This is a genomic window from Flavobacterium sp. (assembly GCF_027484705.1).
Classification (GTDB): Bacteria; Bacteroidota; Bacteroidia; order Flavobacteriales; family Flavobacteriaceae; genus Flavobacterium.
The window spans coordinates 1-115,343 of sequence record NZ_JAIXSL010000008.1; the positions used below are offsets into that span (position 1 = coordinate 1).

General features: G+C 41.1%; 98 protein-coding genes, 1 tRNA gene and 1 riboswitch (1 of these 100 running past the window's edge). Of the genes, 47 read left to right on the top strand and 52 right to left on the bottom strand.

The annotated features are described in order from the left end of the window. Window positions 1-380 precede the first annotated feature (380 nt). The gene (locus Q0058_RS04455; RefSeq protein WP_298221539.1) at window positions 381-1,616 is read right to left on the bottom strand and encodes an FtsX-like permease family protein; all 1,236 of its coding nucleotides are present in this window, start codon (window positions 1,614-1,616) and stop codon (window positions 381-383) included. A gap of 74 nt (window positions 1,617-1,690) precedes the next feature. Here Q0058_RS04455 and Q0058_RS04460 point away from each other — a divergent pair, with 74 nt between their 5' ends. After that, complete coding sequence (locus tag Q0058_RS04460) at window positions 1,691-3,043, top strand: DUF1343 domain-containing protein (RefSeq protein ID WP_298221540.1); 1,353 nt, start codon at window positions 1,691-1,693, stop codon at window positions 3,041-3,043. On the opposite strand, the gene Q0058_RS04465 is transcribed toward Q0058_RS04460, so the two are convergent. After that, on the bottom strand, window positions 3,044-3,541 hold the full coding sequence (locus Q0058_RS04465) for a YkgJ family cysteine cluster protein (RefSeq protein WP_298221541.1): 498 nt from the start codon (window positions 3,539-3,541) through the stop codon (window positions 3,044-3,046). It lies immediately after the preceding gene. 93 nt (window positions 3,542-3,634) lie between these two features. Between Q0058_RS04465 and Q0058_RS04470 the strand changes: the two genes are divergently transcribed. Together Q0058_RS04470 and Q0058_RS04475 are read left to right on the top strand one after the other, a co-directional pair. Further along, on the top strand, window positions 3,635-4,339 hold the full coding sequence (locus Q0058_RS04470; protein WP_298221542.1) for a class I SAM-dependent methyltransferase: 705 nt from the start codon (window positions 3,635-3,637) through the stop codon (window positions 4,337-4,339). A 27-nt stretch (window positions 4,340-4,366) separates the two neighbouring features. Beyond that, window positions 4,367-4,912: a YfiT family bacillithiol transferase gene (locus tag Q0058_RS04475; protein ID WP_298221543.1), complete on the top strand. Its 546-nt coding sequence runs from the start codon at window positions 4,367-4,369 to the stop codon at window positions 4,910-4,912. Window positions 4,913-4,965: 53 nt separating this feature from the next. Here the strand turns inward: Q0058_RS04475 and Q0058_RS04480 are convergent, their stop codons facing one another. From Q0058_RS04480 to Q0058_RS04535, 11 genes are all read right to left on the bottom strand, one after another. Continuing rightward, the gene (locus Q0058_RS04480; protein ID WP_298221544.1) at window positions 4,966-6,246 is read right to left on the bottom strand and encodes a M43 family zinc metalloprotease; all 1,281 of its coding nucleotides are present in this window, start codon (window positions 6,244-6,246) and stop codon (window positions 4,966-4,968) included. A gap of 102 nt (window positions 6,247-6,348) precedes the next feature. After that, window positions 6,349-7,503, bottom strand: coding sequence for an aminotransferase class V-fold PLP-dependent enzyme (locus Q0058_RS04485; protein WP_298221545.1), 1,155 nt, complete (start codon window positions 7,501-7,503; stop codon window positions 6,349-6,351). Window positions 7,504-7,510: 7 nt separating this feature from the next. Beyond that, window positions 7,511-7,906, bottom strand: coding sequence for an energy transducer TonB (locus Q0058_RS04490; RefSeq protein WP_298221546.1), 396 nt, complete (start codon window positions 7,904-7,906; stop codon window positions 7,511-7,513). 42 nt (window positions 7,907-7,948) lie between these two features. Then, a complete protein-coding gene (locus Q0058_RS04495) occupies window positions 7,949-8,701 on the bottom strand; it encodes an energy transducer TonB (RefSeq protein ID WP_298221547.1) in 753 nt (250 codons plus the stop codon). A 3-nt stretch (window positions 8,702-8,704) separates the two neighbouring features. Beyond that, complete coding sequence (locus Q0058_RS04500; protein WP_298221548.1) at window positions 8,705-9,337, bottom strand: 7-carboxy-7-deazaguanine synthase QueE; 633 nt, start codon at window positions 9,335-9,337, stop codon at window positions 8,705-8,707. Window positions 9,338-9,600: 263 nt separating this feature from the next. Continuing rightward, complete coding sequence (locus Q0058_RS04505) at window positions 9,601-11,280, bottom strand: tetratricopeptide repeat protein (RefSeq protein WP_298221549.1); 1,680 nt, start codon at window positions 11,278-11,280, stop codon at window positions 9,601-9,603. Window positions 11,281-11,296: 16 nt separating this feature from the next. Beyond that, window positions 11,297-12,205, bottom strand: a complete 909-nt coding sequence (locus Q0058_RS04510) for a PstS family phosphate ABC transporter substrate-binding protein (protein WP_298221550.1) — start codon at window positions 12,203-12,205, stop codon at window positions 11,297-11,299. 231 nt (window positions 12,206-12,436) lie between these two features. Further along, the gene (locus Q0058_RS04520) at window positions 12,437-13,225 is read right to left on the bottom strand and encodes an energy transducer TonB (protein ID WP_298221552.1); all 789 of its coding nucleotides are present in this window, start codon (window positions 13,223-13,225) and stop codon (window positions 12,437-12,439) included. Between the two features lie 21 nt (window positions 13,226-13,246). Then, a complete protein-coding gene (locus tag Q0058_RS04525) occupies window positions 13,247-13,855 on the bottom strand; it encodes a biopolymer transporter ExbD (protein WP_298221553.1) in 609 nt (202 codons plus the stop codon). Window positions 13,856-13,872: 17 nt separating this feature from the next. Continuing rightward, a complete protein-coding gene (locus tag Q0058_RS04530) occupies window positions 13,873-14,481 on the bottom strand; it encodes a biopolymer transporter ExbD (RefSeq protein WP_298221554.1) in 609 nt (202 codons plus the stop codon). A 37-nt stretch (window positions 14,482-14,518) separates the two neighbouring features. Continuing rightward, window positions 14,519-15,340, bottom strand: a complete 822-nt coding sequence (locus Q0058_RS04535; RefSeq protein ID WP_298221555.1) for a MotA/TolQ/ExbB proton channel family protein — start codon at window positions 15,338-15,340, stop codon at window positions 14,519-14,521. A gap of 367 nt (window positions 15,341-15,707) precedes the next feature. Between Q0058_RS04535 and Q0058_RS04540 the strand changes: the two genes are divergently transcribed. From Q0058_RS04540 to Q0058_RS04565, 6 genes are all read left to right on the top strand, one after another. Beyond that, the gene (locus Q0058_RS04540; protein WP_298221556.1) at window positions 15,708-17,225 is read left to right on the top strand and encodes a helicase HerA-like domain-containing protein; all 1,518 of its coding nucleotides are present in this window, start codon (window positions 15,708-15,710) and stop codon (window positions 17,223-17,225) included. 137 nt (window positions 17,226-17,362) lie between these two features. Next, complete coding sequence (locus tag Q0058_RS04545; RefSeq protein ID WP_298221557.1) at window positions 17,363-20,305, top strand: T9SS type A sorting domain-containing protein; 2,943 nt, start codon at window positions 17,363-17,365, stop codon at window positions 20,303-20,305. An 868-nt stretch (window positions 20,306-21,173) separates the two neighbouring features. Then, window positions 21,174-22,700 (top strand): T9SS type A sorting domain-containing protein, encoded by a 1,527-nt coding sequence (locus Q0058_RS04550; RefSeq protein ID WP_298221558.1) that lies wholly within the window; start codon window positions 21,174-21,176, stop codon window positions 22,698-22,700. 207 nt (window positions 22,701-22,907) lie between these two features. Then, a complete protein-coding gene (locus tag Q0058_RS04555; protein ID WP_298221559.1) occupies window positions 22,908-25,433 on the top strand; it encodes a leucine-rich repeat domain-containing protein in 2,526 nt (841 codons plus the stop codon). A 209-nt stretch (window positions 25,434-25,642) separates the two neighbouring features. Further along, window positions 25,643-28,744, top strand: coding sequence for a T9SS type A sorting domain-containing protein (locus Q0058_RS04560; protein WP_298221560.1), 3,102 nt, complete (start codon window positions 25,643-25,645; stop codon window positions 28,742-28,744). Between the two features lie 20 nt (window positions 28,745-28,764). Then, window positions 28,765-29,130, top strand: coding sequence for a cupin domain-containing protein (locus tag Q0058_RS04565; RefSeq protein WP_298221561.1), 366 nt, complete (start codon window positions 28,765-28,767; stop codon window positions 29,128-29,130). Here the strand turns inward: Q0058_RS04565 and Q0058_RS04570 are convergent. The 4 genes from Q0058_RS04570 to Q0058_RS04585 form a co-directional block, all read right to left on the bottom strand. Continuing rightward, a complete protein-coding gene (locus Q0058_RS04570; RefSeq protein WP_298221562.1) occupies window positions 29,127-29,663 on the bottom strand; it encodes a hypothetical protein in 537 nt (178 codons plus the stop codon). The two genes, Q0058_RS04565 and Q0058_RS04570, sit on opposite strands and share 4 nt — an antisense overlap. 8 nt (window positions 29,664-29,671) lie before the next feature. Continuing rightward, window positions 29,672-31,012 (bottom strand): NAD(P)/FAD-dependent oxidoreductase, encoded by a 1,341-nt coding sequence (locus Q0058_RS04575; RefSeq protein ID WP_298221563.1) that lies wholly within the window; start codon window positions 31,010-31,012, stop codon window positions 29,672-29,674. Between the two features lie 201 nt (window positions 31,013-31,213). Continuing rightward, window positions 31,214-32,527: an ammonium transporter gene (locus Q0058_RS04580; protein WP_298221564.1), complete on the bottom strand. Its 1,314-nt coding sequence runs from the start codon at window positions 32,525-32,527 to the stop codon at window positions 31,214-31,216. 221 nt (window positions 32,528-32,748) lie between these two features. Next, window positions 32,749-33,837 carry an agmatinase family protein gene (locus Q0058_RS04585; RefSeq protein ID WP_298221565.1) on the bottom strand — a complete coding sequence of 363 codons (1,089 nt, stop codon included), beginning with the start codon at window positions 33,835-33,837 and terminating at the stop codon, window positions 32,749-32,751. A gap of 211 nt (window positions 33,838-34,048) precedes the next feature. Between Q0058_RS04585 and Q0058_RS04590 the strand changes: the two genes are divergently transcribed. After that, entirely contained in the window at window positions 34,049-35,863 is a 1,815-nt protein-coding gene (locus Q0058_RS04590; RefSeq protein ID WP_298221566.1) for a hypothetical protein, read from the top strand. Here the strand turns inward: Q0058_RS04590 and kynU are convergent. Then, a complete protein-coding gene (gene kynU / locus Q0058_RS04595; RefSeq protein ID WP_298221567.1) occupies window positions 35,860-37,146 on the bottom strand; it encodes a kynureninase in 1,287 nt (428 codons plus the stop codon). The two genes, Q0058_RS04590 and kynU, sit on opposite strands and share 4 nt — an antisense overlap. A 244-nt stretch (window positions 37,147-37,390) precedes the next feature. On the opposite strand from kynU, the gene Q0058_RS04600 reads away from it, so the two are divergent. Further along, on the top strand, window positions 37,391-38,122 hold the full coding sequence (locus tag Q0058_RS04600; protein ID WP_298221568.1) for an SIMPL domain-containing protein: 732 nt from the start codon (window positions 37,391-37,393) through the stop codon (window positions 38,120-38,122). A gap of 437 nt (window positions 38,123-38,559) precedes the next feature. Here Q0058_RS04600 and queA read toward each other — a convergent pair whose 3' ends face one another. The 12 genes from queA to Q0058_RS04660 form a co-directional block, all read right to left on the bottom strand. Next, window positions 38,560-39,609: a tRNA preQ1(34) S-adenosylmethionine ribosyltransferase-isomerase QueA gene (gene queA / locus Q0058_RS04605; RefSeq protein WP_298221569.1), complete on the bottom strand. Its 1,050-nt coding sequence runs from the start codon at window positions 39,607-39,609 to the stop codon at window positions 38,560-38,562. Between the two features lie 96 nt (window positions 39,610-39,705). Continuing rightward, entirely contained in the window at window positions 39,706-40,998 is a 1,293-nt protein-coding gene (locus Q0058_RS04610; RefSeq protein WP_298221570.1) for a 3-phosphoshikimate 1-carboxyvinyltransferase, read from the bottom strand. A 64-nt stretch (window positions 40,999-41,062) separates the two neighbouring features. Further along, entirely contained in the window at window positions 41,063-41,389 is a 327-nt protein-coding gene (locus tag Q0058_RS04615) for a nucleotide pyrophosphohydrolase (RefSeq protein WP_298221571.1), read from the bottom strand. Between the two features lie 2 nt (window positions 41,390-41,391). Further along, entirely contained in the window at window positions 41,392-43,383 is a 1,992-nt protein-coding gene (locus Q0058_RS04620; RefSeq protein WP_298221572.1) for a DUF3857 domain-containing protein, read from the bottom strand. 1 nt (window position 43,384) lies between these two features. Further along, window positions 43,385-45,403, bottom strand: coding sequence for a DUF3857 domain-containing protein (locus Q0058_RS04625; protein WP_298221573.1), 2,019 nt, complete (start codon window positions 45,401-45,403; stop codon window positions 43,385-43,387). 3 nt (window positions 45,404-45,406) lie between these two features. Then, on the bottom strand, window positions 45,407-47,251 hold the full coding sequence (locus tag Q0058_RS04630; RefSeq protein WP_298221574.1) for a DUF3857 domain-containing protein: 1,845 nt from the start codon (window positions 47,249-47,251) through the stop codon (window positions 45,407-45,409). A gap of 109 nt (window positions 47,252-47,360) precedes the next feature. Beyond that, entirely contained in the window at window positions 47,361-47,813 is a 453-nt protein-coding gene (gene dtd / locus Q0058_RS04635; protein ID WP_298221575.1) for a D-aminoacyl-tRNA deacylase, read from the bottom strand. 3 nt (window positions 47,814-47,816) lie between these two features. Next, window positions 47,817-48,797 carry a ribosome small subunit-dependent GTPase A gene (gene rsgA, locus Q0058_RS04640; protein ID WP_298221576.1) on the bottom strand — a complete coding sequence of 327 codons (981 nt, stop codon included), beginning with the start codon at window positions 48,795-48,797 and terminating at the stop codon, window positions 47,817-47,819. An 86-nt stretch (window positions 48,798-48,883) separates the two neighbouring features. Beyond that, window positions 48,884-49,972 carry a bifunctional 3-deoxy-7-phosphoheptulonate synthase/chorismate mutase type II gene (locus tag Q0058_RS04645; RefSeq protein WP_298221577.1) on the bottom strand — a complete coding sequence of 363 codons (1,089 nt, stop codon included), beginning with the start codon at window positions 49,970-49,972 and terminating at the stop codon, window positions 48,884-48,886. Between the two features lie 119 nt (window positions 49,973-50,091). Next, window positions 50,092-50,943, bottom strand: coding sequence for a prephenate dehydrogenase (locus Q0058_RS04650; RefSeq protein ID WP_298221578.1), 852 nt, complete (start codon window positions 50,941-50,943; stop codon window positions 50,092-50,094). A 10-nt stretch (window positions 50,944-50,953) separates the two neighbouring features. Beyond that, window positions 50,954-52,105 carry an aminotransferase class I/II-fold pyridoxal phosphate-dependent enzyme gene (locus tag Q0058_RS04655; protein ID WP_298221579.1) on the bottom strand — a complete coding sequence of 384 codons (1,152 nt, stop codon included), beginning with the start codon at window positions 52,103-52,105 and terminating at the stop codon, window positions 50,954-50,956. After that, window positions 52,102-52,929, bottom strand: a complete 828-nt coding sequence (locus Q0058_RS04660) for a prephenate dehydratase (RefSeq protein WP_298221580.1) — start codon at window positions 52,927-52,929, stop codon at window positions 52,102-52,104. Before Q0058_RS04660 ends, Q0058_RS04655 begins: the two co-directional genes overlap by 4 nt. A gap of 260 nt (window positions 52,930-53,189) precedes the next feature. On the opposite strand from Q0058_RS04660, the gene gldA reads away from it, so the two are divergent. Beyond that, window positions 53,190-54,089, top strand: coding sequence for a gliding motility-associated ABC transporter ATP-binding subunit GldA (gldA, locus tag Q0058_RS04665; protein ID WP_298221581.1), 900 nt, complete (start codon window positions 53,190-53,192; stop codon window positions 54,087-54,089). Between the two features lie 152 nt (window positions 54,090-54,241). Here the strand turns inward: gldA and Q0058_RS04670 are convergent, their stop codons facing one another. From Q0058_RS04670 to Q0058_RS04705, 8 genes are all read right to left on the bottom strand, one after another. Beyond that, window positions 54,242-54,907 carry a head GIN domain-containing protein gene (locus tag Q0058_RS04670; protein ID WP_298221582.1) on the bottom strand — a complete coding sequence of 222 codons (666 nt, stop codon included), beginning with the start codon at window positions 54,905-54,907 and terminating at the stop codon, window positions 54,242-54,244. 97 nt (window positions 54,908-55,004) lie between these two features. Further along, on the bottom strand, window positions 55,005-56,102 hold the full coding sequence (locus tag Q0058_RS04675; RefSeq protein ID WP_298221583.1) for an acyloxyacyl hydrolase: 1,098 nt from the start codon (window positions 56,100-56,102) through the stop codon (window positions 55,005-55,007). Between the two features lie 54 nt (window positions 56,103-56,156). Next, on the bottom strand, window positions 56,157-58,418 hold the full coding sequence (locus Q0058_RS04680) for a CotH kinase family protein (protein ID WP_298221584.1): 2,262 nt from the start codon (window positions 58,416-58,418) through the stop codon (window positions 56,157-56,159). A gap of 178 nt (window positions 58,419-58,596) precedes the next feature. Further along, complete coding sequence (metF, locus tag Q0058_RS04685; protein WP_298221585.1) at window positions 58,597-59,553, bottom strand: methylenetetrahydrofolate reductase [NAD(P)H]; 957 nt, start codon at window positions 59,551-59,553, stop codon at window positions 58,597-58,599. Window positions 59,554-59,566: 13 nt separating this feature from the next. After that, a complete protein-coding gene (gene metH, locus Q0058_RS04690; protein ID WP_298221586.1) occupies window positions 59,567-62,245 on the bottom strand; it encodes a methionine synthase in 2,679 nt (892 codons plus the stop codon). A 68-nt stretch (window positions 62,246-62,313) separates the two neighbouring features. Then, on the bottom strand, window positions 62,314-63,321 hold the full coding sequence (locus tag Q0058_RS04695) for a homocysteine S-methyltransferase family protein (protein WP_298221587.1): 1,008 nt from the start codon (window positions 63,319-63,321) through the stop codon (window positions 62,314-62,316). A gap of 201 nt (window positions 63,322-63,522) precedes the next feature. Further along, a riboswitch (SAM riboswitch) is annotated at window positions 63,523-63,628 on the bottom strand. 163 nt (window positions 63,629-63,791) lie between these two features. After that, window positions 63,792-64,667: a choice-of-anchor J domain-containing protein gene (locus Q0058_RS04700; RefSeq protein ID WP_298221588.1), complete on the bottom strand. Its 876-nt coding sequence runs from the start codon at window positions 64,665-64,667 to the stop codon at window positions 63,792-63,794. A gap of 106 nt (window positions 64,668-64,773) precedes the next feature. Then, the gene (locus tag Q0058_RS04705; RefSeq protein ID WP_298221589.1) at window positions 64,774-65,721 is read right to left on the bottom strand and encodes a choice-of-anchor J domain-containing protein; all 948 of its coding nucleotides are present in this window, start codon (window positions 65,719-65,721) and stop codon (window positions 64,774-64,776) included. Between the two features lie 66 nt (window positions 65,722-65,787). On the opposite strand from Q0058_RS04705, the gene Q0058_RS04710 reads away from it, so the two are divergent. The 4 genes from Q0058_RS04710 (at window position 65,788) to Q0058_RS04725 (ending at window position 69,004) form a co-directional block, all read left to right on the top strand. After that, window positions 65,788-65,952 carry a hypothetical protein gene (locus tag Q0058_RS04710; RefSeq protein WP_298221590.1) on the top strand — a complete coding sequence of 55 codons (165 nt, stop codon included), beginning with the start codon at window positions 65,788-65,790 and terminating at the stop codon, window positions 65,950-65,952. Between the two features lie 45 nt (window positions 65,953-65,997). After that, window positions 65,998-67,248, top strand: coding sequence for a methionine adenosyltransferase (gene metK / locus Q0058_RS04715; protein WP_298221591.1), 1,251 nt, complete (start codon window positions 65,998-66,000; stop codon window positions 67,246-67,248). Between the two features lie 362 nt (window positions 67,249-67,610). Beyond that, a complete protein-coding gene (locus Q0058_RS04720) occupies window positions 67,611-68,390 on the top strand; it encodes a hypothetical protein (protein WP_298221592.1) in 780 nt (259 codons plus the stop codon). After that, window positions 68,390-69,004 (top strand): deoxynucleoside kinase, encoded by a 615-nt coding sequence (locus Q0058_RS04725; RefSeq protein ID WP_298221593.1) that lies wholly within the window; start codon window positions 68,390-68,392, stop codon window positions 69,002-69,004. The genes Q0058_RS04720 and Q0058_RS04725 overlap by 1 nt, the downstream gene beginning before the upstream one ends. A 6-nt stretch (window positions 69,005-69,010) precedes the next feature. Here Q0058_RS04725 and Q0058_RS04730 read toward each other — a convergent pair whose 3' ends face one another. The 7 genes from Q0058_RS04730 to Q0058_RS04760 form a co-directional block, all read right to left on the bottom strand. Beyond that, a complete protein-coding gene (locus tag Q0058_RS04730; RefSeq protein ID WP_298221594.1) occupies window positions 69,011-69,490 on the bottom strand; it encodes a DinB family protein in 480 nt (159 codons plus the stop codon). A 188-nt stretch (window positions 69,491-69,678) separates the two neighbouring features. Continuing rightward, window positions 69,679-72,237, bottom strand: a complete 2,559-nt coding sequence (locus tag Q0058_RS04735; protein WP_298221595.1) for a sodium-translocating pyrophosphatase — start codon at window positions 72,235-72,237, stop codon at window positions 69,679-69,681. 127 nt (window positions 72,238-72,364) lie between these two features. Continuing rightward, window positions 72,365-72,973, bottom strand: coding sequence for a DNA-3-methyladenine glycosylase 2 family protein (locus tag Q0058_RS04740; RefSeq protein ID WP_298221596.1), 609 nt, complete (start codon window positions 72,971-72,973; stop codon window positions 72,365-72,367). Window positions 72,974-73,098: 125 nt separating this feature from the next. Then, the gene (locus Q0058_RS04745; RefSeq protein WP_298221597.1) at window positions 73,099-75,582 is read right to left on the bottom strand and encodes a DUF5686 and carboxypeptidase-like regulatory domain-containing protein; all 2,484 of its coding nucleotides are present in this window, start codon (window positions 75,580-75,582) and stop codon (window positions 73,099-73,101) included. 151 nt (window positions 75,583-75,733) lie between these two features. Continuing rightward, entirely contained in the window at window positions 75,734-76,711 is a 978-nt protein-coding gene (locus Q0058_RS04750; RefSeq protein ID WP_298221598.1) for a pyruvate dehydrogenase complex E1 component subunit beta, read from the bottom strand. Between the two features lie 167 nt (window positions 76,712-76,878). Continuing rightward, entirely contained in the window at window positions 76,879-77,220 is a 342-nt protein-coding gene (locus Q0058_RS04755) for a hypothetical protein (RefSeq protein WP_298221599.1), read from the bottom strand. Between the two features lie 8 nt (window positions 77,221-77,228). Beyond that, a complete protein-coding gene (locus Q0058_RS04760; RefSeq protein WP_298221600.1) occupies window positions 77,229-77,399 on the bottom strand; it encodes a DUF6496 domain-containing protein in 171 nt (56 codons plus the stop codon). Window positions 77,400-77,617: 218 nt separating this feature from the next. Here Q0058_RS04760 and Q0058_RS04765 point away from each other — a divergent pair, with 218 nt between their 5' ends. From Q0058_RS04765 to Q0058_RS04780, 4 genes are all read left to right on the top strand, one after another. Continuing rightward, window positions 77,618-78,364 (top strand): electron transfer flavoprotein subunit beta/FixA family protein, encoded by a 747-nt coding sequence (locus Q0058_RS04765; RefSeq protein WP_298221601.1) that lies wholly within the window; start codon window positions 77,618-77,620, stop codon window positions 78,362-78,364. A gap of 114 nt (window positions 78,365-78,478) precedes the next feature. Continuing rightward, complete coding sequence (locus Q0058_RS04770; RefSeq protein WP_298221602.1) at window positions 78,479-79,447, top strand: electron transfer flavoprotein subunit alpha/FixB family protein; 969 nt, start codon at window positions 78,479-78,481, stop codon at window positions 79,445-79,447. A gap of 296 nt (window positions 79,448-79,743) precedes the next feature. After that, a complete protein-coding gene (locus tag Q0058_RS04775; protein WP_298221603.1) occupies window positions 79,744-80,370 on the top strand; it encodes a bifunctional nuclease family protein in 627 nt (208 codons plus the stop codon). 79 nt (window positions 80,371-80,449) lie between these two features. After that, window positions 80,450-81,274, top strand: a complete 825-nt coding sequence (locus tag Q0058_RS04780; protein WP_298221604.1) for a thymidylate synthase — start codon at window positions 80,450-80,452, stop codon at window positions 81,272-81,274. Between the two features lie 51 nt (window positions 81,275-81,325). Here Q0058_RS04780 and Q0058_RS04785 read toward each other — a convergent pair. After that, window positions 81,326-81,398: transfer RNA gene (locus tag Q0058_RS04785), tRNA-Gly, on the bottom strand. 146 nt (window positions 81,399-81,544) lie between these two features. Between Q0058_RS04785 and Q0058_RS04790 the strand changes: the two genes are divergently transcribed. After that, window positions 81,545-81,991, top strand: coding sequence for a GNAT family N-acetyltransferase (locus tag Q0058_RS04790; RefSeq protein ID WP_298221605.1), 447 nt, complete (start codon window positions 81,545-81,547; stop codon window positions 81,989-81,991). On the opposite strand, the gene Q0058_RS04795 is transcribed toward Q0058_RS04790, so the two are convergent. Then, window positions 81,988-82,692 (bottom strand): murein L,D-transpeptidase catalytic domain family protein, encoded by a 705-nt coding sequence (locus Q0058_RS04795; RefSeq protein WP_298221606.1) that lies wholly within the window; start codon window positions 82,690-82,692, stop codon window positions 81,988-81,990. The two genes, Q0058_RS04790 and Q0058_RS04795, sit on opposite strands and share 4 nt — an antisense overlap. 267 nt (window positions 82,693-82,959) lie before the next feature. Here Q0058_RS04795 and Q0058_RS04800 point away from each other — a divergent pair, with 267 nt between their 5' ends. From Q0058_RS04800 to Q0058_RS04810, 3 genes are all read left to right on the top strand, one after another. Next, window positions 82,960-85,380, top strand: coding sequence for a DUF5916 domain-containing protein (locus tag Q0058_RS04800; protein ID WP_298221607.1), 2,421 nt, complete (start codon window positions 82,960-82,962; stop codon window positions 85,378-85,380). A 176-nt stretch (window positions 85,381-85,556) separates the two neighbouring features. Further along, complete coding sequence (gpmI, locus tag Q0058_RS04805) at window positions 85,557-87,074, top strand: 2,3-bisphosphoglycerate-independent phosphoglycerate mutase (protein WP_298221608.1); 1,518 nt, start codon at window positions 85,557-85,559, stop codon at window positions 87,072-87,074. Window positions 87,075-87,091: 17 nt separating this feature from the next. Next, entirely contained in the window at window positions 87,092-87,859 is a 768-nt protein-coding gene (locus Q0058_RS04810) for a DUF2490 domain-containing protein (RefSeq protein WP_298221609.1), read from the top strand. Between the two features lie 15 nt (window positions 87,860-87,874). Here Q0058_RS04810 and Q0058_RS04815 read toward each other — a convergent pair whose 3' ends face one another. Continuing rightward, a complete protein-coding gene (locus tag Q0058_RS04815; protein WP_298221610.1) occupies window positions 87,875-89,149 on the bottom strand; it encodes an acetyl-CoA hydrolase/transferase C-terminal domain-containing protein in 1,275 nt (424 codons plus the stop codon). A 150-nt stretch (window positions 89,150-89,299) separates the two neighbouring features. On the opposite strand from Q0058_RS04815, the gene Q0058_RS04820 reads away from it, so the two are divergent. The 11 genes from Q0058_RS04820 to Q0058_RS04870 all read left to right on the top strand — a co-directional run bounded on the left by Q0058_RS04820 (window position 89,300) and on the right by Q0058_RS04870 (window position 101,133). Next, window positions 89,300-89,974 carry a TetR/AcrR family transcriptional regulator gene (locus tag Q0058_RS04820; protein WP_298221611.1) on the top strand — a complete coding sequence of 225 codons (675 nt, stop codon included), beginning with the start codon at window positions 89,300-89,302 and terminating at the stop codon, window positions 89,972-89,974. Window positions 89,975-89,977: 3 nt separating this feature from the next. After that, window positions 89,978-91,639 (top strand): ATP-binding cassette domain-containing protein, encoded by a 1,662-nt coding sequence (locus Q0058_RS04825; protein WP_298221612.1) that lies wholly within the window; start codon window positions 89,978-89,980, stop codon window positions 91,637-91,639. Window positions 91,640-91,642: 3 nt separating this feature from the next. Then, on the top strand, window positions 91,643-92,992 hold the full coding sequence (locus Q0058_RS04830) for an HlyD family efflux transporter periplasmic adaptor subunit (RefSeq protein WP_298221613.1): 1,350 nt from the start codon (window positions 91,643-91,645) through the stop codon (window positions 92,990-92,992). Further along, the gene (locus Q0058_RS04835; RefSeq protein ID WP_298221614.1) at window positions 92,989-94,377 is read left to right on the top strand and encodes a TolC family protein; all 1,389 of its coding nucleotides are present in this window, start codon (window positions 92,989-92,991) and stop codon (window positions 94,375-94,377) included. Before Q0058_RS04830 ends, Q0058_RS04835 begins: the two co-directional genes overlap by 4 nt. Before the next feature lie 44 nt (window positions 94,378-94,421). Then, a complete protein-coding gene (map, locus tag Q0058_RS04840) occupies window positions 94,422-95,240 on the top strand; it encodes a type I methionyl aminopeptidase (protein WP_298221615.1) in 819 nt (272 codons plus the stop codon). Beyond that, entirely contained in the window at window positions 95,240-96,007 is a 768-nt protein-coding gene (locus Q0058_RS04845; RefSeq protein ID WP_298221616.1) for a class I SAM-dependent methyltransferase, read from the top strand. The genes map and Q0058_RS04845 overlap by 1 nt, the downstream gene beginning before the upstream one ends. Window positions 96,008-96,080: 73 nt before the next feature. Next, window positions 96,081-97,334: a DUF5103 domain-containing protein gene (locus Q0058_RS04850; protein ID WP_298221617.1), complete on the top strand. Its 1,254-nt coding sequence runs from the start codon at window positions 96,081-96,083 to the stop codon at window positions 97,332-97,334. Between the two features lie 75 nt (window positions 97,335-97,409). Further along, window positions 97,410-97,796: a Co2+/Mg2+ efflux protein ApaG gene (gene apaG / locus Q0058_RS04855; protein ID WP_298221618.1), complete on the top strand. Its 387-nt coding sequence runs from the start codon at window positions 97,410-97,412 to the stop codon at window positions 97,794-97,796. 37 nt (window positions 97,797-97,833) lie between these two features. Continuing rightward, entirely contained in the window at window positions 97,834-98,277 is a 444-nt protein-coding gene (locus Q0058_RS04860; RefSeq protein ID WP_298221619.1) for a hypothetical protein, read from the top strand. Window positions 98,278-98,386: 109 nt separating this feature from the next. After that, window positions 98,387-100,015, top strand: coding sequence for an L-glutamate gamma-semialdehyde dehydrogenase (gene pruA, locus Q0058_RS04865; RefSeq protein WP_298221620.1), 1,629 nt, complete (start codon window positions 98,387-98,389; stop codon window positions 100,013-100,015). A 110-nt stretch (window positions 100,016-100,125) separates the two neighbouring features. Then, entirely contained in the window at window positions 100,126-101,133 is a 1,008-nt protein-coding gene (locus Q0058_RS04870; protein WP_298221621.1) for a T9SS type A sorting domain-containing protein, read from the top strand. A gap of 31 nt (window positions 101,134-101,164) precedes the next feature. Here the strand turns inward: Q0058_RS04870 and rsmG are convergent, their stop codons facing one another. Continuing rightward, window positions 101,165-101,794 (bottom strand): 16S rRNA (guanine(527)-N(7))-methyltransferase RsmG, encoded by a 630-nt coding sequence (gene rsmG, locus Q0058_RS04875; RefSeq protein ID WP_298221622.1) that lies wholly within the window; start codon window positions 101,792-101,794, stop codon window positions 101,165-101,167. Between the two features lie 106 nt (window positions 101,795-101,900). On the opposite strand from rsmG, the gene Q0058_RS04880 reads away from it, so the two are divergent. The 4 genes from Q0058_RS04880 to Q0058_RS04895 all read left to right on the top strand — a co-directional run bounded on the left by Q0058_RS04880 (window position 101,901) and on the right by Q0058_RS04895 (window position 105,141). Next, complete coding sequence (locus Q0058_RS04880; RefSeq protein ID WP_298221623.1) at window positions 101,901-102,995, top strand: acyl-CoA desaturase; 1,095 nt, start codon at window positions 101,901-101,903, stop codon at window positions 102,993-102,995. A 68-nt stretch (window positions 102,996-103,063) separates the two neighbouring features. Then, the gene (locus tag Q0058_RS04885) at window positions 103,064-104,251 is read left to right on the top strand and encodes a pyridoxal phosphate-dependent aminotransferase (protein WP_298221624.1); all 1,188 of its coding nucleotides are present in this window, start codon (window positions 103,064-103,066) and stop codon (window positions 104,249-104,251) included. Beyond that, a complete protein-coding gene (locus tag Q0058_RS04890; protein WP_298221625.1) occupies window positions 104,251-104,562 on the top strand; it encodes a DUF6370 family protein in 312 nt (103 codons plus the stop codon). The genes Q0058_RS04885 and Q0058_RS04890 overlap by 1 nt, the downstream gene beginning before the upstream one ends. A 3-nt stretch (window positions 104,563-104,565) precedes the next feature. Beyond that, a complete protein-coding gene (locus Q0058_RS04895; protein ID WP_298221626.1) occupies window positions 104,566-105,141 on the top strand; it encodes a Crp/Fnr family transcriptional regulator in 576 nt (191 codons plus the stop codon). A 105-nt stretch (window positions 105,142-105,246) separates the two neighbouring features. Here the strand turns inward: Q0058_RS04895 and Q0058_RS04900 are convergent, their stop codons facing one another. Continuing rightward, the gene (locus tag Q0058_RS04900) at window positions 105,247-108,948 is read right to left on the bottom strand and encodes a T9SS type A sorting domain-containing protein (RefSeq protein ID WP_298221627.1); all 3,702 of its coding nucleotides are present in this window, start codon (window positions 108,946-108,948) and stop codon (window positions 105,247-105,249) included. Between the two features lie 261 nt (window positions 108,949-109,209). Here Q0058_RS04900 and Q0058_RS04905 point away from each other — a divergent pair, with 261 nt between their 5' ends. The 7 genes from Q0058_RS04905 to fabD all read left to right on the top strand — a co-directional run bounded on the left by Q0058_RS04905 (window position 109,210) and on the right by fabD (window position 113,617). Next, window positions 109,210-110,457: a helix-turn-helix transcriptional regulator gene (locus Q0058_RS04905; RefSeq protein WP_298221628.1), complete on the top strand. Its 1,248-nt coding sequence runs from the start codon at window positions 109,210-109,212 to the stop codon at window positions 110,455-110,457. 70 nt (window positions 110,458-110,527) lie between these two features. Then, entirely contained in the window at window positions 110,528-111,244 is a 717-nt protein-coding gene (locus tag Q0058_RS04910) for a pirin family protein (protein WP_298221629.1), read from the top strand. Between the two features lie 11 nt (window positions 111,245-111,255). After that, entirely contained in the window at window positions 111,256-111,537 is a 282-nt protein-coding gene (locus Q0058_RS04915; protein ID WP_298221630.1) for a GNAT family N-acetyltransferase, read from the top strand. A gap of 2 nt (window positions 111,538-111,539) precedes the next feature. Then, entirely contained in the window at window positions 111,540-111,947 is a 408-nt protein-coding gene (locus Q0058_RS04920; protein WP_298221631.1) for an OsmC family protein, read from the top strand. A gap of 2 nt (window positions 111,948-111,949) precedes the next feature. Continuing rightward, window positions 111,950-112,174: a (4Fe-4S)-binding protein gene (locus tag Q0058_RS04925; protein WP_298221632.1), complete on the top strand. Its 225-nt coding sequence runs from the start codon at window positions 111,950-111,952 to the stop codon at window positions 112,172-112,174. After that, complete coding sequence (locus Q0058_RS04930; RefSeq protein WP_298221633.1) at window positions 112,175-112,702, top strand: NAD(P)H-dependent oxidoreductase; 528 nt, start codon at window positions 112,175-112,177, stop codon at window positions 112,700-112,702. It begins immediately after the preceding gene. A 42-nt stretch (window positions 112,703-112,744) separates the two neighbouring features. Then, window positions 112,745-113,617, top strand: a complete 873-nt coding sequence (gene fabD, locus Q0058_RS04935; RefSeq protein ID WP_298221634.1) for an ACP S-malonyltransferase — start codon at window positions 112,745-112,747, stop codon at window positions 113,615-113,617. A gap of 107 nt (window positions 113,618-113,724) precedes the next feature. Here the strand turns inward: fabD and galE are convergent, their stop codons facing one another. Continuing rightward, on the bottom strand, window positions 113,725-114,738 hold the full coding sequence (gene galE, locus Q0058_RS04940; RefSeq protein ID WP_298221635.1) for a UDP-glucose 4-epimerase GalE: 1,014 nt from the start codon (window positions 114,736-114,738) through the stop codon (window positions 113,725-113,727). Between the two features lie 6 nt (window positions 114,739-114,744). Here galE and Q0058_RS14525 point away from each other — a divergent pair, with 6 nt between their 5' ends. After that, window positions 114,745-114,846, top strand: a complete 102-nt coding sequence (locus Q0058_RS14525; protein WP_366869715.1) for a sortase B protein-sorting domain-containing protein — start codon at window positions 114,745-114,747, stop codon at window positions 114,844-114,846. Window positions 114,847-114,855: 9 nt separating this feature from the next. On the opposite strand, the gene Q0058_RS04945 is transcribed toward Q0058_RS14525, so the two are convergent. Then, on the bottom strand, window positions 114,856-115,343 hold the end of the coding sequence (locus Q0058_RS04945) for a DegT/DnrJ/EryC1/StrS family aminotransferase (RefSeq protein ID WP_298221636.1). It continues 643 nt past the right edge of the window; 488 of the gene's 1,131 nt are visible here — the last part of the coding sequence; its start codon lies off the right edge, out of view; its stop codon occupies window positions 114,856-114,858.

Genomic DNA, 115,343 nt, shown 5'->3' on the forward strand with positions numbered 1-115,343 from the left:
AGTAACCATTCTTTTTGTTCCTGCAAGCGTTTTGTAAAATAAATTTTAATTTTATTTTCTTCTCGCTTATTACCAGTAATTTAAAAGAACATATTCCCTTCTGCGGGGTGCAAAGATAAGAACACTTTCCGCTTTAGCAAATCTTTTTGATGCGAAATTTGATAATTTTTTCTTAACATTCCCTAAACCTCTGGCCGTAAGTTTTTTGAACTAAAAAGTTTTTTTTCTTTTGTATGTAATGCTGTTAAAGACGCAAATTAAGAAACCCAGAAAGTCTTGAGAAGACCATTGCCATAGCCCCGATGGTAACGGCATCCTTTTGTTCTGGGGTTCGGAACAAAAGATATAGTGGACAGCGGGAAATAGCTCCTAAGGAAAAATCAATCGAAACGGATGGCTTTGACCGGAGTGATTTTGGTGATGATGTACGATGGGATCAGCAATATGAGCAAACAGACGATGATTGTGCCGAGATTGAGTGCTGCTATATACATCCAATTGAGGTAAACTGGCGCTTCGTTGACGTAGTAATTTTCGGGATTAAGCTTGATGATTCCGAAATATTGCTGGATTAAAATCAATCCTATTCCGATCAGGTTGCCCCAGAATAATCCGCGTAAGATTAAGTAAAATGCGTTGTAGAGAAACACTTTCCGGACGCTCCAGTTGTTGGCGCCGAGTGCTTTGAGGATGCCGATCATTTGGGTGCGTTCGAGAATGAGCACCAATAATGCGACGACCATATTGATGGTGGCGACAGCAATCATCACGACCAAAATGACGATGATGTTGAAATCGAACAGCTGCAGCCACTCGAATATATAATAGTATTTCTCCGCGACCGTTTGCGTGTCGAGTGTGGAATTGGTCTGCTCATAAACTTCCTCGCCTTTTTCTTTGATTTTGGTGAAATCGTCTACGAAAACCTCAAACGCGCCAACTTCATCAGGTTGCCATTTGTTGATGCGCTGCAAATGACGGATATCGCCGATAATGTAGGCTGAGTCAAATTCCTGAAAACCGGAATTGTAGATGCCGACAATTTTAAACACACGCAGGTTCGGCAGTTGGTTGTTGTCTTCTTTCATGAAGAACGTGTTGAACGTATCGCCAAGTTTGAGGTTGAGCCGGTTCGCCAAAAACTGAGACATCAAAACTTCATTGTTAAGTTGATGCATCAAATCAGGCGCGCGGCCTTCCGTAATATACTCGCGAATGTTATCCCATTGGTAATCTTTGCCGACGCCTTTATAAATGATGCCTTCGAAAGCACTTGCGGTTCTGATAATTCCGGCTTTGGATGCGACAGCTTGCACATGACTAATACCTTCAACATTGGTAAACTTCGGATAAAAACTCTGATGAATTGATATGGGCGTGACGCTGACCTGCGATTGGTTGTCATCGTAATTGGAGATGATAATATTGCCATTGAACGCCGAAACTTTCTGACGGATTTTCTGCTGCAAACCAATACCTGTCGCCACCGAAACAATCATCATCACCATCCCGATCGCAATGGCCGAAATCGCAATTTTTATAATTGGTGCAGATATACTACTTTTACGCCCTTTAGCCGTAATGAGTCTTTTGGCTATAAAATATTCGAGATTCAATGTGGTTCTGTTCTGAATTGTGTGTCCAAAAATACAGCTTTAGAACGATTTTAGGATTAATTTATTGAGGATTTATGATTTATGATTTAGGATATCACTCTGGCAAGAACTCCGCTTTTGATGCAATTACAAAAAGGCTTTTTGCGTTGTTGCTCGTTTCCGTAGTATTGGTTTCGTGTAAAACGGCAACACCCGTCAATTATTCAGTTCCGGCGCAAACCAAAGTGAAAAGCAAAATCAAGTCGACCAAATTTATGACCGGCACCGACAATATGTCGAGTTATTTCTCCTTACTGAAAAACAAAAAAGTCGGCATCCTGACCAACCAAACCGGACTCGTGACTTTTGATTCCCCGCTTTCGATCATCGATACCGTCAACCATTCACAGCAGGAAACTACCAAAACCATCACGATGCATGTCGTGGATTATATCGTGCAAAACACCAAAATTGATCTTGTCAAAATATACGCGCCCGAACACGGATTTCGAGGAACTGCCGATGCGGGCGAATTGATTGTGGACGGCAAAGACACCAAAACCGGACTTCCGATTATTTCCCTTTACGGCAACAATAAAAAACCTTCTGCGGAACAATTGCAAGGCATAGACGTGTTGCTTTTTGACCTTCAGGATGTGGGCGCGCGTTTCTACACTTACATTTCCTCCTTACACTATGTGATGGAAGCCTGCGCAGAAAACAACGTCGAACTCATCGTACTCGACCGACCAAATCCGAATGGAAACATTGTCGATGGACCGATCCTCGAAAAAGAATATTCAAGTTTTGTAGGTATGCATCCGATTCCGGTGATGCATGGGATGACGATTGGCGAATATGCGCTGATGATCAATGGCGAGAAATGGCTCAAGGACAGCATCCAATGCAAAGTGAAAATTGTACCGTGTGAAAATTACCGCCGTGAAATGCCATACAGTTTGCCGGTAAAACCTTCACCAAATTTACCGAACGACCAGGCAATCAACCTTTACGCAAGCCTTTGTTTTTTTGAGGGAACCAACGTCAGTATTGGGCGCGGCACGAATAAACAATTTCAAGTTTACGGTTCACCTTACCTGACTGCGAACCATTACAGTTTCACACCAATGCCGAATGAAGGCGCAAAAGATCCGCCGTGGAACGGTAAAATCTGTTGCGGTGAAGATTTGTCTGAAATCCAGAAAGTGAACCATCTCGAACTCAAATGGCTCATCAAGGCTTATAACGAAACTGAAGAACAATCTAAATTCTTCAACTCGTATTTCACCAAACTTGCCGGAACGAAAAAACTACAACAGCAAATTGAAGGCGGCATGTCTGAAGAGGAAATCCGCGCAACCTGGAAAGCCGGCATTGAAAAATTTAAGGAAATGCGAAGAAAATACCTGATTTATCCAGACAGTTTTTTGGTGGCGAATCCGAATTAATCATAACGGCAAACGCTTTTTCATTTCCTCCACGATATTGTAAGCCGCAGGGCAAATAGCTACATTCTTCATAGTCAAATCGGTAATCTGCTGGAATTTTTTGCGGTCAGTATGTGGAAATTCGCGGCAAGCTTTCGGGCGCACTTCGTAAATCATACAGTAATTCTCCGCGTCGAGAAAAGTACACGGAACATTTTGCAAAACATAATCGTTGTCTTCATCAATGCGCAAATATTGGTTGATGAACTGCTGCGGTTTCTGGCGTAAATGTTTGGCGATGCGCTCGATGTCAGCCGAAGTGAAAAGCGGGCCAGTCGTTTTGCAACAATTCGCACAAGTCAGACAATCGGTTCTTTTGAATTCGGCCTCGTGAATTTCCTGCATCACATAATCGAGATTTTTGGGTGTCTTTTTTTTGAGCTTGTCGAAATACTTTTTGTTTTCGATATGCTTATCTTTGGCAAGCTTTTGCAGTGTGTGGATTTGTGGATTTGTCAATTCGGTTATTCGATATGTGAACCGCAAAATTAGGCAAAAACAAATAACCAAATTACCGAATAACCAAATTACCGAATAACCAAATAAACCCTCATGAAAGATCTTTTCGGAAAAGCCATCCTCGATTTTCAAACCAACAACAATCCTCAAGATCTGATTACGGAAACTTCGATTTCAGAAGCCGATGACATGAGCGTGGCCTATCTGTTCCGTTCTTATGACGAAATGCCGAAAATGGAACAGCAAGCCTTACAGCTGGCCAAAGGAAAAATTCTCGATGTAGGTTGCGGCGCGGGCAGCCACAGTTTGTATCTTCAAAATGAAAGAAAACTCGATGTCACTGCGATTGATATTTCGGCCAATGCCATTCAGGCTTGTAAACTGCGCGGCATTCAAAAAGCAAATGTTCAGGATGTAATGACAATCGATGGTGAAAAATTCGACACCATTTTATTGCTGATGAACGGCGCAGGCATGTGCGGGCGGCTTAAAAATGTTGGTGCGTTTCTTTTAAAATTGAAGTCTTTATTAAATGAAAACGGGCAAATCCTGCTCGACAGTTCCGACATCATTTATATGTTTGACGAAGATGAAGACGGCGGTAAATGGATTCCGTCAGAAAACGAATATTACGGCGAAGTTGTTTTCAATATCGAATATAAAGGCGAAAAGGAAGACGCTTTTGATTGGATGTATATTGATTACAATACCTTGCAAAACACTGCTCTCGCTAACGGATTGCAATGTGAATTGGTTTTGGAAGGCGAGCATTTTGATTATCTGGCGCGACTTTTTTAAACTATAACTCAAATTGAAATATTAGAAATGGAAGCTATCGATATAGAAAAATTACGCTATCCGATTGGGAAGTTTGTTCCGGTTCAGGAATATACTTCGGAGTATTTGTCACAACGCATTGACGAGATTGCCTCATTTCCCGAGCGGTTGAAAAAAGAAGTTTCGCATTTGACGGACGAACAACTCGACACGCCTTATCGCCCGGATGGCTGGACCGTTCGACAGGTAATTCATCATTGCGCGGACAGTCATATGAATTGCTTTATTCGACTTAAATGGACATTAACCGAAGATAAACCGACGATCAAGTTTTATTATGAAAACCGCTGGTCGGAATTGATTGACAACAAAACAATGCCGATTGCGCCGACTTTAGCATTGCTCGAAGGATTGCATTATCGGTTGGCTTTTTTAATGAAAAGTTTAACTTCCGGGGAACTCGAAAGGTCTTTAATTCATCCCGAACATGGAAAGGAATTCCAATTGAAGGAAATTATTGGGCTTTATGCGTGGCATGGCAACCACCATTTGGCGCATATCACGAAACTCAAAAAACGAAAAGGCTGGACATAAAAAAATCCCGAGAGTATTCACTTTCGGGATTTTTTAGATCAATTAAATAAAAATTATTTCTTGATGATTTTGTCTGATTTTAGGAATTCTCCCGCATTGTATATCCTTAAATAATAAGTTCCCGACGCCAAATCTTCGATATTAATGACATTGTTGGCTTGTGCAAGTTTTTGTGTTTTCACCAATTGCCCGACAGTGTTGAAAATTTCAACTTCATCGATATCAACTTGTGGCGATGTTATCATAAAATATTTAGATGCTGGATTCGGATAGACCGCGATAGCTTTAATGGCAGCGACTTCATTTAAACCTAATGAAGTACAACCGTTTGATGACAACAAACTTAATCGTGGTCCAGCTAACGTATTTTGTACTACAACCTTTTGACCATTAGAAAACATTCCCATACAAGCGTCATCTACATAATCCATATAATTCATAAACATAGAACCATTCGCGGTAGTTGCACAAGAATAAGTATTCGTTGGAAAAGTTGGACAACCAAAATACCATCTTCTAGTCTCTGGAGTATCTGAGACTCTATCATCATTTGATGGTGTTTGGGGATCAATATATGGATTTCCACAAGCAACGCCATCGTCTCCCCAAGGATGCAATAAACCTAGGTAATGCCCGATTTCATGAGTAGCTGTTCTTCCATAATTAAATGGAGCAGTAGCTGTCCCGGTAGTGCCAAAATACTGGTTTCCAATACAAAGACCGTCAAAACTTGACCCTACAACTCCTGTCTCTGGTAGATTAGCAAATCCTAAAATATCGGAACCTGTTGGAAATTGACCAATCCATATATTTAGATATTTAGTGGTATCCCAAGCAGGTTCTCCTGCATTCTCGTAGTATTGGGTTTCAAGATCAAAAGAAGTACTCACCGATTTTCTCGTAATTCCCGTGGTGGCTACTCCAGTTGGTGTTCTAGTAGCTTTACAAAAAACAATTTCCATATCAGCAGCCAATGGTCTGAAAGCAGCTGGAACTGCAGTATTAAAATTAGCGTTTAACTTTCTATAATCATTATTTAAAACTGTTAATTGGGAATTAATTTGAGCATCGCTAATGTTTTGCGTTGCATTACTATAGAGTACGTGAAAGACAACAGGAATTGTCACTACTATACTAGGTGCATTGGGTTGTCTGAATAGGGTTTGTGGATTGTTTGGATTGTAAATAAAATCCATCATTTCCTGATGACGCATAGCAAATTCAGGGTCAGTTTCCATACGCTTATGCAATATATCCATCGTAGCGCAAGTTCTTCTTTGGGAAAATGCTGCGAAAGATGTAATAACTAGTAGTAAGGTAATTAATTTTTTCATTGGGTTTTTAATAAATTTTAGGGTACAATAATACAAACAAATATTGAACTTTAGTTTTAATGATTTGAAAAAGAGGCGAATCTAATTAAAAATGCGGTAAAATTATAAAAGCAAATCCGATTTCATTTTGATCTCTTTCAATGCCTCATCAAGGAGTTCCAGATCCTTTAAATCATTATAAGCGTTTAACGAAATTCTTAGAAAAATACCGTTGTCAATTTTCATGACGGGAATTTCGATTTTATACTTTTGGAATAGTGTTTCCTTCAATACCATCGGCTGATTCGTTTTAATGGAAATACTGCACATTTGTCCCAGAAACTCATTAGTAACAGGGCAGATCGGCGTTGACCCTACCAGATCACAAAACTTTCCATAATGCTCGAGAATCATTTGCTTGGACTGTGCTGCTTTTTCATCCCAATGATTTTCCTTGAGGAACTTAATGGCCGCCGGTGCTGTAAGAAATGCCGAAATATCGCGGGTGCCTTGAAATTCGTGGTAATCTAAAAACCTACTTTTGCCCGGATTTTCGCTTTGGTAACCCCAGCCCACAACCAACGGATCAATAGCATCCTGAAGTTCTTTTTTGACATACAAAAACGAACAGCCTTTTGGAGAGAGCATCCATTTATGCAATGTTCCCGTATAAAAATCAGGGTCGAGTTCGGTGAGGTTCAAATCGATATGACCGGGAACGTGCGCACCGTCTATAATGGTGATCAATCCGAGTGATCTTGCTTTTTGAATGATTTCTTTCACCGGAAAAATTAATGCCGTAGCACTCGAAATCTGATTGAGAAACACCACTTTTGTTTTGGATGTATAGCCTTTCCAGAATTCTTCGAGTAAGCTTTCTTTGGATTGTATCGGCAACGAAATGTTTTGTCGGATGTATTTGGCTCCGGATTTTTCGCAGTAGAAATGCCACGTTCTGTCCATCGCTCCGTATTCGTGATTGGTCGTCAGGATTTCATCGCCGGGTTCGAGCTTAACGCTGCGCATTACAGTATTAATGGCCACCGTCGGATTGGCAGTAAAGAAAAAATCATCGGGCGAGCAACCAACATATTCGGCCACGGCTTCCTTGGCATTTTTTAAATAACCAGCCATGTGCTTGGTTATAAACTGCACCGGTTGCTTTTCGAGCTCCGACTGCCAGTATTGGTAATTTTCAAAAATCGGTTTTGGACAAGCGCCAAAGGATCCGTGGTTTAAAAACGTAATGTCTGGGTCTAAAAGAAATTGTAATTTCATAGTCTTTTTATTCTGTATGAATTCCGATCGGAAGGATGTAACGAACGCGTACCCTTTTACCGTCTTTTTTTCCGGGAACCCATTTCGGGGAGAGTTGGAGTACCCTTTCCGCTTCGGCTCCGGTTCCGAAACCAGGATCCTTGATGCTTCTAATGTCGGTCAGTGAGCCGTCGGTTTCAACAATAAATCCTAGGAAAATTTTACCTATAAGCTCTGGAACTTCAGGTTTTTTAAAATTTTTGTAAAAGAAAGTATAGCAATTCTCAATGCCGCCTGGAAATTCGGGCTGCACATCGACATCTTTGGCTTCAAGAACTGGTGCTTCCGAAACTTCATTGGTGTCTTGGGCTTGAAGGGTTTGAAGCGAAAAAAAAGTAATCGCGAAAAATAAAATAAGCTTCATCTTCTTAATATTAGTTACGTGATTTTATGTTCGATATCAATGTCAACGATTCGCTTGTATATTGATTGGTAAACTGTATAAAACCCTTACAGGTTCTCCGTTATGCATACCTGGTATCCAATCTGGACATCCCATTAAAACACGAATCGCTTCTTGTCCTGTGCCATAACCAATGTCGCGGATTACCTTACAATTACTTACTTTACCTGTTTTCTCAATGACAAAGGAAAGAAATATTTTTCCACTCAGTTTTTCAATCATTGGTGTCCTAAAATTTCTACCGACATATCTATAAAAGGCCTCAATTCCACCCGGAAATTCAGGGATTTTCTCAATCATTTTCCCATCATATACTTTACTCGTATCAACTACGTCCTGAATTACTTCCGAAACAAGTTCAGGCTCGTAAGCTGGAATTGTGATTGGTAAAACGTAATTGACACGCACTTTTTTTCCATTCAATTCACCCGGAATCCAATGATTACAGATGGCCAACAATCTTTTGACTTCTTCTCCAGTCTGAAAACCTGGATCTTTTAAAATTTTGATCTCTGTAGTAGTAGCATCACTATTGATAACAAAACTCACGATTACCTTACCTCCTTTGAATTCTGTTGTTTTGGGCAACTCGATGTTAGCACTAATACATTTTGAAAAGGCTTCAATACCATCTTCATATACAGGTTTTTTATCTACCACAGCTAAGCTATAAATGTTTTCATCAGCAATTTTTTCTTGAGCGTAAGATAATTGAATGATGAAAAAAGTTAGTGTGATGTATAAAATTCTGCGCATTCTTTATGGTATGTTTAGATATTTATGCGTCTGCAATGACACGCGCCATTTGGGATTATTCATTACATATTCAACAATTAATGGCGTCATTTCTTCTTTCTTGCTCCATTCGGGTTGTAGGAACAAAATGGCATTTTTGTTGACTTTCTCAGCCTGTTCTTCGGCAAAGATGAAATCGTGTTTGTTGTAGACGATGACCTTGAGTTCATCAGCATTGTCATAAACCGTTTGTGTAGGCAATTTGTTTTTCTTGGGCGACAGACAAATCCAGTCCCAAATTCCGGTTAGTGGATAGGCTCCCGAAGTTTCGATATGCACTTTTAAGTAACGGTCTTTGAGCCGTTGGGTTAAAGGCGCCATGTTCCAAGTGAGCGGTTCGCCTCCGGTTACGACAACGGTGTCGGCATATTTGGCGGCATTTTCGACAATTTTCTCAATGTGTGTTGGCGGATGCAATTCGGCATTCCAGCTTTCTTTGACATCGCACCAATGGCAGCCTACATCGCAACCTCCAATTCGGATGAAATAGGCGGCAGTCCCGGTATGGAATCCTTCGCCTTGGATGGTATAAAATTCTTCCATAAGCGGAAGCATGATGCCTTTCTCGACGGCCGTTTGTGTTTCTTTTGCTAGCATTTTATATTTTAAAGGGCAAAGATAAGGAAAAGTTGTTGTCGGTTGTCGGTTTCACGTCTTTTGGAAAACACAGTTCCTAGCCCTGATGGCAATGGTTAGCCTTTGGTGTGAGCCTTGCATTTTTTGCGGACAAAAAAGAGCGCCCCAAGAAGCTCCTTTTTTGGCCTGCAAAAAAGCAAGGGTGCGCCAAAGCTATGAATGGACAGCAGGATGAGCTTCTAAAAGAAAAAACCGACAGCTTTAAACTATCGGTTTTTAGGAAATTATTTTTTTGGATTTTCTTTTAAGGTCTTTAACGATTCCGTAGCGTAAGGGTTTGTGGGATCTAACGCTAAAGTTTTGTTGAAATACTCTCTGGCTTTGGCTTTATCGCTGTTGGCATAACTTGCAGCGATGTTGTTGTAGCTCTCGATGAACTTCGCCTTGTTTTTGGTGACTTCCTCCTCGCCTTTCTCCGTCACGACACGAAGATAATCTTCGTAATATTTGATGATCATTTCTTCATTTTCGAGCAATCGGTTCGCACGTGCTCTAAAGATGTATGCGTCTTGAGTTGTCGGTGAAGCTTCAATCACTTTACCAAAAGCGGCATCGGCTTTCTGAAGTTCGGCAACATCGGGTTTTACGACATCTTTTCTGGTGTTGTTGTAGTATAATGAATTTCCTAAATAGAAATTATCAAGTAAGAAGTTCTTTGAATTAGGGTTGCCGGTGGCGATTTCGTAGATGGCTGCAGCTTCCTTAAACAATTTTTGTTCATAGAATTTTTTACCCACTTCACTGAGGTCATTGGTCATGTTGATTTCCATTTCGACTGATTTCTTGATGTCTGCAACTCCTGCAGCAAACATGACCTGATCAACCACTTTGGTTTCAATGTTATTGGCTTTTTTGAGTTTCGACAAACCTAAATAAAGGTAATCTCTCGCAATTACTTTGCTTCCGGGATTGGCGATAAAGTCTTGGATTGATTTTATGGCCACATCGATGTTTCCGTTTTCGTAAGCTGAATAACCTAAGTAACGAAGGATTCTTGGGTTTACTTTGTCAAGCTCTTTCATCGCATTGGCTTCCGTTTCCAAAGCTTTATAATCTTTGGCTAAGATCAGGAAGTCTGCGTGACGCATTCTGGATGTTAAAGAATAATCCGTCAAAGACATGTATTTCTCATAATAAGTCAAGGCTTTTTGGATGTATTCGTTGTATTTTTTAGGTTCGTTATTTCCCCAGTAGTAATAAGTTTCAGCCAACTCACGGTAAACAGGACCGTAATTTGGGTTGCTTGCGATTACGTTATCGTAAGCTTTTACGGCTTCAGTGTAGGATTTGGCTCCTTTCAATAAAACACCAAGTTGCATTTTGGCACGAATCAAACTAGGATCTGTTTGAAAAGCATTTCGGTAAGCCGCGTAGGATTCGTTTTGATTCTTGTCACCATAATAAGCATCACCTAAAGCCATTTGAAGATTGGCATCAGCAGGATTGACCGCTTTGGCTTTCTCAAGATAAGTCAAGGCTGTTTTATAATTGGGCTTATCGCTGTTCATATAAGCTTTGGCGATATTGATATACTCTTCGATGTCTTTTTTCTTGATATCCTTAATGGCTTGGTCGAAATTAGCCTGAGCTGCGGTGGCGTTTGCATTATCAAGGTCGATTTGACCTAAACCAATATAATTCCATTTTGGAGATTCGGTCGCAGTCAATCCTTTTTGAAAAAAGATTTTAGCAGAATCTTCTATATTTTGTTTCAGGTAAATATTCCCTAAATAAAATGTAGCTTTTCCATTGCCTGGTTTGGCTTGTAATATAGTTTTGAGCATTGATTTAGCCTTTTCATATTGTTCGGCATCAATGGCTTTTTTAGCTTGTTCGATATCTTGAGCATTACTAACTGTTGCCGTTGCAATAAGTAGGAAGCTAAAAATCTTAAATCTGTTCATGTTCTTGTATTTAATTTTACTTTTTATCATTATTGATGGTACTTCGGATGCGAATCTTTCTCGAAGGAAACTTCACAGGAACGAGTCCTGATTTCAATACAATCCGCTGTCCGATGTCGCTTGAAACAAATGAGGCGAACCCCATTCCAAGGCCTGAAAATCCTTGGGCGTTGACGACAAACAAATCGCGTGCCAAAGGATATTGGCCTGCAGCTATACTGCTTTGTGTTGGCGCATAGAACTTGTGATCTTTCAGATTCAATACGTTGAGGACGTTGACTTTATCTAAATTGTCCCTGATTTCATTTGAGGGCTCAAAGATATAATTAATTCCCACAACGCCAATCATTCCATCATTTTGGGCTACGTATTGAATCATTTCTTCATTGGTTTTAAATGAAAACACCCCTTCAGCAGGCAGATTTTTCACTCCTGTCAATGCACAAAAATAGTTTGCTGTGCTGGAGTTTGGGTTGTCAAAAACCAATCCTTTGAAACCTGGTAGTCTGATCCCTTTCATCAAATTTGTTATCTGCTCTAACGTGATTAAGGTGTCTTTAGTATTTTTATTGACAATCAATGCGATTGCATCTTTGGCAAAAGGCGTTATTTTAGGGAATATTTTTTTCTTGTTGAAATAGTCCGTTTCCTCTTTAGTAAGAGTTCGCGAAAGAATAGCTAATCCTGAACCAGCTTTGACCAAACTTTGAATCACTTCGGCTTCTGATTTAGGTGCAATTGTAATTTTTGCCTCATATTGGCTTTCAAAAACCTGAACCTGATCTTCTGCGATGGGTTTTAAGGTTTCATCAACGAACATCGTCGTATTGCCTTCGAGCATGGTTTCTTTAGCTTCTTCTTTTTTACAAGTGATAACTAAAAAAATCAACAAAATGTATACTACAATATTGAAATATTTTCTCATAATTTTATGAATTTGCATTAAAAAAACGGGCAAATCGAAAAAACGAATAGACAATCAATAACAGGCCAAAAGCGATTCGGTAATGATTGGGCATGACGATTGGCATGGCTTGCCAGAAAATGACAATTAACCCTAACACCAGATACAACACAAAAAAGAGGATTCCTATAACGAAAAGAAATCGCTGTGATGGCGATTTCTTTTTGAAATTAATAACTAATTTGCTGAACATTATTCAGCAGATTGAATATTGATTGGTAAGGAATAAAGCACCCTAACTTTCTTACCGTTTTGTTCGCCCGGATTCCATTTAGGACAAGACTTCAAAACGCGGATGGCTTCTTTACCAGTTCCGTAACCTATATCACGGATTACTTTAATATCAGTCAACGAACCATCTTTTTCTACTACGAAAGAAACGAAAACTTTTCCTTTCAATCCTTCCTCTTCAGGAACCTGGTAGTTTTTACCAACGAATTTGTAGAACTTTTCAATACCTCCAGGGAAATCCGGTTTTACCTCAATCCCCGCGGTGTTGTAGATGTTGTTGTCTTCTTCAACGACTTCTTTCGGACCGTTACCCACTGGCTCTACAGTTAATTCTGCATCCGGATCACCTTTGATCGTTTCAGCACCAATTTTCTTATCGACGATTTCTTTAATCTTTGGCGGTTCTTCAACAACTTCCTCTGCTTTTGCTACTACCGGTTTTACGAATTTAACCTGATCCACTTTTGGTGGCGGTGGCGGTGGCGGTGGTAAGTTTTCTTTCGGTTTTTCTTTTGGCGGTAATTTTACTGTGGTGATTTTCTGATCCAAAACGGCTTCATCGTCTCCACTAGGAAGGAAATTAGCCAATACAGGAATACTCACTAAAAAAGTAAAAATAACACCTCCGATAATTAGTGATTTGAAGTTGGTCTTTCCGTTTGACATTCTCAAATCGTAAGCACCATATAGTTTGTTTCGTCCTTCAAAAACGATATCCACCCATTGATTTTTTAATAAATCTAATTTCATGTCTTTTCTTTTTTAATTAGATTAAGGTTTCGCTGGTGTTGGTTCAGTTGAAGAAGCCGGAGCTGATGTTGTACCCGAATCTCCAAGCAATTTTGATTCTTCCGGTGTAAACTCATTCACAATCGCATAAGTAGGAACATTAACAATCGCCATCTCATCGAGCACATCAACCAGATTGCGGTAATTAGACTTCTTACTTGGTTTGATAATCACAATCATTCCTTTGTTTTTATCTCCGGTATATTGAAGCACTTTTTCTTTTCTGCTCAACAATTCTTGACGGATACCGTCTTTACCGTAAGCAAAATCTTTTGGTGCTCCTCCAGCTACAGGCGTAGCCAATAATCCTACATAACGAACTAATTTATTGTTGTCACCCAACAATATGGTCATCGTTCGATTCTCATCTACTTTGACATCTTTATTTTTATCTTTGTCCGGATCTTTATCTGGCAAACCCAAATTCATCGATTGAGGTTTAGACAACGTTGTGGTAAGCATAAAGAACGTAATTAATAAGAAAGCCAAATCTACCATCGCGGTCAAATCCACTTTAGAATTCGATTTTTTACTCCTTACCTTTTTACTGCCTTTTTTACCACCACCGTCGCCGGTATTTAATTCAGCCATTTAGTATATTTTTTAAATTATTTTTCTTTTCCTCTCAAACCAGTAACCAAACTAAAGTTATTGATTTTCTGATCCTGTAAAATATCCATGACTTTTCTAATGATCGGATATTCTTCTTTCGCATCACCTTTTATGGCGAGTTCCAATTCTTTGTCATGCAACTCAATATTGGCAATACGAGCGTTCTGAACCCAATCAGCCAATTGATTGTCCAAAGAATCTTTAGGAATTCCAGGCTGCTCCACTTTTTTTCTGTCTGCGGGCTTCATGTCTAGAATTTGTTTCAGGCTTCCCATAGGCACGCCAAAACTTTCCATGATTGCAAAGCTTTTTTGGTCGTCTTCAGAGAATTTCACGCCGTATTTATTCCCCATTAACTCAAGGGTTCTGATACGAACATCTTTTCCTTTGACATCAAAAAACACTTTTCCGTTACCTACAGTTAAAGTGGCCAAATCTTTTTCAGGCAACTTAGTCTGCACCGTAGATGCCGGTGTATCAACAGGCATTACTTCAGGAACTTTAGCAGTAGCAGTCAAAATAAAGAACGTAAGCAAAAGGAATGCAACATCACACATCGCCGTCATGTCGGTCGATGTAGACTTTTTTTTCATTTTTATTGCCATTGTTTGTGTATTTGTATATTGATAATTACTATCAAAATTATTGTTTTAAGCTACCTCTGAAATGTCTGTAAGTATTCACGATAGTAGTACCCGCTTCATCGATAGCATAAGTAAGACTGTCAATTTTTGATGTAAAGAAGTTGTAACAGATGATCGCTAATGCAGAAGTCGAGATCCCTGTAGCCGTGTTGATCAAAGCCTCAGAAATACCGTTTGCAAGTTCTGCTGAATCTGCTCCACCGCCACCAGCTAATCCGGCAAACGCTTTAATCATACCTGTTACCGTTCCTAATAATCCTGCAAGTGTTCCCAAAGAAACTAAAGTAGACAAGATCGTCATGTGTTGCTCTAACATTGGCATTTCTAATGAAGTTGCTTCTTCGATTTCTTTGTGGATCGTTTCCGCTGCCTCTTCACTGGTGAAACCTTCTTTTTTAACATCTTGGTATTTCACTAACGCAGAACGAATCGCATTGGCAACAGAACCTTGTTGTTTGTCACAAGCAGCCAAAGCACCTTCAATATCTCCTTTGGTTACACTTGACTGAATAGATTTCATAAATTGGTCTAAATTCCCTTTTCCGGTAGCTTTAGTAATAACAAAATATCTTTCAATTGAAAAAACAACCACCATCAACAACAATCCCATCAAAACAGGAACGATTGGCCCTCCTTTGTATACCATTGCTAGATAATTTCCTTTTAATGGTGTTCCTGTGTTTACTCCACCTTCAAAGTTTGAGCCTGCTCCCATGATGAAATTCCAAATAATCCACCCGACAAGAATACATGCTACAATTACGATTCCAGAGAACATTCCTCCTAAATTTGAACCACCTTCTTTTTTAACGTTTGCCATTTTTTTAATTTTTAAATTTTTTTAAATAATTTATTAGTTTTAGTTGTAAATAAACTTGAATAGGAGCAAATTTAATTTTTTAGTTGTAATAAAAAAACTTTTTTTAATTTAATTGTAATTAATTTAAAAGTCCTGAAAAACCCGCTGTTTGTGGCATTATTCTTCTTTCAAAAAAGAAAACAGAAACACGTGGTTTTCAATCTTTTCATCAGTCCATTGAACCATAACGTAATAATTCTACAAATAGTACCAATTCTTATCCAATCTGATTTTTTAATAAAAAATACTTTTGAATTCATTCCGAAGAATAAATTCAAAAATATATCTTGCGCTTAGATTCGTGAATTTCTCATAAACAACCCTGAACATGACCAAAAAATCAGATTTTACGCAAATCATCCGCGAAGGATATACTTCAAAAGGCGATAGTATTCTACTCGGCGCGGCAATGTTAGACGGCGAAGTCATCCCTGAAGCCCAAGTCAAAATTCCATTGAAAACCCTAAACCGCCACGGACTCATCGCGGGCGCCACAGGAACAGGAAAAACAAAAACAATTCAAGTATTATCAGAACAACTCTCCTCATTCGGCATTCCGGTTTTGATGATGGATATCAAAGGTGATTTTAGCGGAATTGCGGCAGCGGGTGAAGAAAAACCTTTCATTACCGAACGGCATAAAAAAATCAATGTACCTTATAGTGTATCCAATTTCCCTGTCGAGTTGATGACACTCTCGCAGCAAAATGGCATCAGACTGCGCGCGACGGTTTCTGAATTCGGACCAGTATTGTTCTCCAGAATTTTAGAGCTGAATGACACACAAGCCGGAGTCGTATCGGTAATCTTCAAATATTGCGACGACAACAAAATGCCTTTGCTCGATCTGAAAGACATTAAAAAGGTGATCAATTATATCACTGAAGAAGGCAAAGACGAAATCGAAACCAACTACGGCAAAATATCGACTTCGACCACCGGAACCATTTTAAGGAAAATCATCGAGCTCGAACAGCAAGGCGCCGATTTGTTTTTTGGAGAAACCTCTTTCGACATCAACGATTTAATGCGTTTTGATGAAAATGGAAAAGGCTACGTGAACATCATTCGATTGACTGACATTCAGGACAAACCCAAATTATTCTCGACTTTTATGTTGAGTTTGTTGGCTGAAATTTACCAGCAAATGCCCGAAAAAGGCGATGCCGACCAACCCGAACTCGTATTGTTTATAGACGAAGCACATTTGATTTTCAACGAAGCCAGCGATACTTTGTTAGACCAAATTGAAACCATCGTCAAACTGATCCGTTCGAAAGGCATTGGCATCTACTTTATTACGCAAAACCCGATGGATGTTCCGAGTGGCGTGCTCGCGCAATTGGGTTTGAAAATCCAGCATGCTTTGCGCGCTTTTACAGCCAATGACCGAAAAGCCATCAACCTGACGGCCGACAATTATCCGACTTCCGAATTTTACAAAACCGATGAGCTCATTACCGAACTCGGTATTGGAGAAGCTTTAGTAACTGCCCTTAATGAAAAAGGAATTCCAACGCCCTTAGCGGCGACAATGCTTCGCGCACCACAAAGCCGAATGGACATATTGACCGATACAGAAATTTCCGAAATCAATGCAAAATCGAAATTGGTGCGCAAATACAACGAAACCATCGACCGCGAAAGCGCCTACGAAATGCTGACCAAAAAAATCGATGCCGCCTACGAGCAAGCAACGCAAGCCGAAGAAACAGAAGCGAAAGAAACCAAAAGCAGCGAACCCAGCACAGCAAGTGTGGTTGGAAAATCGGTATTGAAAGTGGTAACGAGTGCGAGTTTTATTCGCGGAGCGTTTAGTATTTTGAGTAAGATTTTGAGGAAATAGAGATTCCGTCTGTCGATTGTAACGGTGAATTTTGTTTTTAAGAAACCAATCGAATTCTAATTGTTAGCGCAAATTTAATTTGAATCACATGATTTCTTGTTTTGAATTGGCTATCTTTAAAGTCTAAATGCACCACTATGAAAAAAATTTACTTCATTTTAGTATTTTCCTTAGTAACTTTCATTGCTCAAGCCCAAATCGTCAACATTCCCGACGCTGATTTTAAATCTTTTTTACTTTACGCCGGTATTGACACCAATAACGATAACGAAATTCAAGTCAGTGAAGCCTTGGCAGTAACTTCATTATCAATCCCTTGGAATCCTACGCAAAACATTCAAAGCCTTACCGGATTGGGTGCTTTCAGCAACTTAACCAGTCTGCAATTGAGTGATATGCATGGACTGACCACTATAGATTTAAGCAACTTAACCGCATTGCAAACCGTGTCTTTCTATATGACTCCGATTGCCTCTTTAGATGTATCGATGTTAACCAATCTGCAAAATTTATCAATCGGGCGCAGTAGCCTTACCACGCTTAACGTTTCCGGACTATCAAATCTCACGGTGTTAAACCTTAACGATAATGATGTCCTGAATACCTTAACGCTTTCAGGGTTGTCCAGTCTTCAAAGTGTCAGTACGGCTTATTGCACGCAGCTAGCTACTTTTAACATCGCTTCTTTACCGCAACTTAAAATTTTAAATTGCAACTATTCCTTAGCGCTGACTTCGATTGATGTAACCGGATTATCGGCTCTGGAAGATTTAAACGTCTCTTATTGCCACACGCTCACTTCGTTAAATCTTGCGGGTTTATCCAATCTAAAAACAGTAAATTGTGAATATTGCCGTAGTTTAAACTCATTAGTGACCACGGGCGCCAATGCCATTAATTGGTTGAATTGCAATCACTGTAAATTGACCGCCATAAATGTAACCGGAATGTCGGCACTTCAGTTTTTAGACTGCGCCAATAATAATGATTATTCCGGTTTTCCCGGGCTTGCTGCTCTTGATTTGACAGGTTTAACCAATCTGACCGAGCTCAGATGCAATGCCAACAATATCACTAATTTAAACGTGAATCATTTGCTAAATTTAACCAAGTTGGAATGCGGTGAAAATTTATTAACCAGCTTGAATGTAACGGCACTTACCAATTTAACACGATTGGGATGTCCTCTAAATCAGCTTACTGCTTTAAATGTTACACCATTAATCCATTTGCAAGTCTTAGGGTGCAACCAAAATCAATTGAGCACTTTAGATGTTTCTACTTTAGTAGACTTAAATTATCTTTATTGTTATCAGAACAATCTGTCGGTTTTAGATTTAACCAATCTTACGAATCTGGCGTACTTGGAATGTCAGAACAATCAATTGACGGCTTTGGATTTGACGCATCAAGCATATCTTACAAATCTTGATTGTTCTAATAATTTAATACCATCATTGGATCTTAGTTCTATTAATAACATCAATGCCATTCAACGTTTTCAGGCTAACCAGTTTAAGTTTAGTTTTAATCCAAACCTCACCTATGTGAATATGAAATATGGGCCTCTTGACCCGTATCTCATTAGTTTCAATGGTGAATTTTGTCCGAATCTCCGATTGATTTGTGCTGATGAAGAGAACATTCCCCGCGTGCAGGAAATTTTAGCCTACAGTGAGATGACCAATGTTCAGGTCAATTCCTATTGCACTTATACGCCCGGCGGAATCTACAACACCATTTCAGGAACACAAACTTTTGATGCCAATAGCAACGGTTGTGATGCCTTGGATTCGCATTTTCCGAACACCAAAATTGCTATTAATGATACGACAACCATAACCGGCAGTACTTTTACAGATGCTAATGGAAATTATAGTTTCTTCACCCAAGCCGGAAATTATGTGTTGACCCCTATTTTAGAAAACCCGTATTTTACAGTTTCGCCGACTTCGGCCACCGTCAATTTTGCGAGTGTGAATAGTAGCACTCAAACTCAGAATTTCTGCATCACGCCACTGGGTATTCATTATGATGTTGAAATTACTTTAATACCTACTGGCAATGCAAGACCGGGTTTTGATGCCGGTTACAGAATCGTCTACAAAAACAAAGGCAATCAGATTTTATCGGGAAGCATCGATTTGAATTTCGACGATGCCATCTTAGACTTGGTATCGGCCAATCCGAACATCAGCAACCAATCTTTAAACCATCTGAATTGGAGCTACTCTGCTTTATATCCTTTCGAAAGCAGAGAAATATTTGCCGTCTTCAATCTGAATTCGCCTCAAGAAATACCCGCTGTGAATATTGGCGACAACTTGCATTATGTGGCCACCATTTCAACCAACGGTCAAGACGAAACGCCTGCAGACACCGTTTTCGAATTCGATCAAACCGTAACTGGCTCCTTCGATCCGAACGACAAAACCTGTCTCGAAGGCAACACCATCACACCAGAAATGGTCGGCGGTTATCTGCATTATCTGATCCGGTTCCAGAATTCGGGAACCGCTGCTGCGGAAAACATTGTCGTGAAAGACATTATCGATACCACAAAATTCGACATTAGCTCTTTGCAACTCACCAGTACTTCGCATCCGCAAGTGACGAAAATTACTGGAAATAAAGTTGAGTTTCAGTTCGCAAACATCAATCTTCCTGCAGAAATCGATAACGAACCCGGAAGTCATGGTTATGTTGCGTTTAAAATCAAAACCAAAGGAAATCTCATCATTGGCAATTCGGTGGCGAACAAAGCTGATATTTATTTCGATTATAATTTCCCGATTGAAACCAATACTGCGACTTCGACGGTGGCGCTTTTGGGCATAAATCAAGTGGAAAATAAATCTGTAAGTATCGCACCCAATCCGACGAAAAATAAAATTACGATCACTTCAAAAGGAAACATCACTTCGGTGCAATTGTTTGATGTGCAAGGGCGTATTTTAGAAACTATGACCGCCAGCGCAGAACAGCTTGATTTCGATTTGAGCCAAAAAACTACCGGCGTTTACTTTGTGAAAATCATTACTGAAAAAGGCACTAAAACCGAGAAAATTATCAAACAATAACTTCGAAATCATCATTAATCATTAAGCCGCTGATTTTTGTCTTAACAGAACATACCAAGATGAAAGTCAGCGGTTTGGTTTTAACGAAACTACTTCATTCGAAATAAAGCGGATATTCATCGGTGATTTCGCAACCCTTATCGAGTATACAGGAAAATCTATTGTTATTTGTTTTTGTACAAATATCTTTAGAAAAATTTTCCTCAACATGAAAAATATTTACTTCTGTTTATTGGTTGCTTTTTTATCTTTTTCAGTAAATGCGCAAATTGTAAACATTCCTGATCCTGTTTTTAAAAATTACTTGTTAAATCGTACCCCGACTATTGATCTCAATAATGATGGAGAAATTCAGGTTAGTGAAGCGTTACTGGTGCAAAGCATATCTTATACTGGTCATAATCCAAATCCGGAAATATATGACTTAACAGGTATTGAGGCGTTTGTTAATCTTACCCATTTACATTGTACTGATAATCAAATATCGAATTTAAACCTTGCAAGTTTAACAAATCTTCAATATTTAAATTTTGAAATGAACCGTTTAACTTCAATTGATTTAACAGGATTAAATAATTTAACTCAATTAAATTGTACTCAAAATAGATTAACGACCTTGAATGTGAATCATTTAACAAATTTGACTGAGTTGGATTGTGGAAGAAATCAGTTGACATCATTAGATGTTTCTAATTTGGTAAACTTAACGCGGCTTGCATGCAATCAAAACGATATAACAACTATAGATTTAACCCATTTATCAAATTTACAAACTTTCATTTGTTACGCCAATGAATTTGAATCTTTAGATATTTCAAATACTTCAATTTCTATTTTGAGTTGTTATAATATTTCTAATTTAAGATATTTGAACGTAAAAAATGGCGTAACAACTGACTTCATAAATCATTTTGACGGTTGTAACAATTTAAATTATATATGTGTAGATGATGATGAATTTCAAAGTATCCAGAATATTATTCAAAATGATAATTTAAGCAATGTTCAAGTAAATACTTATTGCTCTTTTGTTCCCGGCGGAAATTACAACACTATTACAGGAACATTAACTTTAGACAATGACAACAACGGTTGTGATGTAAACGATTATCATTTTCCCAACAGTAAAATAAAAATAGGTGATGTTTCTGCTCTATTTGGCGCAACCTTTACTTCTTCCACAGGAAACTACAATTTCTATACACAAACTGGAGATTTTCAAATTACTCCCGAGTTTGAAAACCCATATTTTACGGTATCGCCACCGTCCGCAACAATAACTTTTGCAGATGCTAATAATAACGTCCAAACTCAGAACTTTTGTATCAGTCCAATTGGCGTCCATAATGATATAGAAGTTTCTATTTTACCGATACGGCAGGCTAGACCAGGATTTGATGCACACTATCAGTTAGTCTATAAAAACAAAGGCAATCAAACCCTTTCTGGCAATGTGAATGTTGCTTTTGATGATACGGTATTAGATTTCGTTTCTTCAAATCCTACGCTAACCAATCAAACACCAAATAATTTGAATTGGAACTATAGCAACTTATTACCTTTTGAAAGTAGAACGATAAATTTTACTTTAAATGTAAACTCGCCGATAGAAACGCCTGCCGTTAATATTGGAGACATTCTAAATTTTGCAGCTTCCATTGACCCCATTGTTGGCGATGAAACCGTGGCAGACAATACGTTTCCTCTATTACAAACCGTAGTAGGCTCCTTCGATCCCAACGACAAAACCTGTCTCGAAGGCAATGCGATTACGCCTGAAATGGTCGGTGGTTATTTGCATTATCTGATCCGTTTTCAGAATTCGGGAACCGCTGCTGCTGAAAATATTGTCGTGAAAGATGTTATCGATGCGACCAAATTTGACATTAGTTCATTGCAGCTCACCAGTAGCTCACATCCGCAAGTGACGAAAATCACAGGCAACAAAGTGGAGTTTCAATTTGGGAACATCAATCTTCCCGCAGAAATCAATGACGAACCCGGAAGTCACGGCTACGTTGCGTTTAAAATCAAAACCAAAGGCAATCTCGTGATTGGCAATTCGGTGGCGAACAAAGCTGATATTTATTTCGATTATAATTTCCCGATTGAGACCAACACGGCGACTTCGACGGTGGCACTTTTAGGGTTGAATACTTTTGAAAACACTTCCGTGAATGTAACTCCGAATCCGACAAAGAATATCGTTCACATTACTTCGAAAGGCAATATTACTTCAGTGCAATTGTTCGACGTGCAAGGACGCATTTTAGAAACCTTGACTGCCAACGCAGAACAGCTTGATTTCGATTTGAGCCAAAAAACTACCGGCGTTTACTTTGTGAAAATCATTACTGAAAAAGGAACCAAAACGGAGAAAATCATTAAAGAATAACTTCCTTATTTTTATTAAAATAAAGCCGCTGATTTTTGCCTTAACAGCACATACGAAGATGAAAGTCAGCGGTTTGATTATTGAACAAACCACTTCATTTGAAAAAAAGACGTTATTCATCGGTGATTTTATAACCCTTATCGAATTTTGCAGCCAATGTGCTGTGCCAATATAGCATAACTGTATCTTTGGCAAAACATTGCCAATATGAAGCATTTCTACCTGTGTCTATTTGCTGCTTTTTTCTCTTTCCTGGGCAATGCGCAAATTGTAGATATTCCGGACCCGGCATTCAAAAGTAAATTATTAAATTACGGCGACAGCATCGACGTTAATGCCGATGGTGAAATTCAGGCAGACGAAGCTGCCGCAGTAACAAGCCTTAGTTTCTACAGCTGTACTTTTGATAATATTACAGGAATCCAAGCTTTTGTGAATCTTGAATCTTTAAGTTTTGGCTCCTATACCACGATTGCAACGCCGATTGATTTGTCGGGAATGACATCCTTAAAATCATTACATTTCACCAAATGCGGGTTTTCTTCTGCCAACCTTGCGGGTTTGACAAGTTTGGAAAGCCTAAGCGTTGGATATGGAGGACACATCAGTTTTTTGAATGTCAGCGGTTTGGCTAGCCTGAAAACAGTATCGCTCTACGCTACGCACATCAGCGAATTAGACTTGACCAACTGCATCAGCTTAAAAACGTTTTCGGCGCAGGACACTGACTTAAGCACGCTCATTCTGGACGGATTGGTCAATCTTGAATATTTTAAATGTGCCAGCAACAACGGCAATCTGACCTATCTAAACTTAAATGATTTAACCAGTTTAAAGTATTTTGAAGCCAGCAACACGAATCTAACCTCGATCAATTTTGACTATAACATCCTCTTAGAGGAAATACGTTTCAACGGAAATGATTTCATGACCAACCTAAATCTTTCGGCTTTAAGCAACCTGACCAAGTTGAGTTGTTATGAAAACCATTTGTCTTCCTTAGATATTTCTCAAAACACCAACTTAAAAAGTCTCAACTGCAGCGGCAATCAGCTGACTTCGATCGATTTTTCCAATTTACACAAATTAACCCAAGTAGACGTAAGCCACAATCTGTTCACTTCCCTTGATTTTAGTGGCTTAACAGAATGCCCGGATTCTGATCTTGATTATTATATCGACCACAATCCGAACCTCATCAGCATCAACATCAAGAACGGCAAAAAGGATTTAATCTGGACATCAGACGATTTAGACTGCCCGAATTTAGTATACCTGTGCCTTGATGAAACGGACAGGGAAGATCAGGAACATCTTTTAGAGGACGAAGGAATCAACACTATTGAAATCAATACTTATTGTTCTTTTGTTCCCGGAGGAAATTACAATACCATTACAGGAACCGTATCTTTTGATTTCGACAACAATGGCTGCGATGACAATGATTATAAATTTTTAGATGGCAGGCTCCGCATTAGCAGTAGTTACCAAAACGGAGTTACGTATACCAACAATGCTGGAATTTACAATTTCTACACCCAAGGCGGAGATTTTGTAGTGAAACCTGAATTTGAAAGACCTTATTTTACAGTATCTCCAGCAGCAACCAGCATCAATTTTTCTGATAACAATAACAACACATACACTCAAAACTTTTGTATCACGCCGAATGGCATACATAAAGATGTTGAAATTACGATCATTCCTATTCAAATAGCGAGACCAGGTTTTGACGCCCGTTATCGTTTGGTTTATAAAAATAAGGGCAACCAGGTACTTTCAGGCAACATCCATTTTACTTTTGACGATGCCGTTTTGGATTTGGTTACTGCCACTCCCGGCAATACTTCACAATCCGTAAATCAATTGGATTGGGCTTATAGCAATTTATTACCGTTTGAAAACCGGATGATCGATCTGATACTGAATGTGAATTCGCCTCAGGAAATCCCAGCAGTGAGTAATGGAGATGTGCTAGCTTTTACAGCTTCCATCGATCCGATTTCAGAGGATGAAACTACTACCGACAATACTTTTGCTTTGTCGCAAACCGTTGTAGGTTCTTATGATCCGAATGACAAAACCTGCCTTGAAGGCGCTTCGGTTACCACAGCAATGGTTGGCAATTATTTGCATTATCTGATTCGTTTTCAAAATTCAGGGACGTTTGCAGCAGAGCATATTGTCGTAAAAGACCTCATCGACACAACCAAATTCGATATGACTTCCTTACAACTTACGAGTGCTTCACATCCGCAAGTAACAAAGATTACCAACAACAAAGTGGAATTCCAGTTTGCGAATATCAATCTTCCTACAGAAACTGAAGACGAACCGGCAAGTCATGGTTACGTAGCGTTTAAAATCAGAACCAAAGGCAATCTCGAAATCGGCGATACGATTGAAAATAAGGCGGATATTTATTTTGATTATAATTTCCCAATCGAAACCAATACGGCAACATCAACCATTACCGCGCTTTTAGCGGCGCATCACTTTGTGAATGCATCGGTAACTGTGGCGCCGAATCCGACGAAAAACATGGTGCATATTACTGCGAAAGACAACATTACTTCTTTGCAATTATATGACGTACAAGGACGAATCATCCAAACCATGACCGCCAATTCACTGGCAATTGACTTCGATTTAAGTCAGAAAACAAATGGGATTTACTTTCTGAAAGTTTACACTGAGAAAGGCGTGAAAGTGGAGAAAATTATTAAAGATTAATGGCTAAGTTTTCATTCTGAAACCGAATGTTAGCATTAAAAGTATGCGATGAACTTAATTTTTCAAATACTTTTTCAACTTCAAAATTCCTTGCTCAATCTCTGTAACACCATCCTTTTCATCGATGTTTTATTAAGCCTTAACGAGTTTTTTAACTAATGCGTTGTTGTTACTGATATTAAAAATATATTTAGAAAAATATCTCTATTATGAAAAAAATTTACACCATTGTGTTCGTTGTTTTTTGTGCATTGACTTCTCACGCGCAAATTGTGAATATTCCTTCCATAGCTTTTAAAAGTATACTGACCGACCAAATCTGTGCCGATACGAATGATGATGGAATTTTAGACAATGATGTAGACACCAATAATGACGGCCAAATTCAGGTTGCGGAAGCTTTGGCTGTCACAAACCTCAATACTTTAAACAAGCCTTTCGAGAACATCACTGGCATCAACGCTTTTGCAAACTTGAAGTCTTTGGTTTGTAACGGTGCAAACATACTATTCTTAAACATCTCGGGATTGACCAATCTTAAGAGCCTTGACTGTTCTTCCAATGCTATATACTCGATCACTTTGACCGGATTGAGCCAATTGGAAACATTAAACTGTTCTAATAATGAACTGATGACGTTGCTGAATTTTTCTGGATTGAATAACCTTAAAAACCTAAACTGTTCGAAAGGTCGGGTCGTGAATTTAGACCTTACGCCTTATACTGCTCTGGAAACATTAAACTGCTCTTCCAACCTGCTTACGACATTACCAGTTCCTACTTCTAATAATATACAGCATTTAGACTGTTCCTCAAATCCGCTCTCAACATTCGATTTTTCTGTTTTACCAAATCTTAAAACATTGAAATGTAGCCAGACATCCCTAACCACGATTGATGTTTCGGCATTGAACAATCTCGAGAGTTTAAACTGCTCAATGAATAGCCTGTCAGCACTTAGTATTACTAATTTGCCGAACTTGAACAATCTCGAGTGTAACTCAAATAACATCACAACCCTAGACCTAAGCCAATCGGCAAACCTCAAAAACTTGAATTGCGCTATCAATAATCTAACAGCATTAAATTTGACCAATGCAATAGGTTTAGAGAGCTTGACTTGTTATTCCAACAGTATCATGAGTCTGGACACTTCAACTTTACTTGACCTTAAGAGCTTAAACTGCAGTAAAAACCTTTTGACAACACTAAATGTCAACAGTGCCGTCCAACTCGAAACTGTCGATTGTAATCAGAACAGCTTGACGGTTTTAGAGGCATCCAATTTGGTTAATCTTAAAGATTTGAATTGTGAAAGGAATCTTTTAACGGCTTTGTCTGTTGCCAATACAGCGCAGTTAAAGAACCTAAATTGTAAAACAAACAATCTTCCCGTGTTGAATCTTTCAGGCTTAACAGGTTTGGAAACGCTAGAATGCAGCTTTAATCATTTAACGACACTCGACGGAACCGATTTAATGCAATTGAAATCTTTAATTTGCAGCAACAATGACCTCACCAACATCAATACGATCAATCTGAATAGTCTTGAAATTCTCAAATGCAATTCCAACGAATTAACGGCACTCACCATTACGAATATGACTCAGCTTATAAGGTTGGAATGTGCCAACAACCATATCACTGCGATGGACTTTGGTACTTCTTCGAAATTATGTCGGTTTGAATTGGGTAGTAATTTATTTACCACGCTTGATTTTTCACAGCTACAAGGTAACGGCAAAAGTTTCCGTTACAACATTACAAATAATCCTAACCTGACGCATGTCAATATAAAAAACGGAGGTGCGCTACGCAGATTCTCTTATCAAGATACTACAGGATTCTATGCCACAGATTGTCCAAACTTGTTATTCATTTGCGCGGATGATTTTAATTTAGAGCATGCCAATGCGCCTAACGCACAGACCAATTCTTATTGTTCGTTTAATCCCGGCGGGATCTACAACACCATATCCGGAACATTCACCCTTGATTATGATAATAATGGCTGCGATCTGAATGACAACCCATTTGCGCAGACCAAAATCAACATAGACGAAGCCGAATTGACCGGCGGTACTTTTACAAATGCATTCGGAAAATATAAGTTCTTTACCAACAACGGAAGTTTTACAGTTACGCCAGCCTTTGAAAATCCTTATTTTACCGTTACGCCGGCATCAGCGGTTTTAAATTTTAACACGGTTGACGGTTCAACGCAAACCCAGGATTTCTGTGTGTCTCCAAATGGCATCCACAATGATGTTGAAATTACCTTACTTCCTATGTTAACACCTCGTCCGGGTTTCGATACTAGCTTTGTCTTGGCCTATAAAAACAAAGGAAACCAAATCATGTCGGGCAACATCAATTTTACTTTTGATGATGCCGTTTTAAATTTTGTTTCAACAGGAACTCCATTAAACAGTCAGACCTTAAATACTTTGAATTGGAGTTACAGCAATTTAATGCCATTTGAACACCGGTTGATTCATTTTACTTTAAACCTCAATTCGCCGCAGGAAACGCCTCCGGTGAATATTGGTGATGTTTTAAATTACACAGCTTCAATTACGCCTGTTTTGGGAGACGAAACTGTTGGCGACAATACTTCTACAACTTCTCAAACCGTTGCAGGTTCGTTTGATCCGAATGACAAAACTTGTCTCGAAGGCAATACACTGACCCCTGAAATGGTGGGTAATTATCTGCATTACCTCATCCGTTTTCAAAATAAGGGAACTGCCCGAGCTGAAAATGTCGTCATTACGGATTTAATTGACACCACTAAATTTGATATGAGTTCATTGCAACTCACAAGCAGTTCACATCCACAGGTTACGAAAATTACAGCTAATAAAGTTGAATTCCAGTTTCAGGGTATCAATCTTCCGGCAGAAACAGAAGACGAACCTGAAAGCCATGGCTATATCGCCTTTAAAATCAAAACCCTAGAAAATCTTGTCATTGGCGATTCCGTCGAGAATAAAGCGGATATTTATTTCGATTATAATTTTCCCGTTGAAACCAATACGGCGACTTCTATCGTAGCACTTTTAGGTTTAAATGCTTTCGAAAACAATTCGGTAATGATAACGCCAAATCCAACAAAAGGAAATGTGCACATCAATTCGAAGGACAATATTACTTCGGTACAATTATACGACGTACAAGGGCGAATCATCCAAAGCATAACAGCAAGTACATTGAAGACTGATCTCGATTTGAGTCAAAGAACCAACGGAATTTACTTTGTGAAAGTTTACACTGAGAAAGGCACGAAAGTGGAGAAAATAGTCAAAGATTAAGAATTTCAGCAACTTTAAAAATGAAAAAATACTTCATCCAAAAAACACCTTTCATCGTTCCCACCACCGACGGCAAACGCATCGAAGAGCACCACGGCATGGCGACGACCAACAATCCTGACATTTCGATTGCACATATGATCGCACCGCCGCATTGGGCTGAACCTTTCCAGACGCCCGAATTCGAGGAATATACTTATATCATTTCAGGTAAAAAGCAATTCATCATCGAAGGCGACATCGTCATCCTCGAAACTGGGCAATCGATAAAAATTGAGAAAAACACACGCGTGCAATATTCGAATCCGTTTGACGAGCCTTGTGAATACATTGCGATTTGCAAACCGGCTTTTGACTTTAATAAAGTGCATCGGGAAGATGCCTAATTTTCCGGAAAGTAGGTTTTTAATACTTCAGTCGTAGTATTGATGTCAACGAGCGTATTGTCGTCTAGTTTTAATTTCAAATTGACTTTATAAGTTCCTTCTGGCGTATTCGCTGTATAGCTCGGTGCCCAATTTAATTGATTGATATTTTCGTTAAAGAAAAGCGAATCGCAATTATTCGAAATCCTTAAGCTTCCTTCAGAGAAGAAACCTGTTGGCTCATTAGAGATTTGAAGGTTTTCAAGGTGATCGGCTTTTATACCGGGGTAATTACAATAGGCGGTATCATCATTTTTGACAATAAAAAACCCAAAATCATCCCGAACCGCATCGCCATTGGGCGAAAGGTATAGAGATACATATATTTTGTAATTAGCATCCGAATAAGCTTCCTTGTAGCCCAGTGTTTCAAATTCATCCCCAGGATTATTTATCGTTGTAATTGTTTTTTTATCCAAACAACTACTGCTATCCGATTCATTGCAGGAAACCAACAAAACAAACAATCCAAAAATTAACGTTCTGAACATCATTTACTTATTTATTTTAAAAGTTCCAGAATTTTATGCTCCACGAATTCTGAATTCCAAAGCGTTTCGATGTTTTTGATTTTCATGACTTCTTCCATGATGGCATTTTGCTGATTTCCTAAAGCCAAAGCTTCAGCATAAGGACGCAGGCTGAAAGTCACGCGGCTGTATAAAGGCAACCATTTGTCGGGGTGTTTTTCGGAGAACCATTTCTCAATTTTCTTCTGCAGCAGGAATTTGGCGTCGGCGGTTTTCGAACTCATTTCCATGAAATTTCGATACGATAATTCGGCAATCGCATCGGCGTTGGGTTTGCGAGAAGTTTCATATTCTTTGAAAATGGTTTCCCAGTCGTTGCCATATTTTTGCATCATTTCGTGCAACACGGTAATGTCTTCGAAACCGGCATTCATTCCGTGTCCGTAAAACGGAACAATCGCGTGGCACGCATCGCCAATCAAAGCGACTTTATCTTCGTAAGTCCACGGGAAACACTTCATCGTCACCAAAAAACTCGTCGGGTTCTTGAAGAAATCCTGCACCAGATCGGGAATCACTTCGGCGGTATCAGGGAAATGTTCCGCGAAATAAGCTTCGAGTGTTTCTTTATCTTTTAAGTTTTCGAAAGAATTATCACCTTCATGCGGCATGAACAACGTACACGTAAAACTGCCGTCAGTATTCGCCAAAGCCATCAGCATATAATCGCCTCGAGGCCAGATGTGTAAAGAGTTTTTATCGAGTTTGTGCGTTCCGTCGGTATTGGCCGGAATGTGAAGTTCCTTATAACCGATTTTCAAAAATTCCTGCGAATAATTGAACATACTCTGCCGTTGCATGCGGTGACGAACTCTAGAAAAAGCACCGTCAGAACCAAAAACCAAATCGTATTGCAATTCTCCCCACTCGCCTCTTTCGGTTTCGCCGATGTGTAAAGTCGCGTCGCTTAAAGTGACGTCCCAAATCTTATGTTCAAAGAAAAATTCCACACCAGCTGCTTCGGCAAGATCAATCATTTTGCGGTTCAAAATCCCGCGCGACAACGAAAAAATAGCCTCGCCTTCTTTGCCGTAATACTGATAATTCAGCGGATGGCCTACTAAATGAATGGCGCGTTTGTCTACCGGAATTCCGATTTTGCGGATTTCTTCGTCAAGTCCGATGTCTTCTAAGGCTTTCCAGCCGCGGTTCGACATCACCAAATTGATCGAACGTCCTGAAAATTCTATGTTTCTGATATCAGGGCTGCGGTCAAAAACGTGAACGGTATGTCCCGCTTTTTTGAGGTAAATAGCGAGCAGCGATCCCACCAAACCGGAACCTACAACAGCTATTTTTTTAGATTCTTGCATCAAGAAATAAAGTAAAGGGTAGGCGACAAAATTAAGTAATAATCTGAAGTAAACTTTAAAATAAGCATATTTATTTGTTCGCGGTGTTTGGGCTTTAGAAGTGTTTGGGCGTGCCCACAAGGGTCAGGCTGTTCGCTAAATCTTTTGCGCCGAACGCCGGCACAAAAGGATGCCGCTACCATCCTTCACGCAGTTTATTGCTTATAAGAACTCCCCGTGTTGCGTGATGTCTAAACCAAGTTCCTCTTTTTCTTCCGTGACCCGCAAAGGCGTAATCTTATTGACGATATAAAAAAGGAAATACGAAGCCATAAAAGCAAAGATCGAAACACAGATCAAGGCTACGAGTTGGTGCAAAAACAAAGTAGTTTCGCCAAAGATCAACCCCTGATCAACCACTGCAGGATTCACCGCTTTCGATGCGAACACGCCCGTCAGCAACATACCCGTCATGCCTCCGACACCGTGGCATCCGAACACATCGAGCGCGTCATCTATTTTCCCTTTCGGGAATTTGAGCACTACAAAATTACTGATGGCGGCGCTCACGATTCCAATGAAAATACTATGTGGTATGCTTACATAACCTGCCGCTGGAGTAATCGCGACCAAGCCAACTACTGCTCCGATACAGGCTCCCATTGCGGAAATTTTGTGCCCCATAATCTTATCCAAAAACACCCAAGCCATGGATGCCGCAGCCGCTGCTACCGTTGTCGTTGCCAATGCCTGCACCGCCAAACCATTCGCACCCATAGCTGAACCCGCATTAAATCCGAACCAGCCAAACCACAACAAACCTGTGCCTAACAATACGTATGTAATTCTAGCTGGTGGTGCTTTCTGCACTTTGCGCTTGCCTAAAAAGATAGCACCGGCCAAAGCCGCCCAGCCTGCACTCATGTGTACGACGGTTCCTCCTGCAAAATCGAGCACGCCAAGTTTGAATAACAACCCATCGGGATGCCAGGTGCAATGCGCCAGTGGAGCATAAACAACCAAAATAAAAAGCACCATAAAAAGCAGATACGCCCAGAAACGAATGCGTTCGGCAAAAGCTCCTGTCACCAAAGCAGGCGTGATGATTGCAAACTTAGCCTGAAACAAGGCAAACAGCAAAAACGGAATCGTTGGTGCGAGGCTCCATGAATCGTTAACGCCAACACCCTGAAAAAACAAATACGGAATCGGGTTTCCAATCACACCGCCAATCGAGGGCCCAAACGACAAGCCAAAACCAATCACGACCCACAACAGCGAAACGATCACCATCGCCATAAAGCTTTGCAGCATCGTGCTGATGACGTTCTTTTTGCCAACCATGCCTCCATAGAAAAAACCTAATCCAGGCGTCATCAAAAGCACTAAAGCCGTGGCGACAATCATCCAGGCGGTGTCACCGGTGTCAAACTTAATAGATTCTTTGGAAACCGCTTGGCCCGTGAAAATGAAATTGGAGAAGAAAGTCAAAACAAGTAGCGCGATCAAAATCGCGCTTAAAATTATTTTTCTCATGGCAGATTTGTTTGAATACGAGATAAAATTAAAAATTTTACTTTCTACCCCATAAAAAACATACACACGGGAAAAATTTTTATCTAATTTATAATTTACTCTGTGTTTTTTTAAAGGGTTATTAATTAAAATAACGAAAATTCCAAATATCACAATACGAATGCGGCCATAAAAAAACCCATTCCAATGGAACGGGTTTTAAATCTCCGAAAAGACGAAATCTATTTTTTGAATATAATTTTCTGGCCTACCTCGAGTCCGTTGTTTTTAGCCAACACGCCGCACAAATGATACAACATTCTTGCGCCAACATTGCCGTCCCAATCGGTTTCTCCGGGAGCGACCTCTACGAAATCAAAACCTATGATTTCTTTGCCGCTATCGGCTAATTTATTGAACAGGTAAGTGGCTTGTTCGTAAGAGAATCCGCCCGGAACCGGCGTTCCTGTATTCGGTCCGTACCAGGCATACATCCCATCGACATCAAAACTGATCGCTACTTTTTGAGGTAAGGCCGTTATAATCGCATTGCATTGTTGTTCCCAAGTGACGCCCTGAAAAGTTTCCGCTTTCATATCGGCATCGGTATGCACTTGCACGCGACCGTTCTGATCCATAACCGTTTCTACTTCCTGTTTGCAGAAATCACGGATTCCGATCTGCACGATTTTGGAAATCTGTGGCAACTGCAAAGCGTTATACATGATCGAAGCGTGCGAATAAGTGAAGCCTTCGTAAGCAATCCTCAAATCCATGTGCGCATCGAGGTGCAGGATTCCGAAGTTGTCGTGCTGGGTCGCCAAAGCTTCGTAATACCCTAATGGGGTTGAATGATCGCCTCCGAGTAATGCCACTTTTTTCCCTTTTTTCATCCAATATAAAACGCGCTCACGCACTTCATCTTTGAGATCGCGGCAGACTTTGTTGATTTTATCGAGATCCGATTGCAAAGCGGGATGACTTTCGATGACTTCGCCACTTTCTAAAGCGGCAATAATCGGTTGCGCCAATCCTTTGTATTTATCGCTGTTGTCCGCCCAGTTTTTGGTTTGTTCTGTCAGGTCGAGATACATGCCGAGTTTCCACAATTCGGGAAAATCCTGGTGGTGTAAATCGACTTGAAACGAAGCTTCCAAAATGGCTTCCGGACCGTTCGATGCGCCTGAACCGTAACTTACCGTGACTTCCCAAGGTACGGGAATGATGATAATTTCGCTTTCTTCAGCGGTAAACGGCAACCCGAAAATGCTTTCATCAGCTAAACCCGGTTGCGACGGATCGAAGTTGTTTATTTTTTCCTGTTTGGTCATATTTCAGATTGTAAGATTATTGGATTTTAAGACTGTAAGACAACCAAATTGAATTGATTTCAAAGTTGTGCTGTCACAAAATCCGAAGCGCAAAGATAATCGCATTAGTTTGATTGCAAAAAGAAAAACATCAAATTCAAACATATGACATTTATCAGTTTTTTAGTCGGTTGGTTTGACAACCTTTGCGGTTTATTTAATGGAAACTTGTATGAGCAGCAATCACAAAAATACCCACACTTTTCATATTCCCGTGATGGGATTAGCCTACACGATCGACAGCCCGATTCGCTTGGCGCATTACGGCATCGACTCCGTGATTTCGATTACTGATGACGAACTCATCGAAAAGATGCGTGCGTTTTACAGCACCAAATTTAAAATCCCTTATCAAGAAATTACGACGAAGATTGAGGATTTCAGAGCCAAAAGAATCACACATTATTTGGATATGGTCGATTCGATTGTGAAAGAAAAATTCGAAAACTTCAAAGCAGAACTTATTGAAAGTAAAGCCGCTTTGGAAAATTACATCGCGATATTACCGAACCAATCCGAAATTAAAATGGGTTTACAGCAATTCATCGACGATGGTTTTGCGATGAAAGACAACATCAAACATTTCATTGAAGAACACCTTTCGCCGGGCGCGATTGACGTCAATATCATGACCAAAGTCGACAAAGACAATTTCATCAAAAACGACCAATTGCCGGTAGAATATAACGATGCGCATGCAGCCTTGCGTGGTTTTGCGCACAGCAAGCTGACTTCATCGGTTGTGCTTTCGGCGGGTATGAACCCGAGATTGTATAGTTATATTGAGCAATTTCAGGATTTCTTCCCTGATGAAAATGGAGTACTTAAAAAAAGAATCATCCTCAAAGTCAGCGATTTCAGGTCGGCGTTGATTCAGGGGAATTTCTTAGCCAAAAAAGGGCTTTGGGTTTCGGAATACCGAATTGAATCCGGACTTAATTGCGGTGGTCACGCTTTTGCTACTGACGGACTTTTATTAGGCCCGATCTTGGAAGAATTCAAACAGAAAAAAGAGCAACTCATCACTTCTGCAAAGGAATTGATGGTCAAAGCTTTGCAACAGAAACAACTGCCGGTTCCCGAAAAAACACTCGATTTTAAAATTACTGCGCAAGGCGGCGTCGGAACTGCCGAAGAACATGAATTCCTACTCGAAAATTACAATCTGGATTCCGTGGGTTGGGGCTCGCCTTTCTTGTTGGTTCCTGAAGCCACTTCTGTAGATGCAGAAACCAGAGCTTTGTTGGCAAAATCTAAGGAAGACGATTTTTATCTGAGTCATATTTCGCCGTTGGGCGTTCCGTTTAATACCGTAAAAGGAACCTCTAACGAATTCCTCAAACAAAAACGCATTGATGAAAACAAAGCCGGAAGCTCGTGCCCGAAAAAGCTATTGGCGTTAGGCAAAGAATACGATCCGCAAGGCATGTGTACGGCATCTAAGAAATACCAAGACATCAAACTTGAGGAATTGGATGCTAAAAAAGACGCTCTTTCAACAACCGATTATAATAAAGCACACACCAAAATCACCGAGAAATCTTGTCTTTGCGTGGGCTTGGCGAACGCTTCTTATCTGGAGAACAACATCAAAATTAAAGGCCAAGATCAAGGCATTGTGATTTGTCCGGGCCCGAATCTCGCGTATTTCGACCATGAAGTTTCGCTTTCGGATATGGTGCGTCACATCTATGGCAATGCGAATGTGATTATCAACCAGAACCGTCCGCATGTGTTCATCAACGAATTGAAATTGTACGTTGATTATCTGAAACAGGATCTTGAAAATGTCGCAGATGTTACCGCGGCGCAAATCAAGAAATGGCAATTGTTCAAAACGAATTTACTTGAAGGTGTTGCATATTATCAGGATTTATTCTCGAAAACGCCTTACTTTAAAAACATGCAGGCTTCGATACAAAATCAACTTTTGAATTACAGTGACATTTTGAAAAACGTCAACATTCCGACTTTGGAGTTGGTTTAAGATTTACTTTTTTGAAGAATGCCTTGTTTTAAGATTTGACCAAAATCGAACATATCTTCATAAGAACAATACAACGGAACAGGCGCCAATCGGATCACATTCGGTTCGCGCCAATCTGTGATCACGCCGTTATTCATCAGATAATCGAATAAACTTCTGCCTTCTCCATGAAGGAAAACCGACAACTGCGAGGCTCTTTCATCTTGATTTTGCGGGGTGATGATCTCGAAAGTGCTGTTGACTTCCTTGTCAATTTCATGCAAAATAAATTCAAGGTAAGCCGTGATGTGGTTTCTTTTTTGGATCAAAGCGTCCATGCCGACTTCATCAAACATCTCGACCGAAGCCAAATAAGGCGCTAAAGAAAGTATCGGCAAGTTGCTGATTTGCCAGCCATCGGCACCATGAACGGGTTCAAACTCAGGTTCCATCTTGAAACGGCGTTCTTTGTTATGCCCCCACCAACCGGCGAATCGCGGCAAGTCATTATCGTTGTGGTGCTTTTCGTGGATGAAACAACCAGAAGCATTTCCGGGTCCGGAATTCATATATTTATAACTGCACCAACACGCAAAATCGACGTTCCAGTCGTGCAGTTCGAGTTTGATGTTTCCTGCGGCGTGCGCCAAATCCCAACCGACTTTGGCTCCGGCTTTGTGACCGGCTTCTGTAATGGTTTTGATATCGAATACTTGACCGGTATAATAGTTCACGCCACCAATCAACACTAAAGCAAGTTCGTCACCAACTTCGGCAATTTTAGCCAAAACATCTTCTAGTCGAATGTTGTGTTCGCCGTCGCGACGTTTGATTTCTACGATCGCCTCTTCGGTTTTATAGCCGTGAAAATGTACCTGACTTTGAAACATATACTGGTCTGAAGGAAACGCTTTTTCCTCGCAAATGATTTTGTAACGGGTTTTGGTTGGGCGGTAAAAAGAAACCATCAGCAGATGCAGATTGACTGTCAGGGTATTCATCACGGTCACTTCAGTAGGTTTGGCTCCTACAATTTTACTCAGCGGATTGGCGAAACGTTCGTGATAATCCCACCAGGGTTTCTCGGCATAAAAATGACCTTCGACGGCGAGATTCGCCCAATCGTTCATGACTTCATCGACGTATTTTTTGGTGCGCTTAGGTTGCAACCCAAGAGAATTTCCGGTAAAATAAACCACATTCTTTCCGTTGTGTTGCGGGAAAATGAATTCGTTTTTATACTGGCGAAGTGGATCTTGTTGGTCGAGTTCCTGTGCAAAAGCTTTCGTATTCTGAAAAGTCATGTTTTTTGTTTTTATGGTTCGTAAAAGTAACAAAAAAGCGGTTATGAAAAACCAAGGTTTGAGTTACGGCACGCGGATAACACGGATTTAACGGATTCACACTGATTTTAAGTTGATGGAAATCTGCGAAAATCTGCGGCATCAGTATCATCGGCGTGCCATTATTTCCAGTAAAAAATAAGAAGTGACGTTTGTTATTTCATGTCGAAAAATTCTTTATTTTTAAACCACTAAAACTTCATCTATGAAAACCAGTGCGAATACCATTATCATTGCGCTTGCCGTGGTCATTGCGGCTTATTTATTCTCGAATGCTTTTCAGAACCGCAACCAAAGTGCCGACACCATCAGTGTAACCGGTTTGGGCAAGAAAGATTTCGTTTCCGATTTGATTGTCTGGAGCGGATCGTTTTCTAAAAAAAGTATGATTCTGAAAGACGCTTATGCATCGCTTGACAGCGACCGTGAGAAAATCAAAAGTTATTTGCTTTCAAAAGGCATTAAAGCCAATGAGATTGTTTTTTCGGCGGTGAATTTCAACAAAGATTTTGATTACATCTATAATGAAAATGGTTCGACCAAGCAACAAATTTTTACGGGTTTCAATCTTACACAAACAGTGACCGTACAATCGAAAGATGTCAATATGATTGAGGAAATTTCGAGACAATCGAGCGAACTCATCAATTCCGGTGTCGAGTTTTACTCAAATCCGCCCGAATATTATTATACCAAACTCGCGGAACTTAAAATCAAGATGATTGCTGAAGCGACTAAAGACGCACGCGTTAGAGCCAAAAGCATCGCTGAAAACGCCGGTGCGAGTTTAGGAAATCTGAAGAAATCGGACATGGGCGTCTTCCAAATTACGGGACAAAATTCGTCGGAAGATTTTTCTTATGGCGGTTCTTTCAATACGGTTTCGAAGAATAAAACAGCAAATATTACGGTGAAATTGGTTTATCAGGTGGATTGATAGATTATCAGACTGTAAGATTTTAAGACTGTAAGAAGATTTGTATCAGGACGGAAATCGCGTGAAGGATTACCTCACTAAAGTTTTATTTTTATTGGTATTCGGTGAATGCTGCGCATTTGTAACGGCATCCTTTTGCGCCGGCGTTCGGCATTTGATATTAAGAGGAGGAAGCCCGGTGGGCTTCAGGTATTTTTAAAATGCTCTTCCGGAACAAGGTTTTCTTTTTTTACAGAAAAACCCTAGCCCTGATAGCAGCGGCAGCCCGGAGCAGGGCCGAACGTTAAGAAACAGTCCGGTGGACTGTTTTAGTGAGGAGCCAGATGCAGCGATGGCCGGTGTGCGAGGACTATAGCGGATAGCAGGTTCCCGGCTCCTAAAATAAAAAACAAAAAATCCCATCAATTGACGGGATTTTTTTATTGAAATATTTTGAATTACAGAATCAGCATCGCGTCACCGTAAGAGTAAAAACGGTACCCTTCTTTGATCGCTTCTTCGTAGGCTTTTTTCATCAAATCGTGACCGCAGAACGCAGAAACCATCATCAGCAACGTTGATTTTGGCGTGTGGAAATTCGTAATCATGCAGTTCGGAACGCTGAATTCGTAAGGCGGAAAAATGAATTTGTTCGTCCAGCCTTCGAACGGGTTGAGCGTTTTTGCCGACGAAACAGAGCTTTCGATGGCGCGCATCGAAGTCGTTCCTACAGCGCACACTTTTTTCTTTTTCGTTTTGGCTTCGTTGACAATATCGCAGGCTTCTTGCGTGATGATGAGTTCTTCAGAATCCATTTTGTGTTTGGAAAGATCTTCAACTTCAACCGGGTTAAATGTTCCTAAACCAACGTGAAGCGTGACTTCAGCGAAATTTACGCCTTTGATTTCAAGTCTTTTGAGCAAATGTTTTGAGAAGTGCAAACCTGCCGTCGGGGCGGCCACAGCGCCTTCGTTTTTGGCATAAATGGTTTGGTAACGATCGGCATCTTCAGGCGTTACTTCGCGGTTGATGTATTTTGGAATCGGCGTTTCACCAAGTTCTGTAAGCTTGTTTCTGAATTCATCGTAAGAACCGTCGTAAAGGAAACGCAAGGTTCTTCCGCGTGAAGTCGTATTGTCGATGACTTCCGCTACCAACGAATCATCGTCACCGAAATAGAGTTTGTTTCCAATTCTGATTTTACGCGCCGGATCGACCAAAACATCCCAAAGACGTTGCTCTGAGTTGAGTTCGCGAAGCAAAAACACTTCGATTCTCGCACCGGTTTTTTCTTTATTGCCGTATAAACGCGCCGGAAAAACCTTGGTATTGTTCAAAACCAAAACATCGCCGTCACCGAAATAATCGATCAGGTCTTTAAACATTTTGTGTTCGATGGTTTTTTTCTCCCGGTTGATGACCATTAATCTGGATTCATCTCTGTTTTCGGTTGGGAATTCGGCAAGAAGTTCTTTGGGTAAATTGAATTGAAAATGCGATAATTTCATGTAGCGATTTTATTTAGGTGGCAAATATACGATTGTGGGATAGGCGATGTCAAGTGTTTTGGGGTTTATTTTTCTAAAAGCTTCTGAGGTACTGCGTTAGTCAGGCTTTAAGTTTTCTTCGATTTCAAATCCGATACTTTTGAGATCGTTCCAAAAGTTGGGATACGATTTGGAAACGACTTCGGCATCTTCAATCGTAATCGATGTTCTCAAAGCTAAAGGTGCAAAAGCCATCGCCATTCTGTGATCGTTATAAGTCGCGATTTTGACGTTGGAATTTATAGTTTCAGAAGCTTCCAAGGTTAAGGAATCGTAGGTAATCATGACTTTAGCGCCCAGTTTTTGAAGTTCATTTTGCAAGGCCGTCAAGCGATCGGTTTCTTTAATTTTTAAAGTATGTAAACCTGCAAGATGGCAAGCGAGTCCGAGTCCGAAGCAAGTGACGGCGATGGTTTGCGCGATGTCGGGCGTGTCATTTAATTGATAATTGATAATTGCTTCGCCTATTCGCTGCCGCTCGGGTGATAATTGCTTCGCCTGTTCGCTGCCGCTCGGGTGATAATTAACTTTTCGTAAGGTGATGTTGTTGTTTTCAAAAGTCGTTTCGACGCCGAAGCTTTTGTAGATTTCCGTTAAGGCCGAATCGCCTTGCAAACTATCCGATTTAAAACGCGATAAAGTAATGGCCGTTCCAACTTCAGACAAAGCAACGATTGAATAATAATAAGACGCCGAAGACCAATCAGATTCTATGGTAAAGGTTGCCGGTTGTTGGATGTTGGCTTTCGGAAAAACCGTAATTTGATTTGCTATGAATTCCGTTTTGACACCTGCTTGATGCAACAAATCCAAAGTCATTTTAATATAAGGTACTGAAGTGATTTCTCCTTCTAATGTAAGTTGCAAACCGTTTTCGAGTTTTGGCGCAATCAACAACAACGCAGAAATGTATTGGCTGCTGACATTGGCGGCTAAAGTCACTTGATTTTTCTGAAGTTTTTTTCCTTTGATTTTAAGCGGTGGAAATCCTTCATTTTCTTCGTAACTGATTTCGGCGCCAAGTTCACGCAAAGCATCGACCAAAACCTGAATCGGGCGTTGTTTCATTCTTGAAGAACCTGTAAGCGTCACTTCACGTTCTTCCTGAATCGCTAAATAAGCTGTGAGAAATCGCATTGCTGTCCCGGCGTGATGAATATCAAGCAAAGCTTCTGTTGCCGAAAGCGCTCTAATCATCACGTCAGAATCATCCGAAGTCGAAATGTTTTCAAGCGAAATTTCAGGATATAAAGCCCGCAGCAGCAGCAAGCGATTGGTTTCGGATTTGCTTCCGGAAATTTTTATAGCAGAATTATAAATGGCAGCTATTTGAGGTAAATGAATATCCATAGTTCCAAATTTACAATATCTCCGTCATTCAAAATTTAGCATTCAAAATTTAAAACAATGAATTTTATTTGAGTTTTTCGTTGTTGTGGTGGCGGTCGTGATCGCGGTTGGTTTTGAGATCCATTTTTTTATCGAAAGCCGCCTGCAGATCGATTCCGGTTTGGTTCGCGAGACACAGCACTACGAAAACAACGTCTGCGAGTTCTTCACCCAAATCTTTATTTTTATCGGATTCCTTTTCGGATTGTTCGCCATAACGCCGCGCAATGATTCGGGCCACTTCGCCAACTTCTTCAGTGAGTTGTGCCATGTTGGTGAGTTCGTTGAAATAGCGGACGCCGTGGTTTTTGATCCATGTATCTACTTCGAGTTGGGCATTTTTGAGATCCATGATTATATTTTTTTTAGTATGATTTTTTCACTTTGTTTTTCGATGACCTTCAAATAAAACGCTTTCAGTGCTTCATAAAAATCAGCCGCTAGTAAAGTGCCATTGTTTTCTAGGGTCGCCACGAGTTGAATTTTGTTATCCTGACTCATGACCTTATAAGAGAAAACCTCAATATTTTCAGGCGTAGCCAACGTAATGGATTTGGGCAAGGATTCAATAGCATAACCCTCAGGAATATCAAAGCTTATATTGTATTTGTAATGTTTCGGATAACCAAAATATACAGGCAATATGCGGTTCTCCTGCTGAAATGGGTTCTTGGTCATGGTAAAAAACAATAAAGGGTCAAATTCCATCCGGCCTGCTGACACTTCCACCAAATTCTCTGAAGCTAAAGTAAAGGTTTCGACGATAGGTTTCGATAAATCGGTCAGTTTATTTTCGACGGTATAGCCTTCAATACGGCTGTCTTTCAAATCCTGTTCGAGTTTCTCAAGATAGCTTTCCTGGTTTACGTTGCCATACTTCTGGCGAAATTGCAAGGCGAGGTAATCGGATGTTTGCACTCGCATTTTGGCCGTGATTTTCCCTGAAGCATCGATGGAGGCCATGATGTTATTGGTTTCCTTGGACGGCACTGACGGAATCAGGTTGATCTCATCCGAACTCCCATCACTGCGCACGAGACGACCCATCCAATTGAGTGCTGAGAATCGCAAAATGTTGGGTGCCGTAAATTTGTTGGAGGCATCGAGCAACACCCTTTTTCCTTGGATATCCACAGCGGCAATCACATAATTGAACACCGTGCGGTTCGGAAAAACAGGAATGCCATGGTCGACAGTGCTCACCAAAACCGGATTGGCATTGAGCCCGGAATAGTTGAGCATCGAGATCAGAATGAAATTGATATCCGCAATGTTGCCACTTCCCTCTTGGTAAGCTTTTTTAACGCCTTTGTCCGTTCCATAGCCATAAGTGCCGTTCCAATTCATCTTTTGCTGCACAAACTTAAAAACGGCATTGATTTTATCCGTTTCTGAAGCATCGTCTTGGACAATCATTTTGAGATCTGTTTCGAAATAGCCTTTGAGGTTGAGCTCTTTTCCGAAATCATCAAACTTATAAATCGAGCGTGTGACGTCTAACCAAGATTTCGCAAATATTTTTTCAGGCACTTCGGGGAATCGTGTTTTCTCGAGTTCGTGCACCACGGCTGATTTGTAATTGTCTATATTGTCAACATAATCCTCATCTCTAAGTGCCGGGACATTTTCCGCGGTATACAGCGTATTGATCTGCTGGAAACTCAAATTGACCGTTTGGTTGTATTCGTTAGTGAAATTCTGATAACCTTTGTCAATCTTGCTCTCAGATTTTACTTTGAAAAAGCCTTTCAACACGGAATTATAAGAAAAATATTCCGGTACTTCTGTGCTATAAACCGCTGAATTTACGGGTATATCATATTGGAAATCGAATACAGGAAACTTCACGATATTGTCCGATGACAACGTATATTGGAATTCAATGATGGAACCGACTTTGACATTGGGCATCGTGATGGAGGCTTCATTCCAGTATTCGTTGACATTCTTTTTAAAGTTGCCTTCGCTGTTGAGTTTCGTCTTGACTATGGCGCCATTTTCGAGATTGTAGGTTGTTCCGTTGGAAAATTTGACGGCTTCATCGGGAAGGTTTTCATAAGCCACATAATAAGGCACCTTGAAATTAGCCCACGAAAGCCCCTCTTTTTTATAAATCTTAATCCTATAGGTGTACTCATGACGTACCGAAAACCCTCTTTTATCTTCATAAATAAAGTACGTTCGCGCTTTTTTATACAGTATCGCGGCGGCGGCACTGCTATCAGTTGGATGCGTTTTTTCCTGAATCGCTGCAACGCTAACCTTCTCTAAATCGATTCTTTGGGCTTGCAGGTAGTTCATCGAAAACAACAACATGAGCACCAATGTTTTCTTTAGATTATTCACGTTATTTAATTTTGACCAACACAATTTTTTCATTTTCTTTATCAATGACTTTTTGGTAAAAATCTTTGACCACATCATAATATTCTGATCCGACGATGGCTTTGCTAATCTCGAAAGTAATGCTCACCTGAATTTTATTTTCGGCTCCGCTAATGATATACTTAAACAGTCCGAGATCTTCACCAGTAACCATATTGACCGCTTTCGGCAATGACTCTATAGCATAGCCTTCTGGAACATCAATGTTGGCGAGATATTTTTGCTGGAAAGGATAGGTAAAATCGATGGGGTAATCTCGTTTCTCCAATTTGAACGGATTTTCTTTATAACCCAGAAACAACAAAGGAGTTACGTATATTTTATCGTTGATGATTTCAATATCGCGGTTGTCTTTGAAGGCATAGGTTTCTATGATGGGGTTGGCAATGTCGGTGTCATTTTCCCTTACATACTCTGAAACCTCAATGGCGTTGTTGTTATTTTCCAATTGTTCGAGGTAGTTGTCGCGGGTTAAAGCCATTTTGGTTTGTCTGAAATTTAAGGCCTTATAGTCGGTATATTGCTTCCTTAACTTTCCATCAACGGTTCCGTCAGCATTAATTTTATAACTGATATTATGGTTTTCTTTGCTTACATTTTGAGGCATTAAATCGACCTCAACGGAGGAACCTTCTTTTCGAATGAGTCTTCCTAACCAATTCAGATCACGTTCAGGCAAAATATTCGGAGCAGCATACTTTTCGGTAGCATCAAGCAGTATTAATGCATTTTCAATTTCTACCGCTGAGATGACATAATTGAAAGCGGTTCTACTTGGGAATAATGTGATTCCATTAGATCTTGTGCTCACCAAAACGGGATTGGCATCGATGCCCGCAAAACGCAGCATGGCGGTCAGCATCAGATTGATTTCGGCTACATTTCCGGTTTTGTTTTTATAGGCTTGCTTAACTCCATCATTGCAGGAATAGCCGGTATAGCCATTCCATTTGACATTGGATTTGACATAGTTGAATATCGCATCAATAATTTCATCTCTTTTGGTGAGGCCTTTGACGAGTGCTGTAATATCGTCATCAAAATAACCTTTCTTATTGAGTTCAGGGCCAAAATCGTCATAATCGTAGATCTTTTTAACCACCGTTTCCCAATCGGTTGACAAAGCCTTGATGGGTTTGTTTGGGTATTTGATGATTGAGAGTTCGTGGGAAATACTCGACATATAATTATCGATATTATTCACAAAAACCTCTTCTTTCATTCCGGGAAGATTATCAGCGACGAATACTGTTTTTGTTTCAACAAACTCTACTCTTTCCTGACTGGTAGACTTAACAATGCTTTCCCCGGCCTGTGTGGCTTCTCGGTAGGAGAAACTCATAGATTGATTGTTCTTTTCGGTGGTAACCTTCGGAAATATAAATCCTTTTTGGTTTGGATTGTATATAAAATATTCCGGAATATAAGTTTTAAATTCGGAATGATTCACCGGAATATAGGATTGAAAATCCCAATCGTAAAGCCGACCAATGTTGGGAGATGAAATGATATAAGAATATTCGATGATCGAACCTTCCTTGACATTCGGCAACGCAATTTTTTTATTGCCCCAATATTTATTGATTTTTTCATCAAATACGCCATCGCTTTTCATTTTGGTTTTGGTCACTTTGCCATCGACCAGATTGTAAGTGGCCACATCGGACAAGGTTACTTTTTCTTCCGAATCGCCCAGTAGATAATATTTTATCAAATGATTGGCCCATTTGTAGCCTTCCTTGGAGTATATTTTTATTTTTGCTTTGACCTCAGTCTTCATCACGAATCCTCTATCCTGACTATATTCGAAATGCACTTCTCCTTTTCTAAACAGATAAGCGGCTTCTGCTCCGGGATCTGTTGCGTGCACTTTTTCTTCTAATTCTGCAACGGTTACTTTGCCCAGCTCATATTTTTGGCCACTCATCGTAATGGCTATTAATAACAAAGTTGTTACTATAATTTTTTTTGAAATTTTCATATATTATTGTTTTACGGCTATGATTTTAGCGTTATCGTTTCTTGTGATTTGTTCTATGTAAAGTCTGAAAGCTTCATATTCGGTATTAGCATATTGCCCTTTATTGAGCAGGAAAGTTCGTTTGTAAATAATGTTGGAATCGTCCTTTTTTATGATTTCAGTTTTATACGCTCCAAATTTGCTATTGTAAGCAGTGTCTTGGGGCAATGTTTCTATGACAAATCCTTGGGGCAGCGTGATGAGAATTTCATCTTCATCATAACTTCCGCGTTGGATTTCGAAAGCCGTTTTTCTGTTTCTTATTCTTTTAATATTGAACGCATTCTGATTGTAAGCATTGACCACAAAAAGCATTTTTCCGGCTGAAAATGTGCCGTAATTTACCGCTCCAATGGCTATGTTTTCCGTAAAGCGAATATTCTCTTTATCATTCTCGAACGCGGTCTTATTGATTTTCAGGTTATTGATATTGCTCCAATACTCTTTATAATGTGCTTCGCGGTCGGTGCCCGATTGATTTTGTAAAGCATACTTGAATCCGTATTGCGACCCTTCAGACAGGATGCTGATGCTGCCAGAAAGCGAGCCGTCTTCTGCAAGGGTGTAACTTCCTTTACTGATTTGTGCATTGTCCTGATTCTGATAATTTTTGGTTCTTGTAATTTCAGCACCATCGGGTTTTACAATAAGCACTTCCCTATCATCCGTAAAATTGGCCTGATAGCCAAAAGGTGCATCTTGACTCGTACATTCCAACCACACATAATCGTTCCCGTTTGGGACGGACAATATCATGTGGTTTCCTTGCACAGCCACAAAGTCAGATTCGATATTCTTTTTATGGGAATCGCCATATAAAAGGGTGTGATAAGAAGGCACATCTACGGCTTTTAACAAAGCATGGGTATAATTGGTTAACGCTTTACAGTCTCCATAACCCAGTCGGTCAACATCTTTGGCCAACATAGGTTTCCAACCTCCGATACCTATCTGAATGCTCACATATCTTGATTTTTGCTGCACATAATTATAGATGATTCTGGCTTTCTGTAGCGGGTCTTTTTCAGTACCGACCAAGGCTTTCATTTTGGCTTTGGTTTCATCGGAAAGTTCGTAAGTATCTGATAGGATTTTATCTGAATACCATCGTCCGAATTCTTCCCATGTTTTGGCGGTTCCATCTACGCCTGAGAGGTTGAATTTATCTAATCCCATCATGACCCAGGGAAATATGTAAAACGCTTCACGACTATAGCTCTCCTCTTTCTGAGCCGGTAAATTGATAGCAACATAACTTAACTGCGTCGGGGTATCGGTAGTTTTTTTGATATTGAACCCTGAGAAATTAAACTCCTTCTTTTTAAAGCCAACCGCTACAGGAAAGAAGACATTGAGCTCACATCGCTCCACACTCGTATAATAACGGGACAAAAAATACCATTTGGGAATCATAGCAGTATTCGAAGTAGCCACTTCACTTTCATAGACAACAGTAAAAGGGTATTGCGTTGGGGTGTATTCCAAAAACATCACCCGATCATCAGAAAAAAGCGAAATCCCATCGACGGCACTCTGGTCCCTGAAATCTTTACGCTTTATTTTTTTGATCTCATTCCCTGCGCCATCATAAACGACCGCTTCAATGCTTCTGATGTTGGTGGTTTTATCATAACCTTCAAAAGCACCGATAACATTGATTCCTTTTTCATTGAACACTGTCACAATGCGCTTCTCTTTGATTGTCATACTTCGTTGCGAAGCGATGTCAATGTCCATGCGGTCAAGACGTATCACAGCATTCGCATTTTGTTTAAGACTGTCAGGAATAAGTAGGGTAGACAACTCCATTTTTTGAGAAAAAAGAGCAAAACTCATCAAAAAAAATAAGGCGGAGAACAAATATTTCATACAGGCGCAATTTTTCCAAAAATAGAAAATTTTTAGAAAACATTAACATTTATTCCTTGTTTTTTGAATCGATGACAATCGTTACAGGGCCGTCATTTAAAAGCGATACTTTCATATCGGCGGCGAAGATTCCGGTTTGTATTTTTTTGCCTAAAGCGATTTCGAGTTGTTGTACAAAATTCTCATACATCGGAATCGAAATCTCTGGTTTTGCTGCTTTGAGATAAGACGGACGGTTTCCTTTTTTCGTGGAAGCATGCAAGGTAAATTGGCTTACGACTATGATCTCGCCGTGGATGTCTTTCACCGATAAGTTCATGACATCATTCGCATCGACAAAAATTCTCAGATTAATGATTTTGTTGACCAACCAATCGATGTCTTCGGCGTTGTCTTCCGCTTCAACACCTACCAAAACCAACAATCCTTTTTGGATATCGGCCACCAACTTTTCTTCAATAGTTACTGAGGCTTGCGAAACCCTTTGAATAACCACTTTCATAACTTATGACTTTCGGGATTGATCACTGATGATGCGGTCTTCGTTGTATAAATCGGTGCGGTAATTTTCATCATCACCTTCGAGGATATGCAAATAATTTTTATAGCGCGACCAAGAAATCTCATCGTTTTCGAGCGCTTTCTTCACGGCGCAATGCGGTTCGTCTTTGTGCAGACAGTTGTTGAATTTGCATTGGTCTTTGAGCTTGAAAAATTCCGGAAAATAACCGCTGATGTCTTCTTTTTCCAAATCTACTATGCCGAAACCTTTGATTCCTGGCGTGTCGATGATTTTAGCGTTGAAACTCAAATCATACATTTCAGCAAAAGTCGTCGTGTGCTGTCCTTGTTTGCTTTGTTCGGAAATCGTTTTGGTTTTGAGATGCAAACTCGGTTCCATCGCATTGACTAAGGTTGATTTTCCGACGCCAGAATGTCCTGAAAACATGCTGACTTTTCCGACCATCAATTGTTTCAACTCTTCGATTCCTTTGTTTTCCTTAGCCGAAACGCGAAGGCAACGGTAGCCGATTTCCTGATAAATATGCTGCAGGTATAATTGTTCTTCGAGCATCGCTTCGTCGAACGTATCGATTTTATTGAACACCAAAATCGTTTCGATGCCGTAAGCTTCAGCAGTCACCAAAAAACGGTCAATGAAATTGGTGGTCGTCGGCGGATTATTAATGGTAATCAAAAGAAAAACGTAGTCCACATTCGAGGCAATAATGTGCATTTGATGCGATAGGTTGACCGATTTGCGCACGATATAATTCTTTCTTTCGTGAATGTTGTGAATCGTTCCCGTGATGGCATCCGAAGTTTCATCGAGTTCAAAATCAACGACATCGCCTACCGCAATCGGGTTGGTGCTTTTGATGCCTTTCATGCGGAACTTGCCCTTAATACGGCATTCTATAAAATCGCCTTGTTCGGATTTTACGGTATACCAGCTTCCGGTTGATTTGTATACGAGTCCTGTCATTTGCTATTTTGAATGATGAATTTTGAATGACAAAATTACGGCTTTTGTTGAACGGTTCGAATAATTCAAAATTTAAAATTCAAAATTTATAATGATGAATTAATGATTTTCTCCTGATGGCTGATGCTTTCCTGATGGATCGCTTTGAACAATTTGAGGATAAATTCCTCGCTAAGCCCTTTATCTTCGCCTTCGAGGATCATTTTTCCGAGGATTTCATTCCATCGTTTATTTTGTAAAACCGCGATGTTTTTTTCCTTTTTCAAAGCGCCGATTTGTTCCGCGACCTGCATTCGTTTGCCTAAAATCTCTAAGAGTTTACTATCGGCGACATCAATATCCGCGCGGAGTTTGATCATTTTCGTGTTGAAATCGGTTTCCTCGGTCGCTACTTCCCTGATGCGCAAATCTTTGAAAATCTGCTTCAAAGCGGTCGGTGTGACTTGTTGTGCGGCGTCGCTCCACGCATTGTCAGGATCAATGTGCGTTTCAATAATCAATCCGTCATAATTCAGATCGAGCGCCTGTTGCGACACTTCCTGAATCATATCGCGCTTGCCCGTAATATGCGACGGATCGCAAATCAGCGGCAAATCAGGAAAACGGCTCTGCAACTCAATCGCAATCTGCCACTCGGGAATGTTGCGGTATTTGGTTTTTTCATAAGTCGAAAATCCTCTGTGAATCACGCCCAGTTTTTTAATTCCGGCATTGTACAAACGTTCGACACCGCCAATCCACAAAGCCAAATCCGGATTTACGGGATTTTTAACGAGTACAATTTTGTCTGTATTTTGCAAAGCATCCGCTATTTCCTGTACTGCGAAAGGATTTACGGTCGTGCGCGCGCCTATCCACAATACATCAATATCGTGTTCCAACGCAAGTTTGACATGCGCCGCATTCGCTACTTCAATCGCCATCAGTAAACCTGTTTCGGCTTTGGCTTTCTGCAACCATTTGAGTCCGATGGCGCCGACACCTTCAAATCCGCCCGGTCGCGTTCTGGGTTTCCAGATGCCCGCGCGAAAAATACTGACGTCAGAGTTTTTCAATTCGTGCGCGATTTTCAACACCTGTTCTTCGGTTTCTGCGCTGCAAGGCCCGGCAATCACGAGCGGATGCGTGAGGTTGAAATCGTCGAGCCACTGTCTCATTTGTATGTTGTTTTCCATAGTTTTTTATTTTTAGAAGCTAATCCCGCTATCATTCCAATCTTTTATGCCGAACCACGGCACAAAAGGATTTTCCCTTCTATCGGGGCTAGGGCTCTGTACTTTTTTGACGTTTCTTCTTATTTTTTAATTCCTTGTAATATCTCTTTTATTTTATTCACTTCCTGCATTTCGTTGAAAACCGATTCAAAATCATCGTTTTCGAGCAGTTCCTTAAACTTCGACAAATTGGCAATATATTCTTCAAGTGTTTTCACGACCTGATTTTTGTTCTGTTTGAAAATCGGCGTCCACATCGCTGGGGAACTTTTGGCGAGTCGTACCGTGCTTTCGAATCCGCTGCCCGCCATATCGAAAATATCGCGTTCGTGCTTTTCCTTTTCAATGACCGTTTTCCCGAGCATAAACGAACTGATGTGCGACAAATGCGACACATAAGCAATGTGCTTGTCGTGCGATTTCGGGTTCATATACCGGATGCGCATGCCCATTTTCTGAAACAGATCCAGCGCCTTTTCCTGCAATTTGAACGTCGTTTTTTCGACTTCGCAGATGATGTTTGTCTTGCCTTCGAAAAGCCCTTTGATGGCTGCAGACGGTCCGGAAAACTCGGTTCCCGCTATCGGATGCGTCGCCATAAAGTTAGCGCGATTTGGGTGATTCGCAACCGCTTCGCAAATCGGAAGTTTCGTCGAACCTACATCAAAGACTACGGTGTCTTTTCCGATGTTGCCAAGGACTTCGGGCAATAGCAACATCGCCACATCAACCGGAACTGACAGAATCACAATATCGGCCTGTTGCAAATCTTTGACGGCAGCCGTTTGATGAATGATTCCGAGTTGTTGCGCTTCTTGGAGATGCGCTTCATTCGCATCAATCCCGAAAATTTCAGCTTCGGCATCATGCGATTGAATATCGAGCGCCATCGAGCCGCCAATCAATCCTACGCCAATGATATAGATTTTCATGTTTTTCTTTTTAGGATTCAAATCGTTCGATCGCTTCTTTGATTTTTGTGGCTTTGACACATAATGAAAACCGAATATAGCCTTCACCCTGACTGCCAAAAATAGTTCCCGGCGTGATGAATATATGCTTGTTGTATAAAATTTCGTCAATGAATTGCTCCGAAGAAACAACACCTTGCGGCAATTTTGCCCAGACAAACAAACCGACCGCGTTTATATCGAAAGTACAGCCTAGTTTCTCTGCCAATTCGAAGATCAATTCCCTTCGTTTTGCGTATACGTTATTGAGTCTTTCAAACCACGAGACATCGAGTTTCAAAGCAGCAATTGCGCCTTTCTGGATGCCGTAAAACATGCCGCTGTCCATATTGCTTTTGACTTTGAGGATCGCGTCGATAAAGGTTGCATTGCCGCAGACCATTCCGACGCGCCAGCCTGCCATGTTGTAGGTTTTCGACAACGAGTTGAGTTCGAGTGCAACTTCTTTAGCACCTGCAACCTCCAAAATAGAAATCGGATGGTCATTCAACACAAAACTATACGGATTGTCATTGACTAAAAGGATTTGATGTTTCCTGGCAAATGCGACTAATCTTTCAAACAAATTCAAACTTCCGGCTGCGCCTGTTGGCATGTGTGGATACGAAACCCACATGAGTTTGACACGCGACAGGTCGAGTTGTTCCAAAGCCTCAAAATCAGGCTCCCAATGATTATCAGCTATCAAATCGTATAACACTGGCTCTGCTCCGACCAATTGCGCGACGGAACTATAAGTCGGATAACCCGGATTTGGAATCAAAAGCTGATCGCCTTCATTGAGAAAAGCCAGAGCGATGTGCATGATGCCTTCCTTCGAGCCCATCAACGGCAATACTTCGGTATTCAAATCCAAATCAACTTGATAATACTTTTTATAAAAATCTACCATGCCTGAGCGCAGTTCCGGCAAACCCTGATAGCTTTGGTATTGGTGCGCGTGTTCTTCGGCTACGGCCGATTGGATGGCTTCAATCACGGATACATCAGGCTCCAAATCGGGACTTCCGATGCCCATATTGATGATGGGTTTTCCTTCGGAAAGCAACTGACGCACTTCGCGCAATTTGGTCGAAAAATAATATTCTTCTACCGTGTCTAATCTTTTGGCGGTTTTGATCATGGCTGTTTGTTTTGGTATTCCCCTAAAATCTTGAGATGCTCCGCCATAATACTCAGGACGGCTTTTGCTTTTTGGAAATCTTCGTAGGCATCGAAAGTGACATCGACAAAAAACGAATATTTCCAAGGTGTTTCTATAATCGGCAACGACTGGATTTTGGTCAGGTTCAACCGGCAATCGCTCATGACATTCAAAACCGCCGCCAAACTGCCGCGTTTGTGGTCGAGTTCGAACTTCAAAGATGCCTTATTGATTTTATCTTGGTCGACTTCCGAAGCTTTTCGGGTGACAATCACAAAACGCGTCATGTTATTGTTCACCGTTTGGATTTCTGGCGCTAAAATTTTCAGTCCGTACATTTTTGAAGCGGCTTTACTCGCAATCGCTGCGATGCCGTGAATTTCATTCTGATGAATCCTTCGCGCCGTTTCAGCCGTGTCTTGATCTTCAACCAATTTGATGTGCGGATGTTTTTTGAGGAATTCCATGCATTGCAACAACGCCATCGGATGCGAATGGATTTCAGCGATATCTTTCAATTGTTGTCCGTCAAGCGCCATTAAGTTTTGATGGATGTCGAGATAATGCTCGCCGATAATCTGCAAATTATTTTTGTCAATCAGCGCGTAATTCGGAATGATCGATCCCGCAATCGAATTCTCTAAAGCCATGACCGCTTGCGAAGCCTTTTCAGCCAACAAACTAGCAACGACTTCTTCGAACGAGAGGCATTCCTCCACATCGCGTGCTTCAGAAAAATATTCCAAAACAACCTGATGGTGAAACGATCCTTTGATCCCTTGTATGGCGATGCTTGAATTCATATATAAGCATAAAAAAATCCCGATGTGCATCGGGATTTGTATATTTTTTTGAATTAATAATTTTTCAAACAACCATACCACAATCCCTGACTTCTTTGCAGAAGAAATAAAAAGAATTGCTAAAATAGTAACGGTTATTCAACATGGGTGTAATTTATTGGATTGCTAAAGTAGAAAAAAATGTTTAGAGTATCACAAAAGATTTTATTTTTTTAAAAAATTCCTCGTCGTTTCTTTACTTTTGCTTCAAATCAGAAACTATGTCGATCGAAGTCAAGAACATCACCAAACATTACGGCACGCAAAAAGCATTAGACGATGTTTCGTTTACGATTCAGAAAGGCGAAATCGTTGGGTTCTTAGGCCCGAATGGCGCTGGAAAATCGACCTTGATGAAAATTCTGACGACTTATATCGCAGCCGATGAAGGCAGCGCCAGTGTCAATGGTTTTGATGTGAACACGCAACAAAAAGAAGTGCAGCAATCGATTGGCTATTTGCCGGAACACAATCCTTTGTATCTTGATTTGTATGTACGCGAATATTTGGAATTCAATGCCGATGTTTACGGCGTTTCTAAAAACCGCATTGAAGAAGTGATTGCTTTGACAAAACTCACGGCAGAAAGCCATAAAAAAATCGGACAACTTTCGAAAGGTTACCGGCAACGGGTGGGTTTGGCCAACGCCTTACTACACAATCCCGATGTTCTGATTTTGGATGAGCCGACCACCGGACTCGACCCAAACCAATTGCTCGAAATCCGTGAAGTGATTCGCAATGTCGGGAAAGACAAAACGGTGTTTCTTTCGACACACATCATGCAGGAAGTCGAAGCGATTTGCGACCGCGTGATCATCATCGATCAGGGAAAAATTGTGACTGATAAAAAACTCGATCTGGCGATGGTGGCCGACCAGGAACAAATCATAGAAGTGGAATTTGACTTGGTTGTGGATGAAGAACTGCTTGCTAATCTTCCGCATTTGACAACTAAAGCAAACACGAATGGCAATGTTTGGGAACTGACTTTCGTTTCTAGCCAAGATATGCGTTCTGTGGTTTTTGATTTCGCACACAACAACGGATTGAAAACACTTCAACTGAATCAGAAAAACAAAAATCTGGAGACTTTGTTCCGCGAAGTCACGAAGAAGTAATTTTGACCAAAATTCCCTAGCCCCGATTACCTCACTTAGTATTATTTTTTATAGGTGTTCGGTGAATGCTACGCATTTGTAGCGGTTATCCTTTTGTGACGGTGTTCGGCACAAAAGATAATAGTGAATAGCGGGAACAGCTCCTAAAAACCCTAACGATAAATCAAACTTCCGTGGTAATGTTCGCGCACATGCACATTTTCTGCAGGCGGTCGCGAATAACAATTGACATCACCGACGTTAAAGATATCGCCATCGAGTGAATTTAGCGGGCGTATATACATATCATTGCTGCCGCGGTGGTAAAACCGAACATCCGTAGCATAAAGGTTTTCGCCATGGAACACGCCGCCGCTTTCGTAAAAACTGACGCTTAAAAAATCCGTGGTTCCTGTGATGAAGAAACGCCCGAGTTCGTTATTCTCGGCAACGACCTGATGGTTATCGACCTCAAGGTAAATGTCTCCGGTGCCCGTACCTGAATAACCGTCGCCTTCGTCCATCAGTACCAGACGTAAACTCGGGTAAGTAAGCACACCATTCGAAGTGATGTTCTGTTCGGTTTTGGAAATAATTTCGGTAAGGTTCGGTGCTGTGATATAAACTGTTGTTTCGCCATAATCTCGTACCCAATTGCAGCTCGTATTGTCAGATAAAGTCAGTAAATCTCCACTAAGTGTCACTTCGATGTCGTTGATGAGATTTTCGCCGGTCTGCACTTCAACCTGATACGTGTCGCCTTGCGTAATCACAACGTTGATTCCTTTATTGACGAGCAATTTGGTGAAGGTCAATCCGTCGTATGCTTTTGATTTCATCGGTCCACTCGATTTTACGCAATCATAAGGCTTTTCACACTGGATGAAAAGTAGGATTATCGAAAAACACAACCAATAATACTTCATAATATTCTTTCTAAATGCGTATTCCAATGCCCAACTCTAAAGCTTCTGCGAGAAAACCATGCGTTTTTACCGAGAGCGCGGAATAGACGTTTTTATACCAATAATATTTTATGCCCAGACGGTCATAAATAGGCCTATCCATTTCAAAAGGCCGATAGATGTAATACCCAAGCTGGGTCTCGATAGAAATCCTATTGATGAACAACTCATGCCCAATAAAAAAACCTACACGTTTGTAATCTGTATTCGGGTCGAGATGGTCATCGGGATAAGCAATCGAACGGTATTTGATGAATTCTTTAATCGAGGTGGTTGCGAACAAATCGATTCCGGCCTGCAAGGCGCTTTTTCTGTTGATGCGTTTGTCGGCGTAAAATCCGAAATGGTAAAAGGGTTTCTGACCGCTGCCGATGATGGGGCTTTCGTTGAATCCTGAACGCAGCACCAGATTAAATTTGACTGGTTCGGTGAATTTCATTGTAGCACCTAACGAATCCAACACCGCAAATTTCGGTTTCTTGTCAAAATCATAGTTGATGCCCAAATGGATGCCGTAAGTATTGATGCCACTGTTGGGCGATTTGAACCTGCCGTTGGAGAAATGCGTGAAGAAAAAACCCGCCTCAAGTCCGAAACCATCCACGATATGGTCTTTCTTGAAGTTGAGCATAAAATTGGTATTACCCATATACTTCGATCCGAAAGCGCGGTTCTTACTGTTCGTATCTTTGTCGTACGGATGCGTAGTCATCGCAATGCCTTGGGCGATTTTAAGCATCAGCATCCGATCGAGAAAATAAAAATTATAATGCGCGCCGATGGCGTAATTTTTCCCAAGAATCTCGTTCTTAAAATCCTCGTATAAAAAATAACCGCCATAATCGGGATAATTGTAGAGCGATTGCCAGGCTTGCTTGCCATGCGTTTTTTTCGAAAAACTGATCATTACGCCTTCAGGATGGCCGGTGATTAAATGGTATAATTCTGGGGAATGGGGTAAAACGTTGCCGCGAAGCACGTTGACTTCGATGGCATTGGTGTCCTCAAATTGCTGCGCTGCAGCAGACCAACAAAAGCAAAACAGCAATAAAGAAAATACGTTTTTCATCGGCCTCATAAAGCCGCAAATATATTGTTTTTATCATTACTTGGCATGGCTTCACTAGATCTTAACGAATCTAGAAACGCTTACTTTTCCTTGGTTATGGCATTTCAACAAATAGGTTCCTGAAGGCAGTGGTGCCACATTGATGCTCAGCTGATTCGAAGCTTCATTTTGTGTAAACACCTTTTGACCGACAAGGTTGTATATCTCGACAGTTCCTAATGCCAGTGCGGAAATGATATGGAGATTACCCGAAGTAGGATTCGGATACACTGCAATCGCATTGTTTTCGAATGACACTTCAGCAACCGATAAAGTTTGGTTGTTGGCGTTGAATGTCGGCTCCTGATTTACAAAACTTCCGGTTCCGTTCGGATTTCTCGCATAACTGATGTTGGCCGCCTGAGCATCAAAAGTGACGGAATCGACGAGCGTGCCATCGGCTTTGGAAAGAAAAACGCTTTCACCGCTGGCAGACAGTTTGAAATCCGCATGAAGCCCTTCTTCCGTGGTATCTTCATCAGCCCAAACCGTCAGATAACTTCCCGGTTCCATCGTAATGCCGCTCGGCAATTGCCATTTTTGAAGATTGGTCGCCGTGTCTGACAGAAATAATCCGTCAAGTAATAAAGGACTTGAAGTATTGTTGTACAACTCAATCCAATCCTCGAATTGTCCGGCCGGATCGGTAATGGTTTCTGTATTTTGTGCCATGAGTTCATTGATTGCGATTTCGCCCGGATTGATGTTATTGATCGCCGCTATCGAATGGAATTCATGTTCCGCACGCGCCGGTGAAAAAGCACCAATCGTATTGTTCTCCGCATACACATAATATTGCATGTAAGCGTTGTTGATCAAGAGCGCATCCGTCCCATAAATGTTATCTCCTGCTACTCCATCGTTGTGCGCACCGTCATCAAACATTGGGATTTTCGTAAACGCCATATTCAGTCGCGTCCTATAGCCAAACAAAACCGCATTCGCATTGGTATTGGTGACATTGGCCGTGAACGAAATGTTGGTGTTGATCAGTGGCGTCGCATTCGAGGGAACGATGTCAGAAATTACCGGTTTGATTGCCGTAAAATCAGGCAGGTTGGACAAAAAGTTTTTCCTTCCGGTCATCAGCTCAACAATTCCAGAGGATGAGAAGTTGTCATCCACAAGCATGGTCGTATTTAAACTGTTGAGGAAATCGGCGTAAGTGTAAAATTTATTGGCATCGCTTTGCACCGAACTATCAATCGTATTGCGCAGCGCATTCGCCGTAGTGATGTAACTGTCATTGGTGAAATTCTCGTCCAAAATGGTTTGCATGTGCGCCAGATAGATTTTCTTGTATCTCGGAATCGCAAGCAACCTTCGGATCAAAGGCCAATTGACGCGATTTTGTTGTGCAATGTGGCTCATGGCAATTTTTTGAGATGTTTGAAATACGAAATCGTTCTGGCTCGACAGAAAATCAAACGTGCCGAACGACATATTCAAATCCCAGACAATCGGGCTGAATCTTCCGCTGTCGTCCTGATACAAATAATAATTATGGTTGAGCAAACCCGTATAACTGTCGAGATTCACCAGCACATTGTTGAACGCCAACATCCACAAAGTCCGGTCTACATCAAGAACGGTTTCAATCTGCGTGGTATTGTTGTTCAAAACATTGGTGAGGTTGATCAAATCGGGCCAACCGGTATCGGAATTCATCTCGAACCTCGTTTCATAATCGAACTGATCCGTTCCCAAATAAAGCAAATTGGGTTTGTTCGTCGAATTCAAATTCGCTCCGCCCATAATCGCCGCCTTAAAAAACGGATGCGTATTCGACCCGAAATGGTTCTTGACAAAGGTTTTCGTGATTGCTTCGGTATTGACATACAACCCGATGAGTATTTCATTCACATAGACGTTCGCATAATTCGCGCGCGGCGCATGCATGTATTTTCCCAGAATATCATACGACAAAGTCTCGCGGATGAACGACGGGTCATAGAACACATTGCTCAGTTTGATGTCTTTGATGCCGTGGTAATCCTGGTTTTGATACGCATCGAGTTCGATGTGGAAAGGATTTTTCATGTTTAAAGTCGAAAACGAACTGTTGCCTTTATATTTCACGCCGACATTCTCAAACACAGTTCCGTTGATCGACACCGATTGTGCCGGCGTATAACCACCGGCGAACAAAAGCGTCTGGTGCCAATTCGGATCTGTAAAAGTGAGGCGGATTTCCTGAATCGTGTTACGCTCATAAAAATCCTGCGCAAAAGCGTGCAGCGAAATAAAGACAAAGGCAATCAGCAGTCGTTTTTTCATAGTCCTTTTTTTGATTAAAATTTGGAAACGGGTTTCATAGCATTTCTTCCCTGCTTCAAAATTAGGAGGAATACCAGATTTTCAGTTCAAAAACAGGTAGACAAAAAGTAAACAGCATAAAAAAACCGCTGCTATACCAATGGCACAGAGCGGTTTCAATTTTTATTGACGAACTGCTTTAGAAAATTTCCTTCGCAATGGCTTTGATATTCTCGGCTTTTCCCATCGAATAATAATGTAAGACAGGAATTCCCGCAGCCACCAAACCTTTACTTTGCTCGATGCACCATTCGATTCCGATTTGTTTTACGGCGTCATTGTCTTTGGCTTTCACGACCGACATGATCAGATCGTCAGGCAATTCTAAACTAAAACGATGCGGAATCAAGTTAAGTTGTTTTTTGGTCGCAATCGGTTTGAGTCCCGGAATGATCGGAACGGTAATCCCGGCCGCGCGGCATTTAGCGACAAAATCGAAAAATTTCTGGTTGTCGAAGAACATCTGCGTGATGATGTAATCGGCACCGTTTTTAATTTTCATTTTCAGGAAATGAATGTCGCTGTCGAGACTTGGCGCTTCCATATGTTTTTCAGGATAACCTGCCACGCCGATACAAAAATTGGTCTGCGAAGTGTTCTGTAAATCTTCATCGAGGTAAATGCCGTTGTTCAGGTTGCTGATTTGCTGTACGAGATCGGTGGCATATTCATTACCGTCTTTTTCAGGATGGAAATAGGTTTCCGTTTTGAGTGCATCGCCGCGAAGTGCCACAACATTATCAATGCCAAGGAAATCAAGATCAATCAGCAAATTCTCGGTATCTTCTTTCGAAAATCCGCCGCACAAAATGTGAGGAATCGCATCGACCGAATATTTGTTCTGAATGCCCGCGCAAATCCCGACCGTTCCCGGACGTTTCTTGACGATTTTCTTTTGCAGCAAACCGCTGGGTAATTCCTTGAATTCGTATTCCTCGCGGTGGTACGTCACGTCAATGAATGGCGGATTGAATTCCATCAGCGGATCGATGCTGTCAAAAATCGATTGGATGTTTTGCCCTTTTAAAGGCGGTAAAATTTCAAAGGAGAACAAAGGTTTTCCTTGGGCGTTTTCGATATGTTGGGTGACTTTCATGTTCTTAATTTAATTAATCTGCAATATTTGGGCTGAGCCATTTCGTCGCTTTTTCTGTTGAAATTCCTCTTCGTTTGGCGTAATCTACGACTTGATCTTCTTTGATTTTTCCGAGTCCGAAATACTTGCTTTGCGGATTCGCGAAATAATATCCTGAGACGGAAGACGCGGGCCACATCGCCATACTTTCGGTAAGCTTTACGCCTATTTCTTGTTCCACATTCAATAATTTCCAGATCGTCGGTTTCTCCAAATGGTCGGGACAAGCCGGATAACCCGGAGCTGGACGGATTCCTTTGTATTCTTCTGCTATCAAATCCTGATTCGACAACTGTTCATCGGAAGCATAACCCCAAATCTCTTTTCTGACCTGCAAATGCAGATATTCCGCAAAAGCTTCGGCAAATCGGTCGCCCAATGCTTTGACCAAAATCGAGTTGTAATCGTCGAGTTGCTTTTCGAATTCCGCGGCTTTTTCATCGACACCAAAACCGGTCGTGACGCAGAAACATCCGATATAATCATGCTTTCCGGAATCTTTGGGTGCTATAAAATCGGCTAAAGCAATGTTCGGTGCGCCTGCTGTTTTTTGCGATTGTTGGCGTAAAGTCAGAAATTGACCGGTGACTTTTCCGTCTGCATTCAAAACTTCTATGTCGTCATCATTGATTTGGTTGGCCGGAAAAATACCAAGAATTCCTTTGGCCGTGAGCCATTTTTCGGAAACGATTTGCTTGAGCATTTCCTGGGCGTCGGCGAATAAGTTGGTGGCTTGATCTCCCACGACTTCATCAGTCAGGATTGCAGGATATTTTCCGTGTAATTCCCAGGAACTGAAGAATGGTGTCCAATCGATAAAATCTACAAGTTCGGACAGTTCAACTTTTATAGTTTTGGTTCCGATGAAATTGGGTTTTTGAGGTGTAAATTCGTCCCAATCCAACTGGAATTTGTTTTTTCTGGCTTCCGTAATCGAAAGGTAATTTTTGTCGCGGCTTCTGTTGAGATAGCCTTCGCGCAAAGTGTCGTATTCGTCGCGAACGGTTTTGGCGTAAGTTACTTTGGTTTCCGCTTGCAACAGATTGCTGGCTACGGTCACGGCTCTCGAAGCATCATTGACATGCACGACCGTTTCGTCATATTCGGGCGCGATTTTCACGGCAGTATGTGCGCGCGAGGTCGTGGCACCGCCAATCATAATCGGGATTTTGATGTTGCGCTTGTTGAGTTCTTTGGCGAGATAAACCATTTCGTCAAGCGAAGGCGTAATCAAGCCGCTGAGTCCGATGATGTCTACATTTTCTCTGATTGCCGCTTCGATGATTTTTTCTGGTGGCACCATCACACCAAGATCGATGATTTCGTAATTGTTGCAACCTAAAACGACCGCGACAATATTTTTTCCGATATCGTGTACGTCGCCTTTAACGGTTGCCATCAGCACTTTTCCGGCGGACGAAGATTTTCCGTCTTTTTCGGCTTCGATGTAAGGCAATAAATAAGCAACGGCTTTTTTCATTACTCGCGCCGATTTAACGACTTGTGGTAAGAACATTTTTCCGCTGCCGAACAGATCACCAACTACGTTCATGCCCGCCATCAGATTGATTTCGATGACTTCGATGGGTTTTGAGGCCAATTGTCTGGCTTCTTCTACGTCAATTTCTATGAATTCGTCGATGCCTTTTACGAGCGAATGCGTTAATCGCTCCTGCACTGGGAAACTGCGCCATTCCTGAACTGCTTTTTCGTTGGCTTTGAAATCGCCTTTGAAACTTTCGGCCAGATCGAGCAATCTTTCGGTCGCATCTTCACGCCTGTTCAACAAAACATCTTCAACGTGTTCGAGTAAGTTTTTGTCAATTTCGTCGTAAATCTCTAACATTTCCGGATTCACGATGCCCATCGTCATGCCGTTTTGAATCGCGTGGTATAAGAACGCCGAATGCATCGCTTCACGCACTTTGTCATTACCTCTGAACGAGAAAGACACATTGCTCACACCGCCTGAAATATGGGCGTAGGGAAGGTTTTCGCGAATCCATTTGGTGGCGCGGAAGAAATCGAGTGCGTTGAGTTTGTGTTCGTCCATTCCGGTCGCAACGGGAAAAATATTCGGGTCGAAGATGATGTCTTGAGCTGGGAATTTTACCACATCAACCAATATATCATACGAGCGTTTGCAGATTTCGATGCGGCGTTCGAAAGTATCGGCTTGCCCATCTTCATCAAAAGCCATCACGATTACTGCGGCGCCGTAGCGTTTGATGAGTTTGGCGTGGTGGATGAAAGCTGCTTCACCTTCTTTTAGTGAAATAGAATTCACGACACCTTTGCCTTGGATCACTTTGAGTCCGGCTTCGATGATTTCCCATTTCGAGGAATCGATCATTACGGGAACTCGCGCGATATCGGGTTCTGCTGCGATCAAATTTAAAAATTTGGTCATCGCATACACGCCATCGAGCATGCCTTCATCCATGTTGACGTCGATGATCTGGGCGCCGCCTTCTACCTGATTTCTGGCGATGTCGAGCGCTTCTTCGTATTGTTCTTCTTTGATCAACCTCAGGAATTTTCTGGAACCTGTCACGTTGGTGCGCTCGCCGACATTGACGAAATTGGTTTCGGGCGTAACAATCAATGGCTCAAGTCCTGAAAGCTGAAGGTATTTGTGTTTTGATTCTGACATTTTTATGGAACGCGGATTTTGCTGATTTTACTGATTTTCGCTGATTTGATTCGGGTTAACGATAAGATTTAAGCCAATTGGTTTTCTATGGTTTTTCTCGGTTCGAATTCGGCGGCGACTTCGGCGATCAGTTTGATGTGTTCGGGTGTCGTGCCGCAACAACCGCCGATGATGTTGACGAGATTGTCTTTCATATACTCTCTAATTAACGCCTGCATTTCTTCTGGTGTCTGGTCGTATTGTCCGAAAGCGTTAGGCAATCCTGCGTTGGGATGCGCGGAAATATTGAGCGAAGTGTTTCTACTGAGTCGTTGCAAATAGGGTTTCAATAAATCGGCACCGAGCGCGCAATTAAATCCTACGCTCAACAGTGGAATATGCGCTACGGAAATTAGAAACGCTTCTACGGTTTGCCCGGATAAGGTTCTTCCTGAAGCATCAGTAATCGTTCCTGAAACCATGACCGGAATATTGATGTTTTTTTCTTCTTTGACTTCTTCGATGGCGAACAATGCGGCTTTGGCGTTGAGTGTGTCGAAAATGGTTTCTACCAACAACACATCGCAGCCACCGTCGATTAGGGCTTCCACTTGTTGTTTGTAGGCGATGCGCAAATCGTCAAACGTGACGGCACGATAACCCGGATCATTAACGTCTGGGCTCATGCTTGCGGTTCGGTTGGTTGGCCCGATCGAGCCTGCAACGAATCTTGGTTTGTCCGGATTTTTAGCGGTGAATTCGTCAGCAACTTCGCGTGCGATTTTAGCGGATTCGTAATTGAGTTCGTAAACGATGTCTTCTAAGTGGTAATCGGCCATACCAATCGTGGTGCCCGAAAACGTATTGGTTTCTACGATGTCGGCGCCGGCTTCGAAATATTTCGTGTGTACTTCGCGTATCGCGTGTGGTTGTGTGATGGATAAGAGATCGTTGTTGCCTTTGAGCGAATGCGGGAAGTCTTTGAAACGGTCGCCTCGGAAATCTTCTTCGGAGAAGTTGTAGCGTTGCAGCATGGTGCCCATCGCGCCATCCAGGACGAGGATTCTTTTTTGGATTTCTTGTTCGATTGTTGCCATATTTTTTTGCGAAAAGACTGTATGAAGTCTGAATGTTGTTATAAAAACGGTTGCCCTAGCCCCGATAGCAGCGGTTATCCTTTTGTGCCGGTGTTTACTTCGTCAGTTCCCTTCGGTCGGGTGGCGCAAAAGATTGTAGCGGATAGCGGGATCAGCTTCTGAAAAATGTAATTATGTTATCTGGAAAAGAGAGAAATTCTCGGGTTATCTGTCCTTGCTTGCGCGCGGTAGAATGTAGCACCTTCTTTATGGTAAAGGGTTGCTAAGCTTTCGTCGGGTCTAATCCCTCTGGCTTTCGTGATAACAAATCATCATGTTTAAGAACGTTGCAAAGTACGGCAATAGAATTTTGTTTTGCAACTGGTTTTTGAAATAAATGCGACAACGTTGTAGTGATGCGACACCGGTATGATGAAAATAAAAAAGCCCATTCCAGTGAACAGGCTTTTTAATATGTTTCGTGATGGGACTTAGTTTTTAATGATTTTGGTCGTCCCGGTTCCTGCATCGGTGCTTATTCTTAAGAAATAAACTCCACTCATAAGTTCGCTGATATTGATTTGACCAGTGTTCCCTTTTGCTTCGTTTATGATGCGGCCGTTGATGTCGCTGACTTGAATGTTTGTAATCGCGCTATTGGATTTGTTTGAAATGTTCAACACATTCGTTGTTGGATTAGGGAACACAGCGAAATTGTTTTTGAAAAATGTATCCGTGCTTAACACGCGGTTGATGGTCAAAGCATCCAACCAAATGGCGTTTCCATTGGCGCCTGTTGGGCCTCCGTTGGTCACATAATATCTGAAACCTAACTTACAATCTGTTGCAGTTGGTAAATCTGTAACGGTATAAGTGAACTCTGTCCAGGTTACCGGATAAACGTTGGGCGCTAAATTTGGATTGACCGAAACCCCCAAAGTGGTAAAACTTCCCAAATCGGAACTTCCAGTTGATGGCGTTACAGAAGATGCTCCTGTGGTACTCAATCGCAATTCGAGGCGGTCCGGAGTGGTGCTGAAATTGGCTCCTGCGCGCGTGTAGAATTTAATTACATCGCCGTTGGTCAGACTCACTACTGGTGAGATAAGCCAATTGCTGATGGTGCCTGCCATTCCTGCGGCTACGCTGTTGTAGTTGTTCCTTGCGTAAGAAGTGGCACCACCGTTGAAGCCACCGCCAAACGCGCTTACGGCACCTTGTTGCCAGTTGGTGGTTCCGACGGGTTGGCTTTGGTTGGTAATGGTCCAGGTTGCTGGGAACGTATCGAAATTTTCAGTCAATAGTGTTTGGGATTGCATCGCAACAGACACTAGAATGAGAAAGGCTGTGTGTAATTTTATACTCATGTTTTTATTTTTATCCTTACAAAATAAAGGAATTAAATTGAAATATCCTTAAATAAAAAAACCTGTCTCCTTACGGAGACAGGTTTTTTTAAATTATAGGGTAAAATTATTTTTTGATAATTTTTGTAGTACCAGTACCTTGATCAGTACTCACTTTCAAGAAATAAACCCCAGCGTTCAATTCGCTAACGTTGATTTGACTTGTCATTCCTTTAACTTCTTTCACTACGCGACCATTCATATCTGTAATTTGGATAGCATTAACAGCGATGTTAGAATGGTTAGTAATGTTTAATACATCATTGGCAGGGTTTGGTGTTGCCGCGAAATTTCCTTTGAAGAAACTGTCTGTGCTCAACGGACGATCTACAGAGAACGTATCAAGTCCGATGATGTCTGAGTTGTTACCATTTGAACCACCATCAGTTACGAAATATCTGAAAGCTAATTTCACATCCGTCGGACCTGTCAAACCAGTTACTATGTAGGTAAACTGCTCCCAAGAGGTTGGGTAAGATGTCAAATCAAGCGCAGGATTAACGTCGACCAATACTTCTGTGTAATCCCCAACATTCGTTGGACCTCCTGCAGGATCAGTTGTAAATGCTCCATTTGTGCTCATTCTTAACTGTAAGTTATCCGGGAAAGATGCTGTACCTGTAGCAGAAAATTTACCTAATCTTGTGTAAAAAGAAATCACGTCACCATTATCAACAGTAACAATTGGAGAGATCAACCAGTTGCTGATGGTTGCACCTGTTGCTGCGGTACTTGAAGTACTTGTGAAATTTACCAATGCAAATTTATTTGGGGTAGCATCCTGACCATTTGGTGGAGGACATGTCTGACCTGTAGTATAAGCTTGGTTTTGAAATGGAAGCGCCTGAACTGTAGCACTTACTGTCACTGCAGCGTAAGACGCTACTGTCCAAAGTGTTGTAGAAGCTGAAGTACTTTGGTTGGTTCTTACCCATCCGTCAGTCGGCAAACTTGCTGTAGGGTTATCAAAGTTGTAGCTGTAAAGGTTTTGAGCCTGTGCTGAAGCAAAAGCCAACACTAAAGAAAAAGAAAGTAATAGTTTTTTCATAATTTTTTATTTAAATTGTTTAAGCGCAAAACTATGAAAAAAAAACTGCTACAAAAAACTTTTTCTAATCAAAAATGGTTTCATACATTTGCCACCGAAATTCAAGAGGAAAAATTTGAACTGATTGCAACCTCCGACCTTAACTATTTGAGTGTCAAAAAAAATGCTAAAGCAGATATTCTCTTCTTTAGCCTTTAAGCAATCTTTTTTACGTTTCATTAATTTAAAAATAAAACAATTATTATGGCTTATCTATTTACGTCAGAATCAGTCAGCGAAGGACATCCTGACAAAGTAGCCGATCAGATTTCGGATGCATTAATCGACAATTTTATGGCTTTTGATCCCACTTCCAAAGTGGCCTGTGAGACTTTGGTGACGACAGGTCAGGTGATTTTGGCGGGTGAAGTAAAATCGAATACTTATTTAGACGTACAGCAGATTGCCCGTGAAGTCATCAAAAAAATCGGATATACCAAAAGCGAATATATGTTTGAAGCCGATTCGTGCGGTGTGCTTTCTGCTATTCACGAACAATCTTCAGATATCAATCAGGGTGTAGAAAGAGCCAACCCGGAAGACCAAGGCGCCGGCGACCAAGGAATGATGTTCGGTTATGCGACCAACGAAACGGAAAACTACATGCCTTTGGCGTTAGATTTATCACACGCTTTGTTGATCGAATTGGCCAACTTGAGAAGAGAAAACAACGAAATCAAATATTTGCGGCCGGATGCTAAATCGCAGGTTACTTTAGAGTATTCTGACGACAACAAACCGGTTCGTATTGATGCAATCGTGATTTCTACACAGCATGATGATTTCGCTGCTGAAGCGGAAATGCTTGCCAAAATTAAAAGCGATTTGATTTCGATTTTGATTCCTCGTATTAAAGCGAAATATCCTCAATACGCACATTTGTTTAACGACAATATTACTTACCACATCAACCCAACCGGGAAATTCGTGATTGGCGGACCTCACGGCGACACCGGATTGACAGGAAGAAAAATCATCGTCGATACTTACGGTGGAAAAGGCGCTCACGGTGGTGGTGCTTTCTCAGGAAAAGACCCTAGTAAAGTAGACCGTTCTGCGGCTTATGCTACGCGTCATATCGCTAAAAACTTAGTGGCTGCAGGATTGTGTGATGAAGTTTTGGTGCAGGTTTCTTACGCCATTGGAGTTGCAAAACCTACTTCAATCAACGTGGTGACTTATGGCACTTCTAAAGTGAATTTGACCGACGGTGAAATCAGTAAAAAAGTGGAGGCGATTTTTGACATGCGTCCTTACTTTATCGAGCAACGTTTGAAATTGAGAAACCCAATCTACAGCGAAACCGCAGCTTACGGACACATGGGCCGCAAACCTGAAACGGTAACTAAAACCTTTAGAGCTCCGGGTGGGAACGAAAAAACGGTTACAGTTGATTTGTTTACTTGGGAGAAACTTGATTATGTAGACAAAGTGAAAGCGGCTTTCGGAATCTAAACGAAAGACACGCAAAATATAGCGCTTAGCGTAATGTTAAAAACCTGGCTTCTTTTGGAGTCAGGTTTTTTTTTAATTTCTAATTGGAAATGAAATATCAAATATCCCGAAAAACCCTAGCCCTGATGATTTGATATTAAGAGGAGGAAGCCCAGTGGGCTTCAGGTATTTTTTAATTTCTAATTGGATAAAAAAATATCAAATATCCCGAAAACCCTAGCCCTGATGGCAACGGTTATCCTTTTGTGGCGGCGTTCGACGCAAAAGATATGAGTGTACAGCAGGTTCCCGGCTCCTAAAAATAAACCCGAATTAATTCGAGCAAATTCGTGGAATTCGCCTTAGAATTGTAAATTCGTTTTATGAAAAAAGCACTCCTTTTATTTTGGCTGGTTTGTTTCTCGACTGTGATGGCGCAAAAGCCTGTCGCTGCGAATTCCTATGCGCTGAATGCTGATGCTTTTCTGGGTTATGATGCACTCGGCGCCTGGTATAGCATTTCGGAAAACGTGCTTTCTAAAACAACGCCAACAGAACTTCGGCAGTATAAAAACCCACAACTTGGAAAAATCGCGCGCGTGGATTTGCAGAATCCGCTGAAGTTGGTGGTCTTTTTTAAGAACTTCAACACAGTGGTTTTGCTCGACAACCAGCTCAACGAAACGCAAAAAATAAACTTATCAGAAAACAATAACCCAATATTGGCGCTTGGAATCGGTTTGGCTTCGGGCAACCGGCTTTGGCTGTACGATGGCTTGTCGCAGAAAATCGGGTTGTATGATTATACCAAAAAGGATTTTCAGAAACTGACGACGCCTTTAGCGAATCCGATAACATATTACGATTCGGATTTCAATTATTTTCGTTGGGTGGATGAGCAGCGCCGTGCGTTTCGTTGTGACGTGTACGGTAAGATTGATGCGTTGGGAATCATTCCCGAAAACGAGCAATTGCAATGGGCCACGGAAACCGTTTTGATTTACAAAAAAGGAGGTGATTTGTATTGGTATGACTTTGTCGGAAATAAGTCGACTTTAATCGAAATCGACAAAAAAACCTTTAAAAATTTTACTTACAAAGACCAAATTTTATCTATTTTTACAGACCAAGGAATTACGAATTATAAAATCTCAATACCATAATGCACATAGCAGTAGCAGGAAACATCGGCGCAGGAAAAACCACACTCACACGTTTATTGGCCAAGCATTTCAAATGGGAGCCGCATTTTGAGGATGTGGTGGACAATCCTTACCTCGATGATTTCTACCACCAAATGGAGCGTTGGTCATTTAACCTTCAGATTTACTTTCTCAACAGCCGTTTCCGCCAGATTTTGCAGATTCGCGAAAGCGGTAAAAAGATCATTCAGGACAGAACCATCTACGAAGACGCGCATATTTTCGCACCAAATCTTCATGCGATGGGACTCATGACAAACCGTGATTTTGAGAACTACAAATCGTTGTTTGAATTGATGGAAACCTTAGTAGAAGCTCCGGATATGCTGATTTACCTGCGCAGTTCGATTCCAAATTTAGTATCACAAATTCACAAACGCGGACGCGATTATGAGAATTCGATTTCGATTGATTACTTAAGCCGTCTGAACGAGCGTTATGAAGCGTGGATTCACACTTACACTAAAGGAAAACTACTGATTATTGATGTCGATAATATTGATTTCGTCAACAATCCTGAAGATTTGGGAATGATTTTGAATAAGATTGATGCGGAATTGCACGGTTTGTTCTAGTCAATGCTATAAAACCTCCAACTTTTTTTTGAACTTTTCTATTTGACGGCGGTGGCGCAATACGTGCACTACGGCATGTTCCATCATTTGTTCGATGTCGTAGACTTGACCCCACGAAGTTTTTATTTTTTTGTCTTCATCGAATTCCTCGAGTTCGTCGTCGTCAATCGTGTCGAAAGTTTGGTTCGTATAAGCGACCAGGCTTTCTAAATCATCGCGATATTCCGCAACCGACATGCGCATGACTTTTCCGGGGCGGTTGTCACCAATCTTTTTCAATTTTCGAATATAGCCCGCATAAGAATAACCCGAACTCACAATATGCGTTAAGATGGTTTGTATGGATTGGCAATCCGGATTCGAGGTATTGGCATCCACAACGGTCGTCAGGTTCGCATAGGAAACATTGGCGATAACGTGCTCTAGAGCCGTTACAACATTTCGATATTCGCCCAGAAGCGCTTGGACTGCCTTTTTTTCTTTCATTTTAGAATATAAATGCCTCTTTTTAAAATCTTTGCAGCCAAATATAATACATATCCCGAACGCTGCTAAAATTTTGAATTTTAAATATTAACTAAAATGAATTTATTTGTTAATAATATTTCCTTGCTTTAAATGCATAAAAAAAGCCCCGATATTCACGAGGCTTTTTTTTATATATAATGTAAGGCTTATTTCAAAGCATCTACTTTAGCTTTCACTTCAGCTTCGGTTCCTTCAAAAGTTTCTGTCGCAGACACGCCATTTACGGTAGTCGTAACAGTGGCTTTAGATTTTCCGTTGTTGTTGCTGATTTCTACTCTTACCGTTTTTGATTCGGCCATAGCACCTTCCGGTTTTTTAGCACAACAATCTTTTTTATCGGCGATGAATTTTCCGTCAGCACCATAATGTGACATGCACATTTCTTTTTGCTCTGGCGTACAACCCAAACTGTCGCACATTTTAGCGCATTCTTCTTTGGTCATTGTAGCACATTTGCTCATATCGCAGTTGCCCATCATGTCGCCTGAACATTCCATTTTCACTATTTTCATTTCTTTCATGTCACCATGACTTCCGTTTCCTAAGATTGGAGCGATTACAAGACCGATAAGGCAAGTCAATTTGATCAAGATGTTCATCGATGGCCCTGAAGTATCTTTAAATGGATCTCCTACAGTATCTCCGGTAACAGCCGCTTTGTGCGCATCAGAACCTTTGTAAGTCATCTCACCGTTGATCATTACACCAGCTTCGAAAGATTTCTTAGCATTATCCCAAGCACCACCGGCATTGTTTTGGAACACAGCCCAAAGCACACCAGAAACGGTTACTCCAGCCATATAACCACCTAACATTTCGGCGATCAATTGGTTGTTGTCTCCGTAAACTAATTTTCCTAACAATACGATTGCAATTGGGAAACCGATGGTCATAATTCCTGGCAACATCATTTCACGCAATGCCGCTTTAGTAGAGATTTCAACACATTTACCGTATTCAGGTTTTCCAGTTCCTTCCATGATTCCCGGAATTTCTTTGAACTGGCGACGTACTTCGTAAACCATGTCCATCGCAGCTTTACCTACTGAATTCATTGCTAATGCAGAGAAAACAACTGGTATCATTCCACCTACGAATAACATCGCCAAAACTGGTGCTTTGAAAATGTTGATTCCGTCGATTCCTGTGAAGGTTACATAAGCTGCAAACAAAGCCAATGAAGTTAATGCTGCTGAAGCGATCGCAAATCCTTTTCCGGTTGCTGCTGTAGTATTTCCAACTGAATCTAAAATATCTGTTCTGGTACGAACTTCTTTTGGCAATTCGCTCATTTCAGCGATTCCACCTGCGTTATCCGAGATTGGTCCGAAAGCATCGATAGCCAACTGCATTGCTGTAGTCGCCATCATTGCTGAAGCCGCTAAAGCCACACCGTAGAAACCAGCCAAAGCATAAGAAGCCCAAATCGCACCTGCGAACAATAAAACCGTTGGGAATGTAGAAATCATCCCTGTTGCCAAACCAGCAATTACGTTGGTTCCTGCACCTGTTGATGATTTTTGTACGATGGCCAAAACTGGTTTTGTACCCAATCCTGTGTAATATTCCGTTACTGATGAAATCGCTCCACCCACGACCAATCCGATCAATGTCGCGTAGAACACACGCATTGAAGAAATATCTTGTAAACCTTCACCGAAGAATTCCATTTTCATGACGGCTGGCAACATCAATTGTACTAAGAAGAAACAAGCAATCGCAGTCAAAACAATAGAAACCCAGTTTCCGATATTCAATGCTTTTTGTACTTGTGCTTCTTTGGCGTTGTCATCAGATATTTTAACCAACATCGTTCCTACGATAGAAAATAAAATTCCGAAACCTGCAATCGCCATTGGCAATAAAATTGGACCAATTCCTCCGAAAGCATCTTGAATACTTCCGCCCATATCTTTGATTACGTAGTTTCCAAGAACCATCGCAGCCAAAACCGTTGCAACATAAGAACCGAACAAATCGGCACCCATTCCGGCAACATCCCCTACGTTATCTCCAACGTTATCTGCAATAGTCGCAGGATTTCTCGGGTCATCTTCTGGAATCCCTGCCTCTACTTTTCCTACTAAGTCTGCACCTACGTCAGCAGCTTTGGTATAAATACCACCACCTACACGCGCAAACAAAGCGATTGACTCAGCTCCTAAAGAGAAACCGGCCAATGTTTCAAGAACTACGGTCATGTCTTCGGTTGAAGTCCATGCGCCTTTCATGAAGATGTTGAAGAATACAATGAAAAATCCAGTCAAACCTAAAACGGCCAAACCTGCAACGCCCAATCCCATTACGGTTCCACCACCGAAAGAAACTTTCAATGCTTGTGGCAAACTCGTACGGGCGGCTTGTGTAGTTCTTACGTTAGTTTTGGTTGCGATTTTCATTCCCATGTTTCCAGCCAAGGCAGAGAAAAAGGCTCCGAAAACAAAGGCAACCACAATTAATATATCAGTTTTAACACCAGGAAGGAAAGTAATCCCGGCCAAAACAATACTCGCCAATAAAACGAATATGGCTAATAATCTGTATTCCGCTTTAAGGAAAGCCAAAGCGCCTTCGTAGATGTAATCTGAAATCTCTTTCATCTTACCGTCACCGGCATCTTGTTTTAATACCCAAGCTCTTTTGTACGCCATAAAAAGCAATCCAATGAATGCCATTCCTATCGGCACATAAATCATATTTTCCATAAATATTTAAAGTTTATTATAAATTTTAATCGGGGGCAAAAGTAACAAAACATTAACAAAAAACAACTATATCAAATGAATAATGTTGATTGCCTTACATAAAGTTTATAGTGCTAAACTTCTGAACTTAATAGAGGTATTCGATGCTGCGGTTTCGTTTGTTCAGATAATGGTGCCAAAGCAGGAAAGTCGCGGCGGTTCGGTACGGTGCCCATTGCATCGCGAAAGCTTCCATAGCTTCTTTGTCGTGGATGTCGAAGAGTTCTTTTAAAGTATTGACGACCGCGATATCGCCAAGCGGCATCACGTCTTGAGCTTGCAATGAGAACATCAGATACACATCAATCGTCCAGTGGCCGATGCCTTTGATTTTGATGAGCTCGTTTCGGACTTCAACAGCGGATTTTTCGGAAAAACTTTCTAAATGGATTTCTTCATTGAGGATGATTTGCGACAATCCTTTAATGTAACCGGTTTTTTGACGGCTGACGCCAACAGCGCGAAAATCTTCATCAGACATCACGACTAAGGTTTGCGGTTCGATGGAAACGGCTTTTGTTTTGAGTTTTAGAAAGGTCGCTTTGGCGGAATCGATTGAAACCTGTTGTTCTAAAATCAGCACTACCAAAGTCTCGAAACCTTGCGGGCGGTAGGGAATTTTGGGTTGTCCGTATTGATCGATAATCTTCTGGAAAACCGGTTCGAGGTTCGCTAAATGGTCAATGGCGTGTTTCATATACTAAAGTCTAGCCCGGATAGTAGCGGAAATCCTTTTGTGGCGGCGTTTACTTCGTCAGTTCGCTGCGCTCGTGTGACACAAAAGATTGTAACGGATAGCCGGAACATGCTCCTGAACATTCCCTAAAAATAAAAACCGATGGACGCTTTGACGCTAAGTTTGGTCGCTCGCGGCATTTCGAGATAATTGCCACGCCACGAGAAATCGATGCGCAAGACTTTGAAAATGTTGCCGATTCCGGCGCTGTATTCCCAATAGAATTTTTCGGGCGCCACATACTCCAATCCGGAGGCATTGATCGCGCGGTTCTCGTCCGAAACGGTTCCGTAAACACCTTTAGCTCCGATAATTTCACGCCAGTTGAGCTTCCTGAGGAATGGCACGCGGGCGAAAAGTTTGCCCTGAAAATTGTGAATCCATTGCAAAGTGACATATTCGTCGGTTACGAATTCGTAGAAATTGAGGTTGTTGAACGTATTTTCAATCGTGAAATAAGTCTGATTTCCGGGCACGACACTAAGCAATCCCAAAGGCACTTTACCGTAAGTTTTCCCGAATTCGCTAATCAGGTTTGTACGACCAATTGCTCCAATGATGATCGGCTGGTTGTAATAGAACTGGAATTTGTTGTACGAGAAATCGCCGTCCATAAAACCTTTGAAACCGCGGCTGTAATTGAAAAATACGCGCGTATACGGATTGTCGACTTCGTTGCGTTCTACGCCAAACCCGACCATTTTGCGTTTGGGCGTATATTCCACCTGAATGTTGGCTTCGGGTTGCGTGACATCGCTTTTGATGGTGGTCAGCGACGGATCGGTATAATAATCTAAGCTAAAAGTTGGCGAAGCGGATACCAGTGTTCGGTAAGAGAATCCTGATTGGAATGTCAGGTTTTTGACAGGTTCGATTTCAACCGCTACGGTAGTGAGGTTGATGTTTGTGAGCTTGCCGTTGGTTCCGTTGGTAAACAATGAAGACGAGGCGAAACTTCTTCCGAGCACGTCGTTGGTTGTGGTCAGGCTCGCTCCTATTTGCTCTACATCGCGGCGGTTTCCTCCGGAAATGATGAGGCGGTTCTTCTTATTGATTAACCATTTTCCGGACAAACCGTATTTGAATTTATTGTCTTTAAAACCATAAGCGGTATACCCTTGCAGTCGCCACGGATCGTTCGCCCCGAAATAGGTTCTGAGTCCGGCGCGCAGACGCAATCCTTCCACGGCATTATTGCCAATGGTCGAGTAGATGGATCCGTAATCAAGGTAATTTCCGACGCCAATATATCCGCTGCCGATGATCGACACTAAATCATACAAACGCTTAAATTTCTTGACGGTTTTTAAAGTATCGAGCATCTTATAAACGCCGAGTTCGTCTTTGGTCAGTTTTTCAAAACGGTTCTCTTCCCAATATTCGTCGGGCTTGACGTAGACTGATTCGTCGTTATAATTGACTTCCTGTTTATAGAACTCATCCGGTTTCTCCTGATTGAACTTGTGATTCCTGAAATAGGTCGTTCGTTTTCCGTAAACGCCTTTAGACTTTTCCTTTTTGTTTAACGCGAAATCAGACATCATATAATCTTTGGTCAAGAGAAACACCGAGTCGTTCATCACTTCAAATTCCTGTTCGATATAAACGTCTTTGACCCAGTTGATGTTGGCGCTTTTGGTCACGGCCATGTTGATGTTCTTGATCGCCCAGGTTGTGTCATTCACCCAAAAATCGCCTTTGAAGGTGAGCTCGTTCTTGCGCCTCGGATAGAACACGATATTATAGCAAAGTTTTTTATCTATATAAGCGGTGTCGGTCAAAACGTAATTGTAGACGTCGATTCCGGTTCTCGATAACGGGCTCGTAAAACTCTTATCGAAGAACGTCACGTAATTGTTGTAGATATCGTAATCGGAATACAAATCTTTGATGAACGCAATGATTTGCTGGTTGGTTTCAAAACCCGAATTCTTGTTGGCTTTGAGGATTTCCTTGACTTTCTTTTTGATGTTATCGCCATAAACATCCGAAAGCGCTTCGTTGATGAAAATCGGCAGATAAGTTTTTCCGGTGATTTTGGAAGTATCGATTTGGTTGAAGATGAATTCCATGCCTCTGAAAATCTTGCGTTTCATGAAGGCACTGTCAATCGAGTTCATGTCGAATTCGACCTTTTCGTATTTCTCCATCTGGTATTGGTTGAACATATTGAGGCCGTTCTTACGCTTGCGCGCCCAGATTTTACGAAGGATGTCTAAAGCCGGATTGTTCTTTTTGGAAGTTTTTCCGCTGTAGACGACGACTTCCTTAAGTTTGTTTCCGTCGCTCAAAGTGACTTTAAAATCGTAATTGACTTCTTTGGGCAAAGGAATTTCCTTGGTATCAAAACCCATGAACGACACTACGAGCGTCTTAAAAGTTTTATCCGATTCGATGTAGAACCGGCCGTCTTCGTTGGTGACCGTTCCCAGACTTGAATTCTTAAAAACCACATTCGCAAACGGAATCGGCTGGTTGCTGGCATCCACAACGATACCGCTCACTTTGGTCTGTGCCAAAAGCCACTGTGTCAGAAAGGCGAATACAACTAAAAATATCTTCTTTTTCATAAACTAAAAAACTTCACCAAACAGGATTCGATGAAGTTCAAATATATTAATTAATTGATCATGGATAATGGATAATTAACAATTAAAAATGAGACCTCAAATTGACCCAAAAACAATTATCAATTATCAATTGTTAATTATCAATTGTCAATTATTTATACATCACTTTTTTAACCGCTTTGATCACATCTTCCGAATTTGGCAACCATTCTTTCAATAAGGTTGGAGAATACGGAGCCGGTGTATCAGCAGTGGTAATTCTCTGAATCGGAGCATCTAAGAAATCGAAAGCGCGTTCTTGTACTATATAGGTAATTTCAGAAGCAACACTCGCGAACGGCCATGCTTCTTCTAGAACGACCAAACGATTGGTTTTTTTAACTGAGTTTAAAATCGCGTCATAATCCATCGGGCGCACGGTTCTCAAGTCGATGATTTCGCAGGAGATTCCTTCTTTTTCCAAGGCGTCTGCTGCGATATGCGCTTCTTTTATAATTTTTCCAAAAGAAACTATGGTTACGTCTGTACCTTCTCTTTTGATATCGGCAACACCTAACGGAATTGTGTATTCTCCTTCAGGCACTTCACCTTTGTCGCCATACATTTGTTCTGACTCCATGAAAATCACGGGATCATTATCTCGGATGGCTGCTTTGAGCAAACCTTTCGCATCGTAAACTGTTGAGGGAACGACTACTTTCAAACCAGGCGTATTCGCAAACCAGTTCTCAAAAGCCTGTGAATGTGTAGCTCCCAATTGTCCGGCTGAAGCGGTTGGCCCACGAAATACCATTGGCATTGGGAATTGTCCCGCTGACATCTGGCGCATTTTCGCGGCGTTGTTGATGATCTGGTCGATTCCTACAAGTGAGAAGTTGAACGTCATATATTCTACAATCGGACGACAACCGTTCATGGCTGAACCTACTGCGATTCCCGCAAAACCTAGTTCGGCAATCGGCGTATCGATGACACGTTTGGGTCCGAATTCGTCAAGCATTCCTTTGGAAGCTTTATACGCTCCGTTGTATTCTGCTACTTCCTCACCCATCAAATACACCGATTCGTCTCGACGCATTTCTTCACTCATCGCTTCGGCAATCGCTTCTCTAAATTGTATCGTTCTCATATAAATAGTCTTTGTATCAATTTTGGAAAGCAAAAGTAAAAATTAAAACACGATAAAAGATTTTTTTTGTGCTTTTTTGTGGATGTTTTTTGCACGAAATCGATGTAACTCCAAATAACAAAGCACCATTATTGCTAATGATGCTTGTTTGATAACTTCAATTGAAATTACCCGTTGTCTTCTTCGAGGTCGTTATGGTTGTCACCACCAATACTGTAGCCGTTGTTTTCCTCATCTTCGCTACCAATATTTTCTTGCTCGTCATCGAGCTCTGAACCCGGAATGTCGAGATCGTCGCCTGCTTTGTCCTGATGGAAATTTTTCTCATTGAATTTCCCGTTATGGGCATTCGAAGGTTTTCTTTTGGAAGTATCTTCGGGATCGACTTCGGTTTCTTCTTTGAGTTTATTGTAAATATCTTCACTCGGCGGATAAGCCGGATAGCCCTGAAAATCTTTATCGGCTTGAGTTGCGGTTTTGTTTTTCGATGTTTTGTCTGTATTTTCCATGATGTTCTTTATTTTTCTTTGTTGGACATTCCGGCTTCGCTCATCGCGATGGCAACAGCTTGATTACAACTTTTGATTGTTCCGCCTTTGCCATCCTTTCCTGATTTGAGGTCGCCCTCTTTGAATTCGCGCATTACTTTTTCGATTTTATCTTGCTGGGCTTTGGTTTCTTTAGCCATGATTGCTGCTTTTTATGGATCAATGAATCGCATTCTTTATTACTATAAAGGTAGTCAATAAGTCGTTTTTAGGGTTTATAAAACTCAATATATGTGTTACACAATTGACACTTTACGAAATCGAAATAGTTCTCAAAAATATTATGCACGCATAGCAAATAATTCAAAATAAAATTCTAATTTTGTCGCACCATATTTTTAATCCAATTCTATTACACATGAAAATATTAGTTTGCATCAGCCATGTTCCTGATACTACTTCCAAAATTAATTTCACCAACGGCGATTCGGAATTTGACACCAACGGCGTGCAGTTCGTGATCAATCCGAACGACGAATTCGGACTCACGCGTGCCATTTGGTTCCAAGAACAACAAGGCGCAAATGTTACCGTGGTCAATGTTGGCGGACCAGATACGGAACCAACTTTAAGAAAAGCCTTAGCGATTGGAGCGAATGAAGCCATCCGCGTGAACGCCAATCCGACCGACGGATTTTTCGTAGCCAAACAATTGGCCGAAGTCATCAAAAACGGCGGTTATGATTTGATCATTGCCGGAAAAGAATCTTTAGATTACAATGGCGGAATGGTTCCCGGGATGTTGGCAGGTTTACTAGGTTACAACTTTGTAAATTCGTGTATCGAAGTTAAAGTCGATGGCACTTCAGCAACAGCTTCCCGCGAAATTGACGGTGGAAAAGAAATCGTATCCACTTCACTTCCGTTAATTATTGGCGGACAAAAAGGATTGGTTGAGGAAAAAGATTTGAGAATACCGAACATGCGTGGCATCATGACCGCAAGAACAAAAGTCTTAACGGTTTTGGAACCCGTTGCAGCCAACACTGAAACCAAAGCGGTGAAATTCGAAAAACCAGCACCGAAATCAGCCGTGAAATTGTTCTCGGCAGACGATTTAGACGGCTTGGTCAACGCCTTGCACAACGAAGCGAAAGTCATCTAATAAATGACGCGCCGCGTTAGGGATTGGAAGCAGTACCGTGTACTGCGGAAAGCCCGACCCGCAGGGGAACGCCCACATTCAAAATTCAACATTCATCATTCAAAATAATTAAAGATGTCTATATTAATATACGCAGAATCTGCAGAAGGAAAATTTAAGAAAGTCGCTTTCGAATTGGCTTCGTACGCCAAAGCTGTAGCGCAAAGCATGGGAACAACGGTAACAGCTGTAACGGTAAACGCTGGAAGTGTTTCGGAATTGTCGCAATACGGAGTGGACAAAGTTTTGAAAATCAACAACGACAAACTAGCCGGATTTACTGCAAAAGCATACGCCGACGCAATCAAACAAGCGGCTCAGAAAGAAAACGTGAAATTGGTTTTGTTGTCATCGACTACAGACAGTTTGTATTTAGCGCCTTTGGTTGCCGTTGCTTTGGAAGCTGGTTTCGCATCTAACGTAGTTGGTTTGCCGGTGAGCACTTCGCCATTTCAGGTGAAAAGAACTGCATTTTCAAATAAAGCGTTCAACATTACAGAAATCAGCACCGATGTGAAAGTGTTGAGTTTAGGGAAAAATTCTTACGGTGTTTTTGAAAACGCTTCTTCTTTGACTGAAGAAGATTTTTCACCTTCTATTAGCGATGCGGATTTTGGCGTGAAAGTACAATCAGTAGAAAAATCATCCGGAAAAGTAACGATTGCCGATGCCGATATCGTGGTATCTGCGGGACGTGGGATGAAAGGGCCTGAAAACTGGGGCATCATTGAGGAAATGGCCACTGTACTTGGTGCAGCAACGGCTTGCTCAAAACCAGTTTCGGATTTGGATTGGAGACCTCACAGCGAGCACGTCGGGCAAACCGGAAAACCTGTAGCAGCAAACTTATACATTGCAGTTGGGATTTCTGGAGCGATCCAGCATATTGCGGGCATCAACTCATCGAAAGTGAAAGTGGTGATCAACTCCGACCCTGAAGCGCCTTTCTTTAAGGTAGCGGATTACGGTGTGGTCGGGGATCTTTTCGATATTGTTCCTAAATTGACTGAAAAATTAAAAGCTTTTAAAGCACAGAACGCATAATTTTTTATTTTTTGACCACATAGAAACATAGATTCATTTCTTGTTCATCAAGGAAACTTCGTTTTTTTATAGATTTGATAGCTATGTGAATAAAGAATTTTTCTAAACAGAATCTGTTGCTATAATATTTTCTATGCTTCTATGTGGTTTAAAAATATCTTTTCACAATAGAAATAACCATAATTTTTTTTAAATTGTGCCTGTGAAAGGCTATCGGGATGCAGTTCATTCGGATAGCCTTTTTTTGTTTAAAAAGGTGTTGGTAGTTTGTACCAATTCGTTGTACTTTTGCAATTATGAGCTTAGTAAAATTAACTATAAAAGGAATCTCGTACAGCCAAACCCAAAACGGTGCGTATGCCTTGATTCTGAATGAAGTGGATGGCGAACGAAAACTGCCGATTGTGATTGGCGCTTTTGAAGCCCAATCGATTGCCATTGCACTCGAAAAAGAGATAAAACCGCCACGCCCTTTGACCCATGATTTGTTCAAAAATTTTGCAGAACGCTTTGATATTGTCGTCAAGCAAGTGATCATCCACAAACTCGTGGACGGTGTTTTTTATTCGAGCATCATTTGTGAACGCGATAAAATTGAGGAAATCATCGATGCCAGAACTTCGGATGCGATTGCTTTGGCTTTGCGTTTTTCAGCGCCGATTTTCACTTACAAAAACATTTTGGACAAGGCCGGAATTTATCTCAAAAGCAATTCGATTGAAGCCAACAAAGACAGCGACGAACTCGACGGCGTGCTTTCAACACCCGATACTTTCGGCATGGAAGAAACCAACCAATCGGGCGACACTTATACCAAAAATAGCTTGTCCGAACTGCACGAACTTTTAGAAGGCGCGGTTCAGGATGAGGATTATGAAAAAGCGGCGAAGATCCGCGATGAAATTTCGAAAAGAGAAAGCTAAAAATTATTTTAAATTTTGAATGATGAATTTTAAATGTTATGTTCATTCAAAATTCAAAATTTATAATTCAAAATAACAAATGAAGCAATACCACGACCTAGTCAAGTACGTTTTAGCCCACGGAACCCAAAAAGGCGACCGCACCGGAACCGGAACCAAAAGCGTTTTCGGCTACCAGATGCGTTTTGATTTAAGCGAAGGTTTCCCGATGGTGACGACCAAAAAACTGCATCTGAAGTCGATCATTTATGAATTACTTTGGTTTTTGAAAGGCGATACAAACATTGGTTACCTCAATGAAAACGGGGTCAAAATCTGGGATGAATGGGCCGATGAAAATGGCAATCTCGGGCCGGTTTATGGCCACCAATGGCGCAACTGGAACAGCGAAGGCATCGACCAGATTACCGAATTGATTGAGACTTTAAAAACGAATCCGAACAGCCGCCGCATGTTGATTTCCGCCTGGAATCCGTCAGTGTTACCTGATACTTCAAAATCATTTGCAGAAAATGTAGCTGAAGGAAAAGTCGCCTTGCCGCCATGCCATGCGTTTTTTCAGTTTTATGTGGCTGATGGGAAATTGTCTTGTCAACTTTACCAACGAAGCGCAGATATCTTTTTGGGCGTTCCTTTTAACATCGCTTCTTATGCCTTATTGGTATTGATGATTGCGCAGGTTTGCGATTTACAGCCCGGAGAATTCATTCATACGTTTGGCGATGCACACATCTACAACAACCACTTCGAGCAATTGGAATTACAATTGTCTCGCGATCCGAAACCTTTACCGAAAATGATTTTGAATCCTGAAGTGAAAAATATTCTCGATTTTACTTTTGAGGATTTCACTTTGGTGGATTATGATCCGCATCCGCATATTAAGGGCGCGGTGGCGGTATAGAAACTTATAAAAAACAAAAAACCTCTAACTTTAATTAGAGGTTTTTTTAAGAGCGGAAGACGAGGCTCGAACTCGCGACAACCAGCTTGGAAGGCTGGAGCTCTACCAACTGAGCTACTTCCGCGTTTTGGTGGTGCAAATATAAATAATAAGTTTATTGACTTGCAAGTTTTTTTCGATAAAATTGTTTTTTATTTACATCCAAAGCCCGTTTCTGCAGCCAATGTTTTTATTCTTAAATTGTTACCTAATTAATACGCGATCAAAAAAATGATGGTTATTAAAAAAATCACCGCCGCAACCTTATATCCAATCCGGCACGAGATTTTAAGAAAAGGCGAACCTTTGGAAAAATGCATTTATCCGAACGATGATGCGGAAACCACTTTCCATTTTGGGTTGTATGAAGATAATTTATTGGCAGGTGTGATTTCAGTATTCGAAACCAAAAGCGCGGTTTTTAACGATGAGAAACAATTCCAGATCCGTGGCATGGCTGTTCTCGAACAACATCAGAAGAAAGGTTATGGCGCCGCTTTGGTTCACGAAGCCGAATCTCATTTAAAAACGCATCATAATAATTATACGCTTTGGTTCAACGCGCGCATCAAAGCTGTCGGATTTTATGAAAAGTTAGGATTTGAAAAAACCGGTCAGCCTTTCGAAATCGACACCATTGGCATCCATTATATCATGTACAAAAAAACCGGTGCTTAGACCAGTTTTTCGTTGCTATTGTAATTTCTTGAAGGGTGGTAAATAAACAGACACGATTTGTTTTTGATGAGCTGAATGATCTGTGCTGACAATTCCACGGGAACAGCCGGACAACCCTGACTTCTTCCTAAACGGTTATGGTTCTTGATAAAATCCGTAGAGACATAATCCGCAGCGTGCATCACAATGCCTCTTCTTCTGGCGTTGTCATTGACGCCTCTTTCGAGTCCGTCCAACTTTAAAGACATGCCGTGTTTTCCGTTGTATATTTCACCGGTAGTATAAAAACCTAGGCTACTTTTATTCGAAGCGTCGCTGTTTGAAAAGGAATTTGCGAATTCCTCGCCTGTATTTTTACCATGAGCCACATAAGTATTCATAAGTACCGTTTCAGTAGCCATATCAATAATCCAAAGTCTTTTAGCGTTTGAAGACAAACTAAAATCAACGATGGTCAGCACATCTTTTTGCAAAATACCTTTTTGCTGCAATTGGTAAAACCCTTTCAAGGCTTCAGAAAAGCTTTTGAGTTGTGGCAATTCAAAATGATTTGGATTCAAACGACCATATAAATTCGCCACTTTCGCTTCAAAGCTGCTGTTGGCTTCAGGATGTACTTTTGAGTTGGAAGTATTGGTTTTTATCGGTGTGAATGACATCAATAAAAACACCAGTGCGATAGAAAATATTTTATAATTCATTGAAATAGATTAGGTTCAACAATAGACTCGGGGCAGCAAACCTATTAAAACATATTAAGCCGACCAACTTTTTTAACAAAAAAATGCGATTATCAGCCAAAATAATCGATGAAATGCATCATTTCGCTTTATTTCCGCTATTTGTGAAACTTTATAGCTCCAGAAAAACAGGCGGTTAAACAGAACGAAGGAAGTTTCATTTTATTGTAAATCTATTGCGACATTCAATTTAATCGTTATTTTTGTTCTACCAACCAACTAGTGTTTATGGGTAAATTTTCTTACTTCATACTGTTCTTTATAAGCCTCATCAATGTTGTTTCCTACAGCCAAAAGAAAATTTTGAAGGCCGTTGCTTCAGGCGACATAACCATAGACGCAAAATTTGACGAGCCGATTTGGGAATACGCGCCCGTAGCCAAAGATTTCGTTATGTTCTCTCCCGATAACGGAAAGCCCATCAGCGAAGCCAAAAAAACAGAAGTCCAGATTGCCTATAACGACGACGGAATCTACATCGCTGCCAAGATGTATGATGACGAGCCCGGCAAAATCCGGAAGGAAATCACCCAACGCGATATCTTTGGAACCGCGGAACATTTCGGGGTTTTCATCAACGGATTCAATGACAGCCAGCAGGATTTCCGTTTTTTCGTAAGCTCCGCCGGCGTGCAGATGGATTGTATTTTCACCAACCAAAACGATCAGGATTTCACTTGGGACGCCATTTGGGAAAGCAAAGTAGCGCTGACTGATTTCGGATGGGTCGCTGAAATTAAAATTCCTTACGCGGCCTTACGTTTCTCTAAAAACAAATTCCAGACTTGGGGTGTCAATTTTTACCGTGAAATCCGAAGAGACCGTCAGGATTACACTTGGAATTTCATCGACACCAAAATCGCCAACGAAAGCGCGCAATCCGGAATTCTCGAAGGCATTGACAACATCAATACGCCGACGCGACTTTTCTTTATTCCGTATTCGTCCTTTTATCTGAATGCCAATAAATTTGAAAAGACCAAAGGCGAACTCAAAGGCGGGCTCGACATTAAATACGGCATCACGGACGCTTTCACACTCGACGCGATTCTCGTTCCCGATTTTGGGCAGACCAAATTCGACAACGTAGAACTCAACCTCAGTGCTTTCGAACAGCAATTCAGCGAAAACCGACCATTCTTTACCGAAGGAACTGATTTGTTCAGCAAAGGCGATTTGGTTTATTCCAGAAGAATTGGTCAAAGCCCTGAAGTCGAGTTAAAAGACAACGAAACCATCGAGGAATTTCCAAGTTCCATCAAACTGCTCAATGCTGTGAAGATTTCCGGACGCACCAAAGACGGACTGGGAATCGGAGTCTTAAACGCCGTCACCGAAAAAACCAATGTTACGATTGTCAACACCGACGACAATACTTCCAGAAAAGAAATACTTGTTCCTTTGACCAACTATAATGTGTTCGTGCTCGACAAGCGTTTTCGAACAAACTCGTCCGTATCGTTAATTAATACCAACGTACAACGCGCCGATCATTTCCGCGATGCGAATGTCACGGGACTGCTTTTCGACCTCAACACCAAAGCCAATACGTATAATTTGCAAGGCGAAATGAAATACAGTTTCATCAACCAATTGCCTTCGGACACCAAAGGTTTCAACTCCTCGTTATCGATTGGAGAAACCAGTGGCAACTATCGTTATCGCGTGAGCGGCCGCTACATTTCTAAGGATTTCGACATCAACGACCTCGGGATTATCTATCAGACACACTACCATTATTTGCTTGGCGAGGCCAGTTACCGCATCCTAAATCCGACCAAAACATTCAATACTTTTCAACTTACGCATACGTTATACTCGGAATTTGACAATAGGACAGGACGCATTCAATCGGCCAACATCTATTTTGGGCTCGATTCCAACAACAAAAAAATGGATTATTTCGGCGTTGGCATCGATATTCGACCGCGTAAAGTTTACGATTTCTACGAGCCACGTACTTTCGAGGAAATACGTTATGTCACTTTGCCCGAATTCGCTGAAACCCGACTGTATTATTCGCCAAATTACAACCGGAAATTCGTAGTCGATCTCAATTCGAGGCTTGCATTCATCAATGAAAAAAACCGCATGAACTATGGTTTTACGGTAAGTCCGCGCTACCGCATCAGCGACAAAATACTATTGGTTTACAAATTCATCTGGCTGCGCCAACAAAACAATACGGGTTATATCGCCAGTTTTGACGAAGATAGCAATCCGGCGACTGAAAACAAAATCATCTTTGCACGCCGCAATAGAAACACTTTCACCAATACGTTTGAAGGCAAATATGCGCTCAACAACAAAATGAACTTCAACCTTTTGGTGCGCCATTACTGGTCTTATGCGAAAAACCATGACATCCTGCAACTCGAAGAAAACGGTGATTTGACAGACAACATCACTTACACCAAAAATAAAGACACCGATTTCAACACCTGGAATTTTGACCTTTCGTACAACTGGTGGTTCGCGCCCGGTAGCCAGATTTCGGTGCTTTACCGCAACAACGCGCTGATCAACACCAACACGTTTACGACCGATTTCAACCGCAACGCCAAAGACCTCATCAACAGCGACCAGCTCGATCATGTTTTTTCGATCAGCTTCCGTTACTTTATCGATTACAACAGCTTGAAACACTAATTTTATTGCGTAATTTTGTAGCTGTTTCCTGCTCTTCGCTCCACCCGAGCGAAGCGAATTGACCGAACACCTATGTAAAGTCATTAACTTTGTGAGGTAATCTTTTGCGCCGAACGCCGGCACAAAAGGATAACCGCTGCGATCAGGGCTAGGGCCATCCATTATAATCCAACACCATGAACAAGAAAGTAATCCTCATGATCCTTGACGGCTGGGGAAAATCACCCGACCCGAAAGTATCCGCGATTGACAATGCCAACGTTCCTTTCATCAATTCGCTCTATAAAAAATACCCGAACGCACAACTGCGCACCGACGGGCTGAACGTTGGGCTTCCTGAAGGGCAAATGGGCAACAGCGAAGTCGGTCACATGAATCTCGGCGCCGGACGCATCGTCTATCAGGATTTGGCTAAAATTAACTTGGCCGTACAGAATAAAACCTTCAACAAAGAGAAAGTCATCAACGACGCTTTCGTTTATGCTAAGGAATATGATAAAGATGTGCATTTCCTCGGACTCGTTTCTGACGGCGGCGTACATTCGCACATCAACCACCTCAAAGGTTTGCTTGATGCAGCGAATGATTTCGGATTGCAAAAAGTTTTTGTCCACGCATTTACCGATGGCCGCGATGTCGATCCTAAATCCGGAGCAGGTTTCATCGGCGATATTGTCAACCACGTCAAAGGAACGCCTGCAAAACTCGCCACAATTATCGGCCGCTATTACGCTATGGATCGGGACAAACGTTGGGAGCGCGTCAAAGAATCCTATGATTTGCTCGTGCACGGAACCGGCGAACATTCCAAAGATGCCGTGGAAACCATCAAGCAGAACTATGCAAAAAACGTAACCGACGAATTCATGCCGCCAACAGTCATGACCAACGATCAGGATCAACCTATCGCGACGATTAAAGAAGGCGATGTCGTGATTTTCTTCAACTTCAGAACCGACCGTGGCCGACAACTGACCGAAGTGCTTTCACAACAAGACCGTCTTGATTATAACATGCACAAGATGAATTTGTATTACGTCACGATGACCAATTATGACGATACGTTCAACAACATCTACCGCATTTTCGACAAAGACAATATCACCGAAACTTTGGGTGAAGTTTTGGAAAAAAACCACAAGAAACAAATCCGCATCGCCGAAACCGAAAAATACCCACACGTGACGTTTTTCTTTTCCGGCGGCCGCGAAGAACCATTTGAAGGCGAAACTCGAATCCTGCGCAATTCTCCGAAAGTAGCAACCTACGATTTGCAACCTGAAATGAGCGCTCACGAACTGGCCGATGCATTGGTTCCCGAACTCGATAAAGGCGAAGTCGATTTTGTGTGTCTCAATTTTGCCAACGGCGATATGGTCGGACATACAGGAGTCATGAGCGCCGCAATCAAAGCCTGCGAAGCCGTCGATGCGTGTGTAGAAAAAGTAATTACCGCTGCTTTGAAAAACAATTACACGACAATTGTGATTGCTGATCATGGCAACTGCGAAACGATGATCAATCCTGACGGCTCGCCCAACACGGCACACACTACGAATCCGGTGCCGATTATTTTAGTCGATCCGGAATTAAAGGAAATTCACGACGGTGTTTTAGGAGATTTGGCCCCAACCATTCTGGCTTTAATGGGCATCGAAAAACCAGAAGTGATGACAAGACATTCGCTTTTATAATTTAAGTTTCGGAAAGTTTGAAATCGTATCTATATTGTACTGTCTTTTTACTTTGTTCCTTCATAGGATTGGCCCAGAGCAGAATCACCGACCGCAATAATATCGGTTGGTATGCCACCAATGCCACGTTTGTTGTTTCTGACCATTTCGGAATCCACGCCGAATACCAATGGCGACGCGATGATTACGCAACACGTTGGCAACAGGGTTTACTGCGCGTTGGCGTGAATTACAAATACAACAACGAAACTTTATTCCGCGTTGGGTATGCCTGGGTTGAAACTTATCCTTATGGCGATATTCCACTCAACGGCATGGGAAAAGATTTTACCGAGCACCGTACTTTTGAAATGGTGCAACTGAGCAATTCAATTTCAAGGGTTAGTATCAGCCACCGCTTGATGCTCGAACAACGTTGGGTAGGGCGGTATTCCAGTGCAGACTTAAATGATGAAGACATTTATATTTACACGAACCGCTTGCGGTATATGCTTCGATTGCAACTACCGTTGTATCAAAAAGGACCGTATGTAGCCGTTTATGACGAAGTATTCTGTGGATTTGGGGGCAATATTGGCGAAAATATTTTCGACCAGAATCGTTTTGGCGCACTCATCGGTTACCCATTCAACGCCACATTCCGTGCTGAAGCCGGTTATTTAAACCAGACTGTAATGCTGGGGCGTGAAGTCGACGGCAAAAACGTGTTTCAAAAAAACAACGGATTCATCATCTCCGGTATTTTCAATTTCGATTGGCGAAAAACCAAAACCGCGTCCAAATAAATGATCGATGCTTTTCTACATTTTATTGAGCAATTCATAATATTCACGCTCGATATGTTCCTGATGGTTCGGATGCGCAATACGAACGAGTTCCGAAGCACGTTGGCGTAAAGTCTTGCCATACAAATCTGCAATTCCGTTTTCCGTAATTACATAATGAATGTGGCCTCGCGTAGTCACCACGCCTGCTCCTTGTTTCAGGAAAGGAACAATCCTACTCTCGCCTCTTTTGGTCGTAGAAGGCAATGCGATAATAGCTTTCCCGCCCGGACTTAAAGACGCACCGCGGATAAAATCCATTTGACCGCCGACACCGGAATACATTTGCGGGCCAATCGAATCGGCACAAACCTGTCCTGTCAAATCGACTTCAATCGCTGAATTGATCGCAATCATATTAGGGTTTTTACGAATGCGCGCGGTATCATTGACCATCGAAGATTCTTTCATTTCTATGAAAGGATTGTCGTTCACGAAATCATACAATCTTTTAGAACCAATCAGAAAAGTGGCCAAAACACGACCGCGCAATGTTCCTTTATAATTGCAGTTAATCACATCATTTTCAATCAAATCGATGACGCCGTCGGAGAACATTTCGGTGTGCAAACCTAAATCTTTGTGGTTTTTCAATTTGCTCAAAGCCGCATTCGGAATCGAACCGATACCCATTTGCAACGTGCTTCGGTCATCAATTAAAGAAGCTACATAACCGCCAATTTTTTCTTCATCGGCTGTAAACGGAATAACTTCATGAGAATAAATCGGCACATCGACTTCCACGAGATAATCGATTTCGTCTACATGCAAAATGCCGTCGCCAAAAGTTCTGGGCATGTTCGGATTGACCTGAGCGATGACAATTTTAGCATTTTCAATTGCCGCTACCGTAGCTTCCACGGAAACGCCAAGCGAACAATAACCGTGTTTGTCTGGTGGGGAAACATGAATGAACGCCACATCAATCGGCAACACGTTTTTGCGAAACAAATGCGGCAATTCACTTAAGAAAACCGGCGTGTAGGAACCGTTTCCGGCTTTTAATGTATGTCGGACATTGGCGCCGATGAAAAACGAATTGATGTGAAAACTATCTCGTAATTCGGGATTCGCGTAACGCGCTTCGCCTTCGGTGTGCAAATGGCAAACCTCAACATTGCGCAATTCGGCAGCTCTTTCGGTAAGCGCATTCGCTAAAATGGTGGGTGCAGCCGCTGCGGCCTGAAGATAGACCCTATCGCCTGACTTGACTACTTTGACAGCTTCCGCCGCCGAAACATATTGACTCATACCTTAAAGTTTTAAGCAAATTTATGGGTGATTTTCTTGCTAAAATATGACAAATCTCATTTGTCGATTTAAATCAATAAAATATAAATAAAAGTTAAATTTTCTATTTTAATAGTATTACTATTATATTTGCACAAAAAAACAATTGTTATGCAAACTTTATTCGCAAACATTAAAATTCAAATCAATCCTAAAATTTATGTCAAAGATCCTGAAACATCGGCTCTTGGGAAGAAAATCATTGAACATAGTATTCTTTTGATTAATGAAATCGGTTTTGAAAATTTTACGTTCAAAAAACTGGGCGACCTTATCGGTTCGAATGAAAGTTCTATATACCGCTATTTCGAAAACAAACACAAACTGCTTATTTACTTGTCATCGTGGTATTGGAGCTGGATGGAATACAAATTAGTATTCACCACGAGCAACATTCAGAATCCTGAAGAAAAATTAAAAAAAGCCATTGCTACCGTTACAGAAAAAATTGAAGACGATTCGAATACGGAGCACATCAATGAAGCAATTTTAAACAAAATCATCATCGCAGAATTTGCTAAAACCTTGCATACTAAAGAAATCGATCAGGAAAATAAAGAAGGTTTCTTTACGATTTATACCCGAATCATCAACCGAATAGTGAGTATGGTATATGAAGTCAATCCTGATTATCCGTTCGCCAAAAGTTTGGTCTCGAACATCGTAGAAGGCAGTTTACACCAACATTTCCTGCAAGATCATTTATCGTTGATTACGAACTGTAATGAAAAAAACAGCCCGACAGATTTCTACCAACACCTCATTGCGACCCTTTTAAAAAAATAACCGATGGCAGCACTCAAAAGATTTTTTAATTTATTAAGGCTCGATAAAAAAGACGTTTTTCAGCTGTTTTTCTATGCGATTTTTGCCGGATTGCTGAGCTTGTCTTTGCCTTTAGGCATTCAGGCGATCATCAATTTCATTCAGGCCGGACGCATCAGCGCTTCCTGGATTGTGTTGATTGTTATGGTCGTCATTGGCGTAGCATTAATTGGAATTTTATCGCTCATGCAACTCAGAATTACTGAAAACCTGCAACAAAAAATATTCGTTCGCGCCTCGTTTGATTTTGCGTCGAGATTTCCAAAAATCAAGTTTGAAGCGCTTTACAACAATTATCCGCCGGAATTGGCCAACCGCTTCTTCGACACGATTTCGATACAAAAAGGAACCTCAAAGTTGTTGTTGGATTTTTCAGCGGCTTTGCTTCAGATTGTTTTTGGTATCATACTATTGTCGCTTTACCATCCGTATTTTATCATTTTTGGGATTTTATTGGTGTTCTTGTTGTATTTCATTTTTAAGTTTTCCTACCGTTCCGGATTGGAAACGAGTTTGAAAGAATCGCATTTCAAGTATAAAGTAGCCAGTTGGTTGCAGGAATTGGCGCGCAATAATTTCAGCTTCCGAAGCGACCTGAATTACGATTTCGCCTTAGAAAAAAACAACACTTTGGTCACCGATTATTTGGGCTATCGCGAAAAACACTTCCGAATCATTCAGAGACAATTCAGCCAACTGATTATTTTTAAAATGATCATCACTGCAAGCTTACTTTCGATTGGCGGCTATTTGGTCATTCAACAAAAAATGAATATCGGGCAGTTCGTAGCGGCAGAAATCATCATTTTATTGGTCATCAATTCTGTGGAAAAAATTATTCTCGGTCTGGAAACTTTTTATGATGTCTTGACTTCGGTGGAAAAAATTGGCAGCATCACCGATTTGACTTTGGAAGAGCACATGTCGCAGGATTATGATTATTGCTTCACCAACATTCAATTAGAAATTGAAAACTTAAAATTCCGTTTCCCCGATTCTAAAAACGACGTGCTGAAAACCATTTCCATGAAAATCAGTCAAGGCGAAAAAATTTACCTCGACGGCGAAAACGGCTCAGGAAAAACGACCTTAATCCGCATTTTGTCTGGTTTATTACAACCTACTTCGGGAGTGTTTTTTATCAATGATGATTCTTTTCGGAAAATCAACCTGCAACAATACCGCTCTCAGATCGGAACCATTTTGAATGGCGAAACACCCTTTGAAGGAACGATTCGCGAAAACATCACTTTTAATGATCCGAGCATATCGAACGAAGATTTAAAATGGGTTATTGAAGCGATGCAACTCGGCGAGGTCATCAAATCATTGCCTCAAGGACTTGACACTAAAATTTTTCCCGAAGGCAAACAACTGACTTCCTCGAACGCGCAGAAAATCCTGTTGGCCCGGAGTATTATTCACAAACCTAAAGTGTTGTTTTATGAAAACCCGACAGACCACATGGACGATGCGGTGGCCCGGGACATTATAGAATTCTTATGCGCGCCAAACCAACAATGGACGGTGATCGTTTCTTCGAAAAACCAATTGTGGAAAACCAAAGCCATCCGACACATTATCATGCAAAACGGAAAAGTAGTTTCCGACATCAAAAAAACATAAGTCATGCTGAATATCTCACACACCGACCAAAAAATACAGCCGCTTGAAAAATATACGGCCGTTAAAAATCTGAGCAACAGGCCACACTATAAGGTTTTAAACCGGATTATTATCGGGGTTTCAATGCTGGGCTTGGTGACGCTTTTCATGCCCTGGACGCAAAACATTTCGGGCGCGGGAGCCATCACCACTTTGAAACCGAATCAAAGACCTCAAACGATTCAAACGGTAATCTCGGGTCGTATCGAAAAATGGTACGTCAAAGAAGGGGATTTCGTGCAACAGGGCGATACGATTTTGTTCATCTCCGAAATTAAAGAAGATTACTTCGATCCAAATTTGGTAAGCAATACTAAAAACCAAGTCGACGCTAAAAAGAAATCTGTAGTTTCCTATGGTTCCAAAGTCACAGCCTTATCGAATCAAATTCAGGCGATTGAAAATGAAAAACGTCTGAAATTGCAGCAAGCTGAAAATAAAATCAAACAAGCGCTGCTTAAAATAAAAAGCGACAGCATCGATCTTGAGGCCGTGAAAACCCAGATTAAAATTGCCAAAACCCAATTCAACCGATCGACGCAACTGCACAAAGAAGGGTTGAAACCACTCACTGATGTAGAAGAAAAACGCCTGAAATTGCAAGAATCGGAAGCCAAAATCATCACGCAGGAAAACAAATTACTCGCGAGCAGAAACGAATTCCTCAATGCGAAAGTCGAAATCAACCGCATCAAAGCCGAGTACAACGAAAAATCTTCCAAAGCCGAAAGCGATCAGTTTACGGCGCTGAGCAACCAATACGACACCGAAGCGCAAGTCAACAAACTTGAAAATCAATATGTAAATTATAGCATTCGAAACGGTTTATATTATATCAAAGCGCCGCAATCGGGTTATGTGAATCGCGCCTTGCAAGCCGGTTTGGGCGAAACCATTAAAGAAGGAACGCCGATCGTGAGCATCATGCCTGCCGAATATGAAATCGCCGTGGAAACTTATGTCGACCCAATTGATTTGCCTTTGTTGCATCGCGGCGAAAAAGTACGCGTTTGGTTCGATGGTTGGCCGACGATTGTTTTTTCAGGCTGGCCGAACATGTCTTTTGGTACTTTCGGCGGGCGCATCGTTGCCATCGAGAACTTCATTAGCGATAACGGAAAGTTCAGGGTACTGATCGCGCCGGACAAACACGAACTTCCCTGGCCAAAACAACTCAGCGTTGGCGGCGGAGCCCAAACGATTGCGTTGCTGAACAACGTTCCGATTTGGTATGAAATCTGGCGAACACTGAACGGTTTCCCACCTAATTATTACAAACCTAAAGCGAAATCTTCAAAAGAAACCAAATCATGAAATTTATTCTAATATTCTTCTTATGCTTTGGATACTTGGGTTTTGGGCAGGAAAAAGCGCCTCAGGAATTGACCTATAATGAGTTTTTGGGTTTGGTCAAAAAATACCATCCGCTGGTTAAAAATTCACAGATTCAGATTAATGAAGCCCAAGCTGCTTTGCTGAAAGCCCGCGGTGCGTTCGACCCGAAAATTGAAGTTGATTTCAACAAAAAACAATTCAAAGAGCAGGAGTATTATTCGATACTGAACAGCAGTTTTAAAATTCCAACGTGGTACGGCATCGAACTCAAAGCGAGTTTCGACAACAACGAAGGCATTTATTTAAATCCCGAAAACACTCTGCCGAATCAAGGTTTGACTTCCTTTGGCATCAGTATTCCGCTCGGACAAGGCTTGCTAATCAATGATCGTATGGCGCACCTCAGAAAAGCCAAAATGCAACTTAAGTTGAGCAAATCCGAGCAACAACTCGAAGCGGTTTCGGTTTTATATGAAGCGTCTATGGCTTATTTTAACTGGAAAAAAACGTATGACGAAGTGCAATTGTACGAACAATATAAATCCAATGCGTTGCTGCGTTTCAAAGGCATTCAAACCTTAATCGAACAAGGCGACAAACCCGCCATCGACAGTATTGAAGCCAAAATTATTGTGCAAAATCGAGAATTGAATTTAGAAGATTCTAAACTAAAACTGACCAAAGCGAAACTAGGTTTGAGTCTTTTTCTTTGGCTCGAGAACAATATTCCTTTAGAATTAGCCGACAACATGATTCCCGAAACCGCGCTCAAAAGCACCATTGCCGAAACTTTAAGAACCAACGATTTGATGCAATCTGATTTCTCTGTTGTGGCGCATCCGAAAATCAATGCCTTGCAAAGCAAACTCGACATGCTCGAGGTAGACCGGAAATGGAAAGCCAACCAGTTGTTGCCCAAAATCGATTTGGGTTATACGTATCTTTCCGAGCCCAGTTATATTGATCGATATCGTTTGGAAGATTACAAAATTGGCGTGAATTTCTCGTTTCCGATTTTGCTGCGCAAAGAACGTGGCGATTTAAAACTGGCCAAATTTAAAATTCAGGAAACCCAATCGACTTTGGATTTCGAACGCTTGCAATTGACCAATAAAATCAAAGCCCAACAGGCCGAAATCACGTCGCTTCTCAAACAAAATGACTTGATCCGTAATTTGGTCAACGATCACAAAACGATGCTGAGCTCGGAAGAACGACTGTTCGATTTGGGGGAAAGTTCTTTGTTTTTAATCAACACGCGTGAGAACAATTTGGTCGCCGCACAATTGAATCGAATTGCGTTGGAAAATCGCTATTATGTCTCCAATTCCGAGCTGTTTAAAATCATCGCCAATCCGAATTAAATATCTCAAAATTGATTACTTTTGCGAGCTCAATTCAGAAGACCATGATCATCCAAAAAACAAGAGAAGAAATCGAACTGATGCGCGAAAGTGCGCTGATTGTTTCCAAAACACTAGGCATGATTGCGAGTGAAATCAAGCCCGGCGTGACTACTTTATACCTCGATAAATTAGCCGAAGCTTTCATTCGTGACCACGGTGCTGAACCAAGTTTTTTGGGTTTGTACGGTTTTCCGAATTCGCTTTGCATGAGCCCGAACGCACAGGTGGTTCACGGTATTCCGAACAATAATCCGTTGCAGGAAGGCGATGTAATTTCTGTCGATTGTGGCGCTTTCAAAAACGGTTATCACGGCGATCACGCTTACTCTTTTGAAATTGGAGAAGTGGCGCCTGAGACCAAAAAATTACTTCAGGTTACTAAAGAATCTCTATATGTCGGTATTCGGGAATTCAAGATCGGAAATCGCGTAGAAGATGTCGGCAGTGCGATTCAAAAATACACGGAATCTCACGGATATGGCGTCGTTCGCGAACTTGTCGGACACGGATTGGGCCAGAAAATGCACGAAGATCCGGAAATGCCCAACTACGGAAAACGCGGCCGTGGCAAATTATTCGTCGAAGGTATGGTTGTAGCGATTGAACCGATGATCAATATGGGAACGCGCAACATCAAACAGCTCAAAGACGGTTGGACGATTCTGACTGCAGACGGTAAACCCAGTGCGCATTTCGAACATGACGTGGCGATTATCGATGGAAAACCGGAATTGCTTTCGACGTTTGCCTACGTTTATAAAGCCTTAGGAATTGAAAGCAACGAAGAAGACGAGTTTCGCCGTGAACCTTTGAAAATATAATGAAGAAACTTTTCAAATTTATTTTAAACACCATTCCCCGACCGTTATTAATACGGCTGAGTTATGTCATTCGTCCGTTGTTGGCCATAGCCTTAAAAGGAAACCGCTACACCGACCCGATTGACGGAAAAAGTTTCCGCATGTTTTTGCCTTATGGCTACGGAACGCAACGCAACAATGTATTGTCGCCGAGCACACTTTCACTCGAAAGACACCGATTGCTTTGGCTTTATTTAAAAAACGAAACTGATTTTTTTACCGCTCCGAAAAAAGTATTGCACTTTGCGCCCGAGCAAGCGTTTTACCAACTTTTCCGCCAGCAGAAAAACTTAGACTACACGACGACCGATTTGCTTTCTCCATTGGCCGACGTCAAAGCCGATATTTGCAATTTGCCTTTTGAAGACAATACTTACGATGTGATTTTATGCAACCACGTTCTCGAACACATTACCGACGATACCAAAGCCATGCAGGAATTGTATCGTGTGCTGAAACCCGGCGGGTTGGGCATTTTTCAGATTCCACAGGATTTGAACCGCGCCACCACTTTTTCGGATGACAGCATCACAGACCAGAAAGAACGCGCCAAAATTTTCGGGCAATATGATCACGTGCGCGTTTATGGTCGGGATTATTTCGACAAACTCCGAAGCATCGGTTTTGAAGTCAACGAAGTCGATTATACCAAAACGCTTTCTGCGGATTTGGTCGACAAAAATTGTCTAGCGTCAGGCGAAATCATTCCGGTCTGCACCAAAAAATAAATAGACAAACGTTAATTTTAATCGGTTTGAAATCAATATAGTATTATATTTACTATCTGAAAAATTATACCGTATGCTGAAATCGATTTACCCTCTAGTATTTCTCGTCTTTGCTTCGTTTATCGTGAGCGCCCAGGCAGAAAAAGAAGTCAATCCTCCGTACAACATCAAAACCGTTTCTTTTGTCCAGAATGGGCAGAACATCGTTCCGATTTTTCAATTGGGCGACACCTTCCAATTGCAGTTTGACGATCTGTTCGGCAACGAAGCCAATTATTATTACCAGATCGTGCATTGCGATTACGATTGGAAACCGTCGCAACTTTCCGTGAATGAATATTTACAGGGGTTCGACAACCAGCGCATTCAGGATTATTCGAATTCGTACAACACGCTTCAGCTGTATTCCCATTACCGAATCCAATTTCCCAATAGAAACACACGCTTATTGGTCAGCGGTAACTACATGATCAAAATCGTTAATGAAGACCGCGAAGTGGTGTTTTCGAGAAAATTCATTGTTTATGAAACCTTGGTTAGCGTTGAGTCGCAAGTGAAAAGAGCCCGGACTGTAGCCAATATCAACTACAAACAAAACATGGACTTCACCATCAAATCGAGTAGCATCACGTTTCAAAGCCCGCTGAGCAACGTGAAGATATTACTGCTTCAAAACGGACAAATCAACAACGGCATCACGAACATCAAACCAATGTATACCATTGGCAACGACCTGATTTATAAATACGATGCCGAAACCCAGTTTTGGGGCGGCAACGAATTCCGATATTTCGAAAATAAAGACATCCGAAGTGCCGTAAACAACATCGCCAGAATCGATTCGCAAGGTGGCGTTTACAATGGCTATCTGTATACTGACGAGGCCAGAGCGCAGCAGCCTTACTCTTACAATCCGGATTATAACGGCAATTTCATCGTCAAAAACCTCAATGTTGAAAATAATGAAATCGAGGCCGATTACGCCTGGGTTTTCTTCACGCTTTCCGCGCCCTCATTCTACGAAAACAAAGATATTTACGTCAATGGCATGTTCAACAATTACGCGCTGACGCCCGAAAACAAAATGGAATACAACGCAGAAAAATCGGTTTACGAAAAAGCGATTATGATCAAACAAGGTTTTACGAATTACCAATACGTCGTGGCCGACAAATCAGGAAAAATTGATTATGAAAACGCCATCGATGGCAATCATTTCCAAACCGTCAACGATTATTTTACGTTAGTCTATTACAAAGAAAACAACCAACGCTACGACCGCATCATCGGCAAAACCGTAGTGACTTCGGAGAACATTATTAATTAAGAAAATTTAACTTTAATTTATCCTGCAAAATTGAATTTTTCGTAAATTTGACAGCAATCCACTCATAAATCAACCATGGTTTCACAAATCACTAGAGGCATAAAAATTTCGGTTCTGACGACTTTTGAAGGCACGTACTTCAAGAATCACAAGATTCATTTTGCCTTCAGTTACGAAATCTCGATTGAAAACCACAGCAAAGATTCGGTGCAACTCACTTCAAGACACTGGGAAATTTTCGATTCGCTGAATGATCTCGAAATCGTAGACGGTGAAGGTGTCATCGGCAAAAAACCTGTTTTGAAACCTGGCGAAACGCATACTTATAGTTCGGGTTGCTTGTTGGCTTCTCCGTTTGGCGCGATGCGTGGGCATTTTAACATGATCAATTTTACTTCTACGCGAAATTTCAAAGTGATCGTGCCGACTTTCAAACTGAGCGCTCCTTTTGCTTTAAATTAACTTGCTGCAATACATCATTTCAAAGCCTCAAAGCCATATGAAACTGACTTTTATTTTTGTTTTCTTAATATCAGCTGTTTCGGCACAAAACAAAAAAATCAATTTTTTCGGGACTGAATTTCCTGTAAACAATAGCTGTGAAGTGAAGGAATCTAGTGCCAAATACGACAAAAATGCAATGATTTGGACCGCTGCACCGCCAAAAATAATGCGTGGCACGATGGTTTCGATGATTAAAAACAAACTCCAAGGAAAAAAATTAAAAGAGCTCAAGACAGAGCCTCTGAAAGTAACTTTACTAAAAAACAGTTGGGAAGGCAAGCGGACCGAATATAAAAAAGAAGGCAATGACAGCATCACTAATTTTGTGCAGCTTTACGGCCAATACAAAGACGAGGAGCGGCTTTTGATTATCATGTACAAAACAGCGAAATCGGAAACATTTCGCATTCCAGCATACTTTGATTTCCTCGTTAAATAGGTATCAGACTGATGCTTAAAATAAGCTAATTTAAAAAAAACCTTTGTACTTTCGCGCCGGATTTAATTGACAACCAACTGATAATCCACAACAATCTAACACTCAAAATATGCTCAAAGGATTCTTTCACGTACCCAAAGCAGTTAACGAACCTGTAAAATCGTACGCTCCCAATTCGCCAGAAAAAGCGGCTGTCTTAGCGGCTTATAAAAAAATGTGGAACGAAAAAATCGACGTGCCACTCTATATCGGCAGCGAACAAATCCGCACCGGAAACACGCGCAACATGACCGCGCCTCACGACCACCAACATGTGGTGGGAACTTATCATTTAGCAGAAAAATCCCATGTTGAAAAAGCAATTGCCAATGCCTTGGAATCAAAAGCAAAATGGGCCAACTTAGCTTGGGAACAACGGGCCGCGATTTTCCTTAAAGCAGCCGAACTCATTGCCGGGCCTTATCGTGCGCGCATCAACGCTGCGACGATGATCGCCCAATCTAAAAATATTTTTCAAGCCGAAATCGACGCTTCTTGTGAACTTATCGATTTCTTGCGCTACAACGTCGAGTTCATGACGCAGATTTATAACGACCAGCCCAAATCAGATTCATCGGTTTGGAACCGCCTGGAATACCGTCCGCTTGAAGGTTTTATTTACGCGATTACGCCGTTCAACTTTACCGCGATTGCTGCGAACCTTCCTGCAAGCGCTGCGATGATGGGCAACGTAGTGGTTTGGAAACCCAGCGACAGCCAAGTATTTTCAGCCAAAATCATCATCGATGTGTTCAAAGAAGCCGGACTTCCTGATGGCGTCATCAATGTGGTTTTTGGCGATGCACAGATGATCAGTGAAACGATTTTTGCGAACCGTGATTTTGCGGGCGTTCATTTCACAGGATCGACACATGTGTTCAAAGACATCTGGAAAGCGATTGGAACCAACATTCACCATTATAAAACTTACCCAAGAATCGTTGGCGAAACTGGTGGAAAAGATTTCGTTTTGGCACATCCAAGTGCGAATGTGAAACAAGTCGTGACCGGTATTGTTCGTGGTGCTTTCGAATTTCAGGGACAGAAATGTTCTGCAGCTTCGAGAGCTTATGTTCCGCAAAGTTTGTGGAGCGATGTGAAAGCACAATTGATTGCCGATGTAAAATCGATGAAAATGGGTTCGCCCGAAGATTTCGGAAACTTCATCACGGCAGTCATTCACGAAGGTTCGTTTGACAAACTTGCGAGCTACATCGACCAAGCCAAAAAAGACGCCGATGCCGAAATTATCGTCGGCGGAAACTACGACAAATCCAAAGGTTATTTTATTGAACCGACGGTGATTGTGACGACCAACCCAAAATATAGCACGATGGAAACTGAATTGTTCGGGCCGGTGATTACAATATTTGTTTACGAAGATTCCCAATGGAGCGAAACTTTAAAACTGGTTGACGGAACTTCAGAATACGCGTTAACTGGAGCCATTTTCAGCCAAGACCGTTACGCGATTGAAGAAGCTACGACAGCACTTCAGAACGCCGCCGGAAATTTCTATGTGAATGACAAACCTACCGGTGCCGTTGTAGGAATGCAACCTTTCGGTGGCGCAAGAGCTTCGGGAACCAATGACAAAGCAGGGTCAGCGTTGAATCTGTTGCGTTGGGCTTCGCCGAGAACGATCAAAGAAACTTTTGTAACTCCTGAAGATTATCGTTATCCGTTTTTGGGAGAATAAATCCAATACACTTCATAAAAAAAGCCTGATAAATACTATTGGGCTTTTTTTATAGGGCTGATTATCAGAAATATTTAGTACATTTCGATACTTTTTTAAAAATCAATTTTATGAAAACAAAATTACTTTTTATTGCATCATTGATTACCGTAATGACTTATGCGCAATCGCCTATTAATACTTTTTACGTCAATGATGCGGCTTCTTTTGCAGTCGTAACTTCAAACACACCGATTGATCAGACTGCTTCTGGCGCGAATCAGGTTTGGAATTTCGACCAGCTGGTGAACACGGGCACATCGACTTATGCTAAAGCAAATCCTACAGCAGCTCAGTTAACTTCATTTCCAAATACCAATAATGTCGTGGTATCAAGTGTAGATGCGGTTCAAACTTCAGAAATGTTTGTAAAAGATGTGGCCAATGTGATTTCCATCACAGGAATACGGGCTGCTGGCTTAGAATTAAATTTCATCACCAACAATGCCACCTTAGGTGCTTTTCCTATGACTTATGGTTTTAGCAATACCGATACTGTTGCGGGAACTTATGTTTACACGACCTATTCAGGGACTTTTACAGGAAACATCGTGACTAGTGTTGATGCTTATGGAACACTTTACAGAAATGTTGGTGGCGTTCCCAATAGCAATGCAACCCGATTAAAAACTGTCATTACGATTAATTTGAATTATGGCTTCTTTTCCAATGTTGGAACCATAACACAAACCACGTATAGCTATTATCAAGATCCTTTGATATCTGCCGACGGACTGCTTTTTAGAACCTCAACAACAAAAGCTTTAGTGCCTTTAGCGTCTATAGATCAAACCGACACCGTAATGGAAAGTTATATCGCAACAGGATTAAGCACCGAAACATTCTTGTCCAGCCAATTAGCAATCACTCAAAATCCGGTACAAAACCAACTGCAATTAGAACTTACTGATGCGATAACAATTCAAGCAATTCAGATCATCGACACCAACGGAAGAACGGTGATTTCGAAATCATCTGACGAAAAATCGATGGATGTGAGCCTACTGCAAAAAGGCGTCTACTTCGCTAAAATTGAAACAAACAAAGGCACGGTCATCAAAAAAATCATTAAAGAATAACAAAAAAAGTCCCTATAAACTGGGACTTTTTTTATGCTTTAAACTTCAAAGGCAAATGCACCACTTTTTTGGTTTCGAAAAATTCGTCTTCAAAAAAATCAGCGATGTTGTATTCTGTCGCTTTTGGGAATGGCGCAAGTTCTTCAGTCAGATCGCCACCTTTTAAATACAGAATGCCATTTTTGAGTTCGTGTTTGTTTTGTTTTTTGATTTTGTCGTAAATCCACGATACGAAATCAGGCATGTTGGTCACGGCACGGCTCACGATAAAATCAAAATCGCCTTTGACGTTTTCGGCGCGCATTTGTTCGGCTTTGACATTCTTAAGCCCGATAGCTTCGGCAACTGCTTTGACCACGTTGATTTTTTTCAGGATCACATCAATCAGATAAAAACGCGTTTCGGGAAAAAGAATCGCCAACGGAATGCCGGGAAAACCGCCTCCGGTTCCTACATCCAAAACATAAGTTCCGGGTTCGAACTTCTGTATCTTGGCAATGGCCAGCGAATGCAACACATGTTTGACATAAAGCGCATCGATGTCTTTTCTCGAAACCACATTAATTTTAGCATTCCAATCCTGATACACCGCTTCGAGCATCTCAAACTGTCGGATCTGTTCCGCGGTAAGATTTGGGAAATACTTGAGAATCTCTTCCATGCTTTATTTTTTTAACAAAAGTAATACTTTAGTGTTGAAATATTTATAGCAACTTTGGCAATCCAAAAATTATTAATAAGTACCTTTGCCCATTATACAAACTCATATGAATACTACGATCCCCACTTTTTCAAATCAAGATAATATGAAGTTTTTCAGGACTTTGAACTCCAGAGTCAACAATTACTTCAAAGAAAATAACATCCCAAAAACCGGAAACTGGAAAATCCACCTGAAAACTGTGATTTTATTCACTATTTTCCTGACGCCTTATTTTTTAATCCTGACCCTTGAAATGTCGATCTGGTATCAGTTGCTGCTCAATATCCTTATGGGAATCGGCATGGCCGGTATCGGAATGAATGTGATGCATGACGGGAACCACGGCGCTTACTCTTCCAAATCCTGGATCAACAAATTTATGGGCGGCAGCATTTATATTCTGGCGGGCAATGTATACAACTGGCAAGTGCAGCATAATGTTTTGCACCATACTTACACTAATATTTTAGGCCATGATGAAGATCTTGATGCCGGTAGAATCATTCGTTTTACGCAAAATGCGGAGTGGCGCAGGTTTCATAAATTCCAGCATTATTATTCTTTCTTTTTGTATGGTTTACTGACATTCAACTGGTCATTGACCACCGATTTCAAACAGATGAGCGCTTACTTAAAAAGAAAATTATCCTACGGAACACCGCAAAGTCCGACGAGATTGTGGACGGTTTTAGTGATTACCAAAATCATCTACGCTTTAATCTGGGTCGTATTGCCGATTGCTTTTGGTGTTACCTGGTGGAAAGTGTTGCTCGGATTTTTCGTCATGCATTACACCGCAGGTTTGATCTTGAGTATCGTATTCCAATTGGCACATGTCGTTGAAGAAACTGACAATCCGGTTCCGAACGAAAACGGCGAAATGGAAAACACTTGGGCAATCCATCAATTGTATACCACGGCGAATTTTGCTCCAAAAAATAAAATAGTCAACTGGTTTACCGGCGGATTGAACCACCAAATCGAACACCATTTGTATCCTCACATCAGTCACATCCATTACGGAAAAATTGCAGAATTCGTAAAGCAGACTGCAGATGAATGCAACTTGCCGTATCACGAATTCAAAACCATGAGAAGCGCCGTGATTGCACATTACAAACATCTAAAAGATTTAGGGCAAAACCCGCAACTCGCATAAAACATAAAGACGCACCAAAAGGCGTCTTTTCCTTTTTACAAACCATACCATCCTTAAAATTATACTTCATGAACCATTTTCTTTCGGATCGCATCAACAAACTATCAACTTCGCAGACCTTAGCCATGGCGGCATTAGCCAGAGAATTAAAAGCACAGGGAAAAGACATCATCAGCCTGAGTTTGGGCGAACCTGATTTCAACACGCCTGATTTTGTAAAAGAAGCCGCGAAGAAAGCCATTGATGAGAATTACAGCACGTACACGCCGGTTGATGGTTACGCAGATTTGAAAGAAGCGATTTGCAGGAAATTCAAAAGAGACAACAATTTAGACTACAAACCTGCGAACATCGTAGTATCGACAGGTGCTAAGCAATCTTTGTACAATATCGCGCAAGTGATGCTCAATGACGGCGATGAAGTGATTTTACCTGCGCCTTATTGGGTCAGTTATTTTGAGATCATCAAACTCTCGGGCGGTATTCCTGTGGAAGTTCCGACTTCGGTAGAAACCGATTTTAAAATCACACCCGAACAACTTGAAAAAGCGATTACGCCAAAAACGAAAATGATTTGGTACAGTTCGCCTTGCAATCCTAGTGGTTCGGTTTACAATCGTGAGGAAATGACGGCACTTGCAAAAGTTTTAGAGAAACACCCTAACATTTTTATTGTTGCTGATGAAATTTACGAACACATCAATTTCTCCGGAACCTTCTGCAGCATCGCCTCGATTCCGGGCATGTTCGACAGAACGATTACCGTAAATGGTGTTGCCAAAGCATTTGCTATGACGGGTTGGAGAATCGGTTATATCGGCGCACCGGAATTCATCGCGAAAGCCTGTACCAAAATGCAAGGCCAAGTAACGAGTGGCGCCAACAGTATTGCACAACGCGCTACGATTGCCGCTGTAGATGCTGATCCTTCGGTTTTAAAATTCATGGTCGATGCCTTTCACCGTCGTAGGGATTTGGTCGTAGGTTTGGTCAAAGACATTCCGGGTTTCAAACTCAATGTTCCTGAAGGCGCGTTCTATGTTTTTCCTGACGTCTCTTATTATTTCGGCAAAACTTTGCGCGGGACGAAAATCAACAATGCCGATGATTTTTCGATGTATTTGTTGTCCGAAGCCAATGTAGCTACCGTAACCGGTGATGCTTTTGGAAACCCAAATTGCATTCGTTTTTCTTATGCCACAAGCGAAGCACTATTGACTGAAGCGATGCGAAGAATCAAAGAAGCGGTTTCCTAATGAAAAAATATTTCACGATAGTATTGTTATTGTTTTGTTTTGCACTTCAAGCACAAACCAAAGCCAAAACCCAAATCATTGAGGTTTCCTGCGGGCAATGCCAATTCGGAATGAAAGCCAAAGGTTGTGATCTCGCAGCCAGAATTGATGGGAAAACTTATTTCATCGACGGTACCAAAATAGACAAACATGGCGATGCGCATGCTGCTGACGGATTTTGTTCAGCCGTTAGAAAAGCCGAAGTGATCGGAACTATAAAAGACAATCGTTTTGTCGTGACTTATTTCAAACTGCTTCCTTTAAAAGAATAAGTTTTGCATCGGATTCTTGACAATATTTCTAAAATTGTAAGCCTGACTCCAGAAGAACAGGAACTTTTTATAGCCAAAACCGAGACCAGACATTATAAAGCAAAATCGATTATTCTGAATGCCGGAGAGATCTGCAAACATTCTTATTTTGTGAATTCGGGTTTGCTGCGCAGTTTCAACATCAACGATAATATTGTAGAACACGTTTTAAGTTTCGCCTGCGAAGGTTGGTGGATTGGTGACATGTATAGCTTGCTTTCGCAAAAACCTGGCAATCTTTTCATCGAAGTTTTAGAAGATGCCGAAGTTGTATTACTTTCGAAAGAAAATCAGGAATTGTTGTATCGGGAAATTCCAAAACTCGAACGCTTTTTCAGAATCTTAACTGAGAATTCTTTAGTAGCGCATCAGGAACGCTTGATGGATAATTTAAGTTTGTCCGCGGAAGACCGCTTTGAGAAATTCTGCTCGAAATACCCTACGCTTATCCAAAAAGTATCCCAAAAACATATCGCTTCTTATATTGGTGTGACGCCAGAGTTTTTCAGTAAGATGAAAGCGCGACTTCTGAAGAAATAGCTTTAGCCTCCAAAAAAATTCTTTATGAATGCATTTTTAGATTTAAAAAAATCAAGCCGCATATAGCGGCTTGAAATTAGTTCTCACGAACCCCAAAAAAACTACTTATTGTTTTATTAAACGAATTGTTTTAGTCTGATTATTTCCGTTTGAAATTTTCAGGAAGTATACACCATCGCTGTAATTTGATACATTTATTGGTGTTGTGCCTATTTCAATTTTATCTGATTTTAATTTTCTGCCCGTCGCATCATACAATTCAATGGCTGCATTGGCATCGGTCTTAATATTGAAAATAGCATGAGATGGATTAGGGTAAATTACTATGCTTCTAATATCAAAATTATTTGTCGATAAGGCAACATTTACCGTATTGACCATAGTTTGCACTTCATCAGCGGTAGCTGGAGCGCTAAACAAATCCGGATTGGCATCAATGTACGCTTGGTAAGCTGCTTCGTTGGCTTCAACAATTCCAGTAATAGCTGGCAAAATATCACCTAATTGAGTTACAGTTACCGTTGAAGTTACAGTATTTGGAGCATCTGCCTCATCTCCAATTTGAGTAAGTACTGCGTCAGAAGCTGCTTCTGCTGCTACTTGAGCATTCACATCATCAATCATCGCTTGTACTTCAGCAGCGGTTGCCGGAGCGCTGAATGCATCCGGATTGGCATCGATATACGCTTGGTACGCTGCTTCGTTGGCTTCTACAATTCCAGTTATAGCTGGTAAAATAGCGTCTAATTGAGTTACTGTTACCGTTGAAGTTACGGTATTTGGAGCATCTGCTTCGTCTCCTATTTGAGTAAGTACCGCAGTTGAAGCTGCTTCTGCTTCTACTTGTGCATTCACAGTATTTACCATCGCTTGCACTTCAGCAGCGGTTGCCGGAGCGCTGAATGCATCTGGATTGGCATCAATGTAGGCTTGGTAAGCCGTTTGGTTTGCAGTTACAATGTTTGTAATGACAGGTACAATTTGCCCTAATTGAGTGGTAGTTACTTCAGAGGCAACAGTGTTTGGTGCGTCTCCTTCATCACCAATTTGAGCAAGTGCCGAATCAGAAGCATTGGCACCATCTACTTCATAAGCACCTCTATCTACTGTTATTTGCAAAATTCTAGGATTGTTAAGAATATCAACGGTAATATTTGATGGTATTGCACTATTATCTCCTGTACTTCCACAGTTAGAAACTGGTGTAATTTCAAAACCATCATCGCTAGTAAGCCATTTATCATCGGCACCATTCCCGTCATTAATGTCAACTAATTGTGGGTTCGCAGACAAGTTAGCTGTTCCTGAAATGGTTGATTGCGTTACAGAATAAGATACATTAATGGCGCTTCCAGCTTCTGTCAGAAAATCACTTGCCGAATTACCCCAAATAATGCAGTTTTTGTAAGTACTTGCAGAAGCGTTCAAATTGTGAAATGCACCACCTGATGTTGCAACAGTGGCACTATTTTTTACAATCGTACAATTGATGTAAGTAGGTGCTCCTCCATTGTTAGCAGCTCCACCACCTCTTAATGCAGCATTATTACTAATAATACAATTGGTAAAAGTAGGCGAAGAATTGTTGAAATTTTCCACACCTCCACCATATGATGTTGAAGTATTTTCGGTGAAAACACAGTTGCTAAACTTAGGCGAGGCTGTTTGATTAAAAACGCCACCGCCATATTCTGCAGCATTCGTTTTAAAAATTACATGATTAAAAACAGGAGCGGTTTGGTAGCATAGAACGCCGCCTCCAAAATTTCTTTCAAAGCTAAAAGATCCTGCAGGGTTTGTTGTAGTACCATTTGCTGTTCCTCCCGTAATGGTAACGCCATCAATAAGCGTATAAGATGTAGCGTTCGTATTGGTAACAATCATGGTGTGATAAGCTCCGACTCCATTCAATACCGTTGGGTTGGCAACTATATTTCTTTGGCTTAACCCGGTTTCAGTTCCGCTAAAACCTCCATAGATTTTTATGTTCCCTTTTACCCAAAACGATTTATCTCTCAAGGCTTCTGAAGTTCCAACGAAAGCAGTCGGTGTGTAATCGCCTGCTTTTACCCAAACTTCATTGACATTTGGACCCGGGTTATTTCCATAACTATCTAAAATAACTTGTAAATCCTTTTTAGCAGTGGCCCATGAAAGTCCATCTCCGGAGTTATCTGGTTGATCGATATCAACATAAAAAATGGTAGTTACCGTCAAATTTACAGCGTTTACCATAGCTTGCACTTCGACTGTTGTAGCTGGAGCACTAAATGAATAAGGGTTAGCATCAATATAAGATTGATAAGCTGATTGATTGGCTGGAATAATTCCAGTGATTGCCGGTACAATTTGTCCTAATTGAGTAGTTGTTACTGTTGAAGCCACTGCATTTGGCGCATCACCTTCGTTGCCGATTTGTACCAATATGGTATCCGACAAACTCATAACTCCATCTATTTCATAAGCTCCCATATCTACTGTTGTAGCCAATACTCTTGAAGCACCAGTGATGTCAGTAGTTACAGCGGTAGGAATTAAAGTATTTGAACCTGTGTTTTTTGATGGGCTAGTTGTTAATAAAGCCAATCCGTCATCGGCTGTAAAATATTTACCATCTGCGCCTTTTATCTCAGTGATATTTGAAAAATGAGGTTCTTGTTCATAAACATTCCCCGAAGAAGTGGCGTCCATTTCGGTATAATTTGCAGCAGTGTAATTAGCACTAGGATGCATCAAACTACAGTTTTTAATAATTGGTGTAGGGCCTGCAAAGAATTGTCTGAAATCATAACCAGATGTAGCTGCAAAAAATGGATTACTTCTGGTGTTGCCATAAAAGATAGAGTTATATATTTCAGTTGTTTCTGATGATTGAATGCTTAGCGCACTACCATTATAACTTTGATTATTGGCAAACGTACAATTTACTAATTTGTTTTTAGTTCTTGTAAGATATAAGGCAACACCGTCTCCTCCATTTGAGCCACAACTATTGTTATAGAAAACAGAATTGTAACAATTGACATTGCCGCCGTTAGTATACATAGCGCCATAAGAAGATGCCGACAAGCTATTATTTACAAAATAACAATTAATTACATTGTAAGTACAAAATAGACCGGAAATTCCATACAGGTATAATGCTGCTCCAAAAACTTCACATTCGTTATTTTCGAATACAATGTTTGAAATAGTATTATTTAAACCTCGTCCCACATACAAACCTCCACCAATTCTTCTTGGAATAGGATTATCAAATCCGTTGGCAAAAATATAGGTTTCTTCAGAATAATCAGTACTTGCAGCTAATCGTGTAGCATTGCCATTTCTTAATAACAAACCATCAACTGTAACACCCGTAGTGGAATAGTTTCCGACATAAATCATAAGATGATAACAATTATCCGTTTTATCGCCTGCTACTCCAATATCTCCATCTATATAAGTAGGATTATCAGAAATGTTCCTTTGTGATAAAGCAGTTTCGGTACCCGCAAAACCACCATAGATGGACACGCCATCTTTCAATTGAATATAATAATCTCTTGAAGTTAACGGACTCGTTGCTGTAACAGTTGATGAAGCGGTCATATTCGGACTAGCATTCGGATAATACACACCCGCTTTAATCCAAATTTGATCTCCCGCAACTGCAAGATCAATCGCGTTTTGGACATCTTTTTTTGCTGTAGCCCATGTTAGACCGTTCTCTGTGTTATCCGTTTTTGAAGCATCTACATAATAAATAGTTTGCGAAGTACAAAACTGATACATCAAAAGAAAAAGAAAAATAATTTTTTTACACATAATATGATTTTTGATTTTCCTACTCTTTAAAGGATTTTCGGATACTCCTAAAAATGTCAAGCAAATGTTTTACTATTATTTTGGAGCGCAATTTTTTTAACAGGTAGTTGTTGGGTAGTTTTTATACTACCCGTGTGGCTATATCGTCGCTACCCTACTGGGTAGTTTTATCTATATTTCTGACAGTTAGCTGTTTACAAAATGTATTTTTATGTATTTAAAATAAAGACTTTTGTAAATTGCATGGCTTATTATATTGAAATGAAAAATATCTTACTCCTTTTTTTACTGCTGAGTTTGTTCCCCATAAAAGCCATGGCTAATGGTTTGCCCTATGAACAATTGGAGAAATTGGTGATTCGTAACAATCAAAATGGGAAAGCGAACGAAAGTCTCCGTTTAATTATTGATTTTATTGAAGACAATAAAGACGATCATTACTATCACTGTAAAGCCTTGATTTTAAAATCTGACACTTATAAATCATTATTTAATTATTCAGAAACCTTAAAAGTTTTAGATAAGGCTTATAAAATAGGATTAAAATCAAACAAGATCAATGAAGTTAAAGCCACGATTACTCTGGAAAGAGCCTACGCTTTTTTTGACCTTTTAAAATATGACCAGGCCAACAAGTTGATGCAGGAATTAAAAAAAGACAATTACAAACACATCGAGCCCTCAGATATTGCCGGAATGATCATGCAGGAAGCCTATATTGATTATTTAAACAAAGACTATATCGATGCGGAAAAAAAGTATGATGACGCCCTTTTGTTGATGGAAAAAGCAAACCCGAAAAACTTACCGATTATTTATGGTAAAAAAATGGAGTTGTATCTGAAAACAAAAGAAAGAGATAAAGCCATACATGCTTTTAAATTAGGTTTGAGCAGTGCCGAAAAACATCATATTTTGAAATACAAAATTTATATGTATGAAAAGCTCAGAGAACAACAAATGCAGGATAACGATTGGAAAAATGCTTTTAGATCGTTTCAAATCATTGACGCCATGAACATTGCCTATAATGCTGACAATAAAAGCAACCAGTTAAAGATTTTAGAAAAAGATAAAGAAATACAAAAACAAGAATTTGATTTAAAAAGAAGCAATCTCATCACGGGTTTTTTATTTGTGGTTTGTTTGTTATCATTTGTCGGACTCTTTTTGTTTTACCAATTTTTAAAATCCAATAAAGAAAAGAATTTGTTACTCGAAAAAGAAAATGTCCGTATTCATGACGAGTTGCAAATATTAAGTTCCAGCCTATCCACTCATGGCTTTACAAAAATCGATTTGTCTGCTTTTAAACTTACGGAAAGACAATTTGAAATTATTGAATTGATCCGACAAGGGAAAACCAATAAAGAAATTGCCAATACTATTTTCATTTCGGAAAATACCGTAAAATATCATTTGAAGGTGATTTATGACATTATGAATATTGAAAATCGTTCAGAGTTTTTAAAATTGATCAACATCAACAATATAAAAGTAATTTCTTAATCTACATTAAGCACATCCGCTATTCATTGATTGTAAATTTGTATCATAATAATCATTAAATTTATTCATTATGAACAATACCATCTTACACAAAGCAAATACCCGTGGTCATGCCGATCACGGCTGGCTCAATGCCCACCATACTTTTAGTTTCGCAAGTTACTATGATCCGAACCGCGTCCAATTTGGTATGTTGCGCGTTTTAAACGACGATATTGTCGCATCAGGCATGGGTTTCGGAACGCATCCGCACGACAATATGGAAATCATCACGATTCCTCTTGAAGGTGATTTGGCGCACAAAGACAGCATGGGCAACACCGAAGTCATCAAATTTGGCGATGTTCAGGTGATGAGCGCCGGAACCGGAATCCAACATTCTGAGTTCAATCCGAACCATGATAAAAGAACCAATCTGCTTCAGATTTGGGTGTTTCCAAAAGTGCGAAATGTAGAGCCTCGTTACCAGCAAATCACTTTAGACACAACTGATCGCCATAATAAATTACAGCAAATCCTTTCGCCTAATGCAGACGATGCCGGCGTTTGGATCCATCAGGATGCGTGGTTTCACATGGGCAATTTGGATAAAGGCACTACGCTAGATTACAACCGCAAAAAAGAAGGCAACGGACTTTATGTTTTTGTAATCAAAGGCAGCGTGAAAGTAGACGGCGAGGAATTGCAACAACGCGACGGGCTGGGCATCACCGATTTTGAGAAAGTCACTTTTGAAGCCACTTCGGATGCCGAAATACTATTGATGGAAGTTCCTATGAACCAATAAACAGTAAGATTATGAACGAAGTACAATTAAAAATCAACGATAAAAACGGTTTTTTTTATATTGATGTCGATGGCAAACACGAGGCGATGATGAGTTTTGTTTTTGCCGGCGAAGACAAAATCATCATCGATCACACCGAAGTAAATCCAGGTAATGAAGGCAAAGGATTTGGAAAAAAGATGGTCACCAAAGCCGTGGAATTTGCGCGCGAAAAAGGCATCAAAATCATTCCGTTGTGCCCGTTTGCCAAAAGTGTGTTCGATAAAACTCCAGCATTCAAAGACGTTTTATAATCATGGGAAATTTATTGCAGGAAGACATCATCGGCCACATTGGCTTGCAAAAATACAAATGCACGATCTCGTGGCTCAACGGCGAACTGATTGCCGATGAGCCTGAAAATATTGGCGGCGGTAATTTGGGCCCGGATCCGTTTTCTTTACTTTTGGCGTCTTTGGGAAGTTGCACGTTGTCTACCCTGCGCATGTATATCGACCGCAAAGGTTGGGATATTCCGCAGATTCACGTAGCTTTGAATATAGAACAAAAGACCGAAACCGAAACGACCACAATTATTAGCAGACGGATTTCATTCACGAGCATCGTTCCCGAAGACCAAAAAGAACGCTTGCTCGCCATCGCGGAAAAATGCCCGATCTCGAAACTATTAAAAGGAAGTTCAATCATCAATACCTCAATGTAATTATGGACCCCAACAACCTCAAAAAAGAATACACCAACGGCGAAGTCACCATTGTCTGGCAGTCGGGCAAATGCATCCATTCCGGGAATTGCGTACGCAACAATCCCGATGTGTTCAAACCCAAAGAAAAACCATGGATCACACCCGAAGGTTCTTCGACGGAAAAAATCATTGAAACCGTAAACAAATGCCCGTCGGGCGCACTCACTTATTACAAAAACTCTTAAATGAAAAAAATTTTAGTATTCGCCGGTTCCTCAAGTAAAAGCTCGATCAACAAACAATTGGCGGTGTACACTGCGCAGCAATTTAAAAATGTCGAACTCGATATTCTCGATCTGAATGATTATGAAATGCCTGTTTTTTCAGTCGATAAGGAAAAAGAAAACGGCATTCACAATTTAGCACATGAGTTTTACGCTAAAATCGGAAGCGCTGATTTTATTGTACTTTCTTTGGCAGAACACAACGGTGCCTATTCCACAGCGTTCAAAAATGTCTTGGATTGGGCTTCGAGAATCAACAACAAAACCTTCCAGCAAAAACCGATGTTGTTGTTGGCCACTTCGCCGGGCGCGAGAGGCGGCGCTACTGTTTTGGATATTGCTTCCAAACGATTCCCTTTTCAGGGCGCTGAACTCAAAGGCACGTTTTCATTGCCCTCTTTTTTTGAAAATTTCGACGCTGTGAATGGCATTATCAATCCTGAATTAAAAAATCAATTGCTTGAAATCATCGATGCGATTGAAATCTAATTTAATTGCTATTTTTGCTTTTCAAAACACTAAAATAAAGAAATGAAAGCATACATATTTCCAGGACAAGGCGCTCAATTTACCGGAATGGGCAAAGAATTATACGAAACTTCTCCTTTAGCGAAGGAACTATTTGAAAAAGCCAACGATATTCTGGGGTTCCGCATTACTGACATCATGTTTGAAGGCACCGCCGAACAACTCAAAGAAACCAAAGTCACGCAACCCGCAGTATTTTTACACTCGGTCATCCTTGCCAAAACTTTGGATAATTTCAAACCTGAAATGGTAGCCGGGCATTCGTTGGGCGAATTCTCAGCACTCGTAGCCAATGGCGCTTTGTCGTTTGAAGACGGATTGAAGCTGGTTTCCCAACGTGCGATGGCGATGCAAAAAGCCTGTGAAATTGCGCCTTCGACAATGGCTGCAGTTTTAGGATTGGATGATAAAATCGTGGAAGATGTTTGCGCTTCCATTGATGGAATCGTAGTAGCTGCGAACTATAACTGTCCTGGACAACTCGTAATTTCAGGTGAATTTTCAGCCGTGGAAAAAGCGTGTGAAGCCATGAAAGAAGCTGGTGCTAAAAGAGCTTTACTATTACCTGTTGGCGGTGCTTTCCACTCACCGATGATGGAACCAGCTCGTGAAGAATTGGCAGCAGCTATTGAAGCCACAACCTTTTCAAAGCCGATTTGCCCTGTGTATCAAAACGTAACTGCGAGTGCGGTTTCCGATGCGGATGAAATCAAGAAAAACCTCATCATCCAATTGACGGCTCCCGTAAAATGGACGCAATCTGTTCAGCAAATGATTGCCGACGGCGCGACTTCTTTTACAGAAGTTGGACCCGGAAAAGTGTTGGTTGGTTTGGTCAATAAGATTAATCGCGATGTGGAAACAATCTCTGCTTAATGAATAATGAATAGTTAATTATTAATAATGCTCTCTAGCCTAAATAAAAAAAGCCTGAACTTACGTTCGGGCTTTTTCATTATTAATAATTCATTGTTAATTATTCATTAACTTCTAATTTTCTGTTCCCATTTCCAAGCATAACTCAAAGCTTCTTCTAAAGTTGATTGTGCTTTCCAGCCCAAAACCTGATTGGCTTTATCAGTGTTGGCATAAGCGGAAATGATATCGCCTTCTCTTCGGCCTACGATTTTATAAGGTAATTTTTTACCGCTAACTTTTTCGAAAGTATTGATGACTTCCAACACAGAACTTCCGGTGCCTGTTCCTAAATTAAACACTTCGACTTTATCGATATTCTTTTTGTTGAGCAATCTTTGTAGCGCGACAACGTGTGCTTTTGCCAAATCGACTACGTGAATGTAATCGCGGATGCAGGTGCCGTCAGGCGTTGGATAATCATCGCCGTAAACTGATAATTCCTGACGCATTCCTATTCCGGTTTGGGTTATAAATGGAATTAAATTTTGAGGAACACCTAAAGGCAACTCTCCTATTTCTGCCGTTGGATGTGCACCCATTGGGTTGAAATAACGCAATAAAATAGAATTGATGTTGCTTACTTTACAAACTTCGTTAATGATTTCTTCTCCGATTTGTTTCGTGTTTCCGTAAGGAGAAATGGCTGGTTTTACTGAAGCATCTTCAGTAATGGGCATTTTATCTGCTTCGCCATAAACGGTGCAAGAAGAACTGAAAATAAAATGGGCTTCCGGTTTTTTCTGTAATTCCTGAAGAATGTAAACCAAGGTGCTGATGTTGTTTTCATAGTATAACAACGGATTTTCTACACTTTCTCCGACTGCTTTTGACGCTGCGAAATGAATGACACCCGCAACATCATGATGCTTTTTAAAAAAATTCTGAACGGCTGGCTTTTCGCGCAAGTCCATTTTTTCGAAGATTGGGGTTTTCCCTGTGATGGCTACGATGCCTTTTAAAACGTCTTCTGAGGAATTGGAAAGGTTGTCGATGATGACAACTTCGAAACCTTCATTTTGTAATTCTACTACGGTATGAGATCCGATGAAACCCAAACCTCCTGTTACTAATACTTTCATTTTTTAATTGTCGTTGTTGGTTGGTATATAGCCCTAGCCCTGATTGCAGCGGTTATCCTTTTGTGCCGGCGTTCGGCGCAAAAGATAGTAGCGCAAAGCAGGAAATAGCTCCTAAAATTATTTCAAAAATTCTAAAACGGTGTTCGTGATGTATTGTATCTGCTCATCGTCGAGCTCGGTGTGCATCGGCAACGAAATGACTTCCTTGACGAGCTGGTTCGTAACCGGGAAATCTTCTTCTTTGTAACGCGCATCGAGATAAGCCTTCTGGCTGTGCAACGGAATCGGGTAATAAATCGCGCACGGAATGCCTTTGTCGAGCAAATGTTGCATCAAGGCATCGCGGTCGGCATCAATAATTCTTAAGGTGTATTGGTGAAACACGTGGCAGTCACAAACATCACAAATCGTTGGCGCGACGATATTTTTATGGCCTTCAAAAGCTTTGGAATATTTTCTCGCTGCTTCCTGACGCGCTGCTCCGTACTCATCTAAGAAAGGTAATTTGGCGTTTAAAACTGCTGCTTGAATACTGTCGAGCCTAGAGTTTACGCCTACGACATCGTGATGGTAACGCACATACATGCCGTGATTGACAATGCCTC

Excerpts from the sequence above, each read along its gene's own strand:
- Q0058_RS04845 (WP_298221616.1), top strand. The coding sequence starts at position 95,240 with ATGAAGAAACTTTTCAAATTTATTTTAAACACCATTCCCCGACCGTTA.
- Q0058_RS04900 (WP_298221627.1), bottom strand. The coding sequence starts at position 108,948 with ATGTGTAAAAAAATTATTTTTCTTTTTCTTTTGATGTATCAGTTTTGT.
- Q0058_RS04795 (WP_298221606.1), bottom strand. The coding sequence starts at position 82,692 with ATGAATTATAAAATATTTTCTATCGCACTGGTGTTTTTATTGATGTCA.
- apaG (WP_298221618.1), top strand. The coding sequence starts at position 97,410 with ATGGTTTCACAAATCACTAGAGGCATAAAAATTTCGGTTCTGACGACT.
- Q0058_RS04670 (WP_298221582.1), bottom strand. The coding sequence starts at position 54,907 with ATGAAATCAAAAGCATACGACGGATTGACCTTCACCAAATTGCTCGTC.
- Q0058_RS04890 (WP_298221625.1), top strand. The coding sequence starts at position 104,251 with ATGAAAAAATATTTCACGATAGTATTGTTATTGTTTTGTTTTGCACTT.
- Q0058_RS04660 (WP_298221580.1), bottom strand. The coding sequence starts at position 52,929 with ATGAATTCAAGCATCGCCATACAAGGGATCAAAGGATCGTTTCACCAT.
- queA (WP_298221569.1), bottom strand. The coding sequence starts at position 39,609 with ATGAAATTATCGCATTTTCAATTCAATTTACCCAAAGAACTTCTTGCC.
- Q0058_RS04765 (WP_298221601.1), top strand. The coding sequence starts at position 77,618 with ATGAAAATATTAGTTTGCATCAGCCATGTTCCTGATACTACTTCCAAA.
- dtd (WP_298221575.1), bottom strand. The coding sequence starts at position 47,813 with ATGAAAGTGGTTATTCAAAGGGTTTCGCAAGCCTCAGTAACTATTGAA.
- Q0058_RS04860 (WP_298221619.1), top strand. The coding sequence starts at position 97,834 with ATGAAACTGACTTTTATTTTTGTTTTCTTAATATCAGCTGTTTCGGCA.
- Q0058_RS04545 (WP_298221557.1), top strand. The coding sequence starts at position 17,363 with ATGAAAAAAATTTACTTCATTTTAGTATTTTCCTTAGTAACTTTCATT.
- Q0058_RS04650 (WP_298221578.1), bottom strand. The coding sequence starts at position 50,943 with ATGAAAATCTATATCATTGGCGTAGGATTGATTGGCGGCTCGATGGCG.
- galE (WP_298221635.1), bottom strand. The coding sequence starts at position 114,738 with ATGAAAGTATTAGTAACAGGAGGTTTGGGTTTCATCGGATCTCATACC.
- Q0058_RS04755 (WP_298221599.1), bottom strand. The coding sequence starts at position 77,220 with ATGGAAAATACAGACAAAACATCGAAAAACAAAACCGCAACTCAAGCC.
- Q0058_RS04820 (WP_298221611.1), top strand. The coding sequence starts at position 89,300 with ATGCAAACTTTATTCGCAAACATTAAAATTCAAATCAATCCTAAAATT.
- Q0058_RS04505 (WP_298221549.1), bottom strand. The coding sequence starts at position 11,280 with ATGAACAGATTTAAGATTTTTAGCTTCCTACTTATTGCAACGGCAACA.
- Q0058_RS04710 (WP_298221590.1), top strand. The coding sequence starts at position 65,788 with ATGAAAAAAAAACTGCTACAAAAAACTTTTTCTAATCAAAAATGGTTT.
- Q0058_RS04540 (WP_298221556.1), top strand. The coding sequence starts at position 15,708 with ATGACCAAAAAATCAGATTTTACGCAAATCATCCGCGAAGGATATACT.
- Q0058_RS04485 (WP_298221545.1), bottom strand. The coding sequence starts at position 7,503 with ATGAAATTACAATTTCTTTTAGACCCAGACATTACGTTTTTAAACCAC.
- pruA (WP_298221620.1), top strand. The coding sequence starts at position 98,387 with ATGCTCAAAGGATTCTTTCACGTACCCAAAGCAGTTAACGAACCTGTA.
- Q0058_RS04600 (WP_298221568.1), top strand. The coding sequence starts at position 37,391 with ATGAAAACCAGTGCGAATACCATTATCATTGCGCTTGCCGTGGTCATT.
- Q0058_RS04925 (WP_298221632.1), top strand. The coding sequence starts at position 111,950 with ATGGACCCCAACAACCTCAAAAAAGAATACACCAACGGCGAAGTCACC.
- Q0058_RS04490 (WP_298221546.1), bottom strand. The coding sequence starts at position 7,906 with ATGAAGCTTATTTTATTTTTCGCGATTACTTTTTTTTCGCTTCAAACC.
- Q0058_RS04880 (WP_298221623.1), top strand. The coding sequence starts at position 101,901 with ATGAATACTACGATCCCCACTTTTTCAAATCAAGATAATATGAAGTTT.
- metK (WP_298221591.1), top strand. The coding sequence starts at position 65,998 with ATGGCTTATCTATTTACGTCAGAATCAGTCAGCGAAGGACATCCTGAC.
- Q0058_RS04460 (WP_298221540.1), top strand. The coding sequence starts at position 1,691 with ATGATTTATGATTTAGGATATCACTCTGGCAAGAACTCCGCTTTTGAT.
- Q0058_RS04695 (WP_298221587.1), bottom strand. The coding sequence starts at position 63,321 with ATGGCAACAATCGAACAAGAAATCCAAAAAAGAATCCTCGTCCTGGAT.
- Q0058_RS04750 (WP_298221598.1), bottom strand. The coding sequence starts at position 76,711 with ATGAGAACGATACAATTTAGAGAAGCGATTGCCGAAGCGATGAGTGAA.
- Q0058_RS04800 (WP_298221607.1), top strand. The coding sequence starts at position 82,960 with ATGGGTAAATTTTCTTACTTCATACTGTTCTTTATAAGCCTCATCAAT.
- Q0058_RS04585 (WP_298221565.1), bottom strand. The coding sequence starts at position 33,837 with ATGACCAAACAGGAAAAAATAAACAACTTCGATCCGTCGCAACCGGGT.
- Q0058_RS04535 (WP_298221555.1), bottom strand. The coding sequence starts at position 15,340 with ATGGCAAACGTTAAAAAAGAAGGTGGTTCAAATTTAGGAGGAATGTTC.
- Q0058_RS04565 (WP_298221561.1), top strand. The coding sequence starts at position 28,765 with ATGAAAAAATACTTCATCCAAAAAACACCTTTCATCGTTCCCACCACC.
- Q0058_RS04510 (WP_298221550.1), bottom strand. The coding sequence starts at position 12,205 with ATGAGAAAATATTTCAATATTGTAGTATACATTTTGTTGATTTTTTTA.
- Q0058_RS04645 (WP_298221577.1), bottom strand. The coding sequence starts at position 49,972 with ATGGAAAACAACATACAAATGAGACAGTGGCTCGACGATTTCAACCTC.
- Q0058_RS04570 (WP_298221562.1), bottom strand. The coding sequence starts at position 29,663 with ATGATGTTCAGAACGTTAATTTTTGGATTGTTTGTTTTGTTGGTTTCC.
- Q0058_RS04555 (WP_298221559.1), top strand. The coding sequence starts at position 22,908 with ATGAAGCATTTCTACCTGTGTCTATTTGCTGCTTTTTTCTCTTTCCTG.
- Q0058_RS04815 (WP_298221610.1), bottom strand. The coding sequence starts at position 89,149 with ATGAGTCAATATGTTTCGGCGGCGGAAGCTGTCAAAGTAGTCAAGTCA.
- rsgA (WP_298221576.1), bottom strand. The coding sequence starts at position 48,797 with ATGACAGGACTCGTATACAAATCAACCGGAAGCTGGTATACCGTAAAA.
- Q0058_RS04580 (WP_298221564.1), bottom strand. The coding sequence starts at position 32,527 with ATGAGAAAAATAATTTTAAGCGCGATTTTGATCGCGCTACTTGTTTTG.
- Q0058_RS04780 (WP_298221604.1), top strand. The coding sequence starts at position 80,450 with ATGAAGCAATACCACGACCTAGTCAAGTACGTTTTAGCCCACGGAACC.
- Q0058_RS04745 (WP_298221597.1), bottom strand. The coding sequence starts at position 75,582 with ATGAAAAAGAAGATATTTTTAGTTGTATTCGCCTTTCTGACACAGTGG.
- Q0058_RS04525 (WP_298221553.1), bottom strand. The coding sequence starts at position 13,855 with ATGGCTGAATTAAATACCGGCGACGGTGGTGGTAAAAAAGGCAGTAAA.
- Q0058_RS04575 (WP_298221563.1), bottom strand. The coding sequence starts at position 31,012 with ATGCAAGAATCTAAAAAAATAGCTGTTGTAGGTTCCGGTTTGGTGGGA.
- Q0058_RS04720 (WP_298221592.1), top strand. The coding sequence starts at position 67,611 with ATGAAAAAAGCACTCCTTTTATTTTGGCTGGTTTGTTTCTCGACTGTG.
- metF (WP_298221585.1), bottom strand. The coding sequence starts at position 59,553 with ATGAAAGTCACCCAACATATCGAAAACGCCCAAGGAAAACCTTTGTTC.
- Q0058_RS04700 (WP_298221588.1), bottom strand. The coding sequence starts at position 64,667 with ATGAGTATAAAATTACACACAGCCTTTCTCATTCTAGTGTCTGTTGCG.
- gldA (WP_298221581.1), top strand. The coding sequence starts at position 53,190 with ATGTCGATCGAAGTCAAGAACATCACCAAACATTACGGCACGCAAAAA.
- Q0058_RS04725 (WP_298221593.1), top strand. The coding sequence starts at position 68,390 with ATGCACATAGCAGTAGCAGGAAACATCGGCGCAGGAAAAACCACACTC.
- Q0058_RS04930 (WP_298221633.1), top strand. The coding sequence starts at position 112,175 with ATGAAAAAAATTTTAGTATTCGCCGGTTCCTCAAGTAAAAGCTCGATC.
- Q0058_RS04915 (WP_298221630.1), top strand. The coding sequence starts at position 111,256 with ATGAACGAAGTACAATTAAAAATCAACGATAAAAACGGTTTTTTTTAT.
- rsmG (WP_298221622.1), bottom strand. The coding sequence starts at position 101,794 with ATGGAAGAGATTCTCAAGTATTTCCCAAATCTTACCGCGGAACAGATC.
- Q0058_RS04675 (WP_298221583.1), bottom strand. The coding sequence starts at position 56,102 with ATGAAAAACGTATTTTCTTTATTGCTGTTTTGCTTTTGTTGGTCTGCT.
- Q0058_RS04615 (WP_298221571.1), bottom strand. The coding sequence starts at position 41,389 with ATGGATCTCAAAAATGCCCAACTCGAAGTAGATACATGGATCAAAAAC.
- Q0058_RS04610 (WP_298221570.1), bottom strand. The coding sequence starts at position 40,998 with ATGGATATTCATTTACCTCAAATAGCTGCCATTTATAATTCTGCTATA.
- Q0058_RS04770 (WP_298221602.1), top strand. The coding sequence starts at position 78,479 with ATGTCTATATTAATATACGCAGAATCTGCAGAAGGAAAATTTAAGAAA.
- Q0058_RS04730 (WP_298221594.1), bottom strand. The coding sequence starts at position 69,490 with ATGAAAGAAAAAAAGGCAGTCCAAGCGCTTCTGGGCGAATATCGAAAT.
- Q0058_RS04530 (WP_298221554.1), bottom strand. The coding sequence starts at position 14,481 with ATGGCAATAAAAATGAAAAAAAAGTCTACATCGACCGACATGACGGCG.
- Q0058_RS04775 (WP_298221603.1), top strand. The coding sequence starts at position 79,744 with ATGAGCTTAGTAAAATTAACTATAAAAGGAATCTCGTACAGCCAAACC.
- gpmI (WP_298221608.1), top strand. The coding sequence starts at position 85,557 with ATGAACAAGAAAGTAATCCTCATGATCCTTGACGGCTGGGGAAAATCA.
- Q0058_RS04500 (WP_298221548.1), bottom strand. The coding sequence starts at position 9,337 with ATGCTAGCAAAAGAAACACAAACGGCCGTCGAGAAAGGCATCATGCTT.
- Q0058_RS04870 (WP_298221621.1), top strand. The coding sequence starts at position 100,126 with ATGAAAACAAAATTACTTTTTATTGCATCATTGATTACCGTAATGACT.
- Q0058_RS04630 (WP_298221574.1), bottom strand. The coding sequence starts at position 47,251 with ATGGAGTTGTCTACCCTACTTATTCCTGACAGTCTTAAACAAAATGCG.
- Q0058_RS04680 (WP_298221584.1), bottom strand. The coding sequence starts at position 58,418 with ATGAAAAAACGACTGCTGATTGCCTTTGTCTTTATTTCGCTGCACGCT.
- Q0058_RS04905 (WP_298221628.1), top strand. The coding sequence starts at position 109,210 with ATGAAAAATATCTTACTCCTTTTTTTACTGCTGAGTTTGTTCCCCATA.
- Q0058_RS04560 (WP_298221560.1), top strand. The coding sequence starts at position 25,643 with ATGAAAAAAATTTACACCATTGTGTTCGTTGTTTTTTGTGCATTGACT.
- Q0058_RS04740 (WP_298221596.1), bottom strand. The coding sequence starts at position 72,973 with ATGAAACACGCCATTGACCATTTAGCGAACCTCGAACCGGTTTTCCAG.
- Q0058_RS04590 (WP_298221566.1), top strand. The coding sequence starts at position 34,049 with ATGAGCAGCAATCACAAAAATACCCACACTTTTCATATTCCCGTGATG.
- Q0058_RS04480 (WP_298221544.1), bottom strand. The coding sequence starts at position 6,246 with ATGAAAAAATTAATTACCTTACTACTAGTTATTACATCTTTCGCAGCA.
- Q0058_RS04830 (WP_298221613.1), top strand. The coding sequence starts at position 91,643 with ATGCTGAATATCTCACACACCGACCAAAAAATACAGCCGCTTGAAAAA.
- Q0058_RS04825 (WP_298221612.1), top strand. The coding sequence starts at position 89,978 with ATGGCAGCACTCAAAAGATTTTTTAATTTATTAAGGCTCGATAAAAAA.
- kynU (WP_298221567.1), bottom strand. The coding sequence starts at position 37,146 with ATGACTTTTCAGAATACGAAAGCTTTTGCACAGGAACTCGACCAACAA.
- metH (WP_298221586.1), bottom strand. The coding sequence starts at position 62,245 with ATGTCAGAATCAAAACACAAATACCTTCAGCTTTCAGGACTTGAGCCA.
- map (WP_298221615.1), top strand. The coding sequence starts at position 94,422 with ATGATCATCCAAAAAACAAGAGAAGAAATCGAACTGATGCGCGAAAGT.
- Q0058_RS04790 (WP_298221605.1), top strand. The coding sequence starts at position 81,545 with ATGATGGTTATTAAAAAAATCACCGCCGCAACCTTATATCCAATCCGG.
- Q0058_RS04520 (WP_298221552.1), bottom strand. The coding sequence starts at position 13,225 with ATGAAATTAGATTTATTAAAAAATCAATGGGTGGATATCGTTTTTGAA.
- Q0058_RS04760 (WP_298221600.1), bottom strand. The coding sequence starts at position 77,399 with ATGGCTAAAGAAACCAAAGCCCAGCAAGATAAAATCGAAAAAGTAATG.
- Q0058_RS04475 (WP_298221543.1), top strand. The coding sequence starts at position 4,367 with ATGGAAGCTATCGATATAGAAAAATTACGCTATCCGATTGGGAAGTTT.
- Q0058_RS04920 (WP_298221631.1), top strand. The coding sequence starts at position 111,540 with ATGGGAAATTTATTGCAGGAAGACATCATCGGCCACATTGGCTTGCAA.
- Q0058_RS04470 (WP_298221542.1), top strand. The coding sequence starts at position 3,635 with ATGAAAGATCTTTTCGGAAAAGCCATCCTCGATTTTCAAACCAACAAC.
- Q0058_RS04835 (WP_298221614.1), top strand. The coding sequence starts at position 92,989 with ATGAAATTTATTCTAATATTCTTCTTATGCTTTGGATACTTGGGTTTT.
- Q0058_RS04495 (WP_298221547.1), bottom strand. The coding sequence starts at position 8,701 with ATGCGCAGAATTTTATACATCACACTAACTTTTTTCATCATTCAATTA.
- Q0058_RS04735 (WP_298221595.1), bottom strand. The coding sequence starts at position 72,237 with ATGGAAAATATGATTTATGTGCCGATAGGAATGGCATTCATTGGATTG.
- Q0058_RS04850 (WP_298221617.1), top strand. The coding sequence starts at position 96,081 with ATGCTGAAATCGATTTACCCTCTAGTATTTCTCGTCTTTGCTTCGTTT.
- Q0058_RS04655 (WP_298221579.1), bottom strand. The coding sequence starts at position 52,105 with ATGATCAAAACCGCCAAAAGATTAGACACGGTAGAAGAATATTATTTT.
- Q0058_RS04910 (WP_298221629.1), top strand. The coding sequence starts at position 110,528 with ATGAACAATACCATCTTACACAAAGCAAATACCCGTGGTCATGCCGAT.
- Q0058_RS04885 (WP_298221624.1), top strand. The coding sequence starts at position 103,064 with ATGAACCATTTTCTTTCGGATCGCATCAACAAACTATCAACTTCGCAG.
- fabD (WP_298221634.1), top strand. The coding sequence starts at position 112,745 with ATGAAAGCATACATATTTCCAGGACAAGGCGCTCAATTTACCGGAATG.
- Q0058_RS04625 (WP_298221573.1), bottom strand. The coding sequence starts at position 45,403 with ATGAAAATTTCAAAAAAAATTATAGTAACAACTTTGTTATTAATAGCC.